Source organism: Ruegeria sp. HKCCA4812 (assembly GCF_013034245.1).
GTDB lineage: Bacteria > Pseudomonadota > Alphaproteobacteria > Rhodobacterales > Rhodobacteraceae > Ruegeria.
Genome location: NZ_WQFQ01000002.1, coordinates 282,939 through 398,281, shown reverse-complemented (window position 1 = coordinate 398,281; position 115,343 = coordinate 282,939). Strand labels below are relative to the sequence as shown.

Annotated in this window: 102 protein-coding genes, 1 tRNA gene and 2 pseudogenes (2 of these 105 cut by a window edge); 52 read left to right on the top strand and 53 right to left on the bottom strand. The window is 57.2% G+C overall.

Going from position 1 to position 115,343, the window contains the following annotated elements; all coding sequences use genetic code 11:
- The 7 genes from GOW04_RS09280 to xdhA form a co-directional block, all read right to left on the bottom strand.
- Positions 1–948, bottom strand: partial view of a BMP family ABC transporter substrate-binding protein gene (locus GOW04_RS09280; protein ID WP_152460134.1) — the 5' portion only. It extends 126 nt beyond the left edge of the window; only the first 948 of its 1,074 coding nucleotides appear in the window; its start codon is at positions 946–948; its stop codon lies beyond the left edge, outside the window.
- A gap of 31 nt (positions 949–979) precedes the next feature.
- Positions 980–1,900 (bottom strand): ABC transporter permease, encoded by a 921-nt coding sequence (locus tag GOW04_RS09275; protein WP_171232333.1) that lies wholly within the window; start codon positions 1,898–1,900, stop codon positions 980–982.
- A 3-nt stretch (positions 1,901–1,903) separates the two neighbouring features.
- A complete protein-coding gene (locus GOW04_RS09270; RefSeq protein ID WP_152460136.1) occupies positions 1,904–2,986 on the bottom strand; it encodes an ABC transporter permease in 1,083 nt (360 codons plus the stop codon).
- A 63-nt stretch (positions 2,987–3,049) separates the two neighbouring features.
- Entirely contained in the window at positions 3,050–4,567 is a 1,518-nt protein-coding gene (locus tag GOW04_RS09265; RefSeq protein WP_152460137.1) for an ABC transporter ATP-binding protein, read from the bottom strand.
- Positions 4,564–5,499, bottom strand: a complete 936-nt coding sequence (xdhC, locus tag GOW04_RS09260; RefSeq protein WP_171232332.1) for a xanthine dehydrogenase accessory protein XdhC — start codon at positions 5,497–5,499, stop codon at positions 4,564–4,566. Before xdhC ends, GOW04_RS09265 begins: the two co-directional genes overlap by 4 nt.
- Entirely contained in the window at positions 5,499–7,901 is a 2,403-nt protein-coding gene (xdhB, locus tag GOW04_RS09255; protein ID WP_171232331.1) for a xanthine dehydrogenase molybdopterin binding subunit, read from the bottom strand. Before xdhB ends, xdhC begins: the two co-directional genes overlap by 1 nt.
- Positions 7,898–9,259 carry a xanthine dehydrogenase small subunit gene (xdhA, locus tag GOW04_RS09250; protein WP_171232330.1) on the bottom strand — a complete coding sequence of 454 codons (1,362 nt, stop codon included), beginning with the start codon at positions 9,257–9,259 and terminating at the stop codon, positions 7,898–7,900. Before xdhA ends, xdhB begins: the two co-directional genes overlap by 4 nt.
- A 344-nt stretch (positions 9,260–9,603) precedes the next feature.
- Here xdhA and dnaE point away from each other — a divergent pair, with 344 nt between their 5' ends.
- The 3 genes from dnaE to GOW04_RS09235 all read left to right on the top strand — a co-directional run bounded on the left by dnaE (position 9,604) and on the right by GOW04_RS09235 (position 13,793).
- Positions 9,604–13,104, top strand: coding sequence for a DNA polymerase III subunit alpha (gene dnaE, locus GOW04_RS09245; RefSeq protein ID WP_171232329.1), 3,501 nt, complete (start codon positions 9,604–9,606; stop codon positions 13,102–13,104).
- An 85-nt stretch (positions 13,105–13,189) separates the two neighbouring features.
- A complete protein-coding gene (locus GOW04_RS09240) occupies positions 13,190–13,408 on the top strand; it encodes a hypothetical protein (protein ID WP_171172726.1) in 219 nt (72 codons plus the stop codon).
- 16 nt (positions 13,409–13,424) lie between these two features.
- On the top strand, positions 13,425–13,793 hold the full coding sequence (locus tag GOW04_RS09235; protein WP_253283557.1) for a hypothetical protein: 369 nt from the start codon (positions 13,425–13,427) through the stop codon (positions 13,791–13,793).
- A 4-nt stretch (positions 13,794–13,797) separates the two neighbouring features.
- Here the strand turns inward: GOW04_RS09235 and GOW04_RS09230 are convergent, their stop codons facing one another.
- Positions 13,798–13,992, bottom strand: a complete 195-nt coding sequence (locus tag GOW04_RS09230; protein WP_152460143.1) for a SlyX family protein — start codon at positions 13,990–13,992, stop codon at positions 13,798–13,800.
- A 129-nt stretch (positions 13,993–14,121) separates the two neighbouring features.
- On the opposite strand from GOW04_RS09230, the gene hisS reads away from it, so the two are divergent.
- The 3 genes from hisS to hisG are packed head-to-tail and all read left to right on the top strand — an operon-like array spanning position 14,122 to position 17,387.
- Positions 14,122–15,609: a histidine--tRNA ligase gene (hisS, locus tag GOW04_RS09225; RefSeq protein ID WP_171232328.1), complete on the top strand. Its 1,488-nt coding sequence runs from the start codon at positions 14,122–14,124 to the stop codon at positions 15,607–15,609.
- 3 nt (positions 15,610–15,612) lie between these two features.
- Positions 15,613–16,701 (top strand): ATP phosphoribosyltransferase regulatory subunit, encoded by a 1,089-nt coding sequence (locus tag GOW04_RS09220; RefSeq protein WP_171232327.1) that lies wholly within the window; start codon positions 15,613–15,615, stop codon positions 16,699–16,701.
- Positions 16,698–17,387, top strand: a complete 690-nt coding sequence (hisG, locus tag GOW04_RS09215) for an ATP phosphoribosyltransferase (RefSeq protein WP_171232326.1) — start codon at positions 16,698–16,700, stop codon at positions 17,385–17,387. The genes GOW04_RS09220 and hisG overlap by 4 nt, the downstream gene beginning before the upstream one ends.
- Here hisG and GOW04_RS09210 read toward each other — a convergent pair whose 3' ends face one another.
- A complete protein-coding gene (locus tag GOW04_RS09210) occupies positions 17,388–17,819 on the bottom strand; it encodes a DUF1489 domain-containing protein (protein ID WP_171232325.1) in 432 nt (143 codons plus the stop codon).
- Positions 17,820–17,948: 129 nt separating this feature from the next.
- Between GOW04_RS09210 and GOW04_RS09205 the strand changes: the two genes are divergently transcribed.
- A complete protein-coding gene (locus tag GOW04_RS09205) occupies positions 17,949–20,450 on the top strand; it encodes an adenosylcobalamin-dependent ribonucleoside-diphosphate reductase (RefSeq protein ID WP_171232324.1) in 2,502 nt (833 codons plus the stop codon).
- 356 nt (positions 20,451–20,806) lie between these two features.
- Positions 20,807–20,925: pseudogene (locus tag GOW04_RS09200) on the top strand (IS5/IS1182 family transposase); the annotation flags it as partial.
- 30 nt (positions 20,926–20,955) lie between these two features.
- Here GOW04_RS09200 and GOW04_RS09195 read toward each other — a convergent pair.
- Complete coding sequence (locus tag GOW04_RS09195) at positions 20,956–22,239, bottom strand: cytochrome-c peroxidase (RefSeq protein ID WP_171119097.1); 1,284 nt, start codon at positions 22,237–22,239, stop codon at positions 20,956–20,958.
- A 3-nt stretch (positions 22,240–22,242) separates the two neighbouring features.
- Between GOW04_RS09195 and GOW04_RS09190 the strand changes: the two genes are divergently transcribed.
- The gene (locus GOW04_RS09190; protein WP_152460163.1) at positions 22,243–22,713 is read left to right on the top strand and encodes a tetratricopeptide repeat protein; all 471 of its coding nucleotides are present in this window, start codon (positions 22,243–22,245) and stop codon (positions 22,711–22,713) included.
- Between the two features lie 30 nt (positions 22,714–22,743).
- Here GOW04_RS09190 and dctP read toward each other — a convergent pair whose 3' ends face one another.
- Genes dctP through GOW04_RS09160 form a run of 6 tightly spaced genes read right to left on the bottom strand, consistent with a single transcriptional unit; the run spans position 22,744 to position 28,320 of the window.
- Positions 22,744–23,805 carry a TRAP transporter substrate-binding protein DctP gene (gene dctP, locus GOW04_RS09185; RefSeq protein ID WP_152460164.1) on the bottom strand — a complete coding sequence of 354 codons (1,062 nt, stop codon included), beginning with the start codon at positions 23,803–23,805 and terminating at the stop codon, positions 22,744–22,746.
- 24 nt (positions 23,806–23,829) lie between these two features.
- A complete protein-coding gene (locus GOW04_RS09180; RefSeq protein WP_152460165.1) occupies positions 23,830–25,119 on the bottom strand; it encodes a TRAP transporter large permease in 1,290 nt (429 codons plus the stop codon).
- Positions 25,120–25,707, bottom strand: a complete 588-nt coding sequence (locus GOW04_RS09175) for a TRAP transporter small permease subunit (RefSeq protein ID WP_171230703.1) — start codon at positions 25,705–25,707, stop codon at positions 25,120–25,122.
- 53 nt (positions 25,708–25,760) lie between these two features.
- Positions 25,761–26,276 carry a flavin reductase family protein gene (locus GOW04_RS09170; protein WP_371814373.1) on the bottom strand — a complete coding sequence of 172 codons (516 nt, stop codon included), beginning with the start codon at positions 26,274–26,276 and terminating at the stop codon, positions 25,761–25,763.
- The gene (locus tag GOW04_RS09165; protein WP_171232322.1) at positions 26,276–27,166 is read right to left on the bottom strand and encodes an aldo/keto reductase family oxidoreductase; all 891 of its coding nucleotides are present in this window, start codon (positions 27,164–27,166) and stop codon (positions 26,276–26,278) included. Before GOW04_RS09165 ends, GOW04_RS09170 begins: the two co-directional genes overlap by 1 nt.
- A complete protein-coding gene (locus GOW04_RS09160; RefSeq protein WP_171232321.1) occupies positions 27,166–28,320 on the bottom strand; it encodes an LLM class flavin-dependent oxidoreductase in 1,155 nt (384 codons plus the stop codon). Before GOW04_RS09160 ends, GOW04_RS09165 begins: the two co-directional genes overlap by 1 nt.
- Positions 28,321–28,425: 105 nt before the next feature.
- On the opposite strand from GOW04_RS09160, the gene GOW04_RS09155 reads away from it, so the two are divergent.
- From GOW04_RS09155 to GOW04_RS09145, 3 genes are all read left to right on the top strand, one after another.
- Positions 28,426–29,136 (top strand): GntR family transcriptional regulator, encoded by a 711-nt coding sequence (locus tag GOW04_RS09155; protein ID WP_171232320.1) that lies wholly within the window; start codon positions 28,426–28,428, stop codon positions 29,134–29,136.
- Between the two features lie 12 nt (positions 29,137–29,148).
- Positions 29,149–30,246, top strand: coding sequence for a Gfo/Idh/MocA family protein (locus GOW04_RS09150; protein WP_171232319.1), 1,098 nt, complete (start codon positions 29,149–29,151; stop codon positions 30,244–30,246).
- Positions 30,247–30,679: 433 nt separating this feature from the next.
- Positions 30,680–31,672, top strand: coding sequence for a hypothetical protein (locus GOW04_RS09145; RefSeq protein ID WP_171232318.1), 993 nt, complete (start codon positions 30,680–30,682; stop codon positions 31,670–31,672).
- Positions 31,673–31,789: 117 nt separating this feature from the next.
- Here the strand turns inward: GOW04_RS09145 and GOW04_RS09140 are convergent.
- Positions 31,790–32,396, bottom strand: a pseudogene (locus GOW04_RS09140) (hypothetical protein).
- Positions 32,397–32,631: 235 nt separating this feature from the next.
- Here GOW04_RS09140 and GOW04_RS09135 point away from each other — a divergent pair.
- The 8 genes from GOW04_RS09135 (at position 32,632) to GOW04_RS09100 (ending at position 41,479) form a co-directional block, all read left to right on the top strand.
- Positions 32,632–33,741 carry a GlxA family transcriptional regulator gene (locus tag GOW04_RS09135; RefSeq protein WP_254430103.1) on the top strand — a complete coding sequence of 370 codons (1,110 nt, stop codon included), beginning with the start codon at positions 32,632–32,634 and terminating at the stop codon, positions 33,739–33,741.
- 82 nt (positions 33,742–33,823) lie between these two features.
- Positions 33,824–34,963, top strand: coding sequence for an SRPBCC family protein (locus tag GOW04_RS09130; RefSeq protein ID WP_171232317.1), 1,140 nt, complete (start codon positions 33,824–33,826; stop codon positions 34,961–34,963).
- Positions 34,960–36,489, top strand: coding sequence for a choline-sulfatase (betC, locus tag GOW04_RS09125; RefSeq protein ID WP_171232316.1), 1,530 nt, complete (start codon positions 34,960–34,962; stop codon positions 36,487–36,489). Before GOW04_RS09130 ends, betC begins: the two co-directional genes overlap by 4 nt.
- Positions 36,489–37,286 carry an SDR family NAD(P)-dependent oxidoreductase gene (locus GOW04_RS09120; RefSeq protein ID WP_152460175.1) on the top strand — a complete coding sequence of 266 codons (798 nt, stop codon included), beginning with the start codon at positions 36,489–36,491 and terminating at the stop codon, positions 37,284–37,286. The genes betC and GOW04_RS09120 overlap by 1 nt, the downstream gene beginning before the upstream one ends.
- Before the next feature lie 148 nt (positions 37,287–37,434).
- Positions 37,435–38,367, top strand: a complete 933-nt coding sequence (locus tag GOW04_RS09115) for a 3-keto-5-aminohexanoate cleavage protein (protein ID WP_171232315.1) — start codon at positions 37,435–37,437, stop codon at positions 38,365–38,367.
- Positions 38,368–38,382: 15 nt separating this feature from the next.
- Positions 38,383–39,801: an aminobutyraldehyde dehydrogenase gene (locus GOW04_RS09110; protein ID WP_171232314.1), complete on the top strand. Its 1,419-nt coding sequence runs from the start codon at positions 38,383–38,385 to the stop codon at positions 39,799–39,801.
- On the top strand, positions 39,801–40,535 hold the full coding sequence (locus GOW04_RS09105) for an SDR family NAD(P)-dependent oxidoreductase (RefSeq protein WP_171232313.1): 735 nt from the start codon (positions 39,801–39,803) through the stop codon (positions 40,533–40,535). Before GOW04_RS09110 ends, GOW04_RS09105 begins: the two co-directional genes overlap by 1 nt.
- A complete protein-coding gene (locus tag GOW04_RS09100) occupies positions 40,535–41,479 on the top strand; it encodes a 3-hydroxyacyl-CoA dehydrogenase NAD-binding domain-containing protein (RefSeq protein ID WP_171232312.1) in 945 nt (314 codons plus the stop codon). The genes GOW04_RS09105 and GOW04_RS09100 overlap by 1 nt, the downstream gene beginning before the upstream one ends.
- A gap of 798 nt (positions 41,480–42,277) precedes the next feature.
- On the opposite strand, the gene GOW04_RS09095 is transcribed toward GOW04_RS09100, so the two are convergent.
- From GOW04_RS09095 to GOW04_RS09075, 5 genes are all read right to left on the bottom strand, one after another.
- Positions 42,278–42,952 (bottom strand): hypothetical protein, encoded by a 675-nt coding sequence (locus GOW04_RS09095; protein ID WP_171232311.1) that lies wholly within the window; start codon positions 42,950–42,952, stop codon positions 42,278–42,280.
- A gap of 44 nt (positions 42,953–42,996) precedes the next feature.
- Entirely contained in the window at positions 42,997–47,286 is a 4,290-nt protein-coding gene (locus GOW04_RS09090) for a calcium-binding protein (RefSeq protein ID WP_171232310.1), read from the bottom strand.
- A 2-nt stretch (positions 47,287–47,288) separates the two neighbouring features.
- Entirely contained in the window at positions 47,289–48,047 is a 759-nt protein-coding gene (locus GOW04_RS09085) for a hypothetical protein (RefSeq protein WP_171232309.1), read from the bottom strand.
- A gap of 167 nt (positions 48,048–48,214) precedes the next feature.
- Positions 48,215–48,400, bottom strand: coding sequence for a cyclic-phosphate processing receiver domain-containing protein (locus GOW04_RS22225; protein WP_371814388.1), 186 nt, complete (start codon positions 48,398–48,400; stop codon positions 48,215–48,217).
- Positions 48,401–48,568: 168 nt separating this feature from the next.
- Positions 48,569–48,802 carry a hypothetical protein gene (locus GOW04_RS09075; protein WP_171232307.1) on the bottom strand — a complete coding sequence of 78 codons (234 nt, stop codon included), beginning with the start codon at positions 48,800–48,802 and terminating at the stop codon, positions 48,569–48,571.
- A 45-nt stretch (positions 48,803–48,847) separates the two neighbouring features.
- Here GOW04_RS09075 and GOW04_RS09070 point away from each other — a divergent pair, with 45 nt between their 5' ends.
- Positions 48,848–49,090, top strand: coding sequence for a hypothetical protein (locus GOW04_RS09070; RefSeq protein ID WP_171232306.1), 243 nt, complete (start codon positions 48,848–48,850; stop codon positions 49,088–49,090).
- 94 nt (positions 49,091–49,184) lie between these two features.
- Here GOW04_RS09070 and GOW04_RS09065 read toward each other — a convergent pair whose 3' ends face one another.
- The 4 genes from GOW04_RS09065 to GOW04_RS09050 all read right to left on the bottom strand — a co-directional run bounded on the left by GOW04_RS09065 (position 49,185) and on the right by GOW04_RS09050 (position 52,806).
- On the bottom strand, positions 49,185–50,750 hold the full coding sequence (locus GOW04_RS09065) for a relaxase/mobilization nuclease domain-containing protein (protein WP_171232305.1): 1,566 nt from the start codon (positions 50,748–50,750) through the stop codon (positions 49,185–49,187).
- The gene (locus tag GOW04_RS09060) at positions 50,747–51,100 is read right to left on the bottom strand and encodes a hypothetical protein (protein WP_171232304.1); all 354 of its coding nucleotides are present in this window, start codon (positions 51,098–51,100) and stop codon (positions 50,747–50,749) included. Before GOW04_RS09060 ends, GOW04_RS09065 begins: the two co-directional genes overlap by 4 nt.
- A gap of 612 nt (positions 51,101–51,712) precedes the next feature.
- Entirely contained in the window at positions 51,713–52,090 is a 378-nt protein-coding gene (locus GOW04_RS21790) for an ankyrin repeat domain-containing protein (protein ID WP_217356913.1), read from the bottom strand.
- On the bottom strand, positions 52,087–52,806 hold the full coding sequence (locus GOW04_RS09050; RefSeq protein WP_171232303.1) for a hypothetical protein: 720 nt from the start codon (positions 52,804–52,806) through the stop codon (positions 52,087–52,089). Before GOW04_RS09050 ends, GOW04_RS21790 begins: the two co-directional genes overlap by 4 nt.
- Positions 52,807–53,013: 207 nt before the next feature.
- On the opposite strand from GOW04_RS09050, the gene GOW04_RS09045 reads away from it, so the two are divergent.
- The 4 genes from GOW04_RS09045 to GOW04_RS09030 all read left to right on the top strand — a co-directional run bounded on the left by GOW04_RS09045 (position 53,014) and on the right by GOW04_RS09030 (position 55,818).
- Positions 53,014–54,639, top strand: coding sequence for a type IV secretory system conjugative DNA transfer family protein (locus tag GOW04_RS09045; RefSeq protein WP_171232302.1), 1,626 nt, complete (start codon positions 53,014–53,016; stop codon positions 54,637–54,639).
- Positions 54,636–55,082, top strand: a complete 447-nt coding sequence (locus tag GOW04_RS09040) for a hypothetical protein (RefSeq protein ID WP_171232301.1) — start codon at positions 54,636–54,638, stop codon at positions 55,080–55,082. The genes GOW04_RS09045 and GOW04_RS09040 overlap by 4 nt, the downstream gene beginning before the upstream one ends.
- Before the next feature lie 73 nt (positions 55,083–55,155).
- Positions 55,156–55,500, top strand: a complete 345-nt coding sequence (locus GOW04_RS09035; protein ID WP_171232300.1) for a hypothetical protein — start codon at positions 55,156–55,158, stop codon at positions 55,498–55,500.
- 51 nt (positions 55,501–55,551) lie between these two features.
- Complete coding sequence (locus GOW04_RS09030) at positions 55,552–55,818, top strand: hypothetical protein (RefSeq protein ID WP_171232299.1); 267 nt, start codon at positions 55,552–55,554, stop codon at positions 55,816–55,818.
- Between the two features lie 18 nt (positions 55,819–55,836).
- Here the strand turns inward: GOW04_RS09030 and GOW04_RS09025 are convergent, their stop codons facing one another.
- Positions 55,837–56,070: a hypothetical protein gene (locus GOW04_RS09025; RefSeq protein WP_171232298.1), complete on the bottom strand. Its 234-nt coding sequence runs from the start codon at positions 56,068–56,070 to the stop codon at positions 55,837–55,839.
- A 378-nt stretch (positions 56,071–56,448) separates the two neighbouring features.
- Here GOW04_RS09025 and GOW04_RS09020 point away from each other — a divergent pair, with 378 nt between their 5' ends.
- Positions 56,449–56,967, top strand: coding sequence for a hypothetical protein (locus GOW04_RS09020; protein WP_171232297.1), 519 nt, complete (start codon positions 56,449–56,451; stop codon positions 56,965–56,967).
- 43 nt (positions 56,968–57,010) lie between these two features.
- Here GOW04_RS09020 and GOW04_RS09015 read toward each other — a convergent pair whose 3' ends face one another.
- Together GOW04_RS09015 and GOW04_RS09010 are read right to left on the bottom strand one after the other, a co-directional pair.
- Positions 57,011–57,328: a hypothetical protein gene (locus GOW04_RS09015; protein ID WP_171232296.1), complete on the bottom strand. Its 318-nt coding sequence runs from the start codon at positions 57,326–57,328 to the stop codon at positions 57,011–57,013.
- A 9-nt stretch (positions 57,329–57,337) separates the two neighbouring features.
- Positions 57,338–57,697 carry a DUF2958 domain-containing protein gene (locus GOW04_RS09010; RefSeq protein WP_171232295.1) on the bottom strand — a complete coding sequence of 120 codons (360 nt, stop codon included), beginning with the start codon at positions 57,695–57,697 and terminating at the stop codon, positions 57,338–57,340.
- A gap of 454 nt (positions 57,698–58,151) precedes the next feature.
- Here GOW04_RS09010 and GOW04_RS09005 point away from each other — a divergent pair, with 454 nt between their 5' ends.
- From GOW04_RS09005 to GOW04_RS08995, 3 genes are all read left to right on the top strand, one after another.
- Positions 58,152–61,082 (top strand): UvrD-helicase domain-containing protein, encoded by a 2,931-nt coding sequence (locus tag GOW04_RS09005; RefSeq protein WP_171232294.1) that lies wholly within the window; start codon positions 58,152–58,154, stop codon positions 61,080–61,082.
- 122 nt (positions 61,083–61,204) lie between these two features.
- Positions 61,205–63,406, top strand: coding sequence for an ATP-dependent endonuclease (locus GOW04_RS09000; protein WP_171232293.1), 2,202 nt, complete (start codon positions 61,205–61,207; stop codon positions 63,404–63,406).
- Positions 63,403–65,286 carry a UvrD-helicase domain-containing protein gene (locus GOW04_RS08995; RefSeq protein ID WP_171232292.1) on the top strand — a complete coding sequence of 628 codons (1,884 nt, stop codon included), beginning with the start codon at positions 63,403–63,405 and terminating at the stop codon, positions 65,284–65,286. Before GOW04_RS09000 ends, GOW04_RS08995 begins: the two co-directional genes overlap by 4 nt.
- A 29-nt stretch (positions 65,287–65,315) precedes the next feature.
- Here GOW04_RS08995 and GOW04_RS08990 read toward each other — a convergent pair whose 3' ends face one another.
- From GOW04_RS08990 to GOW04_RS08970, 5 genes are all read right to left on the bottom strand, one after another.
- Entirely contained in the window at positions 65,316–66,227 is a 912-nt protein-coding gene (locus tag GOW04_RS08990; RefSeq protein WP_171232291.1) for an ArdC family protein, read from the bottom strand.
- Between the two features lie 247 nt (positions 66,228–66,474).
- On the bottom strand, positions 66,475–69,459 hold the full coding sequence (locus tag GOW04_RS08985; protein WP_217356912.1) for a DNA methyltransferase: 2,985 nt from the start codon (positions 69,457–69,459) through the stop codon (positions 66,475–66,477).
- Positions 69,460–69,891: 432 nt separating this feature from the next.
- Positions 69,892–71,169: a site-specific integrase gene (locus tag GOW04_RS08980; protein WP_217356911.1), complete on the bottom strand. Its 1,278-nt coding sequence runs from the start codon at positions 71,167–71,169 to the stop codon at positions 69,892–69,894.
- Positions 71,144–71,389 carry a hypothetical protein gene (locus tag GOW04_RS08975; RefSeq protein ID WP_174830316.1) on the bottom strand — a complete coding sequence of 82 codons (246 nt, stop codon included), beginning with the start codon at positions 71,387–71,389 and terminating at the stop codon, positions 71,144–71,146. Before GOW04_RS08975 ends, GOW04_RS08980 begins: the two co-directional genes overlap by 26 nt.
- A 36-nt stretch (positions 71,390–71,425) precedes the next feature.
- Complete coding sequence (locus GOW04_RS08970) at positions 71,426–71,704, bottom strand: hypothetical protein (RefSeq protein ID WP_171232290.1); 279 nt, start codon at positions 71,702–71,704, stop codon at positions 71,426–71,428.
- 306 nt (positions 71,705–72,010) lie between these two features.
- Between GOW04_RS08970 and GOW04_RS08965 the strand changes: the two genes are divergently transcribed.
- Positions 72,011–72,199, top strand: coding sequence for a hypothetical protein (locus GOW04_RS08965; RefSeq protein ID WP_171232289.1), 189 nt, complete (start codon positions 72,011–72,013; stop codon positions 72,197–72,199).
- Positions 72,200–72,300: 101 nt separating this feature from the next.
- Complete coding sequence (locus GOW04_RS08960) at positions 72,301–72,525, top strand: helix-turn-helix domain-containing protein (RefSeq protein WP_171232288.1); 225 nt, start codon at positions 72,301–72,303, stop codon at positions 72,523–72,525.
- On the opposite strand, the gene GOW04_RS08955 is transcribed toward GOW04_RS08960, so the two are convergent.
- The 4 genes from GOW04_RS08955 to GOW04_RS08940 form a co-directional block, all read right to left on the bottom strand.
- On the bottom strand, positions 72,522–73,583 hold the full coding sequence (locus GOW04_RS08955; RefSeq protein WP_171232287.1) for a site-specific integrase: 1,062 nt from the start codon (positions 73,581–73,583) through the stop codon (positions 72,522–72,524). The two genes, GOW04_RS08960 and GOW04_RS08955, sit on opposite strands and share 4 nt — an antisense overlap.
- A gap of 94 nt (positions 73,584–73,677) precedes the next feature.
- Positions 73,678–73,754 (bottom strand) — tRNA-Pro (locus GOW04_RS08950).
- A 15-nt stretch (positions 73,755–73,769) separates the two neighbouring features.
- Positions 73,770–74,117 carry a hypothetical protein gene (locus tag GOW04_RS08945; RefSeq protein WP_171232286.1) on the bottom strand — a complete coding sequence of 116 codons (348 nt, stop codon included), beginning with the start codon at positions 74,115–74,117 and terminating at the stop codon, positions 73,770–73,772.
- A gap of 27 nt (positions 74,118–74,144) precedes the next feature.
- Entirely contained in the window at positions 74,145–75,260 is a 1,116-nt protein-coding gene (locus GOW04_RS08940) for a class I SAM-dependent RNA methyltransferase (protein WP_171232285.1), read from the bottom strand.
- Positions 75,261–75,557: 297 nt separating this feature from the next.
- On the opposite strand from GOW04_RS08940, the gene GOW04_RS08935 reads away from it, so the two are divergent.
- Genes GOW04_RS08935 through nqrF form a run of 6 tightly spaced genes read left to right on the top strand, consistent with a single transcriptional unit; the run spans position 75,558 to position 81,430 of the window.
- Entirely contained in the window at positions 75,558–76,901 is a 1,344-nt protein-coding gene (locus GOW04_RS08935) for a Na(+)-translocating NADH-quinone reductase subunit A (RefSeq protein WP_152460181.1), read from the top strand.
- A gap of 5 nt (positions 76,902–76,906) precedes the next feature.
- Positions 76,907–78,115: an NADH:ubiquinone reductase (Na(+)-transporting) subunit B gene (locus GOW04_RS08930; protein WP_171169456.1), complete on the top strand. Its 1,209-nt coding sequence runs from the start codon at positions 76,907–76,909 to the stop codon at positions 78,113–78,115.
- On the top strand, positions 78,108–78,935 hold the full coding sequence (locus tag GOW04_RS08925) for a Na(+)-translocating NADH-quinone reductase subunit C (RefSeq protein ID WP_171232284.1): 828 nt from the start codon (positions 78,108–78,110) through the stop codon (positions 78,933–78,935). Before GOW04_RS08930 ends, GOW04_RS08925 begins: the two co-directional genes overlap by 8 nt.
- A complete protein-coding gene (locus GOW04_RS08920) occupies positions 78,935–79,588 on the top strand; it encodes an NADH:ubiquinone reductase (Na(+)-transporting) subunit D (protein WP_152460184.1) in 654 nt (217 codons plus the stop codon). The genes GOW04_RS08925 and GOW04_RS08920 overlap by 1 nt, the downstream gene beginning before the upstream one ends.
- Complete coding sequence (gene nqrE, locus GOW04_RS08915) at positions 79,588–80,196, top strand: NADH:ubiquinone reductase (Na(+)-transporting) subunit E (protein WP_050603817.1); 609 nt, start codon at positions 79,588–79,590, stop codon at positions 80,194–80,196. Before GOW04_RS08920 ends, nqrE begins: the two co-directional genes overlap by 1 nt.
- Before the next feature lie 10 nt (positions 80,197–80,206).
- Positions 80,207–81,430: an NADH:ubiquinone reductase (Na(+)-transporting) subunit F gene (nqrF, locus tag GOW04_RS08910; RefSeq protein ID WP_171169459.1), complete on the top strand. Its 1,224-nt coding sequence runs from the start codon at positions 80,207–80,209 to the stop codon at positions 81,428–81,430.
- A gap of 59 nt (positions 81,431–81,489) precedes the next feature.
- On the opposite strand, the gene GOW04_RS08905 is transcribed toward nqrF, so the two are convergent.
- Complete coding sequence (locus GOW04_RS08905; protein WP_171232283.1) at positions 81,490–82,503, bottom strand: NAD-dependent epimerase/dehydratase family protein; 1,014 nt, start codon at positions 82,501–82,503, stop codon at positions 81,490–81,492.
- Between the two features lie 235 nt (positions 82,504–82,738).
- Here GOW04_RS08905 and GOW04_RS08900 point away from each other — a divergent pair, with 235 nt between their 5' ends.
- Complete coding sequence (locus GOW04_RS08900; RefSeq protein WP_254430102.1) at positions 82,739–83,452, top strand: metallophosphoesterase family protein; 714 nt, start codon at positions 82,739–82,741, stop codon at positions 83,450–83,452.
- Positions 83,453–83,463: 11 nt separating this feature from the next.
- On the opposite strand, the gene GOW04_RS08895 is transcribed toward GOW04_RS08900, so the two are convergent.
- Positions 83,464–83,988, bottom strand: coding sequence for a CBS domain-containing protein (locus GOW04_RS08895; protein WP_171232281.1), 525 nt, complete (start codon positions 83,986–83,988; stop codon positions 83,464–83,466).
- A 159-nt stretch (positions 83,989–84,147) separates the two neighbouring features.
- On the opposite strand from GOW04_RS08895, the gene GOW04_RS08890 reads away from it, so the two are divergent.
- The 7 genes from GOW04_RS08890 (at position 84,148) to GOW04_RS08860 (ending at position 91,567) form a co-directional block, all read left to right on the top strand.
- A complete protein-coding gene (locus GOW04_RS08890; RefSeq protein WP_253282605.1) occupies positions 84,148–84,297 on the top strand; it encodes a hypothetical protein in 150 nt (49 codons plus the stop codon).
- A gap of 66 nt (positions 84,298–84,363) precedes the next feature.
- Positions 84,364–85,389 (top strand): FAD:protein FMN transferase, encoded by a 1,026-nt coding sequence (locus GOW04_RS08885; protein WP_254430101.1) that lies wholly within the window; start codon positions 84,364–84,366, stop codon positions 85,387–85,389.
- Between the two features lie 15 nt (positions 85,390–85,404).
- Complete coding sequence (nqrM, locus tag GOW04_RS08880; protein WP_152460192.1) at positions 85,405–85,641, top strand: (Na+)-NQR maturation NqrM; 237 nt, start codon at positions 85,405–85,407, stop codon at positions 85,639–85,641.
- Positions 85,642–85,712: 71 nt separating this feature from the next.
- Positions 85,713–87,383 (top strand): sulfatase-like hydrolase/transferase, encoded by a 1,671-nt coding sequence (locus tag GOW04_RS08875; RefSeq protein ID WP_171232279.1) that lies wholly within the window; start codon positions 85,713–85,715, stop codon positions 87,381–87,383.
- A gap of 192 nt (positions 87,384–87,575) precedes the next feature.
- Positions 87,576–89,093, top strand: coding sequence for a 2,3-bisphosphoglycerate-independent phosphoglycerate mutase (gene gpmI, locus GOW04_RS08870; protein WP_152460194.1), 1,518 nt, complete (start codon positions 87,576–87,578; stop codon positions 89,091–89,093).
- Positions 89,090–90,220, top strand: a complete 1,131-nt coding sequence (locus GOW04_RS08865) for a murein hydrolase activator EnvC (RefSeq protein ID WP_171232278.1) — start codon at positions 89,090–89,092, stop codon at positions 90,218–90,220. Before gpmI ends, GOW04_RS08865 begins: the two co-directional genes overlap by 4 nt.
- Positions 90,221–90,226: 6 nt before the next feature.
- Positions 90,227–91,567: a S41 family peptidase gene (locus GOW04_RS08860; protein ID WP_171232277.1), complete on the top strand. Its 1,341-nt coding sequence runs from the start codon at positions 90,227–90,229 to the stop codon at positions 91,565–91,567.
- 42 nt (positions 91,568–91,609) lie between these two features.
- On the opposite strand, the gene GOW04_RS08855 is transcribed toward GOW04_RS08860, so the two are convergent.
- From GOW04_RS08855 to GOW04_RS08845, 3 genes are all read right to left on the bottom strand, one after another.
- Entirely contained in the window at positions 91,610–93,136 is a 1,527-nt protein-coding gene (locus tag GOW04_RS08855; protein ID WP_171232276.1) for an MFS transporter, read from the bottom strand.
- A gap of 78 nt (positions 93,137–93,214) precedes the next feature.
- The gene (locus tag GOW04_RS08850) at positions 93,215–93,574 is read right to left on the bottom strand and encodes a hypothetical protein (protein WP_171232275.1); all 360 of its coding nucleotides are present in this window, start codon (positions 93,572–93,574) and stop codon (positions 93,215–93,217) included.
- 11 nt (positions 93,575–93,585) lie between these two features.
- A complete protein-coding gene (locus tag GOW04_RS08845; protein ID WP_171232274.1) occupies positions 93,586–94,347 on the bottom strand; it encodes a DUF6478 family protein in 762 nt (253 codons plus the stop codon).
- 252 nt (positions 94,348–94,599) lie between these two features.
- Here GOW04_RS08845 and GOW04_RS08840 point away from each other — a divergent pair, with 252 nt between their 5' ends.
- From GOW04_RS08840 to GOW04_RS08825, 4 genes are read left to right on the top strand one after another with little or no spacing between them, the layout of a single operon-like run.
- Complete coding sequence (locus GOW04_RS08840) at positions 94,600–97,707, top strand: ABC transporter transmembrane domain-containing protein (RefSeq protein ID WP_171232273.1); 3,108 nt, start codon at positions 94,600–94,602, stop codon at positions 97,705–97,707.
- Positions 97,700–98,584 (top strand): CPBP family intramembrane glutamic endopeptidase, encoded by an 885-nt coding sequence (locus GOW04_RS08835; protein WP_171232272.1) that lies wholly within the window; start codon positions 97,700–97,702, stop codon positions 98,582–98,584. The genes GOW04_RS08840 and GOW04_RS08835 overlap by 8 nt, the downstream gene beginning before the upstream one ends.
- Positions 98,585–98,644: 60 nt before the next feature.
- Positions 98,645–99,574 (top strand): acetyl-CoA carboxylase, carboxyltransferase subunit beta, encoded by a 930-nt coding sequence (accD, locus tag GOW04_RS08830; RefSeq protein WP_171205075.1) that lies wholly within the window; start codon positions 98,645–98,647, stop codon positions 99,572–99,574.
- Complete coding sequence (locus GOW04_RS08825; RefSeq protein ID WP_171232271.1) at positions 99,571–100,845, top strand: folylpolyglutamate synthase/dihydrofolate synthase family protein; 1,275 nt, start codon at positions 99,571–99,573, stop codon at positions 100,843–100,845. The genes accD and GOW04_RS08825 overlap by 4 nt, the downstream gene beginning before the upstream one ends.
- A gap of 64 nt (positions 100,846–100,909) precedes the next feature.
- Here the strand turns inward: GOW04_RS08825 and zapE are convergent, their stop codons facing one another.
- The gene (gene zapE / locus GOW04_RS08820; RefSeq protein WP_171232270.1) at positions 100,910–101,977 is read right to left on the bottom strand and encodes a cell division protein ZapE; all 1,068 of its coding nucleotides are present in this window, start codon (positions 101,975–101,977) and stop codon (positions 100,910–100,912) included.
- Positions 101,978–102,125: 148 nt separating this feature from the next.
- Here zapE and GOW04_RS08815 point away from each other — a divergent pair, with 148 nt between their 5' ends.
- Complete coding sequence (locus GOW04_RS08815) at positions 102,126–103,361, top strand: MFS transporter (protein WP_171232269.1); 1,236 nt, start codon at positions 102,126–102,128, stop codon at positions 103,359–103,361.
- A 45-nt stretch (positions 103,362–103,406) separates the two neighbouring features.
- On the opposite strand, the gene GOW04_RS08810 is transcribed toward GOW04_RS08815, so the two are convergent.
- From GOW04_RS08810 to GOW04_RS08785, 6 genes are all read right to left on the bottom strand, one after another.
- Positions 103,407–105,446: a bifunctional aldolase/short-chain dehydrogenase gene (locus tag GOW04_RS08810; RefSeq protein ID WP_217356910.1), complete on the bottom strand. Its 2,040-nt coding sequence runs from the start codon at positions 105,444–105,446 to the stop codon at positions 103,407–103,409.
- A gap of 75 nt (positions 105,447–105,521) precedes the next feature.
- Positions 105,522–106,616, bottom strand: coding sequence for an S-methyl-5-thioribose-1-phosphate isomerase (gene mtnA / locus GOW04_RS08805; RefSeq protein ID WP_171232268.1), 1,095 nt, complete (start codon positions 106,614–106,616; stop codon positions 105,522–105,524).
- A gap of 121 nt (positions 106,617–106,737) precedes the next feature.
- Positions 106,738–107,193 carry a YaiI/YqxD family protein gene (locus tag GOW04_RS08800; RefSeq protein WP_171232267.1) on the bottom strand — a complete coding sequence of 152 codons (456 nt, stop codon included), beginning with the start codon at positions 107,191–107,193 and terminating at the stop codon, positions 106,738–106,740.
- On the bottom strand, positions 107,190–108,647 hold the full coding sequence (sthA, locus tag GOW04_RS08795; RefSeq protein ID WP_152460208.1) for a Si-specific NAD(P)(+) transhydrogenase: 1,458 nt from the start codon (positions 108,645–108,647) through the stop codon (positions 107,190–107,192). Before sthA ends, GOW04_RS08800 begins: the two co-directional genes overlap by 4 nt.
- Positions 108,648–108,650: 3 nt before the next feature.
- Complete coding sequence (gene fghA / locus GOW04_RS08790; RefSeq protein ID WP_152460209.1) at positions 108,651–109,484, bottom strand: S-formylglutathione hydrolase; 834 nt, start codon at positions 109,482–109,484, stop codon at positions 108,651–108,653.
- 103 nt (positions 109,485–109,587) lie between these two features.
- Positions 109,588–110,517, bottom strand: coding sequence for an AEC family transporter (locus tag GOW04_RS08785; RefSeq protein ID WP_171232266.1), 930 nt, complete (start codon positions 110,515–110,517; stop codon positions 109,588–109,590).
- Between the two features lie 146 nt (positions 110,518–110,663).
- On the opposite strand from GOW04_RS08785, the gene GOW04_RS08780 reads away from it, so the two are divergent.
- On the top strand, positions 110,664–111,281 hold the full coding sequence (locus tag GOW04_RS08780; protein ID WP_171169500.1) for a TetR/AcrR family transcriptional regulator: 618 nt from the start codon (positions 110,664–110,666) through the stop codon (positions 111,279–111,281).
- 106 nt (positions 111,282–111,387) lie between these two features.
- On the opposite strand, the gene GOW04_RS08775 is transcribed toward GOW04_RS08780, so the two are convergent.
- The 3 genes from GOW04_RS08775 to GOW04_RS08765 form a co-directional block, all read right to left on the bottom strand.
- Positions 111,388–112,233, bottom strand: coding sequence for a hypothetical protein (locus GOW04_RS08775; RefSeq protein WP_217356909.1), 846 nt, complete (start codon positions 112,231–112,233; stop codon positions 111,388–111,390).
- Between the two features lie 770 nt (positions 112,234–113,003).
- Positions 113,004–113,705 carry a GntR family transcriptional regulator gene (locus tag GOW04_RS08770; protein WP_171232264.1) on the bottom strand — a complete coding sequence of 234 codons (702 nt, stop codon included), beginning with the start codon at positions 113,703–113,705 and terminating at the stop codon, positions 113,004–113,006.
- Positions 113,706–113,782: 77 nt separating this feature from the next.
- Entirely contained in the window at positions 113,783–115,144 is a 1,362-nt protein-coding gene (locus tag GOW04_RS08765) for a formimidoylglutamate deiminase (RefSeq protein ID WP_171232263.1), read from the bottom strand.
- A gap of 82 nt (positions 115,145–115,226) precedes the next feature.
- On the opposite strand from GOW04_RS08765, the gene hutI reads away from it, so the two are divergent.
- Positions 115,227–115,343, top strand: partial view of an imidazolonepropionase gene (gene hutI / locus GOW04_RS08760; protein WP_171232262.1) — the 5' end (the start) only. It continues 1,095 nt past the right edge of the window; the window shows 117 of its 1,212 coding nt (coding positions 1–117); the start codon lies at positions 115,227–115,229; the stop codon falls past the right edge of the window.

Here is a 115,343-nt window from a genome sequence, read left to right as displayed (position 1 = left end):
CGCGTGATAGCTGCCATCTGCAAGGGCCGCCTTCAGGGCCAGAGCCTCTTCCTTGACATCTGCGGGAACCGCGTCCGAAATCTCGCCGATTTCAACCATTCCTGCTCCGATACCGTCCCAGGTGTTGGAAGACGTCCAGGTTCCGTCCATTACGGCTTTTGTCCGCGCGATGTAATAGGGGGCCCAGTTGTCGATGATCGATGACACACGCGGAAGCGGTGCGTACTCGCTCATGTCCGACGCCTGACCGAAGGTGATCACATTGCCGGCCTCTTGCGCTGCTGCTTGCGGCGCTGTCGAATCGGTGTGTTGCAGGATTACGTCCGCGCCCTGCTCGATCAAAACGGTGGCGGCGTCAGCTTCTTTCGCCGGGTCGAACCACGTATAGGCCCAGACGATCTTGAACTCGACATCCGGGTTCACCTTCTTGGCGTGGATATAGGCCGAGTTGATGCCACGGATCACCTCGGGGATCGGGTAGGAGCCGATATAGCCGATGATGTTCGACTTGGTCATTTTACCGGCGATGTGGCCCTGAACCGCGCGACCTTCGTAGAAACGGGCCGAGTAGACCGAGACGTTGTCGGCGGTTTTATAGCCGGTTGCGTGCTCGAACTTCACGTCCGGGAATTTCTTGGCCACGTTGATGGTCGGGTCCATGTAGCCAAACGAGGTGGTAAAGATCAGATCCGCGCCTTCCAGCGCCATCTGGGTCATCACACGCTCGGCATCTGGGCCTTCGGGAACGGATTCAACGAATACGGTTTCAACCTTGTCGCCGAACTCTTTTTCAACGGCCTGCCGGCCCTTGTCATGTTCATAGGTCCAGCCGCCATCGCCGACCGGGCCGACATAGACGAAACCGACCTTGGTCTTGTCTTCGGCCATGGCCCCCGAGGCCAGGCCCAGCGCCATGGCGGCGCTCGTCAGAAGTGTAGTGAATTTCATGTGTTACTCCCCAAGTTGGTACTGTTGGCCCCTAGTGTGAGGCATGGAAGGTCCGGCCCAGCGAGGCAGGTGCGCTGCTCTTGTCGGCCGAAAGGATCACAAGCACAAGGATCGTGATGATATAGGGCGACATTGCCAGATACTCGACGGGAATGGCAACGCCCGCTGCCTGCAAATTAAGCTGCAACACGGTAATGCCGCCGAACAAATAGGCACCCAGCAGGACCCGCCACGGCTTCCAGCTCGCAAAGACAACAAGGGCCAGTGCGATCCAGCCGACACCGGCGGTCATGCCCTCGGTCCACTGCGGCACGCGGATCAGGCTGATATAGGCCCCGCCCAGACCAGCGCAGGCGCCGCCGAACATGATGGCCAGAATGCGGATCTTGATCACCTTGTAGCCAAGCGCATGCGCGGCATCGTGGTTTTCACCGACGGCCCGCAGGATCAGACCAAGACGGGTGTATTTCAGCACCGCCCAGACGGCCGCCGTGATCGCGATGCCGACATACAGGATCGGGTCATGTTGAAACAGGATCGGACCGACAACCGGAATATCGCTGATCAGCGGAATATGGATGTCGCCCATACTGGGGGGTTTGATCCCCACATAGCTTTGCCCCATCAACGCGCTGAACCCCAGACCAAACAGGGTCAGCGCCAGACCACTGGCCACCTGATTGGCCAGCGCAAACTGCGTCAGCAAGACGAACAGCAGCGATAGAACGGCGCCGCCGATCGCGGCAGCAACAAAGCCCAGCCAGGGCGAGCCGGTCTCGACCGAAATCGCGAAGCCGCTGATCGCACCGACAATCATCATGCCTTCGACGCCGAGGTTCAGAACGCCTGCTTTCTCAACGACCAGCTCTCCGATCGCGGCCAGCAGCAAGGGGGTCGCGGCCACCATCAGTGAAGCGACCAGAAGTACGGGATTGATTTCACCAAGGTCCATGGGTCACGCCACCTCGTTACGGGCCGCACGGATGCGGTAGTTGGTCAATAGGTCGAAGGCCAGCAGGAAGAACAGCAGCATGCCCTGGAACACCTGAATGGCAGCGGCAGGCAGCCCCAGCTGCGACTGCGCGATTTCACCGCCGATATAGGTCAGCGCCATCAGTCCACCGGCCAGCAGAATGCCCACAGGGTGCAGACGGCCCAAAAAGGCCACGATGATAGCAGTGAAACCGTAGCCCACGTTGAAATCGATGCTGACAACGCCTGAAGGGCCGGAAACCTCGAACATGCCTGCAAGTCCTGCAAGCGCGCCGGACAGACCCAGACAGAACAGGATCAACCGGGCCGGGTTCACACCCGCAAATTTCGCGGCGCGCGGTGCTTCACCGGTCAGGCGGATGTGAAAGCCCAGCATGTGCCGGTTCAGCAGGACATAGGCAAAGATCACTGCGATCAACGCGGTCACAACACCCCAGTGCATGCCGGATCCGGCGATCAGTTCGGCATTGTGCGCACTGTCATAGGATTGCAGATTGCGGGACCCCGGGAAGCCAAACCCTTCGGGGTTCTTCAGCAAACCCAGAGAAACCGAGGCCAGCATCTGCTCGGCCACATAGACCAGCATCAACGAGACGAGAATTTCGTTGGTGCCGAAACGCACCTTCAGGAAGGCGGGGATCATGGCCCACAACCAGCCGCCGAAGGCGCCGGCAATCACCATGATCGGAAAGATATAGAAGGCATCCAAAGGGTAAAAGGCCAGCCCGGCACCCGCACCGAAGATGGCGCCCATAATATACTGCCCCTCGGCCCCGATGTTCCAGATGCCTGCACGAAAGCCCAGCGACAGACCGATGGCGATAAGCACCAGCGGAGCGCCTTTCACCAGCAGCTGTGGGCGATAATAAAAGGCGAATTCACCAAAAAGAGGTTCCCAGAAGATGGTGCCGATGGCCTCAACCGGATTCTTGCCCAGTATGGCGAACAGTACTCCGCCAAAAAACATCGTCGCCAAAACTGCAACCAACGGCGTTGCATAAGACCAGACCCTGGAAGGCTGAGGACGTTTCTCCAGCACAATCATCAGCTCGTTCCCCTGACTTCTTCATCTTTTTTCAAATGCTCTCGCCGAAGGCGGCCCAACAGATCAAACATGCGCCACCTCCATTCCGTGGGCACCGCCCATCATCAGCCCGATTTCGTCCACCGTCAGTCCGGTTGTCGGACGTGGCGCGCTCAGGCGGCCCTCGTTCAGCGCAGCAAAGCTGTCCGAGATTTCCATCAACTCATCCAGATCCTGAGAGATGCAGACAACTGCCGTTCCCTTTGCCGCCAGGTCGAGGATTGCCTGCCGGATCGACGCGGCCGCCGCAGCATCCACGCCCCAGGTTGGCTGGTTCACCACCAGCACATCCGGGTTTTGCAGCACTTCGCGTCCGATCACGAATTTCTGCAGGTTCCCCCCGGACAAGGACCGCGCCGCGTTGTCCGGGCCTGGTGTCCGGACGTCAAAAATCTCGATGATCTTCTCCGCAAAGCTCTTGGTCTCGGCCCATTTCAGAAAGCCGTTGCTTTCCAGACCCTCTCGAACCGACCCGGTCAACAGGGCGTTTTCGGTCAGGCTCATGTTCGGGGCAGCGGCATGGCCCAGCCGTTCTTCGGGCGCGGTCAACACGCCAAGTTTGCGTCGTGCGGTCGGGCCCAGCTTGCCGATCGCCTGACCGTTGAACTTGATCGCGTCGGCAGATGTCAGGATTTCACCGGACAGAACGCCCAGCAATTCATCCTGCCCGTTGCCCGCAACGCCTCCAATGCCCAGAACCTCGCCCTTGCGGACGGTCAAATGCACGTTGCGCAATGCGGTGCCGAATTCTGACGGAGAAGGCACCGACAGCCCGCTGACATCCAGCGTCACTGCGCCAAATTCACGCCCCGAACGTTCCGGGGTTTGCAGGGCCGTTCCCACCATCAGTTCGGCCATGTCGCGGGCCGAGGTCTCAGAGGGGACGCACTCGCCCACATTCTTGCCCAGACGCAGGATCGTGGCGTGGTCACACAGTGTCCGTATCTCTTCCAGCTTGTGCGAGATATACAAGATCGACGTGCCTTCGGACCGCAACTTGTTCAGCGTCTCGAACAGGATTTCGACCTCCTGCGGGGTCAGTACCGAGGTCGGTTCGTCCATGATCAGCAGTTTCGGGTCTTGCAGCAGGCAACGGATAATTTCAACACGCTGGCGTTCCCCAGCGGACAGATCGCCGACAGTGCGGAACGGATCCAGCGGCAGGCCGTAGGTTTCCGACACTTCGCGGATGCGCGAGGCCAGATCACCCATGGCGGGCGGGTTTTCCATCCCCAAGGCGATGTTTTCGGCCACGTTCAGGGCGTCAAACAGCGAAAAATGCTGGAACACCATCGCAATTCCGTCAGCCCGTGCGGAGCGGGGCTCGGGCGGCGCAAAAGGCTGACCGCGCAACAGCATGGTGCCACTGTCAGGTTTCACCAGCCCATAGATCATCTTGACCAGCGTGGATTTCCCGGCCCCGTTTTCCCCCAACAGGGCGTGAACTTCGCCCTCTCCGATGTCAAAGGACACCTGATCATTGGCCACGACACCGGGATAGGCTTTGGTCAACCCTTGCAGGCTCAGCAATGGAGTGGTCACGCGCTCAGGTCCTTCTTCAACTCATTCTGCCGGGCCGGGCGCAGCAGTTGCGCTGCGACGCCCACGGCGATCATCTGCGGGTGTTTGCCCAGCGACGGGTCACCAATCGGGCAGGTAATCCGGCTTATCCGGTCGGGCGGATGCCCAAGAGCCGCCAGCCGCGATCGGAACCGCGCCCATTTGGTAGCCGAGCCGATCAGTCCCGCAAAGCGGAAATCGTGCAAAAGCAGCCTGTTGCACAGTTCTAAATCCAGATTGTGTGAATAAGTCAGCACAAGGTGCTCGGCATTGGGCGGTGCATGTCGCACAAGTTCGGCTGGTTTCGTCGCTGGCAGATCGGTCACGCCTGCAGGAATCACGTCCGGAAAGCGCTCGGGGCCGGTATCGACCCAAGTGATCGCAAGATCGGGCAGGGGGGACAGAACATCCACCAGCGCCCGTCCGACGTGACCTGCGCCCCAGATCCACAGGTTTCGTGCCGGTTTATGCACCGGTTCGATCATCCAGCCGTCGATCAGGCGTGGTTCGGGTGCAATGCCCTGACTGCGTGCTGCCGCCAGCACTCGCTTGACCGAAAGAGGCGTGGCGCCACCGGATGCTGATCGTGCAATGATCGTATCATCCAGCGTTTCAACCTTCTTGAGATCATAGACTTCGCTGAACAACGAGACCGCTCCGCCGCAACATTGGCCCATGTCCGGTCCCAGCGTGTGATGCGTCAGGCGCGTGGCGACTGTTTGCGTTCGTGCGGCCTCCGCGGCCTGGTATTCCAGCGTACCGCCACCGATGGTTCCGCTTTGCCCGTCTTTCCAGACCAGCATCGCAGCCCCCACCTCGCGCGGGGACGACCCTTTGATCCCGGCGATGACCACCCGAACCACTTTCCCGTGGGTTTTGACCGCCTCCCTCAAAGCCTCAAGGTCAAATCCCATCAGATGCCTCCCTTCATCCTCTGGACCCCGCGCCAAACCTCTTCGGCCGTGGCCGGAGCGTTCAGGGCCGGGTATCTGTCTCCGCAGGCGGCAACTGCGTTCGACAGCGCCAGCCAGGCCGAGATTCCCAGCATGAAAGGCGGCTCGCCCACAGCTTTCGAACGATAGATGGTGTCCTCACGGTTTTCGCCATCCCAAAGCGTGACGTTGAAGATGTCCGGCCGGTCCGAGCAGGCCGGAATCTTGTAGGTCGAGGGCGCGTGCGTGCGCAGGTTGCCCGTGTCATCCCAGACCAGCTCTTCGGTCGTCAGCCACCCTGCACCCTGTACATAGCCGCCCTCAACCTGACCTATGTCCAAAGCCGGATTCAGCGACGCGCCCGCGTCATGCAGGATATCCGTTCGCAGAATGCGGTTTTCACCGGTCAGAGTGTCCACCGCCACCTCGGTAACGGAAGCGCCGTAGGCAAAGTAGAAGAAAGGGCGACCGCGCCCGGCGATCCGGTCCCATTCGATCTTGGGCGTCTTGTAGAACCCGGTCGCCGACAGGCTGACGCGCCCCTGATAGGCCAGTGCGGCGGCTTCGGCGAAGGTGTAGCGTTCTTCTGAAACCGAGACCTGCCCATCCGAGAACGTGACCGTCGATGGATCGGCCTGATGACGTTCCGCAAGATAGGCGGCCATCCGGTCGCGGATCGTGTCGCAAGCGGCCTTCACCGCCATACCGTTCAGGTCACTGCCCGAAGATGCCGCCGTCGCAGACGTGTTCGGTACTTTCGCCGTGTCGGTTGCGGTGATTTTCACCATCTCCAGCGGTATGCCAAAGCGCGACGCGGCGACCTGTGCGACCTTCTGGAACAGGCCCTGGCCCATCTCGGTGCCGCCATGATTCAAGTGGACTGATCCGTCCTGATAGACATGCACCAGCGCACCCGCCTGATTGAGGTGGGTCAGCGTGAACGAGATACCAAACTTGACCGGGGAAAAGGCGATGCCCTTTTTGATTACACTGTTCTCGGCATTCCATTTCGCGACAGCCGTCTTGCGCGCGGCATAGTCGCTGGATTTCAGCAACGCCTCGGTCATGCCGTGCAGTTCGAAATCGCTGACCTCCATCCCATAGGGTGTGGTGTTGCCGCCGGCGGGCAGAGGACGCACCGGTGCGTCACCCATTTCAACGGCGCCGCGGCTGGTCAGGTCTTCGTGCGGATCGGGATGCCCCAGTGGTTTTTCTGTCGGTGTGCTGTCGGTCACGGCGTGCGCGGGTGCATAGTAATTCCGGCGGCGCAGCTCGACGGGATCCAAACCCAGCGCATGCGCGGCATGGTCCATGACCCGTTCGATGCCGACCATGCCCTGCGGGCCGCCGAACCCGCGATAGGCGGTGGCAGATTGGGTGTTGGTCTTCAAGCGGTGGCTTTCGATCCGGGCGTTCGGCAAAAGGTAGGCGTTGTCCGAGTGCAGCATCGCCCGGTCGGCCACGGGCAAGGACAGGTCCTGCGCCCAGCCGCAGATCGCATAGTGGAGGAATGAGACGCCCTGTATATGTCCATGCTCATCGAACCCGGCCTTGTACGAAATGCGGAAAGCGTGGCGTTTGCCCGTGATGATCATGTCATCGTCACGGTCATAGCGCATCTTGCAGGCCTTGCCGGTTGCGCGGGCGGCCACGGCGCAGGCCACTGCCAAAGCGTTGCCCTGACTTTCCTTGCCGCCAAACCCTCCGCCCATGCGGCGGGTCTCGACCCGGACGGCGTGCATCGGAACACCCAGAGCGTCGGCCACTTTGTGCTGAATCTCGGTCGGGTGCTGGGTCGAGCTGTGCACCAGCATATCCGCACCTTCATTCGGCACGGCCAGCGCGGCCTGACCTTCCAGATAGAAATGCTCCTGCCCGCCCAATTCAAACGAACCTTCGATCACATGCGGTGCATTGGCAATGGCCGCATCCGCATCGCCCTTGGCATAAATGCGTGGACCATCTTCAAACCGGCTGTCGGCAGCCAGCGCTTCTTCGATCGTCAGGATCGGCGTTTCCTCGGCATAGTCGACCTTGCCCAATCGCGCCGCTTTGCGGGCGGCCAGATGGCTGGTGGCAACGACCAGGAACACGGGCTGACCGACATAATGCACCGTGCCGTCCGATAGCAGCGGCTCATCGTGGATCGAGGGCGAGACATCGTTGGCAAACGGCAGATCCTCTGCCGTCATGACCATCACGACACCCTCGGCGTTTTTGACAGCCGACAGATCCATGGCGGTGATCTTGCCCTTGGCGATCGGGCTCAGGCCAAAGGCCAGGTGCAGCGTGCCCTTGGGTGTCGGAATGTCATCCACGTACCGCGCCGCGCCCGAAACGTGCAGAGGGGCGGCGTCTTGGGGCAGGGCTTGCGTCACACTCATGCCGACACCTCCAGCACATTGGTAATCTCGCCCTGATCTTCCAGGAAATACCGTTGCAGCATCGCCTTGGCGGTTTCCAGTCGATACAGGGCCGAGGCGCGCATATCCGTGAGTGGCGAAAAGTCGTCGGCAAAGGATGGCAGCGCGGCGTCAACGGTCTTGCGTGTCCACGGTTTGCCGATCAAAGCGGCCTCGACATGGGTCGCCCGTTTCGGAACAGCAGCCATGCCGCCATAGGCGATGCGCGCCTGTGTGACGCTGCCCTCCGAAACGGTTATGTTGAAACAGCCGCAGACGGCCGAGATATCCTGATCGAACCGTTTGCTGAGCTTGTAAGCCTTCAGACGATCTGGTTGGCGGGGGAAGCTGACGGCTTCCACAAACTCGCCCGGAACCCGATCCTGTTTGCCGTAGTCGATGAAGAACTCTTCCAGCGGGATCGACCGCCGCTCGTCGCCCTTGCGCAGATGCAGCGTTGCCCCCAGCGCGATCAGCGCGGGCGGGTTGTCCCCGATGGGCGAACCGTTTGCGATATTGCCGCCCACGGTGGCCGCATGGCGGACCTGAACGCTGGCATAGCGGCGGATCATCTCGGCATAGGACGGATGCAGATCGGCCATTGCTTCTGCCATGCGATTCATGTCGACCATTGCACCCAAGCGGACTTCTTCACTGCCGAGCGTGATCTTCTTCAAATCATCACAGCGGTTGAGGAAGATCACCGGGTCCAGTTCGCGCAGTTGCTTGGTGACCCAAAGGCCCACATCGGTCGCACCAGCGACCAGAGTCGCATTCGGGTTCTCGGCATACACGGCGGCCAATTCGTCGGATGAGGTTGGCAGCATGCGCGAAGCGGCAATCGTTGCAGGTGGTTTATCTTTGACCCAAACCGGAACGGGCTGTTCCTCGGCCGCTTTCGCCGCGCGAATGATCGGCGCATAGCCGGTGCAGCGGCACAGGTTGCCTGCTAGCAAAGTGTCATGGTCCGTTGCACCGTTCGTGTGCCCGGCAACCATCGACATGACGAATCCGGGTGTGCAGAAGCCGCATTGCGAGCCGTGCAGATCAACCATTGCCTGCTGAACCGGGTGCGCTTCGCCATTCGGGCCGCTGGCACCTTCGACCGTGCGCACCGCTTTGCCATGCAGTTGCGGCAGAAACAGAATGCACGAGTTCAGTGCCTTGGCGCCTTCGTCATCCGTCACCATCACGGTGCAAGCCCCGCAATCGCCTTCGTTGCAGCCTTCCTTGGTGCCGGTCAGGCCGCGATCTTCGCGCAGCCAATCCAGCAGGGTGGCTGTCGGATCAACATCAGCCAGCTCCACTGTCTCTCCGTTCAGAAGAAACGCGATGTTCATTCGAGAAACCCGTCGCCTTACCCGGTTGCGCCCTTGTGGCCCTCCTTCGATGCGACGTAGAAAGAGTGGCGGGCGAATTGCTTGCCATGAGATGTTAGAAACAGCGCGGCTTGTCTGGCAAGAAAAACCGCCTCTGTTATACACCATTAGACGTATACGGCCTGTGACCGTCTTTTCTGATTAATGGGCAGCCACTTGTAAATAAAGCGGTTTTTGATTGCGACGCCCAGTCAATCCCGAAGCACCTTCTGAAAAAGCCGAATAATCAATGGCGATTTTTTTTGCGGCAAACGTAACGCGGTTCAGCCTTTTGCCGCGCAGCCGGCTGGGGTAGCTTGGGCGTCATGAGCAGTTCTCCACGATTCATCCACCTCCGCGTTCACACTGAATATTCCCTTCTGGAAGGCGCCGTGCGGCTGAAAAAGCTGCCGGGCCTGTGCGAGAAGATGGAAATGCCGGCGGTCGCCGTGACGGATACCAATTCGATGTTTTCTGCGCTGGAATTCTCGGTCACCGCAAGCGGCGCCGGGGTACAGCCGATCATGGGGTGCCAGGTCGATCTGACCTATGTCCAGGCCCAGCCGGGCGAGAAGCCAAAGACGCCCGCGCCTCTGGTGCTGCTGGCGCAGTCCGAGACCGGGTACGAAAACCTGATGAAACTCAGCACGTGTCTCTACGTGGACAAGGGCGGGCAACTGCCTCAGGTCACTTTGGAAGAACTGGCCGACCGATCTGAAGGGTTGATCTGCCTGTCAGGTGGACCTGACGGCCCGGTGGGAATGCTACTGCAACAGGGTCAGCGCCCGGCGGCCGAAGCGTTGGTCGATCGGCTGGCGGCAATGTTCCCCAACCGGTTTTATATCGAGCTTCAGCGCCATCCGGGTGAAGATGGCCAGCCCGAGGCCGAACGCCTGACAGAACGCGGCCATGTCGAGATGGCCTATGCCAAGAACCTGCCGCTGGTCGCCACGAATGACGTCTATTTCCCGACGCCGGACATGTACGAAGCTCATGACGCGCTGATCTGCATATCGGAAGGGGCCTATGTCGACCAGCAGGAAGGCCGCCGTCGGCTGACGGCGCAGCACTACTTCAAGTCACAACAAGAGATGGCGACCCTGTTCGCCGACTTGCCCGAGGCCATCGAAAACACCGTCGAGATCGCCAGACGCTGCGCGTTCACGGCCTATCGACGCGACCCGATCCTGCCAAAATTTGCGGATGACGAGGTGGCCGAGCTGCGGCGCATCGCCAATGACGGCTTGCAGAAACGTCTGGCCGTGATCCCGCATGCCGTGACGCCCGAGGAGTACCAGGAACGTCTGGATTTCGAACTGGGCATCATCGAAAGCATGGGTTTCCCCGGCTACTTTCTGATCGTCGCGGATTTCATTCAATGGGCCAAGGATCACGACATTCCGGTCGGGCCGGGGCGGGGCTCGGGCGCGGGCTCGCTGGTGGCCTATGCGCTGACGATCACCGACCTTGACCCGCTGCGCTACAGCCTGCTGTTCGAACGCTTTCTGAACCCCGAGCGGGTGTCGATGCCCGACTTCGACATCGACTTTTGCATGGACCGCCGCGAAGAGGTGATCCGCTATGTTCAGCAGAAGTACGGCCGCGACAAAGTGGGTCAGATCATCACATTCGGCGCGCTCTTGTCCAAGGCCGCCGTGCGCGATATCGGGCGGGTGCTGCAGATGCCATATGGGCAGGTGGACCGCCTGTCCAAGATGATCCCGGTTGAGGGGGTGAAACCTGTTTCCATCGAAAAGGCGCTGAAAGACGAACCGCGCCTGCGCGAGGCCGCGCGCGAGGAAGAGGTGGTTAACCGCCTGCTGACCTATGGCCAGCAGGTCGAAGGGCTGTTGCGGAATGCTTCGACCCACGCGGCGGGGGTGGTGATCGGCGACCGGCCGCTGGATGCGCTTGTGCCGATCTATCAGGACCCGCGTTCGGACATGCCCGCGACCCAGTTCAACATGAAATGGGTGGAACAGGCCGGGCTGGTAAAGTTCGACTTTCTGGGCCTGAAGACGCTGACCGTGATCCAGAACGCGATGGACCTGATTTTCAAATCCGGGCGTCCCTTGCACATCGCCGCCGATGGCACCGAACTTTATGAGCCCGCTGAGGGGGCTGAAAACCAGATCAACGCCATCCCGCTGGATGATGAGGCGACGTACAAGCTTTATTCCGCGGCCAAGACCGTGGCGGTGTTCCAGGTGGAAAGCTCGGGCATGATGGACGCGCTCAAGCGCATGAAACCCACCTGTATCGAGGATATCGTGGCGCTTGTGGCGCTCTACCGCCCCGGCCCGATGGAGAACATCCCCACCTATTGCGAGGTCAAGAACGGCCTACGCGAAATCACCTCGGTCCACCCGCTGATCGATCATATCCTGGAAGAAACGCAGGGCATCATCGTCTATCAGGAGCAGGTGATGCAGATCGCCCAGGTCATGGCGGGATACAGCCTTGGTGGCGCCGACCTGCTGCGCCGTGCGATGGGCAAGAAGATCAAAGAGGCGATGGACGCCGAACGCCCGAAATTCGAGGCCGGCGCGGCCAAGAACGGGGTGGACGCCAAGAAGGCCTCCGAGGTATTCGACCTGCTGGAGAAATTTGCCAACTACGGCTTCAACAAGTCGCACGCGGCGGCCTATGCGGTGGTCAGCTACCAGACCGGCTGGCTCAAGGCGAACCACCCGGTCGAGTTCATGGCCGGGGTCATGAACTGCGATATCCACCTGACCGACAAGCTGGCGGTGTATTTCGAAGAGGTCCGCAAGGGACTGGGCCTGCCCTACGTGCCGCCCTGCGTGAACCGCTCGCTGGCGACCTTCGACGTGGTGGATGGCCAACTGGTCTATGCGCTGGGCGCGCTCAAGAATGTCGGCGTCGAGGCGATGAACCTGGTGGTGCAGGGCAGGGGAGACAAGCCTTTCGTCAACCTCTTTGACTTCGCCCGCCGGGTCGATCTGAAGAAGGTCGGCAAACGTCCGCTGGAAATGCTGGCGCGTGCGGGCGCTTTTGATGAGCTCGACAAGAACCGTCGCCGTGTGTTCGAAAGCCTTGACCGTTTGGTACAGTATTCGGCGGCGATCCATGAACAGAAAAACTCCAATCAGGTGTCTCTGTTCGGCGAGGCAGGCGACGACCTGCCCGAACCGCGCCTGTCGCCGACGCCCGACTGGCTGCCGGCCGAGCGCCTCAGCGAAGAATTCAAGGCCATCGGCTTTTACCTCTCGGGGCATCCGCTGGACGATTACATGCCCGCGCTGAAGCGCAAACAGGTGATGACGCTGGACGAGGTGACGGAAAGGGCCCGGTCTGGTCCGCTTATCGCAAAGATGGCAGGGGTTGTCGCCGGGCGGCAGGAGCGGAAATCGGCCAAGGGCAACCGTTTTGCTTTCGTTCAAATGTCTGATCCCACCGGCGCCTATGAGGTCACCCTGTTTTCAGACACGCTGGAGAAGTGCCGCGAGTTTTTGGAAACCGGCGCGCAGGTCGTGCTGACTGCCGAGGCAACGATGGAAGCCGATCAGCTCAAGCTGCTGGGCCGCTCTGTTGGCCCTGCGGATTCCTTGGTGGCCGAGGCCGGAGCAACTGGGCTGCGAATCTACGTTGACGAAGCACAGGCCGTACCAACGGTGGCCAAGGTGTTGGAAGACGCCGCCTCTGCCGCGAAAGGGGCTGCACGGGGACCAGTCCAGTTCATGTTGCTGGACCCCAGCCTGCCCGGCGATGTTGAGATGGAACTGGGACGTGAATTCCCAATCAACCCGCAGATCAAGGGCGCGATCAAATCCCTTGAAGGCGTCATGACCGTCGAAGAGATATGACGCCGCTTTGTTGCCAGACTGTTGGTGCCCCGCTAGGCTGACTTGACAGAGATGTCTTTAGGTCATGCCACGGGAGGGCGTTGTTATGACAATAGCAGGTCTCAAGTTCAGAAAGATATTATTCGGCGCAGCAGCGACGCTGGCTTTGGTTTCAGCCTCAGCTGGTCTGGCGGATGACAAGAAAAAAGAAAACACGATCAAAGGCGCCGTGATTGGCGCGGGTGTCGGCGCGCTGATCGGCGACGGCAAAGGTGCCGCCGCCGGAGCGGTGGCCGGTGCGCTGATCGGCGCGAATTCCAAGTAAGCGGAGGAGCATCCGGATGAGGACGAATTTGCTTAAGCCAGCCGCCACCGCCTTAATGCTTGCAGCGCCCGGATTGGCCCTTGCCGACGAGGAAGCCGAACAGATGATGCAGGACGCGCTGCCGCTGATGTATCACACCTGCACCTCTGTTATCGAAGAGGCTGATGGGAACGAAGAATACATTCTGGACGTCGTTGGGAAGATGACGGCCCTTTCGCTTTACAACCGTCAGGTTGACATCGAAGCCCACGCGACTTCGGATGAGGAAAAGGCGGCTCTGAGAGAAACATTTGTGGCCGCCTTGAAAGAGGGCTGCACCGGGGACGAAAACGCCCTGTTGGGCGGCGTTGTGGACAACGCGGTAAAATCGACGCTTGGGCTTTAAATCATCAATAGTGAGGCGGTCGTTCGTCACCAAAGACAACGCCGCCTGAACCTTCCTGCGCCCGTTCTGCTTCGCGCTGCAACAGCATTTCAACCCGTTGGGTCAGCCGGTCGATTTCCGACTGTTGTCTGGTGACGACCGTGTTAAGTTCGTCCACGGTACGGGTCAGATGGGCGATCTCTTCTTCCAGATGCTGCATGGGGAACTCCTGTCTTGCGCTGGTCATAGCGACACAGTTGGCCCAAGGCCAGAGAAAGCGCGCCTTGCCCCGATGCGGACCATGGGATAGACCGCGCGCGGAACAAGGACACTCCCAAGGACGCCCCACATGGCCAAGCCCAAGAAACAGCCCCGCCCCAAGGCCGTCACGCCGAAAGGGTTCCGCGACTATTTCGGCGAGGAAGTCACGCAGCGCACTGAGATGCTGCGGACGATTGCGGGCGTGTATCATCGTTACGGGTTCGACGCGCTTGAAAGCAGTGCGGTCGAGACCGTCGAGGCGCTGGGCAAGTTCCTGCCCGACGTGGATCGCCCGAACGAAGGCGTGTTCGCCTGGCAGGAGTTTGACGAGGGCGGCAATGGCGATTGGATGGCGCTGCGCTATGATCTGACAGCACCATTGGCCCGGGTCTATGCCCAGCACCGCAACGATCTGCACACGCCCTATCGCCGCTATGCGATGGGTCCGGTCTGGCGCAACGAAAAGCCGGGGCCTGGGCGGTACCGTCAGTTCTATCAGTGTGATGCGGATACGGTGGGGACGGCCAGCATGGCCGCCGATGCCGAAATCTGCGCGATGCTGTCGGATACGCTGGAAACCGTGGGCATTCCGCGCGGCGATTATCTGGTGCGGGTCAACAACCGCAAGGTTCTGAATGGCGTGCTTGAGGCGATGGGCCTGGGCGCGGACGCGGCAGCGCGCGACGACGTTCTGCGCACCATCGACAAGTTCGACAAGGTGGGTGAGCAGGGCGTGCGCGAGTTGCTGACCAAGGGCCGGCTGGATGCCTCGGGCGCGTTCATCGACGGTGTGGGCCTGTCCGAAGATCAGGCCGAGCCGGTGATCGCCTTCCTGACCTCCAAGGTCGATGATGCCGCTGGAACGCTGGCCAATCTGCGCGCGGCCGCAGGTGACAGCAAGATCGGCGCCGAAGGCATTGCGGAATTGGAACAGATCGGCGAGTTGCTGGCCGCGGGCGGCTATGGCGCTGATCGCATCCAGATCGATCCCTCGGTCGTGCGTGGTCTGGGTTATTATACCGGGCCGGTCTATGAGGCCGAACTGACCTTCGAGATCTTTGACGAGAAAGGCCGCAAGCGGCAGTTCGGGTCCGTCTCGGGTGGTGGTCGCTATGACGATCTGGTCAAGCGTTTTACCGGGCAGGAAGTGCCTGCGACAGGCATCTCCATCGGCGTTGATCGCCTGCTCGCCGCGCTGCGCGAAAAGGGCCGGACCAGCGTTCAGGCCACCGGTCCTGTGGTCGTGACCGTAATGGACCGCGACCGCATGGCCGACTATCAGGCGATGGTGGCCGAGCTGCGCAATGCCGGCATCCGGGCCGAGGTCTATCTGGGCAATCCCAAGAATTTTGGTAACCAACTGAAATATGCGGACAAGCGGAATTCTCCGATTGCGGTGATCGAGGGCGGCGACGAAAAAGCCAAAGGCATCGTGCAGATCAAGGACCTGATCCTGGGGGCCAAGATTGCCGAAAGCGCCACGCTCGAGGAATGGAAGGAACGCCCCAGCCAGTTCGAGGTGCCGCGCAGCGATCTGGTCGCCAAGGTGCGCGAGATTCTGGACAGTCAGGACTAAGCCATGCCCAACCGATCCCAGATCCAGGCCCGGGCCGCGATGATGCGCGTGCGCTTCGAGGCCGCCGGGGCGCAGGTCGTCGACCCGCCGCTGCTGCAATCGGCCGAGACGCTGCTGGACCTCTACGGCGAGGATATCCGCGCGCGCGCCTATGTAACCTCGGACGCGCTGCGCGGCGAACAGATGCTGCGCCCGGATTTCACCCTACCGGTGGTGCAGATGCACATGCGCGACGGGGCCGAACCGGCGCGCTATACCTATTCGGGTGAGGTGTTCCGCCGTCAGGAGCATGACCCCGACCGCGCCAATGAATACATCCAGGTGGGATACGAGGTCTTTGACCGTGACGATCCGGCCGGGGCCGATGCCGAGGTGTTTTCGCTGATGGCGCTTCAGTTGCGCGGGCTGCCACTGCGCGCGGCAACCGGGGATATCGGTATCCTCACCGCCGCGGTCGAAGGGCTGCGCACGCCCGAGCGTCGCAAGGCCGCCCTGATGCGGCACCTGTGGAGACCGCGCCGATTCCGTATCTTGCTGGATCGGTTTGCAGGTCGCAAGGCGCCCTCGGAAGAGCGCGCCGCGCTGCTGGACGCTGCCGATCCGATGGCCTTTGATGCCCCTATGATCGGCAAGCGCCGCAAGGCCGAAATCGCAGCGCGCATCGAAGCCCTGCGCGAGGACCGAGATACGCCGCCGATTTCCGACAATGAACTGGCCGGGCTGGAAACGTTGCTGAATGTGCGCGAGACCATGCCATTTGCGCTGGAACAGCTGCGCGACGTGGCGGTGGATCTGCCGCAGATCACGCCCGCCTTGGACCGGCTGGAGGCGCGTGTGGCTGCGCTGCAAGCACGTGGCGTCGATGTCGAGCGGTTGGATTTCGAGGCCGCCTATGGCCGGACATCGATGGAATATTACGATGGTTTTGTTTTTGGGTTTTACGCGGAAGGTCGGCCTGACCTGCCTCCGATCGCCACGGGCGGGCGCTATGACGCGCTGACACGGCAATTGGGCCGTGGAGACGAAATCCCGGCTGTCGGCGGCGTGTTGCGCCCCGACCTGATGCTGGAGATTGAGGAGGGTGCTGTATGAGCCTGAAACTTGGTGTGCCGTCGAAGGGCCGGTTGATGGAAAAGACCTTCTCATGGTTCGAAAAACGCGGCATGACCTTGTCACGCAGCGGGTCGGACCGGGAATATGCGGGCAAGGTCGAAGGGATCGACGGTGTCTCTCTGATCCTGTTGTCGGCGGGGGAAATTCCGCGTGAACTGGCGGCGGGGCGGATTCATCTGGGCGTCACCGGGATCGATCTGGTGCACGAGAAACTGCCGCGCTGGGAACAGCAGGTTGAAGAGGTTTCGCAGCTTGGATTCGGCAAGGCTGATCTGATCATCGCAATTCCGGCATGTTGGGTCGATGTCGATACGCTTGATGATCTGGACGCGGCAGCAGCTGCGTTTCGCAAAACCCATGGCCACCGGCTGCGGATCGCCACCAAATACCACCGTCTGGTTCGGGAATTCCTGACAGAAGCGGGCGTGGCCGATTACACGCTGGTCGACAGTCAGGGTGCGACTGAAGGCACGGTGATGAATGAAACCGCCGAAGCAATTGCCGACATCACCTCGACCGGAGAGACCCTGCGCGCGAACCACCTGAAGATCCTCTCGGACGGTCTGATCCTGCAATCGCAGGCCACGCTGTGGCGGAGTCGCGTTGCAAAATATGATCCGACAGAAAAAGCGGTTCTGTCCGAACTGCTGGATCGGTTGCGGTAACTACAGCACACCTATTTCTGCCAGTGCGCGGTTCAGATCATCGGGCAGGGCATCGTCCTGCTCGCGGTTTTTCGGCAAATCGGCAGGGGTATCTTCAGGCTTGAGATAACGCCATCCCTGAAACGGGCGTTTCAGGGCGTTCTGTGTGCGGTGCAGCTTTGGGTCCAGCACAATGGCACAGCGGCGGATACCATCGTCTCCGATCACTTCATCCAGCCGCAGGATCCGCTGGCGACACTGGATTACGCCCTTGATGACCCAATAGATCGATCCGCCGTTCAGAATTTCGGCTTCGCGCTTGGGCCACATGCGGGTGACGTGGCGTGGAAGGCCATCTGCGAACCGCTGGCGATAGCTGTCCTGCCAGGCCATCAGCGTGTCGACGCTTTCCGAACCAACGGACAGTTTTATGAGGTTTACGTAATTTTCCACAGCTTTCCCACAGAGTCGTCCCGAAGACCATCTTTATATTGTAGCTTGGTTCCAATTGTCATCAAGGTGTTGTGGTGAGCATGTGATTTGAGGTAGTCTGGATACCTCTTTCAGCACAGGGAATCACCAATGAGCCGCTTTGCCGCCCCCATCGCCGAGCAGATCTGGGATATGAAGTACCGTTTTAAACAGGCGGATGGCACCCCCATCGATCAAACGGTTGAAGACAGTTGGCGGCGCATCGCCCGTGATCTGGCGCGGGCGGAAAACGACCCGGGGCACTGGGAAGAGAAATTCTATGAGGCACTGGAAGATTTCAAATACCTGCCTGCCGGGCGGATCACAGCAGGCGCCGGCACCGCGCGTCAGGTGACCCTGTTCAACTGTTTTGTAATGGGCACGGTGCCCGACAGCATGGGCGGCATTTTCGACATGCTGAAAGAGGCCGCATTGACCATGCAGCAGGGCGGGGGGATCGGCTATGATTTCTCGACCATCCGCCCGCGTGGCGCTGACGTGAAAGGCGTCGCGGCGGATGCGTCGGGGCCGCTGAGCTTTATGGATGTCTGGGATGCCATGTGCCGCACGATCATGTCCGCGGGCTCGCGCCGTGGCGCGATGATGGCGACCATGCGCTGTGACCACCCGGATATCGAACAGTTCATCACCGCCAAATCTGACCCGGCCCGCCTGCGCATGTTCAACATGTCGGTTCTGGTGACCGATCCGTTCATGGAAGCGGTCAAGGCCGATGCCTCGTGGGATCTGATCTTTGACGGCAAGGTCTATCACACGGTTCAGGCGCGTGATCTTTGGAACAAGATCATGCAGGCCACCTATGATTATGCCGAACCGGGGGTGATCTTCATCGACCGGATCAATCAGGCCAACAACCTGAGCTATGTTGAAACCATCGCGGCCACGAACCCGTGCGGCGAACAGCCATTGCCGCCCTATGGCGCCTGCCTGTTGGGTTCGATCAATCTGGCGCGTTTGGTGGTTGAACCGTTTGAGGCAAAAGCCCGTTTGAATGAAGAGGCCCTGCAAGAACTTGTCGCCACGGCTGTCCGGATGATGGACAATGTCGTTGATGTGTCAAAATTCCCACTGGCCGAACAAGAGGCTGAAGCGCAGGACAAGCGCCGCATTGGGCTGGGCGTGACCGGACTGGCGGATGCGTTGTTGATGCTGGGTCTGCGTTATGGGTCCGACGAGGCGGCGCGTCAGACCGAGCGCTGGTTGCACGCGATCGCCCGCGCCGCGTATCTGGCGTCGGTCGACTTGGCCAAGGAAAAAGGGGCGTTTCCCCTGTTCGATGCCGAGAAATACCTGGCCAGCGGCACCATGCAGCAGATGGATGACGATGTTCGCGAGGCCATCCGCGAGCACGGCATCCGCAACGCGCTGCTGACCTCGATCGCGCCCACTGGGACGATCTCTTTGTACGCGGGCAACGTGTCGTCGGGGATCGAGCCGGTCTTTGCCTATGCCTATACGCGCAAGGTCTTGCAGAAGGACGGCTCGCGGACCGAGGAAGAGGTGGTGGACTATGCCGTTCAGATGTGGCGCGACAAGTTCGGCGATGTCGATCTGCCCGACTATTTCGTGAACGCCCAGACCTTGACCCCGGCCGAGCACGTCAAGATGCAGGCCGCGGCGCAGAAATGGATCGACAGCTCGATCTCGAAGACGATCAACTGCCCCGAGGACATCTCGTTCGACGCCTTCAAGGACGTGTATATGCAGGCCTGGGATCAGGGCTGCAAAGGCTGCACCACCTATCGCCCGAACGACGTGACCGGGAGTGTGTTGAGTGTTTCGTCAACTCCAATTTCACTCGAAGGCGCGACAGTAGCGGACCGAGTTCAAAGCGCGTTGGCGCTTCGAAATACGAATGCGAAGCGAGTTGCCGAGGCTGCCGGTCTAAACGCAACGGCGGTCTATGATATCGTAAAGGGGAAGTCTTTGTCGCCTAGGGTTGAGACGATTCAGAAGGTGGCTGCTGCGCTTCAGGTGCCTGTTGAATCTCTGATCGGCGGGGATTCAGTCGCGCCAGAGGTTATTGCAAGTTCAGATTCTGAGCCGCTTCAACCCCATGGCGATGTCATCTACATGTCCGAACCGCTGGACCGGCCGCAATCGCTTGAGGGTTCGACCTACAAGCTGAAATGGCCCGACAGCGAACACGCGATCTATCTGACCATCAACGACATCGTCATCGGCGGCCGGCGGCGTCCGTTCGAGGTGTTCATCAACTCGAAGAACATGGAGCATTACGCCTGGACGCTGGCCTTGACCCGGATGATCTCGGCCGTGTTCCGGCGCGGTGGTGACGTGTCTTTCGTGGTCGAGGAGCTCAAGGCCGTGTTCGATCCGCGCGGCGGGGCCTGGGTGCAGGGCAAGTATATCCCTTCGATCCTGGCGGCGATCGGCGGCGTAATCGAGCAGCACATGATCGCGATCGGGTTCCTCGAGGGCGAAGGGATGGGGCTGAAGTCCGACCCGCAGGCGCAGGTGGTCAACATGGACGCCCCCCGCGGCAAGGCCTGCCCGTCCTGCGGCCAGTATGACATGGTGATGATCGAGGGCTGCATGACCTGCCGCAGCTGCGGGCATTCGAAATGTGGCTGAGACGGGGGGGTCGCTGTGAAAACCAGCAACAGTCTGCAATTTAACCTGCTCAAACTGCAACTTTGACCACCAGAACTTTGCCATCGCGTTTCGAGGCGCTGGCTTTTTTTGATTTGGATTGTGTAGAGAGAGTTGTCAGCGCTTTAGCACGCTCCCAATAAAGTTGGCGGGTGCCAAACCGCATTGGTCCGCTTGGACCAATCAAAGCTTCGTTAGCCTGATTGTGGTCTTCTAGCCATGCAGTGAAATAAAGCAGGTGCCAAATTGAGAATGCCCACGAAGATTGCAGAGAGTATTTGTTTGTAGGCGATTGATAAGTTTCAGAGATGGGCGGGGCCAGATGAGGCTATCCAGCCGAGAAATGCTTCAACAAGTTGAAGAATGCCAGCCGAGTTGCAACTCGCTGCGACGTGCCCGCCGAAAGCTCTTCGGCTTCGTCGATATCGCATCAACCCGTCTCTGGCTCAGCCATTAGTCAACATGACCTAATTGATGAGAGGGATGGCTAAGGAGTAAACCCTTTCGGCACACCGAATATCGGCGAGTCCACGCTGCGACCTGTCAACGAATGCAGAAAAGCAATCAGGTTTTCTATTTCCAATTCCGCAAGCTGGATCGGATCAATATCAATTTTCTTGCGTTGACGTGCCATTTCATATTGGTCCTGCCAAACTAGGAAATCCGTTTTTTGCAACCATGGCACGTGGGGTAAGGCAGCCATTTGTGGGGTCCATTTGTCCAGGCTGGCCTGCGGATCCAAATGATGGCGAATGACGCTTTCAAGATCGGGGAAGGCGCCATTGTGACCGTACGGTGCGGTCAGGGCAACGTTACGGAGCATCGGGGTGCGGAACCTGTAGGCATCCTCAAGGCGGTTGCTTTCACCCATGCGGCCGACATCCCGGACGAAGGGATCCCACTGCCGGGTGCGACCCGGCCCAAAGGGTGGCAAGCCCAGTGCATGGAACTTCTGATCTGACATGAGCGGTCCGCTGTGGCAGGCGGAGCAGCGGGCTTTGCCGTAGAACAGCCTCATCCCCTCGATTTGCGCCGGTGAAAGGGCATTCATGTCGCCCGCAAGATAGTGGTCAAACGGGCTGTCGGTGCTGCGCCACTCGATCGCCATGAAAGCGGCCAGAGCGTTGGCGACTTGCGTGATCGTGATGTCCTCGGTCGTCTCGACCTCAGCAAAGGCGGCGACTATGGCTGGACCATAGCGCGGATCGGTGCGGACGCGTTTCGCCAGAATGAGCCAGCCCTTGTCGATGCGATCATGCACCGCGCCTGTGACTTCATTTTCGGCCACATTGCCCGCCATCTCGAATTGTGAGGTCAGGGGAAACAGAGCCTGTGCCGCCAGCAGGGAGTTCAGGCCCTCGGGCAGCCACTCCTGCGCCGGGGAATTGAAGCCGTTGCCGTAGACGTCGGAAATGCTCAGCCTGCCGTCGTGAAAGACGGTGTGTATGTCCTTGGCCCCAAGATTCCACAGGCCCGGAGAGTTGCGAGGGATGCGTTTGCGTATTCTGTCGGCCCCGGTGCCGGGTGTGCGGTCCGGCCCCAACCCCTGCCCGCCTTCTCCTATGCCCAGAGACAACCCGTCCGAAGTGCCGAAATCCGGGTGGTGACAATGGGCGCAGGCGTTGTTGCGGTTGCCTGACAGGATCGGGTCGTAAAACAGTTGATGACCGATGGCGGCCTGTTCCATATCAAAGGGGATAAAGTCATCATCGGTCAGCGGGCGCGGCAAATCCTGTGCCACAGCGGCCCCGACCCAGAAGAAGGCAACCATCCCATGCGCCAGCTTGTTCTTGCCCTTTGCGTATTTGCGTCTCCGGCTCTGGCTGAACTGGAACAAGCCCGCGATATGATGGAAGCCGGACAGTTTGCTGCCGCGCGCGAGGAACTTCTTCCAGCCGCGCGCTCGGGCAACGCCGAGGCTGAAGAGCTGATCGGCGTGATGTACGGGCTGGGTTTGGGGGTCGAGCAGGATTACGAACGGGCTTTTGAATGGTATCTGCGCGCCTCGATGAAGGGGCATCCGGGGGCGCAATCGGGCGTTGGCTGGTATTACGAATTGGGTCTGGGCATGCCTGCGCCCGATCTGGTGCGCGCGTATATGTGGTACACGCTCAGCGCCATTGGCGGCGACCCCGATGCGGCGATCAGCCTTGAGGAAGTGGTCAAGAAAATGTCGCCGGAGCAGATTGAAAAGGCGCATGTTCTGGTCAACGACTACAAAGGGTGGATGTACCCGTTTCGGTGAGGGCCAGGCCGCAAAGCCCGGCCCAACCGTTCACTTCAGATCCGCATCGCGAGCGGCGTTGACGTCCGCCTCAGCCGCCGCGACCGCCTCGGTCAGTGCAGCAAATATCTCATCGCCACGCGCAACGTTGGACTGGAACCAATCATAGACTGGCGTTGCGGCCTCTTTGAACGCAGCCTTCTGATCGGGTGTCAGCACATAGAGGTCTCCGCCACCGGCAACGAAATCCTCATAGGCTTGGATCGACTTGCGCTTGGGGGAGGCGAAAGTGGCCTGTTGCAGGGCATAGAACCCGTCGACCACGACGCGGCGCAGATCCTCGGGCATCTCCTGGAACTTGGCGTTGTTCATCCACCACAATGCGCCCATATAGGCGTGGCCGTCCAGCGTTACGTATTGCAGGCCCGCATCCGGGAATTTCATGCCCATGATGTCGGTGATGCCGTTCTTGGATCCTTCAACGACACCGGTCTGGAAGCTGGTGAACAGTTCCGGCCACGGGATCGGGGTGGGCGACGCACCCAGCGCCTTGACCAGTTCCTGCGGCAGGTCGGCGACGACGGTGCGGATTTTCAGACCTTCCATATCCGCAGGCTCGGCAATGCGGCGCTGTGTGTTGGCAAAGTTGCGCCAGCCGCCGGTGTTGCCGATGGTCATCAGACGGATTGCGCCGCCCGAGTCCTCAAGCGCCATGTCGCGCATTGTGCGGGTGAAATCGCCCGACAGGACATGCTCGGCAATGCGGTCATCGGCCATCAGATAAGGCAGGTCCAGAACCTGCACGTAAGGAAAGATGCCTGAGGCACCGCCCGAGGTCGAGATGTAGATGTCGATGGTGCCGTCTGCCACGCCCTGCAAGCATTCGGCCCCGTTCGAGCAGAGCTGTGTGCCGATGAACAGTTCGACCTCGATCGCGCCGTTCGAGGCAGATTCGACATAGTTCTTGAAGACGATCAGCCCGTCATAATCCTCATCGTTTTCGTTCGAATTTGCGGTTGCGCGCAGCGTATAATCGGCGGCTGTCGCAGCCATGGCCGACGCCGCCACCAGCGATGTGGCCACCGCTGCGGTTTTGATGAATTCTCTGAGCATGCGTTTCCTCCCTGTGGAACTCAGTTAGTTGGCAAATCCCGTTATCCTCGGGATCGTCATGGATAGTGCGGGTATGTAGGTGATCAGGAAAATCACGATGATTTCGACCGCCAGGAACGGCAGGATCGCCTTGGCGATGGTTTCAACCCGTTCGCGCGATACGGCGGCGGCCACGAACAGCACCAAACCCATTGGCGGGGTGGCGAGGCCTACTGTCAGGTTGACGCTCATGATGATGGCAAAATGGATCGGGTCGACGCCGAGGCTGGTGAAGATCGGGCCAAGGATTGGTCCCAGGATGATGATCGCAGGGCCTGCGTCCAGGAACATGCCAACGATGAACAGCAGCAGGTTGATCAGGAACAAAAGGATCAGCGGGTTTTCCGACAGGCTGAGGATCAGCGAGGCCAGTTGTTCCGGCGCATGGCTGAGGCTGACGACCGTCTTGAACGCCATCGCAGCACCAACCAGCAGCAGAACAACGGCTGAAGTCATGCCTGCATTGCTGAGCACCTCGGGGACCTCTTTCCATGTCAATGTCCGCAGGATGAAGAACCCGATGATGAAGGCATAGCCCACGGCGACTGCCGCAGCCTCGGTCGGTGTGAAGATACCACCCAGAATACCGCCCAGAATGATGACCGGTGTCATCAATGGGAAAAAGGCCTTCAAACTGGCCTGACGCCGCTCGGGCCATGTGTATTTGCGGCTGGCGACGGGGAAGTCATAGCGGTCGGCCATCAGTTTGATCATCAACATCAGACCGACACCGACCATCACGCCCGGAACGATCCCCGCCAGAAACAACGCGGCCACGCTTTCGCCCATCACATAGGCATAGATGATCATGATGCCCGAGGGCGGAATGATCGGCCCGATCACCGAACTCGCCGCCGTGATCGCGGCGGCGAATTTACGGGTATAGCCCTGTTTCTCCATCGCCGGGATCAGCATCGACCCTAGCGCCGAGGTGTCCGCCACGGCGGACCCCGAGAGGCCCGCGAACAGGATCGAACTCAGCACGTTCACATGCGCCAGACCACCGCGCAGGTGCCCCATCAGGGCCTGCGAAAACTCGACAAGGCGGATGGTGATGCCGCCTCGGTTCATGAGCTCTCCGGCCAGCATGAAGAAGGGGATCGCCATCAGAGGGAAGCTGTCCATGCCGTTGTAGACATTGCGATACAGCAACGTGATGTCGTTCGTCTGGCCGTTCAGCCACAGCAGGATTCCGGGCGCCGCCAGCAAAGCGAAAAAGACCGGCAGGCCGATCAGCAGGAAAATCAGGAAGGTGGGTAGGAACCAGATCAGCATTTATTCGGCCCCCACTGCCGCATCAGGAATTTCAGGCAACAGGTGGCCGCCGCCCAGCAGAGTGATGAAGGATCGCAGGATCAGCTCGATATTCACCGAGATCAGCAGGATGATCCCCACCAGCAGCGATGCCATCATCCAACTGCGAGGAATGCGATACCATTCGTCGAACCCGAAAGAGGTGGGCAGATACAGCGCGGCAGTGGCGAACTTGCCGCCAAAGCCGGTGACCTCGGACCAGCCGATATTGACGGCGACCAGCAGGACGGCGAGCGCGATCAAAAGCAGGAACAGATTCAGCGTCTGGCCTATGATGCGGGGAAGGAGGCGTTCCAGCATGTCGATGGCCACAAAACCGCCGCGCCGAAACGCGGTGGGCGCCATAAGACCGGTCATCCACAGCATGCAGAACCGCGCGGCCTCATCCGGCCACGGCAGCGCATTGCCCAGAACGTATCGGAAAAACACCTGGATCAGAATTGCGATCACCATGAGCGCAATCGCAACAACACCAACCGCGCGCCCCAGACGCAGCACGGTTTCGTTCACGAATGCAATCGGTGCAAGCACCGATGCCAGTCCGCCCATGCGGATCCTCCCTTGGTCAGCCGCGGGTGTCCCCCACGGTCATCAAATCGCGCTTAGACTTTCGCGAATTGGCCGAGCTTCCCGGCATAAAAGGTCAGCGCGTCTCCATCCGACATGCTGGCCTTGAGAACCTTTCCAACCACAATAACGTGATCGCCTGCATCGTGATACGCGTGCTGTTCGCATTCGAACCGCACAAGGCAGTCCGCCAACACCGGCGTCCCATTCTCACAGCGCTCGTGGCTGATGTCCCGCAGTGCAAAGGCGTCTTTCGAGCAGCCGAAGCACAGCTCGGCCTGGTCCGATGACAGCACATGCACGCTGAAATGGCGGGCCTTGTGGAAATAGGGGAAGCGACGCGAGTTGCGGTCTCCGGCCCACATGATCAGCGGTGGGTCAAGCGACAGGGACGAAAAGCTGTTGGCGGTGATGCAGACCGGACCGTCCGCGCTGTCGCAGGTCACGATGGTGACACCGGTTGCAAAGCGGCCGAAGGCGTCGCGCAGGGTACGTGTGTCGTCCTTATGTGGAATGAAGGTGCGGGTCATGTCCTTTGAGATTGCGTTCATCATGGTACCTCATGCCCCAGTGCCGCCTCGTACAGGCGGAACCAGCTTTCGCGATCCAGTTTGACTTTCAATGCGTCCGAGGCGTGTTTGATCCGGTCAAGATTGTTGGTGCCCAGAACCGGCAGGATGTTGGCCGGGTGGGCCAGCAGGAACGCCACTGCGACGGCGGCGCGATCCACGCCAAACCCGGCTGCGACTTCATCGGCGACGACCCCAACCGGCGGGTTTCCGGCCATCAACAGGCCTCCACCCAGCGGCGACCATGCCATCAACGGATGGCCATGCTGTTGGTGAAACGCCAGATCACCGTTGGTGAAAGGGCTGATCTGACCCAGAGAAATTTCGATCTGGTTGGTGACCAACTGCGTTTTCATCGCCGATTGCAGCAACGACCAATCCCACGGGCGGAAGTTGGACACACCCACCGCACCGACCTTTCCACTGGCGACGACCTCATCCAGGGCGGCTCCGGTTTCATGGTGGTCCATCATGGGGTCCGGGCGGTGGATCAACAGTAGATCGATGTGGTCAATCGCCATTTCCGACAGCGACGTCTCGACCGATTTCAGAATGTGGGCGCGCGAGGTGTCGTAGTATTTTACCTTTGCATCCGTGTAACGGCCAACCGGCGCGACGATGTCGCATTTGGTGACGATCTCCATCTTCTGACGCAGGTTTGGATTGGCGCGCAGGGCGGCACCCAGCACGGCCTCGGCCTGGTAGCCGCCATAGATGTCGGCCTGATCGAAGGTGGTGATACCCTGATCCAGACAGGTCTGAATCTTGGCCTCGACATGGCCCGCGGACGTGTCACTGTCATCGCCCAACCGCCACATGCCATAGACAAGGCGGCTCATCTCCAGCGAGTCAGATAGTTTCACACGTTGCATCAGCGGCGTTCTCCGTTGCCCAGCGGTGTGGCCGGGGTCGTTTTGGGAACCCTTCCGTAAGCTTCGGGAAGGGAACAGGTTTTCAAATTCGGCAACACGCGGGCGCCGAAATGACGGGCTTCGTCCAGATGCGGGTAGCCCGAGAAGATGAAAGCGCGGATGCCCATCTTCTGGTATTCCTCGATCTTCGACATAACCTGATCCGTCGATCCGACCAGAGCGGCACCGCAACCAGACCGTGCCCGGCCAACACCGGTCCAGAGACCGGGTTCGACATAGCCGTATTCATCCGCCAGATCGCGGTTCCTGGCCTGATGCGCCACCCCCAGCGAGGTCGAATCCAGCGCCCGTTCGCGGATGGCGCGACCGTATTCGTCGTCCAGCTTCGAGACGATGTAATCCGCGTGTTCCTGTGCCTCAGCCTCGGTATCGCGAACGATCATATGGACACGCAACCCGTAATCCAGCGTGCGGTCGTAGTTTTTAGCGACGGCGTGAACGGCCTTCATCCGTTCGGCCAGTTGATCCTTGGTTTCAGGCCACATCAGGTAGACTTCACAATGCTCGCCGCACAGATCCAAAGCAGAGGGAGAATAGCCGCCGAAATAAAGCAGCGGGCCGCCGGTCTGATATGGCTTGGCCGGGTCGGTGGTCAGGCCCGAGAAGTTATAGACCTCGCCTGCATGATTGATCTCATCCTGCGTCCAGGCCTGTTTCAGAATCTGCACCACTTCGCGCGAGCGCTGATAGCGGAACGCGCTGTCGGCTTTCTCACCGGGAAAGTCGGATGAGATGATGTTGACCGTCAACCGCCCCTTCAGCATGTGATCCAGCGTTGCGATGGTGCGGGCCAGCATGATCGGTTGCATCTCGCCACAGCGCACGGCGGCCAGCAGGTTGATCCGGTCGGTGATCGGAGCGCAGCCAGCGACAAAGCTCAGCGTGTCTTGACCGACCTGATAGGAGGACGGGCAGAGGATGTTGCGAAAACCCTGCGCCTCGGCCTCTTTCACAATGTTCGAGCAATGCTCCCAACTCGACCGCAGGGCACCATCGGGAACGCCAAGGAACTGGTAATCATCGGAACACAGCGCAGCGAACCACGAAACTTCGGCCGCATCCAGATCGGGGGATGTGATGGGGACGATGCTCATTTGATTCACGCTCCGTACATCTTTGACTTTCCTCTTGCGTAGCAATCGCTTTGATGTAGATCAATAGTGTATCAATTTTTCCTGCGACCGAGTGAAGCGTCTGCCGTGCCTGCATCCAACCGAAACCCCAATGCCCTGCCGGTATATATTCAGATCGCGGAACTTCTGATCCGTGACATCGCGGCTGGTCGCCTTATTGACGGTGAACGATTGCCGCCCGAGCGCGAGATGGCCGCAGAGCTGAATGTCTCGGTTGGAACGCTGCGAAAGTCGCTCTCAGAGCTGGAAAAAAAGGGGATGTTGGAGCGTATCCAGGGCTCGGGCAACTACATACGCGAGACCGGTACGCAAAACAGCGTCTATGCAATGTTCAGGCTGGAACTGCCGAAAGGGGGCGGCCTGCCCCGTGCGGATATCCTGTCGGTTGACCATCTGAAAAAGCCGGTCGATCTGCCGAAATTCGGTGCTTCTGACGCCGGTTCGCGTGTCCGGCGGATGCGCTACCTGAATGATACAATCATCGCTGTCGAAGAAATCTGGCTGGACGAATCAGCGGGCCTGATCGACCAGAGCCTGCTGTCCGACTCGCTCTATCGCTACTATCAGCGCCAGTTGGGCTTTTGGATCGCAAGAGCCGAAGACAGGGTTTCGGTCCGGCCTCTACCGGACTGGACGCCTTCTGGCTTCACCAAGCCAGCCGGCCAAGCAGTCGGTTACATCGAGCGTTTCAGCTGGTCGGAAAGCGCCGAACCCGTCGAATTCTCAAAAACTTGGTTCGACCCGGATCGGGCCAACTACGTACAACGTCTGAAGTAAAAGGAATTGCGCATGACTCGGACCATCAAATACGGGCTGATTGGATGCGGAATGATGGGGCAAGAGCACCTGCACAATATCGGATTGCTGGAAGGTGCCAGTGTGGCTGCGATCTATGAACCCGATCAGGAGATGGCAAAAGCCGCCAAGGAAATTGCGCCAACTGCAACCATGGTAGGTTCCGTGCAAGAGCTACTGGCGGTAGAGGAACTGGACTGCGTCGTCATTGTCAGCCCGAATCATCTTCATGTGGACCAGATCTGCGAAATCGCTGAGACACGTCCTCTGCCGCTTCTGGTAGAAAAACCATTGTTCACCGACCCGCAGGACGCGCCCCGGCTCGAACAGTTGCAGCGCGACTACCCCTGCCCGATTTGGGTTGCGATGGAATACCGGTACATGCCACCTATCGCTGCTTTGATCGACAAGGCCGAGGCGACAGGTGGGGTGAAAATGCTGTCGATCCGCGAGCATCGTTTTCCCTTCCTCGACAAGGTCGGCCACTGGAACCGGTTCAACCGAAATACTGGTGGCACTTTCGTCGAGAAATGCTGCCACTTCTTCGACCTGATGCGTCTGATATTGCAATCCGATCCGGTGCGCATCACGGCAAGCGGCGGGCAGGCGGTGAACCATCTTGATGAAAGTTACGACGGTCAAACCCCGGATATTCTGGATCACGGCTATGTTCTGGTCGACTTTGCTTCGGGTGCGCGCGCGATGTTGGAACTTTGCATGTTTGCCGAAGGCTCACGCTATCAAGAAGAAATATCGGCCGTCGGCCCGGACGCCAAAATCGAGGCGTTTGTCCCCGGACCCGGACGATTCTGGCCCGACCATTTGGGAGCCCCGCTGCTGCCCCAGGTGATCCTGAGCCCGCGCAATCCCAAAGGTCCGGTATCAATGGACGTTCCGGTGGACCCCACCCTTTTGGCGGCTGGGGATCACAATGGGTCGACCTACTATCAGCACAAAGGGTTCCTGTCCGTACTTCGTGGCGAAAAGGCGAAACCGGATGTGAGTTTGAAGGACGGCCTCTGGGCTGTCAGGATGGGGCAAGCGGCGCAACAGGCAATTGAAACCGGTGAAACGGTTTACTTGGCCGACTGATCGGGGCCGGAGTCGCAGGTGCGTTTTGCGATCGCTAAAAGACGCCTTAGACTGTTGCTGGCAATGTCTTTCATCGTATGACTAGGACCACGATCGCTTGATTGGTTTAAGAGGGTCAAGCTCGCTGAAACTTCAATCTGCAGCGCGCTATGTTTATGCAGAACGCGGCGTTTCTGGAATGTCTGGTCTTTGCTTTTCTGTCTGGTCAAGCGCGTCACGGGGTTCTGAGCTTAGTCACTGTCGAAGATTCGCATTCTAAACTAAGTTGAGTTACAGATTATTGTGCCAACTCAAGTGCCGACAGGTAAAAAGGAACACATAAACTAAATAACATCAGTATCTTATGCGCTTAGTAACGAAACTTCTCTCACTGCTTTGTATTCTGGCCATCTTCTTGGTGACCTCAAGACCTTTGCAAGCTTGCTCAGTCTGCGTGACTTTGCCTGAGGCTTCGTCGGCTGATCACATTATTTCCGCGGACATTATCGTTCTGGCCGGTCCCACACCGGACAACCCGTTCCGGTTTTCTCCGGTTCACATTCTGAGAGGGACAGAACAGAAAATCTCAACGCTGCCGGAAATACCATTTCTGATCGAAAGCAAGACCCGCGCAGCTTTCCGGTCCAATCCAGAAAAGACGGTTCTCTTCACCTATGGCGCAACCGACAAGGATGGTGCAGGGCGTAGCATTTCACGAAGCTGGAAGCGCTTATTCATGATGACGCCAGACAGATCTCGCTTTGTTGAGGATTTAATAGCTGTTGGAGGATCGTGGGCGTACGGCGACAATGACGGCTCGGAGCGTGTTATGTTCTTTGCGGGCTATCTAAGCCACGAAGATCATGTGCTGAGAAACATCGCTATGGTTGAAATCTACCGTGCCCCATATGAATTTGTTCATCCACTGCGGAACACGGTGCCTACTGAGCAGCTCCTGCAAGAATTTCGTAGTCTGAACAGGATCAGTTACATACCCGTCGCGGTGCGTCTGCTTGGCTTGCAATCTGATAAACAGGCAGCCTCTGTTGTGCGTTCGCGATTTGAACAGGTTTTGAAAAGCAATGGTCAAAACCTTTATGAATGGGCTCTCGCAGGTATCGAAATCGACGGCGCCCTTGCAGTTACTGCGATTGAGCGAGCACTGCAGCGCCCCGGCTGGCAACCGCCCGAAAAGCAATCCCTGATCCGGGCTTTGACCGAAGGCGGCACGGTTTTGCCTGAACTTCGCGCTCAGATTATTGGCATTTTCGCGAGTGAACTCGAAAAGGACCGTAATCTAGCGCCGCGGATCGCAGTCGCCATGCGCAACTGGGGCGAGACCGCCCTGAATCACCAATTTCAAACGCTTATCGTGAGGGGTGAAATTGATCCCGCGACACAATTTGTTCTCGGAACAACAATCGGCGCGGGGCAGGTCACCGATTGAAAGTGAGCTGTGCGCTGTTCTTTGGCACAAGTAATGCGAAATGGATCTCGATCGCCCGTTTTCAGAGTTTTTTTGGCGTTGGTCTCTTTGTAACGCAGGGTCTGGTTCGGTTTACGTTTAAGAAAAAGTGGCAGCGGCTTTGTTCTGAAACCTACGGTTTCTGATTGTTTGCTTCTTGATCTCCACTCTTATGTTCAGGATTTTGGCGTCTCGGCCATGATAGACGTCGGCGGGTGTCAAGTTGGCCAGTCTCTCGGGGTAACAGTAGTTGTTGTTGTGATCGACAAAGGTGCCAATCTGTCGCTCAAAACCTCCGGGTAGGAAGTAAATTTCCAAGAGAACCCAGTTCTTCAAGGTTTGGTACCAACGCTCGAACTGGAGTGGGGTTTGTGGGTGGTGTGGCGCATCGCCAACGTGATCCGAGACAGTTCGCCAGATCACCCGCGGCGTATGTCGAGCCGTTTTCGCTGAGCAGCCTTGACTCGTGTGCGACCTTGACGTGATCTCAGTCCGAGGTCTCAGGGGCGGTCACCTGCCGAGCCGTGTCGCCCGCAGGACAGGCTCTCCCAGCTTCCGGGAACACCTTCGACCAGAAGTATTAAAGACTTTCGGTAATGCCCTCGCGGAGACACAGCGCCGCTATGCTATCCTCAACGCGCAGAGCGGCCGGGACAATACCGACATTCCATTCGGCCCAGTAATGTTTGCGGGTCTTGCGTTTGATGTTCCTGACTAGCTTTTAGTCTGCGTCTTTCTAAGTTCCGGATTTCTTGTTCATCTTAGCTTGCTAATAGGTTCAATGAACTCGAACCCCTCCGCTACACAGATCCCTAAATCTACCCGGTGGGTGCTGAAGTCAGACAGCCAAAATTGGAAGATCCTTCGTCGCAGTTCGAGGCGAAAGATAAGCTTGAGTCGCTGCAATGCACGTTGCGTTTCGCGGCTGAATCAGCCTTGAGTTGGTCGTCGATTTTACTTGTCTGGCCGCACTGTCTACCGTTGAGAAAGAACAGAAGGGAGTTGGCGACATGGTCGAGGGCGGCGGGCCGGACAGAACAACCGAACTGAGAATCGCTGTAACACCATTTTTCAACCTGGCGGCCACGATGTCATTTATCGATCCATTTCGTGCCGCCAACTATCTCGAGGGAACAACACGGTTCCGATGGCAACTTGTGTCCGAGGCGGGCGGAATGGTGACGGCCAGCAATGGCGTTGGAGTCAACACCACCCGGTTCTCAGAGGCGGGAATGAACAAAGCGGACATGCTTTTCGTCTCGTCAAGTTGGGAGCCGGAGCGCCATGTTTCTGCTGCGTTGCGCGCGAACCTCAGAAATGCCGCGAAACGTCAGGCAATCTTGGGCGGGCTAGATACAGGTGCCTTTGTTCTGGCCTATGCCGGGTTGCTGGAAAACTATACGGCAACAGTCCATTACGAACATATTGATGCGTTTCAAGAATTGTTCCCCAAGACGGGCATCAGTGAAGCACTGTGGGTTATTGATCGCCGTCGTGTGACTTGCAGTGGGGGTGCGGCTTCGCTCGATCTTGCCCTGCATCTGATCCAACAGTCTCATGGTAGCGCTCTTGCAAATGCCGCTGCACGCTATGTGTTTGCCCCCCCGATACGCGCCCACGGGGCATTGCAGTACCCCGAGAATATCGAACCTTTGGGCAACTCTGTTCCAACAAATGTGCGTGCCGCAATTCGTGTCATGGAGGCAAACCTTGAAACGCCACTCTCCATTGCGGAGGTTTGCAGGCATGTCGGGTTATCACATAGGCAACTTGATCGGCTCTTTGCGCAATGCGTGCGAAAAACGCCAGCACTTTACTACCGCGATATCCGCCTCGACCGGGCCCGCGGCCTTGTGACCCAAACTGCCCTGACCATGTCGGAGATTGCCTTTGCGAGCGGATTTTCAAGCCAGGTCCACTTTAGTCGGGCCTACAAGGACCGCTTCGGTCTCCCGCCGAGCAAGGATCGTGTTCAGGGACGCATTCCATTCGAGTTCCGAGCATGGCCAATGCACCGTGCACCAAAGCCTAAGGCGAAAAAGGTTAAGTAGTCGGCGATTCATGGTAAGTCTTGTGGTTTGATCCGCGAAATGCTGGTGCAGTGAGTTCCTGATTCCAGTCGTGAGGACAGCCATGACGCAGTTTCCAGATCAAAACGCGTTCGAAGCAATAAAGTCTGGTTTCGACCCAGATCCAAATCGTGCGCTTTCGTTGCGCAAAGAGGCTTACATTGACGCAAACTGGTTTGAGGTCGACCGTACGGAGATCCTTGCCAAGTCTTGGCAATGGGTTTGTCACGTCGAAAAGCTGTGTACGCCGGGGTCATACGTCGCCACACATATCGCGGGGCACCCAATCGCTGTCGTCAGGGATAGGGAAGGGGTCTTGCGCGCCTTCTACAACGTCTGCAAACACCGCGCCCATGAGCTGTTGAGTGGCGAAGGCGAGACGACCCGTATCATGTGTCCCTACCATGCTTGGGTCTACAAGCTTGACGGTCAACTTGTCCGCGCACCTGAAACAGATCACCTGGAGGACTTCACGCCACGCGATATCTGCCTGGATGCCGTTCAAGTGGAAGAGTTTGCCGGTTTCGTTTTCGTCAACCTCGACACGCAAGCTGCCTCGCTGTCGGATCAATCCGGCAATCTGGAGACCGAAATCCGCCACTGGGCCCCTGATATCGAACAACTCACTTTCGGGAAAAGACTGACATACGATATCAAGTCGAACTGGAAGAATGTCGTCGACAACTTCCTTGAATGCTACCACTGCCCGACCGCCCACAAGGACTTTTGTGATCTTGTGGACATGGACACGTACAAAGTCACGACCTACGGTATTTATTCCAGCCACATGGCAGAGGCGGGGCAGAACGCCAATTCCGCCTACGACGTCTCCAACGCGACTGTAAAGACCCATGCGGTCTGGTGGCTTTGGCCCACAACTTGTCTGATGCGATACCCGGGCCGGTCCAGCATGATCGTGTTAAATGTCATTCCGGTCGGACCAGATCGCACGTTGGAGACCTATGACTTTTTTCTTGAGACGCCCGAGCCTGATCCGATGGAAATCGACGCGATGCGCTATCTGGATGAAGTGCTTCAGGTTGAAGACATCAATCTGGTCGAAAGTGTGCAGCGAGGAATGAAAACGCCGGCCTTTACGCAAGGTCGAATCGTGTCGGACCCTTCAGGATCCGGCAAATCCGAACATGCCGTTCATCACTTCCACGGGCTGGTACTTGATGCTTACGCAAAGGCCGCTCCATGATGCAGCCGAATATTGTTGTGGTGATGGCCGATCAGTTGGCACCACATTTCATTGGTGCTTATGGGCACAAGGGCGCCAAAACCCCGCACATGGACAAACTCGCGGCACGCGGGATGCGATTTGACGCCGCTTATTGCAACTCGCCGCTCTGTGCGCCGTCGCGATTTGTTTTCATGTCCGGGCAATATGTCAGCCGAATTGCGGCTTATGACAACGCGTCGGAATTCCGTGCCAGCGTGCCTACCTTTGCACACTACCTCAAGGCTCTGGGATATCGCACGTGCCTGTCAGGCAAGATGCACTTCGTCGGACCTGACCAGATGCATGGGTTTCAAGATCGGATTACGACCGATATCTATCCCGCCGATTTCGCTTGGACGCCGGACTGGGAAGCCCATGATGAGCGGATCGACAAGTGGTACCACAACATGCAGACCGTCAAGGAAAGCGGTGTGGCAATCGCGACATTCCAAACGGATTACGATGACGAGGTCGAGTTCGCAGCGCGCCGGTGGCTGATCGAGCGCGGACGGGATCACGCAGCCGGCGACGTCTCTCCGTTCTGCTTGGTGGCGAGTTTCATCCATCCTCACGATCCATATGTGGCGAAGCCAGAATTCTGGGACCTCTACGCCGATTATGAAATCGACTTGCCGCAAGGCCTCTCTCTGGAAGAGCACGACCCGTTCTCACGCCGTGTGATGGATGGGATCGAAGCCTCCACTGTGCCGCTTTCGGATGAAGAAATCGGCCGCGCACGGCGCGCTTATCTGGCAAATGTGAGCTATTTCGACAGTAAAGTCGGCGCGATCGTCAAGGCGCTGGAAGAAACGGGTCAGATTGACAACACATTGATCATTGTGACCGCGGATCATGGAGACATGCTGGGTGAACGGGGTCTTTGGTACAAGATGACGTTCTTCGAACACTCTGCCCGTGTGCCCTTAATCTTCGCAGGCCCGGATGTGGCCGAAGGCACGGCGCCTCACGCGTGCTCTCTCGTCGACCTGCTTCCGACCTTCCTGGAGGTTGCCGGAGGGACACCCGACATGCTGGGCGAGCCAGTTGACGGTCGGTCCCTGATGCCCTTGACGCGTGGGGAGGATGCACCAGAGGACATTGCCATCGGCGAATACTGCGCAGAGATGACACCTTGGCCTGTCTTCATGATCCGGCGCGGGACACTGAAGTATATTCACTGCGATGTGGATCCACCGCAGCTCTATGACCTGTCTCGGGACCCGGATGAGCGTGTCAACTTGGCGGATGACCCGGCCTACAGTGATGCAGCCGCTGCCTTTGCATGCGAAGTCGCTGAGAGATGGGACAGCGAAAGGCTCCGGGCTGATGTTATGCGCACCCAGAAATCGAGGCGCGCGCTTCATGCCGCGATGGAGGCCGGGGCAAGCGAGCCATGGGATTACAACCCGCCGCGCGACGCCAGTCAGGAATATGTTCGCAATCACATGGATTGGACTGCGGCAGCCGCGCGCTACCGCTTTCCACCGATGGGGGAAACAAACTGATGGATATTCAAGACGGCAAGGTGGCCCTTGTGACGGGCGGACGGGGCGGCATCGGCCGTGCGATCGTGGATCGGCTGACCCGAGAAGGGGCCGTTGTCTACGCAGCCGATCTCAGTGAAAGCGGATCCGTGTCCAACCCAGCAGGGGCCGATAGCCATTTTCTCCGACTTGATGTCACCTCAGAACCCGAGGCCATTGCAGCTATGGAGAGGATAAAGACTGAGCACGGCAAACTCGATATTCTCGTGAACGCTGCGGGCATCGAGATCGAAAAAACAATTGAGGATACAAGCCTTGAAGAATGGAACCGCTCGTTTGCGGTGAACGTGACAGGCACATTCCTGACGTCCAAATATGCGCTACCTTTGATGCGCAAGGCGGCAAAGAGCGGCAGTTCTGCCTCTGTCATTAACTTCGGATCATATGACGGTTTCATCGCAGATCCGGGACTGGCGGCATATTGTGCAACGAAAGGTGCGGTTCATGCCCTGACCCGCGCGATGGCCTGCGATCACGGGCCCGAAGGCATCCGGGTCAACGCGATTTGCCCTGGCTACATCGACACACCAATGCTTCAAAGCTTTTTCACCGGCGACGGCTCGGGTGGCGGCGGCAAGACGATTGACCAGCTTCAGCAAGCTGTGCGCGATGTGCACCCGATGCGCACTTATGGAACGCCAGACGATATCGCAAACCTTGTGAACTGGCTCGCCAGCGATGAGGCCCGATATGCAAGCGGACAGCTTTGGGTGCTGGATGGAGGCCTTAGCGCTCAAGTCCAGCAGATGCGGCTATGAAATGGGCCGTCAAACCCAGGAAGGTCGCCGACGAGGGTGCTTTACAGCCACGCTATGCGCTTGGCGAAACCCCCGAGGTTCACCTGATCTACCGACCAAAAGAGGTGCGTTACCATTTGCGCCGTGTTGTTTCGCAGGAGGCCCCGGAATGCCAAAATCCGTAATCATCACATGCGCACCGACCGGGGGCATCCACACCCCGACAATGAGCCCTCATCTGCCCATTACGCCAACCGAAATCGCAACGGCCAGTATAGAAGCCGCCGAGGCCGGTGCCTCCATTATCCATTTGCATGCCCGCCATCCCGAGACCGGCAAACCCGATCCCAGGCCAGAATTGTTCCAGCAATTTATGCCTGTCATCAAACAATCCACAGATGCCGTGATCAACGTTTCAACCGGCGGTGGTCTTGGCATGTCCATGGACGAACGCATGTTGGCGGCCACGACAACAAGCCCCGAAATGGCATCCCTCAATGTGGGGTCGCTGAACTTCGGAATCTTCCCGATGCTTCAGAAATACACCGAGTTTCAGCATGATTGGGAACGCCCTTTCCTCGAAATGACCGAGGATTTCATCTTTCCCAACACGTTCAGGACAATTCGCTACGCCATCGAAAAGCTTGGGGGTGAACATGGCACACGGTTCGAATTCGAGTGCTACGATCTTGGCCATCTCTACAATGTAAAATGGTTCGTTGATCAGGGTCTGATCAATCCACCGTTTTTTATTCAGATGGTGTTCGGAATCCTCGGCGGTGTCGGTGCTGATCTCGACAACCTGATGCATATGCACACCATAGCCGACCGGCTGTTCGGGCCGGAAAACTACGAATGGTCGGTGCTGGCTGCGGGGCGCCATCAGATGCCATTTGCGACTCAGGCGGCCCTGTTGGGGGGCAACCTTCGTGTGGGGCTCGAAGACAGCCTGTTCATCGGCAAGGGCGAACTGGCGACATCCAATGCCCAGCAGGTCCGGAAAATTCGAGACATCGTGGAAAACCTCGGGCTTGAGGTTGCAACACCTGCCGAAGCCAGAGAGCGGCTCGCGCTCAAGGGCGCAGACCGGGTGAATTTCTGATAGAAGGGAACAGGCATGCAAGGCAAATTGCTTATCAATGGGGAGATGGTGGAAGGGGAGGGTGAGGCCCTGGCCATTTTGAATCCCGCGACTGGAGAGAAGATTGGTCAGGTCGCAGAGGCCAGTGCGGACCAGGTAGAGGCCGCAGTAAAGTCATCTGAAGAGGCGTTCGAAACCTTCCGACATGTCCCGCCGGCCGAACGGGCCGTGCTGCTGATGCAAATCGCCGATATTATCGAAGCCAATCAGGATGAGTTGGCGGAGCTTGAAAGCCTTGATGTCGGCAAACCCTGGCCATCGGCACGCGATGATGAGTTCCCTCTTACCATCGACACATTCCGCTTCTTTGCAGGGGCGGCCCGGACCATGACGGGATCGGCCGCGGGCGAGTATGTCGTAGGCCACACAAGCATGATCCGCCGCGACCCGGTTGGCCCTGTGGCGGCGATTGCCCCTTGGAATTATCCGTTGATGATGGCCGCCTGGAAACTTGCAGCCCCTCTTGCAGCCGGCTGTACAGTTGTTCTGAAGCCTTCCGAGATCACACCTTTGTCCACGCTGCGCCTTGCTGAACTTTTGCAGGACGTCTTGCCCAAAGGGGTGCTGAATGTGATTCACGGGCGTGGTCCCACGATTGGGGATCAATTGATCAACAGCCCTCAAATGGAAGCAATCACTGTCACGGGGTCCCCGGCCACTGGCATGGCCGCTATGCGCGCCGCCAGCGAGCAAATCCGCCATGTGCATCTGGAACTGGGTGGCAAGGCCCCCGTCATTGTTTTTGATGATGCCGACCTGGACGCTGTGGCTGAAACGATCCGCTATGGGAGCTTTTTCAATGCCGGGCAGGATTGTGCGCAACCGTGCCGGATCCTGGTCCAGGACAGTGTGTATGAAAAATTCGCGGCCATGGTCGAAGCGCAAGTAAAAGAAATAAAAGTTGGCGCGCCCAAGGCTGAAGGCACCGAAATGGGTCCGATGGTTTCCGCAGCTCAGCGCGACCGCGTTTCCGCCTTTGTCGACCGCGCACGTCCTGGATGCGAGATCGTCACAGGTGGCGCAAGCGGAGATGGAAACGGGTTCTTCTATCAACCGACGGTGTTAGCAAACGTCGATAATTCAGCAGAGATCGCAACGGATGAGGTCTTTGGGCCCGTTGTGACGCTTTCCCGTTTCTCGGACGCGGATCATGCCGTAAAGGTGGCGAATGCAGGTCGATACGGACTGGCATCCTCGGTCTGGACGACCGACGTGGGACGGGCGATGTCGATTACATCTCGCCTGCGCTACGGTTTCACATGGGTCAATACGCATGGTGTCGGCACACCTGAAATGCCTTGGGCCGCGATGAAAGGCTCCGGCACGGGCTGTGATATGAGCGTCTATGCGCTCGACGCCTATACTTCGATCCGTCATGTGATGGTGGCGCACTGATGCGGCTTGCGGGAAAAAAAGCGTTTGTTACTGGCGGGCGCCAGGGAATTGGACGCGCCATCGTCGGTGCTTTCCTAAAGGAGGGCGCCGAGGTAGTGACCTGCGGGCGGGGTGGAGCCCCTGACGGCCTGCCCTGTGAATGGCACGATCTGGACGTCAGTGATCCGGTGAACGTCCAAATGGTAGCCGAGGCTGTGGGTGCGTTGGACATTCTCGTCAACAATGCCGGGGTCCAGGTGGAAAAGACCGTGACGGAAAGCACCGACGCGGATTGGGATTTTGTGATCGGCGCCAACTGTCGAGGGGTGTTCAACTGCTGCCGTGCCTTTATTCCGACCATGAAATCCGGCGGGAGCATCATCAATATCGGCTCAATCTCTGGCAAGGTCGCGGACCCTTCGATGGCTCTCTACAATGCGTCCAAAGCTTTCGTGCATGGGCTCACGCGATCTATCGCCGTGGATCATGGCCCAAGCCTGCGGTGCAATGCGATTTGTCCGGGATGGATCAATACCGGCTTGCTTGAGGCCGCATTCGAACTTGCAAAGGATCCTGTCGCGGCAAGGCAAGACGCACTGGCCCGTCATCCCGTTCGTCGGTTTGGCGAGCCGGATGATATTGCATCCATGGCTGTCTGGCTCGCCTCTGACGAGGCAAGCTTCGCAACCGGTCAGTTCTTTACCGTCGACGGCGGCATGACGGCCGCGTCGCCACTCAACCCCGGAGTGTTCTGATGTCGGAGATCTCACATACTGCAATTCTTGGTGCTGGCGTTATTGGTGCAAGCTGGGCTGCGCTGTTTCTCGCGGCTGGTCGATCAGTTACTGTCTACGACCCGGCACCAAACTCTGAAGAGAAAACCCGCGCTTTCATTGAAACAGCTTGGCCCACGCTTGAAGAACTCGGCCTGACCGCCAGAGCCTCTCCGAACGCATTGGCGTTTGCAGAAACAGCAACATCTGCGGTCGATGGTGCAGACTTCGTGCAGGAGAATGTTCCAGAAAGAGAAGCGATCAAACACGCACTATATTCTGAAGTCGAACCAGCCCTGAGCGAGGATGCGATCGTTTCCAGTTCCACATCAGGCATGATGCTGGAGGCTTTGCAAGCTGGCTGGCAAGATCCTGCGCCTTTCATCCTCGGACACCCGTTCAACCCGCCACATCTTATCCCGTTGGTGGAGCTCACTGCAAACGCGCAAACAGGTGATGGCGTTCTCGAACGAGCCGAAGCGTTTTATCACGACATAGGCAAGGTCACGATCCGCATCAGGAAAGGCTTGCCTGGCCATGTGGCGAACCGCCTTCAGGCAGCCGTCTGGCGCGAAGCGGTCCATATGGCTGTCGAGGGCGTTGCTTCGGTCGAAGACATTGACAAGGCCATGTGGGCGGGCCCCGGTCTGCGATGGGCGGCCATGGGGCCGACGATGTTGTTCAATCTAGGCGCGGGAGAGGGTGGTCTGCGCGCCTTTTGCGATCACTTCCGGGATACGTTTAACGGATGGTGGGACGGGTTGGGTCAGCCACACTTGAACGACGACGTTATCGAAACGTTGGTTCAGGGCATAAACGAAGAAGCAAACGGTCGATCCCCGCAGACACTCGCGGCCGAGCGAGATGCGCTTATTGTTGCCATGCAAAAATCCCTCAAAAGCATTCGACTAGAATCGAACACTTGAACGCTGAGCGTTCGTGATAACGCATTGAGGAGGCACCACCGGCCGAATTTCGGAGCTCTGGCTGCGCAGTGTGTCGACAATCCGTTCCGCCGTGGCCGCGCCAAAGCCCTGTTGTAGCCTTGTGATGAGGTTACTGTCGCGGGCGGCAAAGGGTTGGAACATCGAATGTACTACAAAGTCGGTGCTTTTGATTGTCTGGGTCTCTTCCTCGGTCGCGACGTGCTAATTCTTCTGTTCGTCGCCTCCGGCATATTGTTTTCAGCTTGGGCATGCGCGGCATGACCCTGGTAAACGCCACTGCCTTTTCTGCGATCTTGCGCGAGACCCTGTAGAATTTCTGCCGTTCCTAAAGCCTGGTTGCGCCCAAGAAAGCTGCGGTTGTTAGGGGCTAGAAGATATCAGGGTCCCCTGCTGTGGTAGATTTCTGCCGGTTGGGATGAACTGAGCAAAAACAACCCGCGAAACGTTGCGGAAATCGTTGCGTGAAATACGCTGAAAGCAAAAAAGCGCCCTTGGGCGCCTTGTTTTATTGGTCGGAGTGAGAGGATTCGAACCTCCGACCCCTGCCTCCCGAAGGCATGCCTAAGTATCTGACTGGCAAGTAACTTTTATATTTATCAACGTTTTGAGTGTCGCTGACTGTCGCTCCATGTCGCCCGAATCGGCGTCCCAGTGTCCCAAAATTGTCCCAAGCAGACAATTCGCCGCTTCTCCGGAGCCATCGTCGCCCTCACGAGTAGCAGGGGTGACGGGGCGAGGAAGAACGGCGTGGCTCGCTTCTCTGGTGGATCGGAGCGCTTATCTTCCCCAACGTTTTTCGAGCATGTGCGCTTCGAGCCAGTCAGTCAGTCGCTCGGTCTCTTCTATTGCCGCAAAAAGATGATCGCGTGAGACATGGATGGCCGGATCGAGAAACGAGATGTCCGCCATCTCGGGATCGCTGAACATGGCGCGGTCCTGCTCGCTCATGAAGAAATGAGGTGTGGACCGATCTTTTCTGGCTTTGCCGTGTGTCACACGCATGGATGTAATGTCCTCGGGATGTTGATCACGGTTCCGGGCCAGCGTTACCTGCTCGATAAGATCGAGATTGGCAGGGCAGTCATTGCGGGAAATGCCAAGCACCTGTTCGAAGCAGAGCATGTAGCCATTGAGGAATCCTTTCTTGAAAACCTTTTTCTTCTCGTCCGCCTCCCATTGCACACCAAGTTGCTGTTCCCACCTTCTGAAGTAGAGTTGCAGTGAAGGAGAGAGCATCGACAAGCATGTCCGCCCGAGCACTTCAAGCGCCTCGGACGCCTCGATCCATTCAGCCAGATAGGCGGGCTCGCCATCCTCGCTGTAGGGCGGGTTGTCAAATGGCGGCTCACCGCCCTCAATCGCCTTCATGGTCTGCATGAAGGGCGCAGCAGCAGTATTGTAAAACTGCCGGATGAAGCGCGTGCGCTCCTTGAAGAAAAACAAGACGTCCATAATCGCTCGCAATGCCGGATCAGGCAATGCTCGCCGATTGCGATCTAGGCTGCAATCAGATTACCGCTGGTGACCAAAGCAGCCTCATCTTCAATACCTGTGACACCGACAATGGTCGCGATCTGCGTGAACCCGCCCGTGCCGTCAGCATCGATTGAAACAGTCGTATCACTACCGCTGTCGCTGAACTGGATGAAGTCGGTGATGACATCAGACATCGGATCATAAGAGATCACGTCTGATAGGTCGATCACATCGCCATCAGCGGTGCTGAAATCCATTATCTGGTCAATTTCAGAGACCTCGCCGCTATCAAACATGAATGTATCGGCACCGGCACCACCAAAGAGCGTATCGAGTCCATCATCACCGTAGAGCGTGTCATCCCCTGCGCCGCCGTGAAGCAGGTCGTCACCGGCATCCCCGTTGATCGTGTCGTTTCCAGCGCCGCCATGCGCATCATCATCGCCTGAGTCTGCATCAATGGTGTCCTTGCCAGCGAGACCGATCAAAACGTTATCGCCAGTGGTACCCGTTACAGTATCAGCGCCAGAAGTACCTTCAATCCAGTTCGCGTAATCAGGCAATTGATCGGTCACAAAGCCATCGTCAAACTTCAGGTTCTCGGTATGCCATACTGAGTTCCAGAATCTAATGTCGTTGACGGTGATCTCATCTGTGCTGGCATTGATCGTAATTTTAGCGTGGTAAGTACTGTAGTCGGCAATCGAGATATCGTTGATCGTCGTTCCTCCGGTAATCCAGATTGTGTCATCTCCGCCGGCTCCCCCTGCTACTGTGTCCAGGCCCTCGGAATAGATGAATAAATCATCTCCAGAGTAGCCGGCGGCATAGTCGTTTCCTGCGAACATGCGGAATGCTGTTCCACCGCTGTCAGAAGTGGAAAGGCTGTCGTTTCCTGTTGTGCCCCAGAGCTCGAACTCCATCGTTGTCAGGTCCCATGAAGTTGTATCGGCAAACTCGATGGTTTCGACCTCGCCGCCACCGGATGGATAATCGAAGTAGCTCTCGATAGTGACCTTGTTCCCGCTTGAGTCTTCGACTACCAGATCATCAAAGCCGTAGCCCACTGATGCGGCCTGATAAATAGAGATGTCTTCAGGGTCCCAACCTTCCCAGAATACGATCTTGTCAGCGCTTCCACCTGTTTCGTAGATGATGTCTTCGCCTTCCGAGAAGATGTAAGTGTCGCTACCGGTCCCGCCGCTAAGCGTATCATTTCCAGCCATACCGTTGAGGATATCGTCGGGAGAAACGCCGTAGGAAAGACCCGTCAAGTAGTCTGCGCCGTCACCGCCGCGCTGCTCGATGCTGATTGTATCGAGATCAACTGTCGAACTGGTTTCTAAAAACTCAATTGTCTCAAGTTTTGCGGTCGAGGAAGACGACATCTGCCCAAGGAACACGACCTGACCAAGATTTTCGACAAGGATTTTCAGATCGTAATTATACTGGCCGGTCGCAATAAACGAGACATCATCCAGTGTGTAACCTACTGGGATAACCAAGGTTTCATCACCGCCCGCATCCGAGAGCGTATCGAAGCCTTCCGACATGATGAATTCATCGTTGCCGGTGCCGCCTTGAATTGTATCGTTGCCGACACCGCCGTCCAGAATATCATCACCGTCGTTGCCTGTAAGTGTATCATTTCCACCCAGTCCGTAGATCGTGTAATCGGTACCGGATGTAGCAACGTGGTATTCACCTTCTGCACTTCCGTAGAACGTAATTTCGTCAAGTGAAGTCAAATCAAGCGTGGTCGTATCGCTGAACTCGATTGTTTCGATCTGCCAAGAAGCCCCACCAAAGAATTTCTCAATCTCGATTGTCCCTATGGTACCAACCACAATGAAAAGGTTGTCACCAGAAATACGCGAGAACGTAAGATCGCCGGAATCTATCCCACTGGGAAGAAAAATTACGTCGGTATTCGAACTTCCAGTAAGATATTCTGTGTAGAAATCGTTCCCGGATGTGTAGATATAGTCGTCCGCTCCGCTGCCGCCATTGGCAAAGTCGCCACCCGCGCCAGTGTCTAGCGTGTCGTCGCCGCTGCTCCCGTACAGTGTGTCGCTGCCGCTACCGCCGGTTATGTCATCATCACCGGCGTCACCATGAAGAAGGTCGTTACCGCTACCGCCGTCGATTGTATCGTTGCCGTTGCCACCGTACACGGTGTCATCGTCATCGCCGCCATTCAGGGTGTCGTGACCTCCAAGACCGGAAATCGTGTCATCACCGGCCAAGCCATTGAGAGTGTCGTTGCCTGCTGTTCCGTTGAGAGTGTCGTCATTCGCAGTCGAGCCAGGATTGAGATATTCATTTTCGATATCGGACCATGAAAGCGTGTTGTCGGAAGCATCCACCGCGTTATCGAGCCAGGTCTCTTCTTGTGTTGTCAGGTTTGATAGACCCTTCGTGAACTCGATAAATTCGGCAACCTGTAGCCAGTAGGTTTCTGCGTCTACACCAACCTTTGAAGCCTCGGTTTCGAGGTCGTCTATGAAGTCCTCGTCAAGAGCGAAGGTCCCGTCAATATCTCCTGCAAACACATCGTACGAAGCGTCCCCGCCATAGAGACCATCCATGCCAACTTGAAGAAGTAGGTGCGTCTTGAACCGCTCCATTACGTTGTCGAATATATTTTCGAGAACTTCCGCCGCATTTTGCCAAGGATTCTCGTCATACTGATAGAAATCTTTCCCGAATAGCTTTTCCATGAACTCAAGCTTGCGAGCGTCAATGTAAGGCCCACGACTTGAAGAACTAACGCCGTCCACGCCTGCCCATTCGTACAGAATATCAACGATATCCGCATTCAGAGTGGAAGGCGTTGCAAGGACCGAAAGGTCCCAATTGACGGCGAAATCCTCTACTGAGTCCAACAAATCTTCGTCTTGGCTCATCGCGATGTGGAGATCGGCGATCTTTCCGAAGCCGCGAAGCGTGGGGAGAAAGAACGCTCGCAGATCAGCAGTGAAGTCTCCTGCGAATTGGGTATTTCCCTTGTCATGTACGAACCAGGCATCAGCAATCGTATCCGTCGATCCATTGCTATACTCAAACGTACTTGTGTGACTGATGGGATTTCCGTTGATCGTGCTCGTGCTGTCATCGACGCCTGCAAGATCAATGCCGACAATATTCAGAGAGGCGAGTGTTTTCAGCTCACCATCCTGCGTGACCGCATCCTCATTTGCATCCTGCCAGATGACCAGCTCGTCCCATGCATCATCGTACTGATTGATGATCAGATCGCCGTTGCTATCCAGGAGCGAAAGCTTCGCAAAGCCGTCAATAGTTGGGCTGCCGAATAACTCCGTGACATCATCAATCTTACCATTGTCGTCGATATCTCTAGCAAGGAGTCCATCGTCAGCGTCTACCCAGGCTGTCTGCTCGGCAAAGCCGTCGCCATCCAGATCAAAGAAGGTCGTTGTCGTTGATGCGTTGAAGGTTGTGAGTTCGACTCCATCTGAGTCAAGATCAACGACCAGCGGTGATGCAACATCTTTAGAGTCATCAAAATCATCGCTGTCGTCGCCAAACCAATTGGGTAACTCAAGATCAAATATTCCTGACATATCGTCTAGAATGTTTGGAATTACGTCCGCGAACCCTCCAATAATGTCATCAGGAAGGACGTTCATCATAAGAACCAAATCAGCGATCTCACCAACGAATTCGACTGCCATATCTGCCCTCGCGCTGTTGTCGAGGTCCTTTAGCGCGTTGAAGAGTGCATCCACGAATTTCAAACCGTCAGTATATTCTGTGGAGTTGTCGAGACGCTGAATGTGATGATCCGGTGCTGAGGACATCGCTTCAACTATTGTCTTGGCGATATCAAATGAGTCTTCGATCAAGTCTCCCCCACCGTCATTGGACATGAAGTCGTCCCAGAGAGCGCTCGGGTCACTTGAATCATTCAAAAGCTTGTTGGGGAACCAGTCGTTAGCATCGAGACCTGCATCGACGTAAGCGTCGTTGTGAAGCTCTTGAATATCTGACCAGATTGGTGTTGTTCCCGAGTTATCATCATATTTGTTCAAATATCGCTGCGCGATATCTTTGTTTAAATCGGTCCATGCTGTTTCGTCATAAGTGAGATCAACCGAGTTATTGCCCGCAGCGTAGTTGGCGAAGTTGTTGGCAAGCTGCCCTTGCCACGTATCATTGTCAGTAACCGCCGCACCAAGCGTTCCATAATCGTCGCCATAACTCTCTAACAGCGCATAAAACCCTGATACATCATCATCGTCCAATTCGTCCTGTAAATCATCCATCTGTTGCTGTGTAAGTGTAGGCATAACTATTTCTCACTTTCTAAAGTTTCTTTGCTTTTAATTTCAAAACTGTTGACTAGATTGATCGCCCGCTCTCTTTGGTCGCGCCAATCAGAGAAAAAGGTTTTCCGGTTATAGGAAATTTTGAATTTTATTCCGTTGGAGTCGAAGTAATGCCGACAAGTGGGAGTTTTTGACTTTTCAATCGGCGAACAATCGATGAAGCTAATAATATTGCCTTCGGCATCCCGTTCTAAATGAGCATCGTACCAGAGCTTAGGGCCGTCCGGTCTTTTATGGTACCAGTAGTGTCTCTCTAATCCGTCATGAACACCTAACGACTCTTCCTTGATTAGTCGTCTTCTAAGCCCAGAAACTTGATCACTGACACTTTTTTTTCTCGATGGATCGGATAACAATATCCATCCAATCCGCCGTTCTTTCTTTGTTACCCGATCATACTCTGCGCGGTTCTCTAGCTCCCAAATCGAGGTCATCTCGGGCCAGATGACTTCCAGCAGGATGCTCTCTTGTTGTTCTCCTGGCTCCGGCCAGCCATCTATGTACATAAGTGGGATCTCGAAGCGACGCCCTGCGATCTCGAAGATACGCGTCTGCTCATCGAGTGGCTTTTTGGGGTCAACTTTGGACATTTCTGGTGGTCCAAGATGATCCAACAAGCTCACGGCTCGTGGTTTATCTTCGAGGTCAAGAAACGCCAAAGATACGAGGATAAATAGGGCAAGGGCCGCGGTTGCGACGATTATTCTTTTTCTATTGCTCAAATGATTTTCTCTAAAGAAATAGAGTTTTCGAACAATTAGAATGCCACAAAAAATTGGCGCTTAATACGTTGAATGCAATCTGTTTCTCATGTAAGTTGTATTGTTTTATCTTTCCACAACCAGCAATTCACAATTTTTGTGAGTAATGTTTATTTGGATCGCTCAGCTTAATTTGATTGGTGTGCAATCTGATCAGCCATCATCTGCATCTTGATCCGGCCACTCCGATGATTGCTGTGAATCCTGATTTCAGGCGGAACGAACCCACGCTCGCCCACGGCCTGCTCGATCCAGACCAGCACATCATAGCCAGTGCCGCGTTCATGATCGCCAAGATCGTAGTCGAGGCTGATGACTTCGACCTTTCCACCTTCAAGCAGTTCTATGGCCTGGTAAGGTCAGAACACCCGCACCCATCCAAGCGGCGTTTGGCGACGATCATCGAGGAAAACACGCATGGCAGTTCGTTCCGTTGATGTTGTGTGCTGACAGACCGCCAAGGAAGCGGCCTGTGCCTGATTTCACGTCCGCCGGATCGGGCGATCTCTCCACCCCAGCAGCCGGAAGTACCAATGGCTGCTCCCGGGATTCCACCCTGTGACTTGGCGAATGACCGCGCGGTCGTTCTCGGTCACGCTCTCATAGACAGGCGCTCCATAGCGCCGTGCCCATCTGTGATACCGGCGCAGATACTCACCGACGGTAACTTCTTCCTCTCTGGGCAAACACTCCCTGCGTTTTCCCAGGCTCGTCATCACGTAACCTTCGCGCTCGCACGCTGTTGGATGAACTAGAGCGTTATGTCCGGCAAGGCGAAGTGCAGCCTCTTCATTGGTGAAGACAAGACACCTGCGAACGCGGCCATCGTAATCGATTTCGGCCCATACGTGTGGAATTTCATCAGCACGATAGACTATCGGGGCGGGCTCAGCAGGCTTTGCCGCAAACTTGTTGACGGTATCTATCGAACCTTGGGTATTGCGCTGTGCCTGCCTGGCCTGATCATTCAGACCGCGAAGCAGTTCAGCTTCTGGAATGGTTAGTCGTGGCATAGCAGCCTCCTTTGCCTTTGATGACACCGACGATGGCATGGAAAAATGCCGGTTGACTTGAACACGTTCTGGTCACGGACACTGCCTAGTCATTATCGTCGCGCCGATAACCGCGCCCCTTGCGACCGCGACGATTGTCTCGGTCATGCCCGCGCCGTTCATCAAGTTGCTGTTCGCGTTCGCTCCAGCTAAGCGCGTGCTCTTCCTCACCGTCGTCATCGTCGAGCAACTCGATGCCTTCGGCGAAGTCAGCGGCATCATTGAAACCTTCGCGCAGATCACCGCGCGCCATATCGGTCGGATCAACACCTCGCTCCTGCGTCTGCCGTGCTGCCAGTTCCAGCTTCTGCGTTTTGCGAACGTCCCGCGCGAGCCGCTTCTCCAGCGATTGCCGCTCACGGGTGGTAAGCCGATCGGCAACCCGCTTCCGCCGTTCAATGTCCGAACGCTCGCGATCATGACGCTTGGCCAGCGCATCCGTCTCGGCCTTGTGCCGATCAGCGGGATCAAGCCCCGCTTTCTTCTGGAGCGGCCCGAGTACCGATCGCAGCCCCGGTGTCTTATCGATTAGATCGGCGACCTTGCGCCGGACACGAAAGCCCCATCGCTGGCTTTCCGAGAGCTGGGCGGCATGAAGCTGCATCCGCTCGCCCTGCTGACGGGTGAGCATCTCCTGCTCTTTTTCGGTGATGGCGGCGCGGCGCGCCGCATCGAGACCGGCAAGCTCGCGCTCCAGCGCTTCGCGCATTTGCGTGATCCGCTCCGCGCTAACGGCCTCGCCCTGATCATCTCCGCCCTTGTTCTGGCCTTCGCCACGATCACGGGCGAGGCGGTCATGCATGATCTGTTTCGCCTGATCGACCGACGGCAGATCGGCAGGATCGAGACCAGCGAGCTTGGCTTTGATCTCGCGCGCCTTGCGGCCTTTGACGTAGCGGGTCAGGCTGTGCACATCGCACTGCTGATCAATGACGACAAAGCCGCGCTTGTCGCCGCGCGCGAGAACATAGCCCGCACCATCCAGCGCCGCCCGAAACCCTTCGGCACCATCGGCCTGTTCATAGGCCGCAGTGATGTCTTCGCGGCGCTGCTCGGGCGTGATGCCGGTTTCATCGGTCTGTGCCTTCTCGGCAAGGCTGGGCTCAAGCTTGTCCTTCTTGAAGGGCCGCTTTTCTTCCCAGGCCTTCAGACCGGGCGGCAGTTCGTGACCGAAGCGATGGGCGAGATCACACGCACAATCCATCAGCTTGGATTTGTCGTGACTGATGTGGATCGCCTTCATCGCGCCGATATCGATGCGCGACCAGACAACGTGGCAATGCTCACGGCCAACGCCGTCACCGTCTGGCTTCACATGAAAGACGACGGCACGCGGCTGGCCTTCGAGTCCGAGGCGTTCCTCGATGACTGCGATGGCTTCCATGTACTGGTCACGGGTGAGCGGTTCGTGCGGGTTGATCGAGAGGCTGTAGAGATATTTCTCGGCACGGGTTCCGGCGGCGACGGCCTCGAATTCAGCGAAGGCACCGGACAGATCGTCGGCAACAGCACCGCGCAGATCAGCCAGTTCGACAGACTCGTTGTCGAAACTGTTCATCAGGTGGATGGCAAGATCGCCGCCATTTGCGCGCTGGCTGCCCTTGAGGATCATGGCTGCCTCCCGAGTGCTTCGAAGAGCACGGTGCGCATCTCGGCAAGGTCGCGATGGACAGCCTCGATCACGGCAGCGATTTCTGCCTGATCGGCACCATCGGCCACCTCCCGAAAGGCGGTTGCAAGCTGGCCCATCTGACCGAGCATCTGCGCTGCGGCCTGCCGATCCAGCGGCGGCGTGCGAGACTTGCGCAGTGGCTTGGTATGGAGCGCTGCGTGACGGACATAGGCAGACGCAGAAACACCGGCAGCGTCGGCGCAGGCTTTGATCAGCGCCGCCTCGCTATCGGTCAAACGCATCGTCAACGTCGATGTGCGTTTGCGTTTCTCGCTGCCGCTGGTCGTCATGTCCTTTCACTCATTGCGGTGCAGGAAGCTTTCCTGCTCGTGGTCCACCGGCGATGCGGTGGCCGGGGTTTGAAGGGGACGGGAGTCCCCTCATCAGGTTTCCAAAGGGCGCGAAGGCTCTTTGGGCGATGGGGTTTCAAGGGGAGAGCGAAGTCTCCCTTTGGTCGTGGTTCAGGACGCGAAAGTCCTGATCGATGGGGGTCGAGGGAGAGAGCAGAAGTCTCCCCTTTCCCGGTCTTTGCTGTTCACAGGAAAGATCGGACGCAGCGCGCTATGGCGGAAGCTCACAGGCTGGTCACGGACCTGCCTGACAGAGCTTCACGGCTATGCGCTGCGAGCGGCACGAAAGGCTCGATGCCTGAAGGTGCCGCTATCCTGGGGGATGCAACGGGGGACGGTAGTGCCCCCTTGCCAAGATGGCGCGGTGTGACCGCGCACATCTTGTATTCGAACCAATCCGGCTCTCATTCCATTATGCCATTGGGGGCATTAACGAAGCATTAACCATTGGCGCTAAACCAATGCCATGCTGCATTACAGTGCCCTGTCTAATTCTATTGGTCAAGAATTGGTCACGGGCGCGTCCCGCCCCTTCGGGCCGGCCCGCGGTTTCTATTTTGAGCTTTCCTGTTCCAGGAATCGCGCTTCAGCTTCTGCGATATAGACGGCCAGTTCGTCACTGACCTCACATTCGATCGCGATCACACTCGGCCAACGCCCACGCTTATCGGCGAAAAACGCGGCTCCATGCTCTTCGACGAGTTTTTTCGTTAGAGCGAGATTGTTGGTGCCAACAGCGACATGCAACGCCGAGAGCCCTGTCGATTGATCGACCATGTTGACGTCCAGGCCCTTGGCGATCTGCTTGTCGACGACATCAGTGGCACCGTGATAGGCAGGTCCGACTATGTCCCACTCGAAGAAACGGGCCTGTCGCGGTTCCGCCTTCGTCTGCTGTGTGGTGCGCGGCTGGACTTCATCATCGCTCATAGGCTCGGTGCCTTCTGTTTGGTCAAAGTCAATTCGTCTGTTGCATCAACAAGCGCGGCGGCTGTCAGGAACGGACGCTCGCGGACTTCGCCGGTCAGCATTTCGGAATCGTCATCCGGCATAAGCCCCTTGCCGTAGTGTAGCCAATAGACGCGCGGCTCGTCCGTGAGGATGTTGCGAAGCACGCCGAACAGACGGTTTTCTCGTGCGATCAGAACGCCGCTATAGTGGTCTGTAAACATGTCTTGGGTACGCGTTTCCGAGATGCGAAACGCCTGGCTATTGGATGACGGAAGAATTTCGACGACGGCGTCGGGTGCTTTTTGTTCAGAGCGGCGATAATTCCCGGCGAAGTCATGGATGATCTCTTCTCCACCCTCATCCGCCTCACTAGACAACAAGAAACCGACGAGCCCGGACTCGAATGCGATTAATGGGTCAGCGACTTCGTCCTGCGGTTCGGGGATGGCGAAGCCTTCGGTCTTCAGAAGCTGCAAAGACATGCCCACCACCATTTCACTGGTCTTATGAGTGCCGCGGACAAAGCGCTGCATAGTCGGAAGGGAAATTTCACGTCGGCGCGGATCGGCATTGTGAACACGTGATAGAAGGGTCGGCACACCGATGCTGTGGGCCTTCATGTAGGCCTTGACCGCTTCGCGAATTCGGTCGCGCTGCTCCTGATCAAAATGGGCCGGTAGATCATCATCGGGCATAACGGGCGTCCAATAAATTCTATGCTGATCACGGCCATGATCAGCGTCGAAGCGATTCCGGTCAAGGTTCGCAGGCCGCCGTGACCAGTCGGTGACTACCCTCGCGGCGGTCGTGACCAGCCCGTGTTCTTCAGACCAAGCCTTAAGAGTGACAGCTCTGTTCGTAGCGCGTGGGGCAATCCCGCGCTTAAACGAAAGGAGCCTGTCATGGAATGGGCAACCACAGAACACCTGATTTTGCTCGCCCTGCTGGTCATCCTGCTGATGATCCTGCTCAGCTGGCGCTTTGACAACAAGAACAACACGACCTTCGGCGCGGCACGCTGGTGCACGGTCTGGGACCTGTTCAAGGCGAAGCTGTTCCAGCGCAAGGGTCTTTATGTCGGGGACTGGGCCGGTCGACTTGGCCTCTATTACCACGGCGCGCATGCCGTCACATTCGGGGTGACCGGCTCGGGCAAGGGCGTCTCGGCCATCGTGCCAAACATGCTGGAGCAGCGCTTCATGTTTGTCGTCGATCCAGGCGGCGAGAACACGGCGATCGCCAGCAAGACCTGGCAGGCGCGCGGCATCGAATTCAAGTGCATCAACCCGTTCGGCATGCTGGATGCAGAGCCTACGGCGCTGCCAGCGCACGGCTTCAATCCGCTTGCGGTGTTGAACCCTGACTCGCGCAGCTTTGCTGCTGATGCGCTTCTCTTTGCAGAGATGCTGACCCCGCGCACTGGTGAAGAGCGCGGCGGCGCGGCCTACTTCAAGGACGCGGCCACGGCGGCAAAGCGGGCGATGATCCTTCACATCGTCACGCGCGAACCGGACGAACGGCGCAATATCGCGACGCTCTATGAATATGCGTACAGCGACGCCGCTGGCTGGGCCGCGCTCATCGCAGCGATGAAAGCCAATCCGGTCTGCGGCAATCTAGTTGCGCTCGAAGCCAACAAGCTTGAGCGCACAGAAGCGCAAGCGCCGGAAGAGTTTTCGGCGGTGATGTCGACGATCCAGCAAGACCTCGACTTCCTTGCAGACCCAATGGTGCGCGAGCACTTCTCGCGGGATGACGTCGATTTTTCGATCCTCAAAGGCATCGAGAACCCGAACGGCGGCATCATCACAGTCGTCATCCCTCTTGAGTATATCGAAAGCCACGGTGCGATCACACGGCTCGCAATGGCCTGTGCGGTGCTTTCGCTCCAGCGCGAGCCCTATGCCGCTAGGCCGGTCACTTTCCTGATCGATGAAGCGGCCTCGCTCGGCACGATCAAGCGTCTGCCGAACTGGCTTGCCACGCTGCGCAAGTACAATGTCCGCTTCTGGACGATCTGGCAAAATATCGGCCAGGTCGAGCATCTCTATGGCCGCAATTGGCAGACGATCATCTCGAACTGCGGGCTGCTGCAAATCCTCGGCGTCGGTGATCTTCAGACCGCGCAATATACCTCGTCGATGATTGGCCAGTGCACGGTACGCACGGTCACCACAAACGCCAAAGGCGAGCAATCGGTCTCGCAAACGGCAAGGCCACTGTTGATGCCGGAAGAACTGCTGCGCACCGACGATGGCATGCAGATCGTACTGATCGGCACGCTGTGGCCTGCCATGCTGAAGAAGGTGTCGTACTGGAAACAGCCGCGCCTCGCTGGCCGCTATCACGACAACCCGTACCGCGACACACCGACGCCGCGGCACGGCGCGCTCGACGGACTCGCGGATTTGTGGGGCAAATTCTACTACATGCTCGTGTGGTGGATGGCACCGCATCCGCTCGCGGCCTGCATCATCGTGATCCCCGTCGTGCTTGGCCTTCTTTCTGTATTCGGGGGCGGCCAATGATCGAGCTCATCATCATCTGGCTGCTCTACGTGTTCGTGGTCTCGCAGCTCCTGCCAATCCTGCTGGAGCTGCTTGGCTACCTGCTCGTGTTCCTGCTGGAATGCTTGTGGATAGCCTTCACCACGACCCTGAAGGCAATCTGGTTCGGACTGACCTTTCCGTTCCGGAGACGGCAGCCGTCGCAAGCCTACGAAGAGCCGGAGCCCGAACAAGCGCCGGAAGAGGAGATGGATTTCGCGACGATGTGCGAAGGCCAATCCCCTTATCTGGTCGCCTGCTATCTGCTGCGATTGGACCCGGATGGGTTTACCGAGGAAGAGTTCAAGCGGAACTACCGCTACGCCATCATGGTGAACCATCCCGATCGCGGCGGGAGCGATGAGGCCGCTACGGCGGTCAACATCGCCCGCGACGTCATCAAACAGGCACGTGGCTGGGCGTGACCAATCCGTGTTCTGTGCGGCGCGTTCGCGCGCCGTCACACTTGCAGTCAGAACATAGGAAAGGAGATCACTCATGAGAGCGATGACAATCCAGGTCTCTGACCGACTGCGCGAATATGCGCATCGACGTGCAGACGAGCTCGGAGTTGATGCCGAAACATTTCTTACTGCGGCGATCGCGGAGGCCTTCGTGAATGGGGCGCTGACCGGCCCCGAACCAAGGCCCGAACGAGAAGATGACGAAGACTATCCATTCGTCACCGATCCGGGGGGCGGCGTTTGGTACGAAGACGAATTCGACGGTCTCGACGTCGAGGATTTCGAACTGATCGGCCTGATGGACCCGCCCGATGAAGAAGAGGAAGCGCTGATGCGGGAGCTGATGGCACAAGCGGCGAAGTGGCGACGCCTTCACTGAAACCAAGGGGAGCGTTCCGGCGCTCCCCCATCTCATTCGGGAGACCAGCCAATGCCGCTACTAACCATTCACCTCGATGACCGCGCTCTCGGGTTTGCCAAGGAGCAAGCCGAACAGACCGAACTCGATAACGCCGAAGCCTATCTGACAGCGCTACTACATGGCGCGATCAACCACGAAATGAAGCGGGACGAGGAAGCGGCCAACCTGCCGCCGCTCCTGCCTGCCATCGTCATCTACGGGCATGCGGAGCTCATCGAACGCGGCGAAACACAGAATGACGGGATGCCGGTCGATGAAGTCGACATCCCGTTCTGATCCCCGTGGGGAGAGCGCCTATGCGGCGCTCTCTTCTTCTTCGATCATCTTGGGATCGTATTCCCGCAGGACGATGCGGCCACCGCCGACAGGAACGAGATCGAGCTGGAGCGTGAAGCCGCGTTCGTCCTTGTGGTCCCAGGCGGCACCGATCTTGGTCCAGTGGGCTTTGTCGCCTTCGGTGACATGGTAGGCGATCAGGGCGGGTGCTTTGGCTTCTTGGTTTTGTTGTTTTTGGTTCGTGCGTTTCATGGTCTTTCTCCTTTTCAAGGTTTTTACGTTTCAAGATGACCTGCACCGCACGTCAGGGCGTCAGAGGCGGCATGCACCGCCACAGCGGGGAACCGGCAACACGGGAGCGAAGCGAATGGTGCGGGCAGCCCGGTTGCATGACGCCGCGCCCTGCGTAAGCGTCACCGGTCGTTGAAACGAAACCTTGGGAAGAGCCGTGAAGACCTATCGCGCGAACTTGGCAGCATCACGCCAAAGCACCCGATGAGCCGATCTCATCATTTGGTGGACAGGGAAAATCTCCCACAGGATTCCTCGGCGCTTGGGCACAAAGACCGAGCCAACACGTCTGGACACGGCTATGCTGTCGGCAGGCTAAGAAGAGCGGATAGGGAATAGATGCCAAGTGAATTTGAAGAAATGCGAGATCGCGTTCAGGCAGTCTTCGGCGCATTTGATGAGACGGTGCTCATTGTCCTGAAAGGTCATCTGCTGATCGAGGAAATGCTCGATTCAATCATCAGAACGTTTGTTTTTCATCCCGATTATCTTGACGATGCACGACTGAGCTTTACTCAGAAGCTGCACATTGCACGCTCAATCTCATTAGACGAGCATGACAATGCGATGTGGGAGATCGCTATCCGCATCAATAGGCTTCGCAATGAGCTTGCGCATTCCCTGGATTCGCCAAAACGCGCTGGCAGGATACAGTCTGTGCTCGATGCGTATTTCGCAGAAGCAAACGAAGACGAACACATAGCACTCGTCAAGGATCAGGAAGAGCCGGTCAAGCTGGCCTTTGCTGCCAGCTACTTCATCGGCTTCCTTGGAAGCTTTAAGGCCGAGATCAATCGCTTCCGTGAAGTCATCGACGGCATTGATCAGGTCATGAACCCGCACCGGCATCAAGGATGATCGACGAAAGAGCACTGTCACCAGCGCTCTCCCGTCTTGTGGATCAGAATAGGCTATATTGCCGTGCCGCCAGTTCCTGCGCTTTCCAAACCGGATTGGCTGCGGCCTCATCCAAGGCTTCGCTGACATAATCGAGAACACCGCCGCCATCGATCACTTCGGGCTCCGGCACGAAGTGTGAGCGATAGCCCGTCTCGGTTATCGGCAGCACCGCGCGCGCGGGTTCGATGGATTCGATCTCGATATGCGCCATGCTGTATTCGTCGGGATGACCGCGATACAGGCGTGCCCAGCAAGGGCAATAACGGACCTCGATCAGGATGCCATGCCAGTCGAGGGTATAAGTTTCGTACTGTGCCATGCTGCCCTCCTAAGCCTTGATGTGACCGGCAGCCCGTGCCTCGTCGGCATAGGCGCACAGCGTCTTATCAGCGGAGAAGTGCAAGTCGCGCTCGACTGGCAGACCGAGCTTGCCGCGCAGGCTTTCAAGATTGGTGATGCTGACATAGCCAAGCTCGGGACAGCCAAGTCCGAGATCACAAAGACCGAAGGCAATATCGGGCTCTTCGGGGTCAAGTTCGGTGAGCAGCCAGGTACAGGTAGCATCGGGGGTGAAGAGTTTGACGACCGGCTCAAAGTCCGTTTCCGTGACCTGCCGAGCAAGTTCCGACTGACGGATTTCGCCGTTGCGCAGAAGCTGCTCGCGTATGGGTTTGGTGAATAGTTTCATAGTCTTGTCTCCTGTTTGTTGTTTTCGAAAGGCCGCGGGAGACACACGGCGGGGGCATCAGACGCGCAGGTCATGCCCAACACGGTCCCTCGCAGCAAAGCGCAGAGGAAGTGGTGCGGGCAGCGGCATTGACCGAGCGGCGCGCCCGCCGATACGCGGCCCTCATCTTTCGAAAGCAAACAGTGGAGACAGCTCAGAAACGCACAATTCCATCAGCGCGAGGGATCGACGCCGCATGGCCGAGACCGCACTTTGGGTGGGCTCGGTTCACGAGAGCCCGGTTCTGCTGCGCAGGACGCGCCGAAGCAGTTTCAATGGACGCAAAGAATACCAGTTGCTACCATTGGATGATGAAAAAGAACATGAATGTCATAGAGTTACGTAGTGTCTTCAGTGCAGGGCGATTGAGTTTCGAGCGACTGTCCGGCTGGTCATCAGCGCGGAATACGAGCAGATGAATGCGTCAGCACCACAGCTGGTTAAACGGAGTCGCCTTAGCGGCGCGCTGTTGCGACCGCTTGGTCATCCCTTCTGGGGAGCGGAGCAAACGATCTCGGGTGTCACCGTGCTTGGCGGGAAGCCCCGGCAGGTCGCATTCTCGGACATGCTTGGCCCGGCGGAGCTAACCAAGGCGCTCGGCTTCTCCGGCATTAGACTGCCGCTAAAGGACGGCACTGAGATCACGATTGCAGGGCTAAACGAGAATGACGCACTTGGCTTCATCTCGTCCGTCAGCAACGGATTTCGCAAATATTTCCTTGATCGCTTCGCCGCCGTCGAGGAAGAGCTTCGCGCCCTTGGAGAGGTTGTTCAGCGCCTTGAACAGCCGAGGCGCTATCCATCGGCCTGTCTACTTTGCCCCTTTGTTGAACGGGTAAGAAAGGTTGCGGCTGCATTGCCCGGAACCATACCGGAGGGCGTACTGCCCACAGGGCAACAAGTGCTGCTCGACCGCGTCTTGGCGCTCCACACAGAGCCGGAGCGGAACCGCGAGGCTGCGGTCGAGCGTTTCATTGCAACCGAACTCGAAGAGATGGAACCGTTCTTCGATCAGATCGAGTCTAACCCCCTGACGCCTGAACAGAGACTGGCTGTTGTGACCGATGAGGACGCAACGCTGGTACTCGCGGGTGCTGGATCGGGGAAGACCAGCGTGATCGTTGCCAAGGCGGCCTATCTGATCGAGCGCGGTATTCGCCAGCCCGAAGAAATCCTGCTGATGGCCTTCGGCAAGGATGCGGCAGACGAAATGGCAAGCCGGATCAAGGAACGCTCGGGCGCGTCGGTCGACGCGCTCACCTTCCACGCCCTTGGCTACGGTATCATCCGTGATGTCGAGGGTGGTACGCCTGCATTGGCTGCCCATGCCAGCGACGACGCCCAGTTTCGCGCATTGCTGCGCGATATCCTGATCAATGATGTCGCCAAGAATTCAAAGCTCGGGAAACTGATCCTGGAATGGTTCTCGGCGTTCTACTGGCCGTACAAAAGCGAATGGGACTTTGAGACCAAGGGCCAATACTACCAGTATGTTGAATCCCACGAGCTGCGCACACTCAAAGGCGACGTGGTCAATAGCTTCGAGGAATGGGAGATTGCCAACTGGCTGTATCTCAACGGCGTCGCTTATGAATACGAGCCACTCTACGAGCACAGACTCCCCAAGAACGATCGCAAAGCCTACACGCCGGATTTCCGTCTGACGGAGAGCGGCGTCTACATCGAACATTTCGGGGTCCGTAAATCGAGGGGAGCGGACGGATCGACGCGCCTGACCACGGCTCCGCATGTCGACCGCGAAAAATATCTCGAAGACATGAGCTGGAAACGCGGGGCCCACAAAGAGTACGGCACCACGCTGATCGAGACTTTCAGCTATGAGAAAGTCGAAGGCAGGTTGACTGAAGCCTTGCGAGAAAAGATCGCACCCTATGTCGAACTGAAACCCATTCCGCCGGACCAGGCACTGACGGCTCTGACGGAACTTGGACAGGTCGACACATTCACCCAAACGCTGGCCACGTTTCTCCGCCACTTCAAGAGTTCGGGTACGTCGATCGAGCAGTGCCACCAGCGCAGCGAAAAGGCTGCGGATGTACCGCGAAGCAACGCCTTCCTGAAGATTTTCGAGCCGCTCTTCGCCGCTTATCAGGAGCGCCTCGGGGAGCGGATCGATTTCGAGGACATGATCATCCGCGCAGCCGAGCATGTCGAAGCGGGCCGCTACCAAAGTCCCTACCGACACCTGCTTGTCGATGAATTCCAGGACATCTCGGAGGGACGCGCCCGCCTGCTGCGCGCGCTAAAAGCGCAACACGATGACGCCCGCATCTTTGCCGTCGGCGATGACTGGCAATCGATTTACCGTTTCACCGGGTCAGACATTCATCTGATGCGGAACTTCGGCGAAGAGTTTGGTGGCAGCTTCGCAGGCACTGACGGTGTCCATCGTACCGTCGATCTCGGACGCACATTTCGTAGCGTCGACAAGATCGCCCTGCCTGCGCGCCGGTTCGTCCTTCAAAACCCGTCGCAAATCGAGAAGAAGGTGGTGACTGCCAGCACGGCGTTGTCACCTGCGATCAACGTGGCATACTACACGCGGGGGCAAGACGAAGGGGCGCTCACGGACACGCTTGGCCGGATCGCGCAATCGTCCGGCAACAAAACTAGCGTGCTCTTGCTCGGCAGATATCACCATCTGCGCCCCAAGTCCCTGAAGCAGCTAACAGCAAATCATCCCAACCTTTCCATCCGCTTCATGACGGCCCATGCCTCCAAAGGTCTGGAAGCCGACCACGTCATCATCCTGCGCGCAGCATCCGACCGGATGGGCTTCCCGTCCGAAATAGTCGACGATCCGCTACTCGATCTTGTGCTGCCGAAACCGGAGAAATTCGATCATGCAGAAGAGCGCCGCCTGTTCTATGTGGCGCTGACCCGAGCAAGAAAATCAGTCACCATACTCGCAGATCGCGAAAAGACATCGGTCTTTGTCCGAGAGCTGATCGACGAACCGGCCTATGAAACGATCGAGATCGGGGAGCCTGGGATCGCCGAGCACCGATGCGGTTCCTGCGGTGACCGTATGCTTGCACGGACTTCAAAGCAGGGCCGTACATACTATTCGTGCGAACACCGAAAGCTCTGCGGCGAGACACTTCCGACCTGCTCGACCTGCAACCGCGACCTGCCTCTCAAACGCAAACCACTTACTGAAGTCTTGACCTGTTCCTGCGGCAGCGAGTTTCCGGCATGTCCTGAATGCGATGGTGGCTGGCTGGTCGAACGCAAAGGGCGATACGGCAAATTCCTAAGCTGCGTGAGATACCCTGACTGTAAGGGGAAACGGACAATTCGGGAAGAAAGCGAAAAACGTGGGTGAGCCACGCTTAAAAAGCTAGATTGCAGTCAGTGCAACAAGTTGGCAATAGAACTTGACTGCAAACCAATGAAAATGCTGCAATTATCACCAATCGAGCCAATAAACAGAGAATTGGAATAAAGATGCATTTGAGCAAGATCAGGCTTAAGAATTATCGCCGCCTGGCAGACATAAAGATCGATTTGGACAGCGAGCTCTCGATCTTCGTGGGCGCGAACAACAGCGGCAAAACCTCCGTCGCCCATGCGATGCACTTCTTCATAGGCGGTGCCCGTGACCGTGTCAGCTTTCATGACATAAGCGCATGCCGATGGAGCGACATCGATGCGTTCGAAGCCGGTCAAGCAGACGCTGCACTTCCGGTCTTGTCAATTGATCTATGGTTCGGTGTCGAGCAAGCGGACCTGCATCGTGTCATCGACCTTCTTCCCAATCTTGAATGGCAAGGAGCGATGGTCGGCGTTCGTATCTCCTTCGCTCCGCGTAGCGAAGATGAGACTTTGACGCGCTTTCGGGAGCGACACGCACAAGCACAGGAAGCGGTCGCCGCCCTGGAGAATCCGGAAGGTGAGGAACCGTATGTTGCTCCACCGCGAACGCTGCGCGAATATCTCGAAGACGAGCTCCAGCGAGAGTATGAATTCAAGTATTTCGTGCTTGATGAAGCCCAATTCAACGAAGAGCTTGAGCCAAACGAAGGTTACGAACCGCAAGAACTGCTACGGGATCAGGGTCGCACGGGAAAAGATATCGTCAACTCACTGATCAAAGTCGATTTCCTGCACGCACAACGCCATCTTTCAGACAGTGAGGGAGGCAGCCGCGCAGAAGAACTATCCCGGCACCTTAGCCGCTATTACCAAAGGAACCTTCAGCGCCACGGTGACGATTACAATGCGATCAGGGCGCTAGCGGACTCGGAGATACTGCTGAACCAGCATCTCGAACAGGTCTTCGCGGATACCCTCCAACGGCTAGCCCAATTAGGATATCCGGGGCTGACCAATCCGCGCCTGATGATCAAATCCGCGCTTAATCCTGCGACGGTAATGAACAGCCAGGACGGTGCCCATGTTCACTACGCCCTGAACGACGAGGGCCTGACGCTCCCCGACAAATATAACGGGCTCGGTTTCAAAAACCTGATCTATATGGTGGTCGAACTTCTCGATCTTCACGCACAGTGGCTGGCAACGGAAGAGAAGCGCCCGCCTCTGCATCTGGTGTTTGTCGAAGAGCCTGAAGCCCATTTGCATGCCCAGTTGCAGCAAGTCTTCGTCAACAAGGTGTTGGAAATTCTAGCGGCGGAAGATGACGCGCCGGATGGTTTCCACACGCAACTCGCGCTGACGACGCACTCTCCGCACATCCTGTACGAGCGCGGTTTCCAGCCCATCCGCTATTTCAGGCGTGAAGGTACAGGCATTGCACAAGCGTCCAAGGTCCTGAACCTGTCGGAGTTCTACCGCACTACAGCCAACCCGAGCCGTGATTTTCTGGAACGCTATTTGAAGCTAACGCACTGTGACCTTTTCTTTGCCGACGCGGCTGTGCTCGTCGAGGGCAATGTCGAACGGCTGGTGATGCCGCAGATGATTGCAAAGGCAGCGCCCGGTTTGCGTTCCTGCTACCTTAGCGTTCTCGAAATCGGTGGAGCCTATGCTCACCTGTTCCGGACACTTATAGAGTTCATCGGGATAACCACGCTCGTAGTCACCGATCTGGATAGCGTAAACGGACCCGCCGACGAGGATAACGCGGATGATGCCGAACCGGTGGACGGCGACGATGACGAGAATGAAGTTGTGGCGGGTAGCACTTGTACTCCTGAAACTCCGGACGCGTTGACGTCGAACCAGATGCTTGCCCAATGGTTGCCTGGCACAAACAGGATCGACGAGCTCTTGGGTGCCGATGAAGAAGCCAAGACAATTGCGGCAGATGACTTTGGGTTAGGCGCTATCCGTGTCACCTATCCCTGCACCGTCAATCTTGCGCGTGGCGACGAACAGATAGAGCGCGCCGGTCGCACGCTCGAAGTCGCCTTCGCATTCGACAATCTGGAGTGGACACAGGAAGTCGCTAATCGGGAGTTGAGGCTCCGGGTGCGCGCACCACAAAATCTGGAAGACTTAGCACGACGTCTCCACGATAAAGTTCATAGTTCGAACTACAAGAAAACGGATTTCGCGCTCGCACTACTTGCCAAGGACCCTGACGCTTGGAACGTCCCTCACTACATTGCCGAAGGCTTGGAATGGCTCGAAGCCACTCTGGGGGTAGCGGAGGAAGACGAAGAGCAGCAACAAGGTGACGCCGCATGACAAGCCGCATCGGCAAGCCCAATACAGATACCGACACGGCGCTTCACGAGCGGCTCGCAGGCGACGGCAACCGGCATTTTGTGATGGTGGCGGGAGCGGGTTCGGGAAAGACAACATCGCTCGTGAAAGCCCTAGCGCAGATCGAACGCACCCAAGGGTCTGCCCTGCGCCGCAACGGGCAACACGTCGCATGCATTACCTACACCGAAGTGGCCGCGGAAGAAATTCGCGGAGACGTCGGGAATCATGAACTGTTCCACGTCTCGACCATCCATAGCTTCCTCTGGACTGTCATAAAGCCATTTCAAAACAATCTTCGGGAATGGGTAAGCAACCGGTTGCTAGAGAAGATTACCGAAGAGCAAGAAAAAATCGACAATCCGCGAACAAGAGAAGCCACGAAAGCCCGCGCCGCGGAGAATATCGAACGGTACAATCGACAACTAACGGAAATTAATGCAGTGAAGAGCTTCCGGTACGGGACCGGTAGTGACTACGCGAACGGCGTTCTCGGCCATAGCGATATCCTGAAGATCGGGCCCGAATTTATCGCCGGACACGCATTAATGCAGACCCTTCTGACGCATCGCTTTCCGGTCATCTTTGTCGATGAGAGTCAGGACACGGACCCGGCCTTCGTGGATGCTCTTCGTCATGTGGCACGTGCGGTTCCACAAGGCTTCTGTCTCGGCTTCTTCGGCGATCCGGTCCAGAAGATTTACATGCAAGGTGCCGGACCTATTCCGCCAGAAGAGGGATGGGAGACGCTTGAAAAGCCGGAAAATTTCCGGTGTCCGCAGGCCGTGCTTCGCGTCATCAACCGTATCAGGGCGGAAGACGATCAGCTTGAGCAAACGCGCGGACGCCACGTTGTGGTGAATGGGGAAGACGCTCCCGTCGAAGGGTCAGCCAGAGTATTGATCCTGCCCGCCGATGATCGGCGACAGGAACGTCTGGAAGAGGCGCGTCGCTGGCTGGCAGAACAAGACGGTGATGAAGGCTGGTTGGAGCAAGAAGACGAGGAAGCGTTGCGGCTATTGGTCCTGGTCCACAGGATGGCGGCAACCCGACTTGGTTTTCCAAACCTCTACAGCGCACTTAACGACAGATCACCGGAGGATCTTAGCAGCGGCCTGATTGACGGGACTGCTTGGGTGGTACGTCCATTCCTGTCGTACATCCTTCCAGTAGCGCTTGCGCGTCACGAAGGGCGAGAATTCGAGATTATGCGACTGCTTCGCAAGCACTGCCCGCGGTTGCAGCCGGACGCGCTGGCTGGTGTCGACACCGCGGGACTTTTAAACGGATTGCAAGGACAGATCGGCGAACTGGTGGCGATGTTGGAAGCCGGGGGTGACGCGCGTGTCGGCGATGTCCTCCGTTTCATGGGAGACAATAACCTGTTGGCGTTCGACGATCGTTACGTCGAGCTCATCGACCTGTACGCGGGTACGGATGATCCTGTTGCCGAGCCTGCGACCGACAATGCCGCTCTTCGTTTTATGCAGTGCGATGCATCGGAGCTATGGGGATATCGAAAATATATAGAGAAGATGTCTCCGTTCGCCACGCAGCAAGGCATCAAGGGCGCGGAGTTCGACAAGGTGATCGTCGTCGTCGACGATCAGGAAGGGCGAACCAACACCTTCTCCTACGGAAAGTATTTCGGGGTAACACCACAATCGGATACCGATCGCGCAAATATCGCTGCCGGAAAAGATTCCGTCATCGATCGAACGCGACGCTTGTTTTATGTATGCTGCTCGCGCGCACTGTCCGATCTAGCCGTCGTCATCTTTGCGGAAGACACAGCACAGATGCGTGATGCGCTAATCGCCAAAGGGTTTTTCGAGCCCGAGACCATCCATGTATTCGACTAGGACATTGCCTAAAAATGAGAGAGGGCTGCCTATGCGGCAGCCCGATCTTCACCCTGAAACTGATGAAGATAATCGACTGCGCGCTGCGCATGTGCGGCTGCGCCGAAGATCGCACGTTTGTCCCTTTTCAGCACCTTGAGCCACGACCCGATATAGGCGGCGTGATCGTCACGATCTTCGAGCTCCAGCCCGAGATCGGCACACAAAAACGCGGCACCAAGCTCGGCGACGAGCTCTTCGCGGGCATATCCGGCATCGCCGAACTGCTTGCGACCGAAGGAACGATCAAGGCGGTCCTCATGCCGTGTCCAGTGCACGCTCTCATGGGCAAGCGTCGCGTAATAGCGCTGCGCATCCACGAAAGCCTCGAAAGGCGGCATCTGGATATGGTCGGTATCGATCCGGTAGTACGCAGAATTCCCGCCAGTCTCGATACGGGCACCGGTGCCATCGAAGAACGCTTCGGCACGTTCGTCACGCGCATCGGGATTCTCGGCACCTTCGGCGATTGCGTAGTAATGCGAAGGCAGACCTTCGATCTGCTCGACATTGAAGACGGTGTAGCCCTTCATGAAGGGGATCGTGACATCGACATCATCACCCGAAGCCTCATCGGTCTCGGTCTTGACGATGGTGTTGGCGTAGACGACGGGCGAGCCCTTCTCGCCCTTGCGGACATGGGCATCGAGCTCAAGGGCTTGCTTGAAGGTCATCCAGATCGGGGCGGCAAAGCCGCGTTCCATCGCGGATGCCCAGAGGGTCAGAACGTTGATACCGCTATAGCCTTCGCCGTTAAAACGAAGTGGCCGCGTAACCGGCCCTGCGGCATGGGCGGCGTTCCATGGTTGGGTCCAGGGTTTCACCCCTTGCTCAAGTGCACCGACGATCTGATCGGTGATGCGGGTGTAGATGTCCTGCCGCGGTGTCTTGGTCGTAGTCATGATAGTCTCCTTTCGCTGTAAGTCCTTGAGGACGCGAAAGAAGAAGGACGGGCGTAGAAGCCGGACGGTCACCGCCGCAAGGCGGGGAACTGGCAACACGGTTGCGCGGGCAGCCTGTTGACCGGACGGCGCGCCCGGCCAGAAAAGCGTCAACCTTCAAGGTCATTTGCGAAAGGAGAGCTTCGCGCGCTCCAAGACGCTATGGACGTGGCTAACCGATAGCCTGGTCAGAAAAGTTCGGTGAAGTCTAGGCCGTACTGCCTTCCGCCATGGCAGGTTCACAATCGTCAGGCATTTGCAGGCAGTCGCTCGAAACGAATTCGGCTTTGTTTTTGATCTTCAGGGGAAATCCTGGGCCAGTTACGACCTCACCGGCGGCTTCTTTGCCAGAAACCATCTGGTTAAGCTTCAACAAGAAGGAGAGGGCTTCGTCGGATTTCTTCATATTGTAGGCGTCACGGACTGCCTGATCTAGCTTCGCATGCACGTCTTTGAGTGGAGACGCACCAGGCAACTCCATACTTCGGTAAAGCTCTCTCAATGAAAGCTCATGCTCTGCTTTGAGTTCATTACGCAGCACACGAAGCTCTTTGGCAGCCTTGGCAACCTTTTCGACGGCCTTCTTTGAAGGCGATTGGGGCCATGGAAAGGAATCGAATACTGTATTCGAAGTATAGCGGGGATCGCTTTTAAGAGTGGAGCATCGCGCGGTGAACCATTGCCAGTGCGTGTCCGACTGCAAAATTCCGAATGAATAGTCATCATCCAGTGGAAACGCAGTAAGCGAGTCATTTGGACGGATTTCCGGTGATATGAACTCGAATATCGGACGTTTGGTCACGCGACCACACACGATATATCGGTCAAGCTTGTCGATTTCAGATAGAAGTTCTCCCCGCCTCCGGAACAGTTGCCACCACTTGGCAAGCGCGTTCGCATGGTCCTTGGCAATCTTCGCTGTGGGATCGGCAGCAAGTGCCTCGGCATTTCGCTCGTCTTCCTTGTCCGCCGACGCCTGTCGATCTGCCAGTACATTTGCCTGCACGCGCGCGAACAGTGATTTAAACTTCTGCGCATGCAGAAGATCAAGCTCTTGAAAATCGATCACATATCGGGACGGCAGTCCATGGACGGTGCCAATTAGATCGTCCGTAATCATGAAGGGATGAAGATACGGTGTGTAAGTCGGTTCCTTGCTAAGAAGTGCGCGCGCAGCATCCGCTTCTAGCAGGAAACCTTCATGGCCGTGTGTTTGTCCTTGATAACAAGCTGTCGACTTGGCGTTCGCGGCGATTGCTGTCGCGATACTGACATCCGTATTGAAGGAAAGCGAAGGCCCTATCTCATCAACTTCTTTGATTTCCCAAGGCGACTCGCGGTGGTCTCCGACCTGACGAAACAGAAGCTTCTTGCTTTCATGCTTCCCTTTAATCCAGTTCGCGATAGAAACATGAACCACGGCGTCGCCAGACCAGACCTGGCTCGAAACAGCTTCGGTTATTTCTCCACCGTTCTTCAGAATATAGTCCAGCCCACCAATTCTAGAGTAATTCTGCCTAATCGTATTCGTTCCGACGAGACCAGCTCGCTGCCCTTCCTTAAGGTGATCGTGCGACTTCCTGAACCAGTAGACGCAGTAGTCCGCTCGGCCAGGGATGCCCGGAATTTTCTTTCGGACACTATTCACATATGCACGCCCCAACTCTTCAATCATCTTGTTCTTTGATTGATAGGGCGGGTTTCCGATGATGGCATCGATCTCTGGCCAATCACAGAACAGTGCATCGTCACACTGAATGTTTGCATCAAGGTTATCCAGCGGAAGAGCATCGTCTCCACTTAGCGCAAGTTCAATTTGTTCTCGTTCGAGAACTTCAATCGCCTCATCGATTGCGAGTTTTTTTGCAAGCATGAGGGTGACTTTGGCCAACTCCACGCCGAAGGAGTCTCTGTCTATCCCATAAAACTGACGCGGGCTGATCAATGAGATGGATTTCGCCTGTTCGTCGAAGTTCTTCTTACTGACGCTTTCCTTGAGCTTTGCCATCAGTGCGATTTCGACGCGAACCAGTTCTCGGTACGCCAGATACAAGAAATTTCCGCTGCCACACGCAGGATCAAGCACCTTAAACGCCATCAATTCGGATCGGAGCGACAAAAGCTCTTTCATGGTCGAAGCTTTGGCAATCTTCTCGCGCCATGGTCGAACTATAGTGGGATTTACAATACGCAGAATGTCTGCTTCGGAGGTAAAGTGCGCGCCGAATGCATGGCGTTCTTGGGCATCCATGCTTTGCTGAAAGATCGTACCGAAAATTGCCGGGTTGACCTTGGACCAGTTCTTGGTTGCTGCACCCTCTTCGCCGCCTATCAGTTCCAGTTCTTCGTCCGTTAAGTCGATAGGCTCGACTTCCTGAAAAATACCACCGTTAAAATACGGCACATCCTGGAAGCGTCCACCTTTTGCAGGTGCTTTGGTATCCATTTGCCGGAAGAGGCCGCCGAAGAGATCAAAGGAGCTCTGCCCTTTTGTGAGGCAGTCATTGACGATGTTGTAGACGATGTTGGCCGGAAGGAGTCGGATGTCCTCGGCGAACATTGCGACGACCAATTGAAGTACAAAGCGTTGCGCCTGCGCGCGATCGATGCCGCGCCCTATCAGACTATTGAATAGTTGTGCGACCTTGTCGGCAGCTTCACGAGAAACCGCTTCAAGATCGTTTCCGAAAACCGGCTCGGGATCACTTGGAAACAAAAAGTTCAGCGCAGTATACCGAAGAGCCAGGTCCTCCATCTTGACCGTGTCGACAGGTTCATCGATCTGCTTGTCAAAGTCGTAAATCCAGAACTCATCAAAGTTACACAAGACGACATAGCGCGGGCGATCCGGAACCGCATGAATCCAGTAATCGAAGGCTTGCTGGTAGTGGTGGAACAGATTTTCTCCGCGCCTCTTCATTTCAATAAGAACGCGCGGTTTCCAAATCAGGTCGGCGAAGCTTGTGCCCTTCGTCGCTTTTTTCTTGATCCGAAACTCAAGCTCGGCCCCCGCTTCCTTGTAGCCCTTATGTCCGAATGCCTGAAACAAGCGGTCACAAAATACTTGTGCCTCGCCTTTTTCGTCGCCCTTGAGCAGTTTGGCATACTCAAGGAACTCATCGATCTTGTCGGTTGCGTCGCTCACTAGGTCGTTGCCTCTCTGCCCCAGTAAACCGTCCGGCAGGTAGGCCACCGTCGGTCTCTTGTTGTTGTTCGACGAAGGATCGCATGAACTCCCTTAGAACTTGGGAGGCTGGTATGTCGCGAACGCGGCATGCGGCAATGAACTCATCGCGAAGCTCGCGTTGGACTCGAATACGTAAGCCGACGTCCTTCATGTGCGAAGTGTAGCCATTGGATACACGGTTGGACAGAAAATTCTTTAGAATGTCGCCAACTATGCTCGCCACAAATTTGCCACATGGAATTTCAGAACAATTCTGGGAACGGCGGATTTCTGCGGGTTGTGGCAGGGTGGTGAGCTGTGGCAAAAATCGTCGAACTTAGGTGGTTATCGAAACTGGAGCGCCGCTAAGTCGTTGAAAAATAAATGGTAGCGGGAGAGGGACTTGAACCCCCGACACAAGGATTATGATGCCTTAAAAGAATAGTGGATTTCTGCGGGTTAGCGAGGACTCGCCACAGACTTGCCACAAGGATTTTCGAGCAACCTGTCCAGCATGCCTTTGGTCTCTGACTCGGCGAACTCGACGCGCTCGATGACGTGTCCATAGGTGTTCAACGTCGTCTGGATGTCTGCATGTCCCATCAGTCGCTGGATTTTCTTGAGGTTTACACGGTCTTCGATGAGCAGCGAGGCATAGAAGTGCCGTAGATCGTAGGGCTTGTACTTCGGAATGATGCGGGTGCCCTCATCTGTCTCTTCCTCGACCACCAACCCTGCTTTCATGCATGCCGCTGCAAATCCCCGACGACGCCAGTTGTTCGTGTTCACCCACCTTCCGTTACTCGTAGGGAAGGCGAGGTCGAACTTGTTGTCGGTGGCATAGTGCTCGGCGTAATGGCGAACCATGTCGATCGTTTGCGGGCTAAGATCGATGAAGCGGCGACCGGATGCAGACTTCGTCGTTGATAATTTGAACCCTCCGGCGTCGAGCGCCCTGTCGACCTGCACACCGTTCTTCGAGAAATTCGATTTCTGGATGACCAAATACTCTTGCGGACGCATCCCGCTGTCTGCGGCCAGATAGAGCATCGGCCTGTAGCGCTGCCAGGTTTTTGCGACCTGCTTGTTCTTCGAATTTGCTAGCTGATCGGCAGCGCCGAGCAGCAAGGCAACTTCTTCCATCGTCGGGATTTGTACGGGTTCGGTGTTGCGATCTTTTGCGCTGATGCGGACACCGGCGGCGATATCATGGGTCAGCAACCCGCGATGCACCAGTTCGAGCACCATCGAGTGAAAGTACGAGAGGACTTTGCGCGCCTGATCGCGGCTATGGTTGCGAAGTAGCCAGGACCGGAAGGCCACCACGTCAGGTGCGATGAGTTCGGAAAGCGGCTTTTTCCAATCGTAGCTTTCGATGATGTCGGCGCGGTAGCGGTAAGTCTTGAGCGTGTAGGGTGTGACGGGGCTGCGCCCGTTCCGGCCCTCCTTCTCGCAGGCATCAAGCCAAATCCGCAGACCTTCGGCAACTTCGATCCTGGCAGTCGACATCTGACCGAGCTGCCGAGCACACCCACCTTCAAGGAACCCGCGTGCTTCCTTCATCGTATTGAATGACTTGTAACCATAGCCGGATTTTGCGGCACTGCTCGGGTAACGAACCTGATAAGTCGTTCCTTTCTTGCCTGTTCTTTTTCTGATGTCGGACATTAATTCCTTCTGCTGCTCGAATTTATTGGGATCAAACAATCTATCAATATTTGCTGGTGTTTTCAGCATCTATTTGCGCTTCGCGATAAATGCGCACAAGCGTTCCTTTTTCTATTCGTAGCTTGCCGTCGATGGGGTCGATGAAGAACGGCAGTTTGCGGTTTCCGCTGGCATCTTTCTCGGCGGCGCGTTTCATCTGCCGCTCGTTGAGTTCGACGCCAATGTCGGACAGAACCTGCCGCGCTTCGTCAAGGCCGATATAGCAAGGATCGGGAATAGGCGGTTTCATGGCGGTGCTCCTTTCGTGGGCGGCCATGCGCGCAGATCAGAGATCGTAGTCCTTGCAGGCGGGGCGATAATGGTGCGTGTCCATGTAGAAGATACGACCACCGCCCGGTCTGCGGACCTGATACTCTTCACCATATTCATTGGTCGCAAAGAGCTTGAGGCGACACGCCTTCACATAGCGGATATTGTAGATGTCCTTGAGGGCGTTGATGTCTTCGATCATCGCATCTTTCAGCTCGTCGATATTGATGGTGCCCAGCTCCTTATAGGAGACAAGCAGACCTTTAGGCTCGAATGAGCCTTTGCGCGTCGTCATGGCGATTTCCAAATGATTTAACAAATCCGCTGCTTTTGCAGTTCTCCTTATACTTTCATTTTACCAATTCTCGCAGCGATGCGTCAAACTTGCGATCCTCGCTATCCCTTGCTGGAAGCGGTTTAGCGGCGAATTCTTCTGCCGCTCTGACGGCCTCTGACGCGTCCCGGTTTGCGCTATTCCTTCTCCTTTCCTTTGCCTGCCTTCGGCCTGCCGCCCATCAGCGGGCCTTTCCCTGCTGATGATGTGTGGGGCGGTCAAGAAAGGCCGTGATGGGCACGGCCTCGAAAGACAAAGGAGAGGATCATGAATAAGCTCTTCACACACGCCGCCCTGCAAGGCCGCAGCGTCAGCGAACTTCGCGCGCTGTTCGCTTCCGTCCAGCAAGAGTTGGTACGCAGCGAAGCGGGATCACAAGATCGCAGCACCGCGCTGCGCAATCTTGAGACCATCAGTCTCACGCTTGCCCGCAAGCATGCCGGTCCGCGGCTCTAAACCTCTTCCCGTGATCACACGTTGTTCACGGGAACCTTCTTGTCTGCCGTGACCAATTCGAGATCACGCAATTGGCGCGGGAAGCCCCTTATTGTTCAGTCATGCAAATTCCGCGCGACATATCGGCTGCGCACGCAAAGCCCGAGAAGCTGCTCTACACCTATGAAGAGGCAGCCTACGCTCTTGGGATGACGCGCGGAGCACTGCGCGACCTTGTCTACAAGGGTCGCGGGCCGGTGACAGTGAGCATCGGCAGGCGTGTATTCTTCGCAAAAGACGATCTGGTCGCTTTCATCGACAAGCATCGTGACGGACCACTTGCCTAGCCGGATTTGCCCTCTTCAAGTTTGGCAAGTTCGTCGGCCAGATGATCGGGCCGCAGATTGGCATAGCGTTTCAGGCTCTTCGGGTCTTTGTGACCGGAGATCGCCATCACCGCCATATCGGACCAGCCCGCTTCAAAGAGTGAAGACACCCGCTCGTGGCGTGTGTCGTGAAAGCGGAAATGCATCAGGTCTGCACGTTTGCGCGCGCGGCGGAATGCAAGTTTGAACGCGTTCTCGCTCATCGGGAACACACGCTCGTCGATGCTGCGCGGCAAAGAGTCCAGCACTGCGATGGCACGAGGTGAGAGCGGTACGGTGTGATCGATGATCTTTTCGGGCGTACGGCTGTTCTTGACGCCGCGAAAAACCAGCTTGCGGGCTTTCAGATCGACATCGTTCCACTTGAGGCTAAGTAGGCTGCCGCGCCGTCCGCCGGTTTCAAAGCCGAGCTCGACGAAGGGCCGCAGCCACGGATTGCGTGCTTCTTCGCACGCTTCAAGAAGCCGCTGTTTTTCTTCTGGCGAGAGCCGGACATCGCGTTCGTCATTGACGACAGGACGGGTGACATCTTCTGCGTTGACCGGATTGACGATCAGCCCGAGGCGACGCTTGCGGTGGTCGATCACACGCTTGAGCGTGGACAACTCGCGCTTGACCGTACCTGCGGCGATGGGTTTGCCACTCTTGTTTGTCGTGGCCAGCCTTTTGTCGCGATAGGCTTCGAATTGCTCGGGAGTCAGATTGGCGACGGCGTGCGCGCAAAGTTCTTTCTCTTCACGCATGAAGCGCTCAAGCCTTTTACGCTCTGCGTAGCGTGAAGTCTCGCCTGGCCGTCTGTCGGTAACCTCGCGCAGATAGGTCTCGATCAGATCGCGCAGCGTGGTGCGCTGGCTAGGTGTCCGGTCGACAAAATGACCGCTGGCCATTTCGGATTCTATCTTGTGCGCCCAGGCTTCGGCGAGTTTCTTGGTCTTGAAGGTGCCGGACTGCGCAGGCCATCCCTTGCGACGAATCTTCGCCTGCCATTGTCCGTCGCCGCGTTTGGTGAAGCTTGCCATACCGCGTGCCCGCCCGAGTGTCCCAAAATTGTCCCGAACAGTATATACGGAAAAAGAAAAAGCCCCAAACGGGGCTCTAAGCTTTTGATTTCATTGGTCGGAGTGAGAGGATTCGAACCTCCGACCCCTGCCTCCCGAAGACAGTGCTCTACCAGGCTGAGCTACACTCCGACCGTGGCGGGTGATCTATACGCGGCGTGTCTGATGCGCAAGAGGATTCTGTATTTCGATCACTCGAATCTTTCGAACGCAACAACCAAAAAAGGGCGGCGCACCGATAAGGTCGGAACCCGGTAATTTGAGCAGGTCTTCACGATTCGAAAAAACGAGCGGTTGCTTGTCTGCGTTCTTCTGGTTGATCGGCAAGCAAGAGTGTCCGCCAACTTGTTCGCCCTTGCCGGGCAGGTCACGATTGCACCGGTGCCAAGACGTCGAGAGGTTCACAGGCACGTTGAGAGACAAGGGAATCGCCCCCCTTTGCAACGGAAACCCTGTGGTTTTCTTGTCCGCTCTCGCCCGCGCAGCCATCGTCATGAATTGGTTGTGAAGCGTCCCAGGCAATCACGGCAAGCGATCTGTTTTGTACAGACGAATTTTGGTTCCACCATGGTCGACGACCGGTCCTGGCGCCAGCAAAGGCAGACGTGTGGCCCGGGCAAGCCCCGGAGCGCTGGTGATCACGCCGACCCGCCATCCCCGGAACCGGTTCATCAAGGTCTTGCCCATCGCACCATAGACCGAACGCAAGCGTCTTTCGTCACCAATCCGCGCCCCGTAGGGCGGGTTCACAATGACCAGCCCCGCAGGACCTTCGGGGGGCTTTATGTCACTGACGGAACGCTGTTGAAACTGCGTCACAGCAGCGACTTGCGCCCTTTCGGCATTGGCAGTCGCCGCGTCGACCGCGCCCGAGTTGCGATCCGAGCCGTAGAAGGTAAGCGCGCATTCCGCCGTCTTCGATTCCCGTCGCATTTCCTGCCACTGATCAGGGTCAAAGCCCACAAGGTCTTCGAATGCAAAACTGCGGGAGCGGCCAGGGCGCAGGCCCAGAGCGATCTCGGCGGCCTCGATCACGAAGGTACCCGATCCGCACATCGGGTCCAGTACGGGTTCATCGCCCGAGTAGCCACACTCTCTCAGGAACATGGCGGCCATTGTTTCGCGCATTGGGGCCTTGGCAATGGCTTCCTTGTGACCGCGTTTGTGCAACAGCTCGCCGGAACTGTCGACCGAGATCGTGCAGATGTCTTTCTCGATTCGAAGCAAGACCCGAAGGTTTGCCTCGGATGAAATCGAGGTGCCCAATGTATCGGATATTGCCCGCTCGATCCTCTGACGAGCTGCACCGGCGTGATAAATTCTGGATTTGCGGCTGATGGCTTCCACCTTGACCGGCACGTCAGGACGCAAAACGGTGCCCCAAGGAAATTTCCGAGCACGTTTGTCCAATTGGGCAAGGTGCACGGCGGGGAAACTGCCCAGTCGCACCAGAACCTTGTTGGCGCCGCGCAGTGTCAGGTTGGCGCGCCAGACCTCGGGCCATGAACCCCGGCATGTCACCCCGCCGGGTACAGTTCTGACCTGCGCGAATCCGTTGAATTGCGCCTCGTCACCAAGAGGCGCCTCGAGGCCAGGCGTGGCAACCAGAAAGATTTCCAAATCTGTGTCTTTTTCCATTCCAGTTGCTTACACTGGAACCTTGTTGGGCGCGATATGCAATTATACGCCATGGAATCAGAAGAAATGACCGATCAATCGCAGGATTGTGTGGTTCATCCTCAAGTTTTGGCGGTAACAGGTTTGCGTTTGTGACCTTCCCCGCGTAAAGGGTCCTTGATCGGAAATACGCCTGCGGATTTTGGACCGTTTTCGACGCTTTTGCGACGGAGGCTCGAAAAAACCGCGCTATTGCATGACCCCGAAAGGGCGTTGGCAGAGCTGGCGCAGAAAAGAGGCTTGGAAGAACGTAGCAACATGCAAACTTTCAAACTGAAAAAGGGGCTGGATCTGCCGGTGGAAGGCGCTCCTGACCAGACCATTCACCCGGGCCCGGAATACTCGACCGTTGGCGTCCTGGGCGGTGACTACATCGGCCTGAAACCCAAGATGCTGGTGCAGGAAGGCGACAGCGTCGTACGTGGCGCGCCGCTGTTCTGTCACAAGGACGCGCCTGACGCGATGATGGTCGCACCGGTAAGTGGCAGGGTCGTCGCGATCAACCGTGGTGCCCGTCGGGTGCTGCAAAGCGTCGTGATCGAAGTGACAGATGTCAATGACGCCGGTGTTGATTTCTCGGGCATAGGGGATGCCGACAGCGCCGAAGGCGTGACGGCCAAGCTGTGCGCCGCCGGCCTGTGGACGTCGTTCCGCACACGTCCGTATTCGAAAATGCCGAACCCCGGCGCCAAACCGGATGCGATCTTTGTCACCGCCATGGACAGTGACCCGTTGGCCGCTGACGCTGCCACGATCATTGCCGAGGCGCCCGAAGAATTTTCCGCCGGATTGGCGGCAGTCAGCACATTGACCGAGGGCAAAACCTATCTTTGCCAAAAAGAGGGTGACACGATACCCGGCGCAGATGTCGCCGGTGTCGAAGCTGTATCTTTCGCAGGCCCGCACCCATCGGGGCTGGCCGGAACGCATATTCACTTCCTCGAACCCCTTGCAGGCGACAAGCAGGTCTGGACCATCGGGTATCAGGATGTCATCGCCATTGGCCGCCTGATGCTGACCGGCCATCTGGATCCGAATGTCGTGATTGCCCTGACGGGGCCGGGTGCGCGTCAACCACGTTTGATCCGTACCGTGATGGGCGCATCAACTGACGATCTGACCCGCAACGAAGTCGATGTGGACGGTACGCCCCGTGTCATTTCGGGTTCGATCCTGTCGGGCCGGCACGCTGAGGGCCCGACCGCCTATCTGGGCCGGTTCGCGCGCCAGATCAGCATCATCCGTGAAGATCCCGATCAAATCCCGTTGGGCTGGATTCGTCCGATGCCGTCGAAATACGCGGTCCAGCCTGTATTAGGTTCGGCATTCGCCAAGAAGCTGTATGCCTTTACATCCAACCTGAACGGCGGGCGTCGGGCCATGGTGCCCACAGGTGTTTTCGAAGACCTGATGCCGCAGGACTATCTGCCCACTCAGTTGCTGCGGGCGCTGCTGGTAATGGATACAGACACTGCCCAGGCCTTGGGTGCGCTGGAGCTGGACGAAGAGGATCTGGGCCTTGTGGGCTTTGCCTGTCCGGCAAAATATGAATACGGGCTGGCGCTGCGCGACTGCCTGAGCAAAATTGAAAAGGAGGGCTGAGCCGAATGGGTTTGCGCAGCTTCTTTGACAGGATCGAGCCGAACTTCACCAAGGGCGGCAAGTACGAAAAGTACTTCCCCATCTACGAGATGGTGGAAAGCTTCATCTACACTCCAAAAACCGTGACCACGGTGGCGCCGCACGCGCGGTCCTATGTGGATATGAAGCGGATCATGACCTATGTCGTGATCGCGACGATCCCCTGCATCCTGTGGGGGATGTGGAACACCGGCTATCAGGCGAACTCGGCGATTGCTTTGCTGGGTCCGGAATCGGCCACCGGCTGGCGGATTGCTTTGTTGCAGATGTTCGGGATTTCGCTGGACCCGTCCAGCATCTTTGCCAACGTCATGCATGGTCTGATGTATTTCCTTCCGATCTACATCGTCACGCTTGTCGCGGGCGGTATCTTCGAGGTCATCTTTGCCACCGTGCGCGGGCACGAGGTGAACGAAGGCTTCCTTGTTACATCAATGCTTTACACGCTGATCATGCCTGCTTCGACGCCCCTGTGGCAGGTGGCATTGGGCATCATCTTCGGCGTTGTGATCGGTAAGGAAGTGTTCGGGGGCACCGGCAAGAACTTTCTCAACCCCGCGCTTGTGGGGCGGGCGTTTTTGTATTTCGCTTATCCGGCGCAGATGTCGGGGGATGCAGTCTGGACACCCGTTGACGGGTTCTCGGGCGCAACTGCATTGGGCGTGTCTGCGGCCGAAGGTGTACAGGCACTGGCCGCCGAAGGCATCACTTGGTCGAGCGCGTTTTTCGGCACCATTCAGGGTAGCTTTGGCGAAACATCGACATTGGCCTGCATGATCGGTCTGGCTTTCCTTCTGATGACCAGGATCGCCAACTACCGCCTGATTGTGGGCTGTCTGGCGGGCACCATCGGCTTTACTTTGTTGCTGAACCTGATCGGATCGGACACCAACCCGATGTTCGCGATGCCATGGTACTGGCATATCGTGTTGGGCGGTTACGCTTTCGGGCTGGCCTTTATGGTGACGGAACCTGTCTCGGCCAGCCACACCAATGTAGGGCGCTATATCTACGGCGCTCTGATCGGTGTCATGGTCGTGATGATCCGCGTGATCAACCCGGCTTTCCCCGAAGGGATGATGCTGGCAATCCTGTTCGGCAACGTCTTTGCACCGCTGATCGATTATTTCGTCGTGCAAGCCAACATCAAACGGAGGGCGCGTCGCCATGTCTGATACGCAATCCCCAGATCAAAACGAGGCACCCAAGGGCGCATTGGCCAAATTCCTGGCGGCGTCGCCGGATTCTGTTGGCAAGACGATCTTCATCGCCGTTGCCGTCTGTCTGGTCGCCTCGATGGTTGTGTCCGCAGCCGCAGTCAGCCTGCGCCCGGTGCAAGAAGCCAACCGGCTGAAGGACAAACAGGTAAACGTTCTGCAAGTTGCGGGCGTGTTTGAGCCGGGCATCGACGTGACAGAGGCTTTTGCCGCCTTCGAACCACATGTGCTGGAGCTGTCCACAGGCACCTTCGTCGATGATCAGTTTGATCCGACCACGTTTGACGACATCACCGCCGCCAGCGATCCAGAGCTGAGCGTCGCGCTGGACAATGACCCAGCCGGTATCGGCCGCAAATCCAAGTACCGTGTTATCTATCTGCTGCGCGATGATGCGGGTGATCTGGACAAGGTGATCCTGCCTCTGCACGGATACGGCCTGTGGTCGACGCTCTATGGATTTATCGCGCTTGAAAACAACGGCAACGATATCTACGGCCTGCAATTCTATCAGCATGGTGAAACTCCGGGTCTTGGGGCCGAGGTGGACAACCCGCGCTGGAAAGCCTTGTGGAACGGGAAAAAGCTGCGCGACGAAGCAGGTGATCTGCAAATCACCGTTGCCAAATCGCAGCCCGCAGCCGGGCCAGATTTCTATGTGGATGCGTTGGCGGGGGCCACGCTGACCTCGGTCGGCGTCGATAACCTTGTGAAATTCTGGATGGGCGATGCCGGCTATGGTCCCTTCCTGGCCAAACTTCAAGCAGGAGAGATTTGATGTCCCAGACCAAGAAAGAGATGCTGGTCGACCCGCTTGTCGACAACAATCCGATCACATTGCAGGTGCTGGGCATCTGTTCGGCGCTTGCGGTGACATCGTCGCTGCAAGTGTCGATGGTGATGGCGCTGGCGGTGATCTTCGTGACCTCGTTTTCGTCCTTCTTCATTTCATGCCTGCGCAACCAGATCCCCGGTTCGATCCGGATCATCGTTCAGATGGTGATCATCGCGTCGTTGGTGATCCTGGTGGACCAGATCCTGAAAGCCTATGCTTTCGAGATTTCGAAAACCCTGTCGGTTTTCGTCGGCCTGATCATCACCAACTGCATCGTGATGGGCCGCGCCGAGGCGTTTGCGATGAAGAACCCTCCGGTTGCGTCCTTCATCGACGGAATGGGCAATGGCATGGGCTATGGTCTGATCCTGCTGCTGGTCGGCTTCATTCGTGAGCTGTTTGGCGCGGGGTCGCTGTTCGGCGTCACCATTCTGGAAACCGTCAACAATGGCGGCTGGTACGTGCCCAACGGCATGTTGCTGCTGCCGCCCTCGGCGTTCTTCATCATCGGTCTTATCATTTGGGCTTTCCGCACCTGGAAGCCGAACCAGGTGGAAGAGCGTGAATACAAAATTCAGCAGGTAGAGGCCCACTGATGGAAGGTCTGATCTCACTGGCCGTAAAGGCCATCTTTGTCGAAAACCTTGCGCTCAGCTTTTTCCTTGGCATGTGCACTTTCATCGCCGTGTCCAAGAAGATTTCGACAGCGCTGGGGCTGGGGATTTCGGTCATGGTCGTGCAGGCCATCACCGTACCTGCCAACAACCTGCTGCTGAACTATCTGCTGAAACCGGGCGCGCTGGCCTGGGCCGGGTTCCCGGATGTGGACCTGACCTTCCTTGGCCTGATTTCCTATATCGGCGTGATCGCGGCGATGGTGCAGATCCTCGAGATGGTTTTGGACAAGTATTTCCCACCGCTTTACAACGCGCTGGGGATCTTTCTGCCACTGATCACGGTGAACTGCGCCATCCTTGGCGGGTCGCTGTTCATGGTGGAGCGTGACTATAACTTTGCCGAGGCGGCGACTTATGGCTTGTCTTCCGGTTTTGGCTGGGCACTGGCAATCACCGCAATGGCCGGAGTACGGGAAAAGCTGAAATATTCGGACATTCCCGATGGTCTGCAAGGTCTGGGCATTACCTTCATTACCGCAGGTCTGATGGCTATGGCCTTCATGTCCTTCTCGGGCGTGAAACTGTAAGGGGGCGTTAATGGAAACCTTTACCTTAGGCGTAGCTCTTTTCACCGTAATCGTTCTGGCATTGGTGGCCATCATCATGGCCGCCCGATCCAAGCTGGTATCGACTGGAAACGTCAACATTACGATCAACGGCGAAAAGACCATTTCCGTTCCGGCAGGTGGCAAACTGCTACAGACACTGGCTGCCGAGAAGCTGTTCGTTCCTTCGGCCTGCGGTGGCGGCGGCACCTGTGCGCAGTGCAGGGTGCGGGTGCATTCGGGGGGCGGGTCGATCCTGCCGACCGAAGAAAGCCATATCACGAAACGTGAAGCGTCATGTGGTGATCGCCTGTCTTGCCAGGTGGCGGTCAAGCAGGACATGGATATCGAAGTTCCGGAAGAAGTCTTCGGCGTCAAGAAATGGGAATGTACCGTTCGGTCGAACGAAAACGTAGCGACCTTCATCAAGGCCTTGATCCTAGACCTGCCCGAGGGCGAGGATGTGAACTTCCGCGCCGGTGGCTACATCCAGATCGAAGCACCTGCACACCAGTTGAAATACACGGATTTCGACATTGAAGAGGAATATCGCGAGGATTGGGATCGCTTCAATCTGTGGCAATATGAATCGGTGGTGACCGAGCCCATCGAGCGCGCCTATTCGATGGCCAACTACCCGGACGAAAAGGGCATGATCATGCTGAACGTCCGCGTGGCCTCGCCGCCGCCGGGGTCCGAAGGCATTCCGCCGGGTCAGATGTCGTCCTACATCTTCAACCTGAAGCCGGGTGACAAGGTCACCATTTCAGGCCCATTCGGCGAGTTCTTTGCCCGTGAAACTGACAAAGAGATGGTCTTCATTGGCGGCGGCGCCGGTATGGCACCCATGCGCAGCCATATCTTTGATCAGCTAAAGCGGCTTCAGAACCGCAACCGGAAGATCAGCTTCTGGTACGGTGCGCGGTCGAAGAAAGAGATGTTCTTTGTCGAAGACTTCGACAGTCTGGCTGAAGAATTCGACAATTTCGAATGGCACGTGGCCTTGTCGGACGCGCAGCCCGAGGACAATTGGAAAGGCTATACCGGCTTCATCCACAACGTATTGTTCGAAGAATACCTCAAGAACCACCCCGCGCCTGAGGATTGCGAATACTACATGTGTGGTCCGCCAATCATGAACCAGTCGGTCATCAACATGCTGCTGGATCTGGGCGTGGACCGCGAAGACATCATGCTCGACGATTTCGGCGGGTAAGGAACAAAAAAGAACCGGCGTTGAAGACGCCGGTTCTTTCATTTGGCGATAGGCCTACGTTATTTTCCGTAATAATCTCGGTACCACGCAACGAACTGGGTGATGCCGTCTTTCAGGTCTGTCCGGGGACGATAGTTCGTCAGTCTTTGTAGCAGCCGATTGTCCGCCCAGGTGGCATGAACATCACCCATCTGCATCGGCATGAAGTTCTTGATCGCCTTCTGCCCCACGGCCTGTTCGATGGCTTTGATGAAATCCATCAGGCGCACTTTTTCTCCGTTGCCGATATTCACGATGCGGTAGGGCGCGACGGGCGACAGGCTGTCTCCGTCCTCGATATCCTCACGGCTGGCTGGCCGCACCGGAGGCACATCGATCAGCAATCTGATGCCGCGTACAAGGTCTTGGACATGGGTGAAATCTCGGTACATGTCGCCGTGATTGTAAATGTCGATCGGGTGGCCATCCAGGATGGCGGCGACAAATTTGAAATACGCCAGATCCGGCCGTCCCCAGGTGCCGTAGACGGTAAAGAAGCGGAACATGGTCGTCGGCAAATCCCACAGATGCGCATAGGAATGCCCCATCGCCTCATTCGCCTTCTTTGTCGCGGAATAGATGGTCAGTTGGGTGTCGGCTTTTTCCGTCTCAGTAAACGGCATGTCTTCGTTGGCACCGTAAATGGAAGAGGTCGATGCCATCAAAAGATGATCCACCTTATGTTGCCGTGCAATTTCCATCACGTTGAATGTTCCAACGACATTCGATTCAACATAGCTGCGGGGATGTTCCAAACTGTGTCTCACACCGGCCTGAGCCGCCAGATGAACGATGACTTCCGGCTGAAATTCTTCGGCGACCTGCATCAACCGATCAAAATTTTCCAACCGATCCTCGGTTGCCGTGAACCCGGGTGTCTGAAGCAGAATTTGATGGCGACGCTGTTTCAGGACCACATCATAGTAATCCGTCATCCCGTCGTATCCATGCACGCGGAACCCTTCCTCTAACAGCAGCTTCGCCAGATGGAACCCGATGAACCCCGCAGAGCCCGTAATCAAAACCCGTTTCATAGAACCCTCAAAACGCCCTGCACGATCATCGCCGAACAAAAGGTTCTGCCCCTGATGCCGGGTAAAACACTTTGAACTGCGCCGAAGGTCATATCGAACATCCAGACGTCATTGGTCAACTCTTTGCTGATTCAATCAGATGCTCATTGCCGCCAATGGGCGAGAAGGATAGGGATCAACATGTATGATTACGAACTGGATCAGACGGTGGTTCGACCGCAGGGCGGGGCGGACAATGAATGCAGTGTCTTGCGACATCGCTCCGGCCGAGAAAGTGACGGCCGTGGGCGATATTCACGGTCGTCTGGACTTGTTGCAGGCGTTGTTGCCCCGACTGGACGATCAGAGCTTGCTGGTCTTTGTCGGAGATTACATTGATCGGGGGCCATACAGCGCGCAGGTGCTGCGCCACCTGTTTCACCTGAGCGAGACGTCAGGAGGACGCGTTCAATGTCTTCTTGGAAACCACGAAGAGTTTCTGTTGCAATTCCTGGAGGCGCCGAAACGCAACGCCCGGCTTTGGTTTCAAAATGGGGGTGTACATACACTGGCGTCTTTCGGGCTGAAACCGCCCGGGGATATCGACAACTACCAGCAGGTTCGAAAACTGGCGGATGATCTTCGCCTGAAGATGGGGGGAAGCCTGATCAACTGGCTTGCCGACCGACCTTTGACCTGGACCACCGGCAACGTCACTTTCGTTCATGCGGCGCTGGACCCCCGACATCCGATTGAGGCCCAGGATCGCCAGATTTGTCTTTGGGGACACCCCATGTTTCCCAGGCTGGCCCGCAGCGATGGCCGATGGGTGGTACATGGCCACACAATCGTGGACCTGCCCCGGATCAGGAAGCGGGTGGTATCGATTGACACGGGCGCTTTCGCTTCGGGTCGATTGACAGCCGCCGAGATCAACGCCGGTTGTGTTCGGTTCACCTCGACCGGATGAACAGTGGGCCTTTAACCGACGATCATTTGCTTCATGCGAAGCGCTTCATATTCCAACTCTTTGAGACGGAAGTGGACAACGTCTCCGATCGTGATGACGCCGCACAAGTGACCGTCGCGCAGCACCGGCATATGGCGAAAACGACCCTCGGTCATTGTTTTCAGAACTTCATTCAGCAGATCATCCGGTGTGCAGGTCTTAACATCCTTGGTCATGAGGTCTTCGACGGATTGCGGAAGGGTCTGGCCGGGTGTGTCTGCCATGCGCCGAACGATGTCGCGTTCTGACAAAATCCCCTGCAACGCCCCGTTCTGATCCGTCACGAGAACAGCACCGATCCGCTTTTCCTTCAGCGTGTTGACCACAGAATGGATGGTGTCATTTGGCCGCACCGAAAACACCGCGTCCCCTTTCCCTTCAAGCAGCTTGGCCACGGTTGTCTGCGAATGCGACAGGTTCGATTCCGCAGACTGGCTGTACGTCGTCTTGTCAGCCTTGTCGCCACGCGAAGGCGACTGGTAAGAGGTTGGAGCCATGGGCAATCTCCTTGTGGTTCTTGCAAAGTCTTTCCCTTTCACCTTAGCGCAGCTAAACGACCTGTATAGGGTGCAATTGCGCCGATCGGCAAAAACGCGGGCCCGGAAAGGACGTTCAAGCCATTGAGTGAACTCTATCTTACGCCACCCATAGCGGCATTGATCTTCTTTGCCGTTGTTGTTTGTGGCCACAATTTCCGCATGGCGTGGAAGCAACAGCCGCCGGGTTGGCAAAAACGTGCGTGGTTGTTCGGCGTGCCGGCGGGGGTCGGCCTTTTGATGCTGGGTTTCCTGCCGCTGAAGATGTGATCGCAGTTTGACTCTGGCGGGGGCCACTGGCATATGCCGGGCACAGAATTTCCCGGAGATCGCCCGATGCGTCTTATGCCTTTACTGGCCGTTGCCACCCTTCTTTCCGGCTGTTTGTTCGACAAAGAACCCGAGGTGGTTCGTCTGTCGGGCGAAACGATGGGCACGACCTTCAACATAACCGCGATCGGCGAAGATCTTGATGAGGCCGCATTGGCCGCGGCCGTCGAAGAGACACTGGCCGAGGTGAACGCCAAAATGTCCAACTGGGATCCAGAATCCGAAGTGTCCGTTTTTTCGGCGTCAACCAGCACAGCCCCCGTTCCGGTCTCGGACGAACTCGCATTGGTCCTTTCGGCCGCCAATGACGTGCACGAAAAAACTGGTGGGACTTTTGATGTAACTCTGGGCCCGTTGATCGAACTTTGGGGCTTTGGCCCTCGCAAGCCCGAGGATCCGGTGCCATCGGATGCCGAAATCGAAGCCGCGTTGAGCGGCGTCGGGCAAGCCCGTCTGCTGACGCTCGACACCGAAGCCGGCACGCTGTCGAAGGCTGATCCGCAGGTGGGCATCAACCTGTCTGCGATTGCGAAGGGCTATGGCATCGATACGGTTGCCGGCGCTTTGCAGGATGCCGGTATCGACGATTACCTTGTCGAGATCGGCGGTGATCTTGTTGCCAAAGGCAAGAATGAGCAGGGCGAAGCCTGGCGCATTGGCATCGAAAAGCCTGAAACGGGCGCTCAGGGCATTCAATTGATCGTTTCCCTGGATGATCGCGGCATGGCCAGCTCGGGCGATTACAAGAATTTCTTCGAACAGGACGGCGTGCGCTATTCGCATATCATCGATCCGACCACGGGACGCCCGATCACACATCGCACGACCTCTGTCACGGTTCTGGCGGAAAACGCAATGTTGGCGGATGCCTGGGCAACGGCCATGCTGGCTTTGGGTCACGAGAAGGGAATGGACATTGCGGAAAAGCATAAACTTGCCGTGTACTTCATCTCGCGGGATGTGACAGGCGGCGAAGATGCCTATATTACTTCGCACAGTACCGCGTTCAAAAACGCTTTGGGAACCAACTGACAGGCAGGAACCGAGATGAGCACTTTTATTCTGGCCTTTATTCTTTTGGCGCTTGTCATGGTCGGTATGTCATTGGGTGTCATGCTGATGGGCAAGACCATCAAAGGCAGCTGCGGTGGCCTGAATGCGATCTCGGGCGCCGATAAATGCGTTGTGTGCCAAAAGGATGTCGACCCGGACAGCCCGCTGCGCGACCAATTGCAATGCAAACGTGCCAGGAAGATGCTGGAACAGATGGAACATCAGGCCTGAAGCAAGTTTTGCTTCGCTCTGCGAACGGAAGTGGCTAACTAGGTCCTCATGACTTTCGGGGAGGCACCGCGTTGGCCAAGGCAAAGAATATCCTGTTCATCATGTTCGACCAGCTGCGCTGGGATTATCTGAGCTGTTACGGGCACCCACATCTGCATACTCCGAATATCGATCGTCTGGCCGCGCGCGGTGTCCGCTTTGACCGGGCCTATATCCAATCGCCGATTTGCGGCAGTTCCCGCATGTCGACCTATACCGGGCGCTATGTGCATTCCCATGGGGCCTCATGGAACAACATTCCCCTCAAAGTGGGTGAGATCACGTTGGGCGACCACCTGCGCAAGGCGGGAATGGATTGCTGGCTGGTCGGCAAGACCCATATGGCCGCCGATGCCGAGGGGATGGCCCGTCTTGGGCTGGAGCCCGACAGCGTCATCGGCGCCCGCGTCGCGGAATGCGGGTTTGACGTGTTCGAACGCGATGACGGGTTGCGCGCAGAGGGTCCGGACGGATTCTATGACCCGGAGGGGGCAAAGAAATACAACCATTACCTTGCAGACAAGGGATACGAGAGCGACAATCCGTGGCATGATTTTGCCAATTCCGGTCTGGATGCCGATGGCAACGTGCTGTCAGGGTGGTTCCTGAAGAATTCATCCGAACCGGCAAATATCGCGGAAGAGGACAGTGAAACACCATATCTGACCACCCGTGGAATCGAGTTCATGGACAGCCATGACGGACCATGGTGCTGTCACCTCAGCTACATCAAGCCTCACTGGCCTTACATCGTGCCGGAACCTTACGCTTCGATGTACGGGCCCGAACATGTCGTGCCCGTGGTCCGCTCGGAAGCTGAGCGAAAGAATGCCCACCCCGTCCTGAAGGCCTTCATGGACACCAAGGTCGGTCAGGCATTTTCGCGCGAGGATGTCCGCGAAGCGGTGATCCCGGCGTACATGGGGCTGATCAAACAAGCGGATGATCAGATGGGTCGTCTGTTCGACTGGATGGAGAAAACCGGGCGGATGGACGACACGATGATCGTGCTGACCTCGGATCACGGTGATTTTCTGGGCGACCACTGGATGGGTGAGAAGACTTTCTTCCACGATGCCTCCACCAAAATGCCGCTGATCATTTATGACCCATCACCCGAAGCGGACGTCACGCGCGGCACCACCTGCGACGCGCTGGTCGAGTCGATCGATCTGGCGCCAACGTTTCTGGAACTGGCAGGCGGCGAAAAAGCCGGGCATATTCTCGAGGGGCATTCTCTGCTGCCGATCCTGCATGGTCAGTCCAAAAAAACGCCCCGACAGGTCGCGATTTGCGAGTATGACTATTCCGCGTCCCCCATCGCGCAGCGGCTGAACGTACCCGTTCGTGACGCGGTGATGTTCATGGTCGCGAATGAAAAGTGGAAGCTCATCCATTGCGAGGGCGGGTACAGGCCGATCCTGTTCGATCTGGAAAACGACCCCGATGAACTGGTGGATCTGGGTGACAGCGCGGATCATTCGGAAGTCATCGCGCAAATGTACGATCACCTGTTTGCCTGGGCGCGGCGCCCGTCGCAGCGCACCACCCGGTCCGAACAGCAGTTGATCGATATGCGGACCCGAAGCGGGGGCACGGGCATCATGATCGGCATCTACGACGAAAACGACACGCCGCTGGAACTGACGGTCAAGTATCGCAACCGCAAGGCGAAGCCATACACGCGTTACCTCAAAGACTAGTCTCGTCCGGGTTTTCCCCGATAAAACCATGATGGCTTTGCGTCGAAAAATGCAGCGGCTCATTGTCCGCCAGCGATGGGCCGAAGCCGCCAGGCCGTTTGATTAATTCTGCGTAAATTGCCGCAAAGATGGTTCACCCCTTGCCGGCCAGACGCTAGAAGAAGACCCAAGAGCAGTAATCGGAGATTTTCAATGCCAACCCCCAAACCCGTTGTTCTGTGCATTCTTGATGGGTGGGGCGTGTCAGACGACACACAGGCGAATGCGCCCTATCTGGCGAACACGCCGACCTTTGACGCGATCATGGCCAAATGCCCGCACGCCACGCTGACAACGCATGGCCCGGACGTAGGTCTGCCCAGTGGGCAGATGGGTAACTCCGAAGTCGGTCATACAAACATAGGTGCGGGCCGCGTTGTGGCCATGGATCTGGGTCAGATCGACCTGGCCATCGAAGACGGTTCGTTCTTTGACAATGAGGCATTGCAGGCATTCATATCCAAGGTCAAATCCTCAGGGGGTACGGCTCATCTCATGGGGTTGGTCTCGGATGGTGGTGTTCACGGGCACCTGAACCACATCATCGCTGCAACCAAGGCCATTACGGATGCCGGTGTTCCGGTCGCCCTTCATGCGGTCACGGATGGGCGCGACGTGGCCCCAAAATCTGCGCTGACCTATTTTTCCAAGTTGGAAGAACGGCTGCCCGAGGGGGCACGTGTCGTCACGGTAAGCGGTCGCTATTTCGCCATGGATCGCGATAATCGTTGGGAGCGGATCGCAGAAGCTTATGACGCGATGATCAACGGCAAGGGCAGGGCGGCCGACACCGCACATGGCGCTGTGGACCATGCCTACAACCAGTCTGAGTCTGACGAATTCGTTACGCCGACCGTGTTGCAAGGTTACAAGGGCGTATCCGACGACGATGGCTTTTTCTGTCTAAATTTCCGTGCAGATCGTGCTCGCGAAATCCTGCGCGCGATTGGTGAACCGGGCTTTGCCGAGTTCGAAACCGGGCCGCGGCCGAAACTGTCGGCGCTGCTGGGCATGGTAGAGTATTCGGACGGTCACAACGCATATATGACCGCGGTTTTTCCGAAACGGGCGATTGTGAACACGCTCGGGGAATGGGTCGCCAAGCAGGGGTTGCGTCAGTTCCGGCTGGCTGAAACCGAAAAATACCCCCATGTCACTTTTTTCCTGAACGGGGGCAAGGAGACCCCTGAAAAAGGTGAAGATCGCTATATGCCCAAATCACCCAAGGTTGCGACCTATGATTTGCAACCCGAGATGTCCTCGGCCGAGGTCACAGCCAAGTTTGTCGAGGCGATCGAACAAGGTTACGACCTGATCGTAACCAATTACGCCAACCCTGATATGGTCGGGCATACCGGCGACCTTCAAGCTGCGATTAAGGCATGCGAAGCCGTTGATGCAGGATTGGCTCAGGTCGTTGCTGCCTTGGAAAAAGCAGGCGGCGCAATGATCGTCACCGCCGATCACGGTAACTGTGAAGTGATGGTTGATCCGGAAACCGGCGGTCCGCATACGGCGCACACGCTGAACCCGGTGCCTATAGCTTTGGTCGGAGGGCCAGAAGGCGCGCAGGTACGTCAGGGGCGGTTGTCTGATCTGGCGCCGACCCTGCTTGATTTGATGAACCTGCCCAAACCGCCGGAAATGACCGGAGAAAGCCTGCTGTCATGAGGCTGACCGCCCTTGCGATTGTGCTGCTTTCAGCTTGTCAGGCCTTTGCCCAGGACGACGCTTCTCGGGCAGCACTGGATGCGGCAAGGATGCTGGAACAGGCGTCGATCTCGCTGAGCGAAGCAGACGGCGCAAGGGATCGGGTGCGGGCGCTGACCGAAACGATACAAGCCTATGAGGCCGGGCTGAGCGCGATGCGGACCGGTCTGCGCAAGGCTGCAACACGCGAAGCGCAACTGAGCGCGCAATTGAGCGCGCGTGAAAAGGACGTCAGGCAGTTGCTGGGCATTTTGCAGACCATCGAAACGACCGCACCGCCAGTGCTGATGCTGCACCCGTCAGGCCCATTGGGCGCGGCGCGGGCCGGAATGATGCTGTCCGAGGTGACGCCTGGGCTCAATGCAAAAGCGCAAGCGCTGGCACAGGACCTGCAAGAGGTTCAGACCCTGCGTCTGCTGCAACAAAGCGCCTCGGAAACTTTGACCGAAGGGCTGCGCGGTGTGCAGGATGCCCGCACGCGGTTGAGCGAAGCGATTGCCGACCGCACTGATTTGCCGCGTCGGTTTGTCGAAGACCCGGTGCGCACGGCCATTCTGATTTCTTCGACCGAGACTCTGGATGGTTTTGCAAGCGGTCTGTCAGAGATTTCAGAAGGCGAGATCATTGAAACTGACGCAAGCATCCTGGATCAGAAAGGACAGATTCCCTTGCCGGTGCAGGGCATCCTGCTGCACAAGGCCGGTGAACCGGACGCTGCAGGGGTCGCCCGCGCTGGTCTGGTCATCGGCACCCGTTCCCGTGCGCTTGTAACATCCCCCACTGCGGCCACGATCCGCTATCGCGGGCCATTGCTGGATTTGGGAAACCTTGTCATTCTGGAGCCGCAACCGGGCCTGTTGTTCGTGTTTTCGGGCTTGCAAGAGGTCTATGGTCAACCCGGGCAGGTGATCCCCAAAGGCACTCCGGTTGGCCTGATGCCGGGTGAAACGCCGGAAATCGGCGCAATATTGTCAACAAGCGGTGATGGCACTGGAACTGATCGCCCAGAAACGCTCTATATAGAGGTAAGAGAAGACAACACCCCGGTGGACCCGGAAACTTGGTTTCGGACCGACAAGGATGGATAAACGAGTATGAAGAAATTTGTGATGGCCGGTTTGGCCGGAACTGTGGCAGGCATTCTTGCGACAACACAGATCGCAGGTCCCCTGCTGGCGCAGGAGGCTGTGAACAAGGCCAGCGTCTATGAACAGCTTGACCTGTTTGGTGACATTTTCGAACGCATCCGTGCGCAATATGTCGAAGAGGTCGAACCCGAAGAACTTATCGAGGCGGCAATCGATGGTATGCTGACCTCTCTTGATCCGCATTCCAGTTATCTTTCGCCCGATGATGCCGAACAGATGCGCGTTCAGACTCGGGGCGAGTTCGGTGGACTGGGTATTGAGGTCACGCAGGAAGACGGTTTTGTCAAAGTCGTGTCTCCCATCGACGACACACCCGCTGACGAGGCTGGGATCGAAGCCGGAGATTTCATCACACATGTGGATGGCGAAAGCATTCTGGGCCTGACGCTGGACAAGGCGGTGGATCTGATGCGGGGTCCGGTCGGCTCCGAGATTGTTATTACCGTCGTGCGCGAAGGCGAACCTGATCCCTTCGATGTCACCATTATCCGTGACACGATCAAACTGACCGCCGTTCGCGCCCGCACCGAGGGCACAAGTGTCGTGCTGCGGGTAACGACCTTTAATGATCAGACTTTTCCCAACCTACAGGAAGGGTTGAAGGAACAGATCGAAGAAGCTGGTGGCATCGACAAGGTCAATGGTGTCGTACTGGACCTGCGCAACAACCCGGGCGGTCTGTTGACACAGGCCATCAAAGTTTCGGACGCGTTCCTGAACGAAGGGGAAATCGTCTCGACCCGTGGACGGGACCCGGAAGAGGGTGAGCGTTTCAACGCCACCCCCGGCGATCTGGCGGAAGGCAAACCCATTGTCGTGTTGATCAATGGTGGTTCGGCCTCGGCATCTGAAATCGTCGCGGGCGCGCTTCAGGATCATCGCCGGGCCATCGTCGTCGGCACCAAAAGCTTCGGCAAAGGGTCGGTTCAGACGGTGATGCCGCTGCGGGGTGATGGTGCGATGCGCCTGACCACGTCCCGGTATTACACCCCATCGGGGCGGTCGATTCAGGCTCTGGGTGTCAGCCCTGATATCATCGTGGAACAACCCCGTCCGGCGCCAGAATCGGAAGAGGAAGAAACAAACGCCCGTTCACGGTCCGAGGCCGATCTGCGCGGCAGCCTCAACAATGACAGCCTGAGCGAAGATGAGATCCGCCAGATCGAGGAAGATCGCGCCAAGGCCGAGGCAACCGCAGAGCTGAGGGAAGAGGATTACCAGCTGGCCTATGCCATCGATATCCTGAAGGGGCTGTCGGCCTTCAACCCCAACGGGCCGTCACAGTAAAACGGTAAGGGCTGCGGATGTCGCAGCCCTTGGCTCCCGGCTTTAGCTTTCGATCCGGTGCAGTTTTTTTTCGTCGAGAAGCAGCGCCAGAACGAGACCGACCGAGACGGACAAGGCCGAAAAGACGAAAGCCATACTCATCCCGCTGTCAAACGCCGCCGACATTGCCCGTTGAACCGTCTCTGCTTCGCTGGATGACAACCGGCTGATAACCGCATGGGCGGACGGCGTATCAAGTGTTCCGCCGTTGATCGTGCGAAGCTCTGCTTCGGTCAACTTGATGCCCGAAGCGGCCACATACTGGCGAAGCTCAGACAGGCTGACGACGTACATGATGGCCGTGGCACAGGCGACAGAGATTGCGCCGTAAACCAGGTGGGTCATGAAGCTCAGGCCGCCAACCAGACCAGCCCGTTCCGGCTTTACGGCGCACATTGCAGCAGTGCCTGACGGCCCAACCGTCAAAGTTGCGCCCAGCCCGATCATCGCCATGCCGGGCAGGATGCGAAAGTACCCCAGATCACTGGGCAGCGCGACAATGGTCGCAGCTCCGATCGTTGCGATCAGATATCCCCAAAACAGCAGCCGCTTGGGGCCGAAATCATTGTAAAGCGTGCCCGAAACAATTGATCCCACGGCAAGCAACATGGTCAGCGGCGCCAAGCCCAGTGCCGATTCAAACGTCGACCAGCCCAGCACCTTTTGCATGTATTGGGGAAAATACAGCAGCCCCACAAATGCCGCGGACACGTTGAACATGTTCAGGCCAAGGGTGATGCGAAACTCGCGGTTTTGCATCATCTGCGGCAAAAGCAGCGGCTCTGTCACGCGTTTTTCGACTTTGGGGAACAGAATGAAAAGCGCAGCACTGATGAAAAACAGCATCAACAACGGAACGGATGTCCATCCCCAGTCCGCGCCCACATCCAAACCGTAAAGCAGCAGCAAAACGGCAAAGGACAACACACCCATTCCGGCGAGGTCGAGGTGTTCATCCGGTTTGTGCTGTGTTTCGCGCTCCATCAGGATCAGCGCGGTGGCCATCGAAATGCAGGAAAAGACCACATTGGCGAGAAAAAAGTAGCGCCACTCTCCCAAGTTCACGGCCAATCCGCTGATCATCGGACCAAACACGTTTCCGGTGGTCACACCTGCCAGAATTAGCCCCATCACCAAGGCTCGATGTTCTGGCTTTGATACTTTGGTTGCCCCGAATGCCAGCGTGCAGGGCCACACACAACCCGCGCCGATGCCTTGCAGCGCACGCGCAATGACAAGAAAATCAAGACTGGGCGAAACAAAGCACATGACCGAGGAAAACAGAAAGATCGACAGGCCAAAAAGCATCATTCTGCGGTGGCCATACATGTCGCCAAGCCGTCCGCCTGCGACCATGGTCATGGCGAAAAACAAGGCATAGATGTTCAGAACCCATTGGGTGCTGGTGATGTCGGCGTCAAAGCTGCTTTCGATCGCAGGCACCAGCATCAGGGCGCCGGTAAAATCAATACCGATGCCAAATCCGGTAACCATCAAAGCGATGACTTTGACTATGCTGCTGCGATCCATGACAAGGCGCGATCCGCTCTGAAAACGCCAATGATGCACGAATCTGGCAAGATTGACAGGAAAACCAGCAGGAACGGATTAGGGGTCGTCTCGGCAAATCCGGCGGAAAGCGCGTTTCAGCATATCCAGTTCAGCCCGCAGCAGATCAATTTCGGCCCTTAGATCATCTGCGGCGGGCTCACCGGCAATCACCGTGAAGCTTCCCAGTTTCTCGGTCGTGGCTGCATCTGCAACGACGAACGTGTGCACACCTTCGGACAGGGCGGCAACAGGCACCTGTATGCGCAAGTCCCATCCGTTTTCTGCGGGCGACAGGTCAACGTCGCTGAGGGTTTCGCCCTGATAGCTTACCTCGGGGTTAGGCGTACTGCTGGCTTGAATGTGGCCTTGCCAGATTCCGTTTTCGAACCGGATGAAGGTTAGCTTGGTCTGCGTCATGACTGATCTTCTCACAAATCGGCACGATGAAAACGGCAAAACGTAAGATCCCGCACCACCATGCGATTCATCTCGGGCGTTTCAAAAATCAAATCCAGCCAGATTTTTTCGATCCTGCGCTCATTCAGCGGGAGATGCGCCAGATCAAAATCCACGGCTTTTGATACCTCGCCGGGATCAAGGCTTCGCAATACCTGTTCCATGTTGGGCCCGTGCTGAATGTTGAGGCGCGCGAAAACGCCCGATGGCTTTTCACACTCGATCAGGGTTTCCAGCCTCACAAGATGCTCGCGCGTTAGATGAATTGCAGCATCCTCAGGCAATTCAACCGAAACGGACAGGAAGGACCCCCCAAAGCTGAAAACCTCGATCACGAGACTGAACGGAGCCAGATCTCTGTCCCCTCTGTTCCGGACTTGCCGAACGGCAATTTCAGAAAGCGGGCAGTCGTGGAACACGCTGACCTGACTGTCCAGAACGGTCTTTCGCGGGGCCGAAGCCACACCCGGTTGCGTCAGGGGCGCACGCCATAGGTCGGGGCGGCAGCTCCAGTCTGTTCCGACGGGTTTGGGAAACTGCGTTGACCCAATCGTTGGCCGGATCAGGCGACTGTCCGCCTGCTGAATCAGATGATCAAGATGCCTGCGCAAACCGCGGGCCTGATCCCGTTGCAAGCGCAAATCTGCCTGGCTGGCATACGGCGCCTGATGCGCGGCTCGACGCCAGCGCCCCAGAATCTTGCGATGAAAATAGCGATCCAGAATCCTGCCCATGGCCACGTCGTCCGATAATGCCCGGCCTTAGTCAAGGACAACAGCATGAACAAAGCCGCAATAACGGAATTGCTATCGAAGCCTTGTGTTTTCCTGTTGGGGTCCCTCCATAATTTGGTTAGGCGCAACATGCTGAAACTGAACCGGTCTATTCTTGCAATGTACCGGGTCAGTGCTTACCGTTTGGCTCCTGCAAAGTGGGTCATCCCAAGAACAGCCACACAACAGTTTAGCGCATGACAAGGCCAGGTTATGGAGTCCACTTTATTTGCCTTCATTTGGAAATATTCGAAGAAACAGCAACTTGTTCTTCTTCTGCTGACGGTCCTGTCGTTCCCGTTTCTTTACGCCTCGCTGGAACTGCCCAAACAAATCATCAACGACGCAATCGGCGCGCCGGGTGACACGGTAACCATCTGGAACTTCACCGTGACGCAGGTTCAGTATCTGATGATACTGTGCGTTGCATTTCTGGCGACGGTGATCGCGAGCGGTGTCATGAAGATGCGCATCAATACGATGAAGGGCGTCCTAGCCGAGCGCATGCTGCGGCGCCTGCGCTATACGTTGATCCAACGGTCGATGCGGTTTCCGAAATCCTATTTTGCGACCACCAGCCAGGGTGAGCTGGTATCGATGATCACGTCCGAGGCCGAACCGATGGGTGGCCTGATGGGGGATGCCATCGCGCAGCCGGTTTTCCAGTTCGGCCAGATGATGACGATCGTCACCTTCCTGTTCATGCAAAGCGTTTGGTTCGGACTTGCCAGTATCGCGCTGATCCCGCTTCAGGCCTGGCTGATCCCCAAGCTTCAGCGGCAAATCAACCTTCTGAACAAGGACCGCATTCAGGAAGTTCGACGTCTGAGCTCAGAGATCGGCGAAACTGCGGCGGGTATCAGCGATCTGCGTACCAACGGAGGGTGGCGCTATCGCCTTGCGCAATTCAGCCATCGGCTGGGGAAACTGTTCGAGATCCGTTTTAAGATCTACAACAAAAAATTCTTCATGAAGTTCCTCAACAACCTGATAACTCAGATGACACCCTTCCTGTTTTATTCAGTGGGTGGATATCTGGCGATCACTGGCGAGGTGACCGTCGGTGCGCTGGTTGCCGCGTTGGGCGCCTACAAGGATCTGAGCGGCCCATGGAAGGATCTGCTGACCTATTACAATCAGGTACAGGACATGTCTTTGCGGTGGGAAATCGTCACCGAGAGATTTGCGCCGGACAACATGATACCGGAAGAACTATTCGAGGGTGAGCCTGAAACCATCCCGCGTCTGACTGGCGACATAGAGCTGCAAAATGTGACAGTTCGCGATAGCGATGGTAAAACTGTTCTCGAAGATCTCGATCTGACCATTCCGCGCGGCGCGCGCGTCGCAATTCAGTCTGGACAGGCGTCGGAACGCAGCGCGTTGGGTCAGCTTTTGACTCGAGAGGTGTTGCCGGCTCAGGGTGAGGTGATCATAGCCGGGCATAATCTGCGGGGTCTGCATCAGGCCGTCATCGCGGCCCGGATCGGCTATGCCTATTCGCGCCCTTACCTGTTTGACGGGACATTGGGCGACAACCTCATGATGCCTTTGCGCACGCATCCACGACATCAAGCAGATACGCTCAAGGCCCCGACGCGGTGGCAGATCGAAGCTGTTCGTGCAGGCAATTCACCGGATTCTCTGGACGATGAATGGATTGACCCGGGCCTCGCCGGTCTTGACGATATCGACGACATACGTGACTGGTGGTTCCAGCTGGTGGAAGCGATGGGTATCGACGAGTTCATGTTCCGCCGCACTTTGCGTACGCAGTTCGACCCGGAAATTCACCCGGTTCTGGCACAGGAAGTTGTCAATTTACGAGGGACCATCGCCAAGCGCCTGGCAGAAAAGGGGCTTGATCGATATGTGTACCGGTTCGACCCTGATCGCTTTAACCCGGCAGTTCCGCTGGGCGGAAACCTGTTGTTCGCGGCGCCATCCAAGGACATTTCTCCGGATATATTGGCGGGTGACGAACGGTTCGTTCAGATGCTCAGGGCCCATGATCTGGTTGACGACGTGATCAGCATCTCTCAGGCCGTCATGGACACGCTCAGCAAGACCTTCGGGCGGGACGGGGCGGATCACTTGCTTTTCCTGAGGCTTGGCATGTCCAAGGATATGTATCACAAATTGCTGGATATCGAAGAACGGCGCAAAGCCAAGGGTGATATGGCCGTGAGCGACCAGGAGCGCGCATTGCTATTGACGGTACCGTTCCTGTTGACGGCCGAGCAGATCGGCCCAAACTTCCCGGAAGAATATAAGGAAAAGATACTTGCCATCCGAAAAAGCCAGGCCAAGCGGCTGCGGGATGCGATGGGTGGCATGTTCATGTCAGTTGCGCCGGACATCTATGTGCCACGTCTGACCGTGATGGAAAATGCGATCTACGGCCGGGTGTCGTTGATGGCCGGTGCACACGCGGACGAAATAGAAGACGTTGTGGCCGAAGCCATGAACGAAGCCGGCCTGCGACGCCGTGCAGCTGCCATCATCTACGATCTGCCAGCAGGCCTGGGCGGGAACAATCTGCCGACCGTCTTTCAAGAGCGGGCTGCATTCTCACGCGCAGGCATCAAACGGCCTGACGTCCTGATTCTGGACAGGGCCCTGGCAAGTCACGATTCCGAAAGCCGGTTGCGCACCCGCCTGAAACTGCGGGAATTGTTGCCGGATTCCATTATGATCTTTATGGAAGATCACTTTGCACATCCCGAAGCGTATGATCTGTTTGTGGAAATCAAGGATGGTCGTATCGATGGTGTGTCACGATCCAAATCCCCGCAAGAAGACAGCACGTCGGACGATCTGAGCCGCAAGCTCGAGATCATTTCGGCGACCGAGTTGTTTTCCGGCGTGGATGGCCGCAACCAGCGGCTGCTGGCTTTCTCAGCGCAGTGGTACGAAGCAGCAGCCGGGCAAGTCATCTTCTCGCGTGGTCAGGCGCCCGACGCGGCGTATCTGTGCGTCTCAGGGCAGGCCAGGCTTGACTGGCCCACGGATGATGGACAAAAACGCCCGATCTCGATCATCGAACCCGGGCGACTGATCGGCGATCTCTCGATCATAACAGGAGAGCCCAGACAACTGGATCTGGTCGCCACCGAAGATTGCAGGTTCCTGCGTATCGGCGCCGAGGAACTGCGTGCCGTGGTCGAAAGCGACGCTTCGGTTGCTACGCAATTGCTACAGACTGTTGCAGGGTATCTGACTACGTTGTCCACAAGAATCAATGCGGCGCAGAACCCCGAGGAGCTGCTCCCGACCATTTCGGATCAGGCGAAACAGGAAAGCACGGGTAAAAATGCCTAAAGCATATTCCGCTCATGACCATCTGGTCGAAACCGCACGCGGCAAACCGGAAATCTGGCGCCTGTTGCTGGGGCTCTTGCTGGTTGCCGTGCTGGTCAGCGTTCTGAACATGGTGTTTTTTACCGTGGTTGCCGGGATGGGTCCGGAAAGCTGGGCGCAGACGCTTCTGTTGGGCGGTTCACCCCTCGCGTTGCTGTTGCTGTTGGCCAGTTTCGGATTCATCATTCTGGGCGTGGCCGTCGCCGCGCGGCAGGTTCAGCACAGGTCTTTGGTGTCCATCGTGGGCGGGTACCGATTGGCTGCGGGCCAATTCCTCAAAGTGTTGAAAGCACTGCTTATTTTGGGCGCTGTCGGGTTCCTGCTGCCGCCTTATGGCTTTGGCGGATCTCTGTCGCAGAACCTGCCATTGTCAACCTGGCTTCTTCTTTTGCCGGTTTCGGCCTTGGTTGTTCTGGTGCAGACCAGCGCCGAAGAACTGTTGTTCAGAGGCTATATTCAGCAAACCCTGGCAGCCAGATTTCGATCGCCTGTCATCTGGATGGGGGTGCCATCCATCCTGTTTGCAATTGGACATTACACACCGGACATGGCCGGCGACAACGCGTTGCTGATTGCGCTGTGGGCTTGCGTTTTCGGTCTGCTGACATCGGACCTGACGGCACGGACCGGAACATTGGGGCCAGCTATCGCCTTGCATTTTTTCAACAACATCATAGCGTTGCTGTTCATCTCGTTGCCCGACAATCTGAACGGGCTGGCGCTGTTCACCCTTCCGTTTGATGCATCCGACGCCGAACAGCTTCGTCCCTGGCTTCTGGTGGACCTTGCCGTGATGTTCGTTTGCTGGCTGACCGCGCGACTTGCGCTCAGGCGTTGATTGCAATTCCTTCCGTGGCGTCCTATTTGACGTCAACACCGCACAAGCCAAGGTTCCGACATGAACTGGATCACAAACTACGTCCGCCCCCGGATCAACTCGATCTTCTCACGCCGCGAAGTGCCTGAAAACCTCTGGCACAAATGCGACGAATGCGGAACGATGCTGTTCCATCGCGAGCTGGCGGAAAACCAGAATGTCTGCACACAGTGCGACCACCACATGGCGATCACACCGCGAGAGCGGTTCAAGCACTTGTTTGACGGCGGCATCTTTACCGAACTTGAAGTACCCGCGCCAAAAGACGACCCGTTGCAATTCCGCGATCAGAAGAAATACCCCGACCGCATGAAAGCAGCGCAGAAGAAGACCGGCGAAAAGGAAGCCATGCTGGTTGCCTTGGGTGAAATTGGCCGCACCCCCATTGTGGCCGCCGCGCAGGACTTTTCGTTCATGGGCGGATCGATGGGCATGTATGTCGGCAACGCGATCATCGCCGCCGCGCAGGAGGCGGTAAAACTCAAACGGCCGCTGATCCTGTTCTCGGCGGCCGGTGGCGCCCGTATGCAGGAAGGTATCCTCAGCCTGATGCAGATGCCGCGCACCACTGTGGCAGTCGAGATGCTGAAAGAAGCCAACCTGCCATATATCGTGGTACTGACTCATCCGACAACCGGTGGCGTTACTGCGTCTTATGCGATGCTGGGCGATGTCCATATCTCGGAACCCAATGCGCTGATCTGCTTTGCCGGGCCTCGCGTGATTGAGCAGACGATCCGCGAAAAACTGCCCGAAGGCTTTCAACGCGCCGAATACCTGCTGGATCACGGGATGCTGGACCGTGTCACCAGACGTACCGAAATGCGCGATGAACTGATTACCATCACGCGGATGCTGATGAATCTGCCGCCGGCGATCAAGGGCGATCTGCCTGCACCGGAACCAACCGACGCAATCGAGGCCCCCGCCGAAGAGACAGATCAGAAATGACGGCCAAGACGTCCGACGCCATCCTCGACCGGATGATGGCGCTGCACCCCAAGATCATTGATCTGACCTTGGACCGTGTCTGGCGTCTGCTGGCGGCATTGGACAATCCGCAGCTGAAATTGCCGCCGGTCATCCATATTGCCGGAACCAACGGCAAGGGCTCGACTCAGGCGATGATCAGAGCGGGGCTGGAAGGGGCGGGGCGCTCGGTACATGCCTATACCTCGCCGCATCTGGCCCGTTTTCATGAACGTATTCGATTGGCCGGAGAGCTGATCTCGGAGCCAGAACTGACGGCGGTTCTGGATGAATGCTACGCTGCGAATGGCGGCGAAAACATCACTTATTTCGAGATCACCACATGCGCCGCCCTGTTGGCCTTTGCCCGCGCCAAGGCAGATTTCACATTGCTCGAGGTCGGGCTGGGCGGGCGTCTGGACGCCACAAACGTGATTGAAAACCCGGCCGTCACGGTTATTACCCCCGTATCCATCGACCATGAACAGTTCCTGGGTGATACTTTGGGCAAGATCGCGGCGGAAAAAGCGGGCATCATCAAGCCCGGCGTTCCGTGCATTGTCGGCCCGCAACAGGACGAAGCGCTTGAGGTCATCGAATACACGGCCGCCCGATTGGGTGCGCCTTTGTTGGTTCATGGTCAGCACTGGCACGTGCAGGAAGAAAACGGGCGTCTGATCTATCAGGACGAAACCGGTTTGCGGGATGTGCCTCTGCCCAACCTTCTGGGCGCACATCAGATTCAGAATGCGGGCGCGGCGTTGGCGGTTCTGCGCCATCTGAACATGGGCGACGACGCATACGAAGCTGCCGTGACCAAGGCCGAATGGCCGGCGCGAATGCAGCGTCTGAAATCCGGCCCGCTCGTCGATCAGGCGCCGCAGGCCGAGATTTGGCTGGATGGTGGTCACAACGCCGCCGCCGGAATCGCGTTGGCGGACGTGCTGACGAACCTGCCGCAAAAACCCACGCACATGATCTGCGGCATGCTCAACACCAAGGATGTGACAGGGTATCTTGCACCTCTGGCCGAGAAAGCGACAAGTCTGACAGCCGTATCCATTCCGGGTGAGACCGCAACACTCAGCGCGGAAGAAACCGCCGCGGCTGCGGCCAGGGTCAACCTTCCCGCATCCACTGCTGACAGCGTATCGGACGCATTGAAAGTGATCGCGGACAATGACCCGCAGGCGCGCGTTCTGATCTGCGGCTCGCTCTATCTGGCTGGAAAAATTCTGCAAGAAAACGCGTAGGCGCGTTCCAGCCTCATGATCTGGCTGACACTGTCTTGGATAGGGCGCGGGCGATACGGGCGGATCAGCGCCCCTGTCGCCCCCAATCCTGATCCTGCATTTCCCGCAGGCGCGATGCCGTGCGTTCAAATTCGAAGGTTCCTTCACCTTCGACATACAGCATCTCGGGTTCCGCCGCAGCCGAACAGATCAAACGCACCCTGGCTTCGTAAAGCGCATCAATTAGGGTGACAAAACGCTTGGCCTCGTTGAAATTGTTGCGCGACAGGCGCGGGATGTCCTCAAGCACCAGCACCTTTACCTCTTCAGCGATCGCCAGATAATCACCCGGCCCAAGCATGCGGCCACACAGATCATAGAATGAAGCCCGCGCCACCCCGTTGCGAAACGCGGGCAATTCAACGGCCCGGCCTTTGACGTGCAACACAAGCGGATCAGCGGGTCCACCGGCAAGATCTGTCCAGACCTCTCTGATCTTCTGCCGGGCTTCTGGGCCAATCGGAGTGAAATAGACCGGGGCACCCTCCAACCGATTCTGCCGATAGTCCGTGGGCGACACCAATTCCCACACCTGCAACTGCTCTTTGATATGGGCGATGAAGGGCAGGAACAGCTGCCGGTTCAGCCCATCCTTGTACAGATCGTCGGGATGCCTGTTCGACGTGGTAACCACGACCACGCCGCCCTCGTGCAACAAGTCAAACAGCCGCCCGACAATCATTGCGTCCGTAATGTCGGTGATCTGCATTTCGTCAAACGCGAGCAAGCGAACTGAATTGACCACCTGCTGCGCCACCGGTGCCAGGGCATCCTCGACATTCTGTTGCCGGGCCTTGTGCATTCCAGCGTGAATCTCCTGCATGAAAGCGTGAAAATGCACGCGCCGTGCTGGGATATTGCCCAGCGTATCGACGAACATGTCCATCAGCATGGATTTCCCACGCCCGACACCGCCCCACAGGTACAGTCCTTTGGGTGGCGGAGGCGCCTTGCGAAAGAGCCCTCGTTTTACCGGCTTGGACAGCGCCGCCCGGATGCGTTCGAATTGGGGCAGAACGGCCTCTTGCGCGTCGTCGCGTGTCAGCGTTCCGTCCGCAATGCGGGCCTCGTAAAGCGAAATAAGATCCGTCATGAATCCGAGCCTTACCCGTCGTCTCGGCCGTTGAAAAGAAGCCATTTTTGGCGACACATCAATTTTGTTTATCCGTGACCGCAAATCTGCTGAATTGACGGTGACACCAAAAGTAATACGGTCCTTCGGACGTAACGCCTGAGGTCCCATGTCTCAATCCGCCCGCTTGTTGAATCCGATTCTGATTGTCGGATGTATCATCATCACGGTCAGCTTCGCTATTCGTGCGTCGTTCGGCGTATTCCAGATTCCGATAGCCGATGAGTTCGGCTGGCTGCGGACCGATTTCTCGATGGCGATTGCAATTCAGAATCTGGCCTGGGGCATCGGGCAGCCGATCTTTGCTGCGATTGCCGAAAAGGTGGGCGACCGCCGAGCCATCATCCTCGGCGCTCTCACTTACGCGGCTGGCATGGTGCTGACGGCGTGGTCCGTTACGCCGTTCGAGCATCAGATATACGCGTGGCTGGTGGGTTTCGGCATCGCCGGGACCGGGTTTGGTGTGGTTCTGGCGGTTGTCGGACGCGCGTCCACCGATGAAAACCGGTCCATGTCGCTGGCCATCGTTACCGCTGCGGGCAGCTTTGGGCAGGTTCTAGGGGCGCCGACCGCTGAATGGCTACTGACTTTCCTGCCTTGGCAGCAGGTTTTTGTCGTGTTCGCCGCGGCAATTCTTGCCCTTGTGCTGACCTTGCCCTTCATGCGCGCACCCCAGCCCGTTTCGAAGGCAGAGATGCAAGAAAGCATGAGCGAGATTCTGGGCAAGGCGTTCCGCGACCCTTCCTATGCGCTGATATTTCTGGGTTTTTTCAGCTGCGGATACCAACTGGGCTTCATCACCGCGCATTTCCCGGCTTTCGTGACCGAGATGTGTGGACCAATCCAGCCCGTAGGCGTACTGCATTCCATCGGGATCACCTCCACATCCGCACTTGGTGCGGTGTCGATTTCCTTGATCGGTCTGGCCAATATCGGCGGCACGCTACTGGCGGGTTGGGCCGGCAACCACTTTCCGAAAAAGTACCTTCTGGCCGCAGTTTATACGGGCCGGACGATTGCTGCGGCTTTGTTCATCGTGTTCCCGATCACACCCTTTACGGTCATCGTGTTCTCGCTGGTGATGGGATCGCTTTGGCTGGCCACCGTGCCGCTGACTTCGGGGCTCGTCGCGCATCTATACGGTCTGCGTTATATGGGAACGCTCTATGGTTTTATCTTCTTGAGCCACCAGATCGGCAGTTTCCTGGGCGTCTGGCTTGGCGGACGCATGTATGACCAGTATGGCGACTACAACATGGTTTGGTGGATCGGGGTCGCGATCGGTGCCTTCAGCGCCATAGTCCACCTGCCGATCCGTGAGAACCGAACAGCAGTTCCTGCCTGAGGCACATCGATACGCCACAGGCAGGGAACCAATCGGGCAAAGGCGTTACCGAAGTTCGGCCTCGGTATTGCCGCCATCCACCGTAACGACATGACCGGTGGTGCGTTCCATCAGCGCCAGCGCAACAAAGGCGTTCGCGACATGCTTCGCCTCGACTTCGCGGCCCAGCAGGTTGCCTGACATATAGGTCTCCTCGGAAACGCCACGTGCGGCAGCGCGTTCCTGAATGAACCCATCCGTCAGCAGGCCAGACCGAATTCGGTCTGCATTCACCCCGTTCACACGGATTCCATATTCGGCCAATTCAAGCGTCAACTGGCGCAATAGGAACAGGGTGGCGGCTTTTGGCGTGCCGTAAGCCCCCATGTTCCGCCCCGGGTTGATCGCCTGTTTGGAGATATTGAACAGGATCTGACCGCCGCGGCCCTGAGCTTGCATCACTCGGGCAGCCTGTGTCGCAAATGCCTTGTGCGCGAAGAAATTCAGTTCAAAAGCCGCGCGGAACTCGTCGTCACCAAGATCCAGCAAAGCGCCCGAAGTCGCCGACCCGGCATTCGATACCATTACATCGATTCCACCAAACCGGTGTATCGCCGCCGCAATCGCGGCATCTGCGGCGCCTCTCTCGGTTACGTCGCAGGCATATGTGGAATGCCATGTGCCAAGTGTCGATTTGGCTTCGGCCAACGCCCGTTCATCCCGGTCCACCAGAACGACATTTGCACCAGCGTTAGCAAAGGCCTTGGCGGTGGCCAAACCTATCGCCCCTGCACCGCCGGTCACCATCACAATCTTGCCCTGAAGCGGAGGTGGTGAGCTTTTGCCCAGCTTCGCCTGTTCCAAGGACCAGTATTCACAATCAAAGCGATCTTTTTCATTGATGGGAAAAAAACCGCCCGCGTCTTCGCCCACTGTTCGAACCCGCAGGTTTTGTTCCGCAAGATCCGCCGCCGCCGAGGCAGCCTTTGCGTTCGGGCCCATTCCCAGGATCCCCACGCCCTCGATCCAGGCATGCTTGGGGTCTTGGGGCAGTAGTTTCTTGGGTTCGTCGGCCTGCGGCGCCTGCCGTTCAAAATACGCCCGATAGTCTTTGGCAAACTCTTCGACCTTTGCCTTGATCCGCGACCGCCCCCCAGACAAATCCGACGCGCGCAATACAATCGGGCATCCTTTCGTCCGCAACACGTGATCCGGTGACGCCATGCCCCGCTGGGCCAATGAGTCAATATCCGGACGATCGAAAAACTGCATGACATCCGGCCCGTTGCGGAGGTCAAAAACCGGCATCGGGTCATCCCGTTGGGCCGCCACTTCGGCGATGACCCCGCGCAGGATCGGCAATACCTCAAGATTCTCAGCTGGATCGCGACGGCCAATTGTCGTCAGGTCCTTCATTCCGAAATAGGCAGCAACCTCGTTGGTATGCGCCACAATCCGGTCATAGCTTTCCTGCGCCGACACGCCGAACGTGAAATGCCCGTGCTGAAGCAGCAGAAGCCCTTCGACATTCGGGTTTTCGTCAAATACCTCGGCCGCCTTTTTGGCCAGCCCGAAGCCAGGCATGATATAGGGCACAATGCCCAGTCGGTCGCCAAAAATCTCGCGGCAGACTTCCTCGGCATTTGGCAGATTGGCGAGCACCAGAAAGGGTGTCGCATGCGTATGATCCACATATTTGTGCGGCAGAAATGCATGCAACAGAGTTTCCACAGAGGGGTTCGGAGAACCCGAATCCAACAGATTGGCGCGCTGAACATTGACCATCTGCGCATCTGACAGATGGTCCAATGCGCGCAGTTTCATCAAAGGATCAAGCCACACGCCCGGCAGGCCCGGTGCCTCGATGCTGTCCAGATCCCACCCAGATCCCTTGACATGCAGAACGCGCTGCGGATCACCGAACAGATCAGGGCGTTCCAGTTTGACCGACGTGTTGCCTCCTCCGTGCATCAGGAGGTCCGGGTTCTGACCGATCAGCCGCGAGGTATAGACACGTTCGCCCAGTTCCTGATCCGCGGGGTCTGTTCCGGCCCGGTCACGCCATTTCCGTGCCTCGTCGGCCCTGTACCAGTTTTCAATCATCATTCATTCTCAGCAAGTTAAGCGGGTGCATGATCCGCGGGGGCGATTGCACAATTCAGGACTGTGATAAACAAAATGTTAACCAGCCCGTTCGGGAAACAACCGGGCAAGCCCGTCAGCAGACGCCTCGCTGACGCCGCGCTCGGTGATAAGCCCCGTCACCAGCCGGTTTGGGGTGACATCAAAGGCAGGATTGCCACCTTCCGTGCCATCTGGCGTCACGCGTACATCCGAGATGTTCCCCTGCCCATCAACCCCCATGACATGGGAGACTTCCCTGGAATCACGTTCTTCGATCGGGATTTCGGCCACACCGTCGCGAACGGTCCAGTCAATCGTAGGAGAGGGCAGGGCGACATAAAACGGCACACCGTTGTCCCGCGCAGCCAAAGCTTTCAGATAGGTCCCGATCTTGTTGCAAACATCACCTTGGGCCGTGGTTCGGTCCGTGCCCGTAATCACCAAATCAACCAGGCCGTGCTGCATCAAATGACCGCCGGCATTGTCCACGATGTAACGATGTGGAATTCCATGTTCGCCCAATTCCCAGGATGTCAGCGCTCCCTGGTTGCGTGGTCTGGTTTCATCCACCCAGACGTGCAAGGGGATGCCCGCGTCATGTGCGTGATACATCGGGCTTGTGGCCGTGCCCCAATCCACAGTCGCCAGCCATCCCGCATTGCAATGCGTCAGCAACCGAACCGGTTCTCCGGCGGGTTTTCGGGCCGCTATATCCTTGATCAGTTCCAACCCGTGCCGGCCGATTGCGGCGTTGATCTCGACATCTTCGTCTGCAATCTCTTGCGCCAGCGACCAGGCGCGCTCGGCACGGTCACCCGGAGCAAGCGGCATCAGCGCTTCTCGGCATCTGTCCAATGCCCAGCGCAGGTTGATTGCCGTGGGTCGGGTTGCATGCAAAACGTCATACGCGGCATCAAAGGAGGCTTCGGAGCTGTCCCGAGACATCTGCTCGGCAATTCCAAACGCAGCGGTCGCGCCTATCAAGGGTGCGCCCCTGACCCACATATCCCGTATCGCAGCTGCAAATTCATCAAGGGTTTTCAGGGTTACGACCCGAAAATCATGCGGCAACCACCTTTGGTCGATGATCCGAACCACGCCTGCCGGTTTGTCCCACCAAATAGACCGATAATGGGTGCCTTGTACTTTCATAACGCAGTCTCCGTATTCGAAAAGCCTGATCGGAATTCAAGCACAGGGTGCGTTCTAATGAGGTACTTGTAAACGGGCGTTTCTGAATTCGGGTCAGTATTTGATCTGGCAAAAGGAATGATCATCCCTTTCTGGCGGCACGTATTTCCCGTTCCAAGGCGTCCAGAAACCGCGAGCGGTCGGCTTTGCCGAAGGGTCGCCCACCGCCGCCGGTTCCCAACGGATTGGCCGCGCGCAGATCGGCCATCAAGTCACGCATTGCCAGTTGTTGGCCAATATTTGCCGCAGTGAAGGTTTCACCATTCGGGCGCAGCACGCGTGCGCCCGCTTCGACGCATTTTGCGGCCAAAGGGATGTCAGACGTTATGACGACATCCCCTTCTCCACAGCGTTCGGCAATCCATTTGTCGGCCTCATCCGCGCCTTCGGAAACGACAATGACCTGTACCAGCGGGTTGGCCGATGGACGAAGCCCGCCATTGGACACCAGCGCCATCGGCACTTTGTGCCGCGTAGCGACCCGTTCGGCCTCGGTTTTTACGGGACAGGCATCGCCATCGACATACAGCGTCGTCACGCCTTTTTTGCCTCTTTCTTTGCTGGTTCCACCGGTTTCTTTTTGACCTTGAATTCCTCGGGTATAGGCATGCGGTTGAACGCATCTAGGCCCGCGATTTTATACGCTTCGGCAAGGGTCGGGTAGTTGAACGTGTTCTGAACGAAGTAGTCCACCGTACCTTTCAGGTTCAGCACGGCCTGCGCGATATGGATCAACTCCGTCGCGCCTTCACCAACGATCTGGACACCCAACACTCTGCGGGTCTTGAGCGAGAACAGCATTTTCAACATGCCGTGTTCCAGCCCCATGATATGCCCGCGTGACGTCTCGCGGAATCGCGCGACACCGACCTCGTAGGGGATGTTGCGCTCCTGCAATTCTTCTTCCGACATTCCGCAGGTTGATATTTCAGGCACTGAATAGATGCCATAGGGGTACCACGGGCTTTCCGGCAGCGTGGGCGTTTCAAGCGCGTGACAGGCAGCCACGCGCCCCTGCTGCAAAGAGGTCGATGCCAGCGACGGATGTCCGATCACATCGCCCGTGGCATAGATATGCGGCACCGCCGTTTGATATGTCTTGCGGTCTACCTTGATCCGGTTGCGGTGGTCTGTTTCCAGCCCGACGGCATCCAGATTGAGTTTGGACGTCGCCCCCATGCGTCCGGCCGCAAACAGAAGCATTTCAGCGCGAACGTGGCGACCGTTTTCAAGGGTCACTTCCACATGTTCACCGGCGTCTTCAATTTTCTCGACAGCCGAGCCCAAACGCAGGTCGACACCGTTTTCCCGGATCTGATGGGTAAAGTCGTGGATCAGCCGGCTGTCGATGAAATCCAAAAACGTGTCGCGGGGTTCAATCAGCGTCACACGCACGTCCAGGGCTGAAAACATCGTGGCATATTCCACGCCAATGACGCCGGCACCGATAACGACCAACGAGCGCGGAATCTCAGCCATTTCCAGAAATTCGTCACCGTCCACCACCGTTTTGCCGTTGAACGGGACATAATCCGGTCGATAGGTTTTCGTACCTGTCGCGATCAGGAACTTCGCGGCCGTCACACGCGTTGTTTCCCCGGCATCGGTTGCGACCTCTACTTCGTGCGGCCCGACAAATCTGGCCAGACCGTCCAGGGTTTCGACGTGGTTCCGATTGAACTGATGCTCCAACACATCGACTTCATGGTCGAGGGTCATATGCAGGCGGGCTTTCAAGTCTTCTGCCCGGATCTGATCCTTTACCCGGTATGAACGCCCGTAAAAGCTGCGCTCGCGCCAGCCCGACAGGTTCAGAACCGTTTCGCGCAAGGTCTTGGACGGAATTGTCCCGGTGTGGACAGAGACGCCACCAAAACGGTCTTTGCGGTCGATGACCAGCACACGCCGTTTCAGTTTGCCTGCCTGAATCGCCGCAGAACGCCCTGAAGGCCCCGACCCTATGATGATCAGGTCATAATCGTAGCTGCTCATCCCTCAGTCTCCGTATAGTGCCTCGGCATGGAAGATGACGTGATCTTCCATAAACGTGGACACAAAGAAGTACGAATGATCGTAACCCGGCTGGAAGCGATACGTCGCTTGCTGGCGACGTTCGGCGATGGCTTGCGCCAACGCTTCGGGGCGCAGAAAATCCATGAACTGATCGTTTGCACCGGTGTCGATCAGGATCGGACCGTCGAAGCCGGTTTTCTTCATCAACAAGGACGCATCGTGTTTTGACCAAAGCGCTTCGTCGTCACCAAGGTAGGCGCTCAGCTGTTTGCGGCCCCAATCCGCTCCGGTCGGGTTCGAGATCGGCGCAAAGGCTGACACCGAACGGAAGCGTCCGGGCAGGTTCATGGCAAGTGTCAGGGCGCCGTGCCCCCCCATGGAATGGCCCGTAATGGCCTGGCGTTCGCTGTCGATGGCGAAGTTTTCGAACAGCAGGGCGGGCAGCTCTTCGGCGACATAGTCCCACATCCGAAAATGCGGTGCCCAGGGTTCCTGTGTTGCGTTCACATAGAACCCCGCGCCCTGACCCAGGTCGTAATCTTCGTGATCTGCGACGCCGTCACCACGCGGTGACGTATCTGGAAACACCACGGCGATCCCTTGTTCCGCGGCCCACGCCTGAGCCCCGGCTTTGGTCATCGCGTTTTCATGGGTGCAGGTCAATCCCGACAAATACCAAAGAACCGGGACCGGGCCGTCCTTGGCCTCGGCTGGAAGAAACAGGCCAAAAGTCATGTCACACTTGCACGACGAGGAAGCGTGGCGGTACACGCCCTGCACACCGCCAAAACAGGCATTTTCCGAAAGGGTTTCCATCAGGCACCGTCCTTGTTTTCGAGTCGCAACATGGCTAACGATCCGCGGACCCGGCGTAAAGTCTGTGCGCCTTCGTTGAGAGTATTTTTCGAAAAGGTGAAGGTCAGAATGTGCCGGCCCAGGCGATCACCATCGGCACGGTGAGAATACTGACGATTGTGGATAGAAGGATTGCCGCCGACGCGCGATGCGGGGCAATGCCGTAATGCGCGGCCAGCATGTAAACATTGCCCGCAACAGGCAAAGCAGCGGCAGAGATAGCAACAGTTGCGGGAAAAGTATCAATCGGTATCAGCCATAACAGAGCGACCGCAACGCAGGCCGGATGGATCACCAGTTTGCAGAAGCTCAACCATGCCGCGATCTGGACACGTTCAGCCGACTTGTCCGCCAATGATGCGCCAATGGCGAACAATGCACCCGGAGTTGCTGCCCCACCGAGAATGATCAGAAAATCGCCAAGAGGTTCAGGAACAGGCAATTGCAGCGAGGACCAGATGAGACCGGCCGAGATGGATACGATCATGGGATTGCGGACCAAACCCAGTCCGATCAGCTTGAAGGTGGTCGGGGTCAATCTGCCGTCACGGCCGCCGTTGATCAGGATCACGATCAGGGAAGAGAACACGACCAGATCGACGGTCAGGACCAGCATCACGGGCCCGATCGCAGCCTCGGAAAACAAAAGGGAAAGCATAGGCAGCCCGAGGAACCCGACATTGCCGATGGCCGCGCACTGAGCCTCGACCGCAGCGGTCGGAATGTCGAGCCCGCGAAGCCAGGCGATGGTCGACGCCAGAACGTAAACGGTCATGGTGCCCAGCAAATATCCAAGGATGAGCCGGGAATTGAAAATCTCGGCAAAGGGAAGGGTGGCGGCAAAGCGAAACAGCATCGCCGACAGCGCAAAGAAAAAGACGAACTTGGTCAGATATGCCGTGGCTTCAGCCGAGAAGAACCGTGTGCGCCCCGCCCAAAAGCCCAGGCCGATAATCGCGAAAAACGGAAGGGTGCGCAGAAAGATTTCGACCATGGGCCCAGTCCTAGCACGGTTTGAACGCGCTGCAAGTCCCCGGCATCAAAGCAAATGCAACCTCCGCTTCGCTGAAATATTCGAGAATCGTTGTATCTAAACCGAACGGTTTATAAACTGGCGCGGCTATCGATCGAGGAGAAGACATGACCCAGACCGCCACCATCCTGCGCACCGGCCGGAAATTCGACCAGGTTCTGCGCGGGGCTCGAGAGGTTTTCATGGCGGATGGGTTTGAAGGGGCAAGTGTGGATGACATTGCCCGCGCGGCTGGCGTGTCAAAAGCAACGCTTTACAGCTATTTCCCGGACAAGCGCCTTTTGTTCATGGAAGTGGCCCAGACAGAATGCTGCCTGATGGCCGAGCGGGTCATCTCGATGATCGACGAAACCAAGCCTGCCCGCGAAGTGCTTCAGATCACGGCGACGCAATTGACGGCCTTCCTTGTGTCAGATTTCGCACAGCAGGTTTTCAGGATCTGCGTTGCCGAACGCGACCGGTTTCCCGAGCTTGGTCGTGCGTTCTATGAGGCAGGGCCGCAAAACGGCCAGCGACAGATGGCCGAGTATCTGGAAAAAGCCGTGGCCAAGGGCGAATTGGCCATTGATGATGTACATATCGCTGCCGAGCAGTTTTCCGAACTGTGCAAAGTGCGAATCTGGACCCGGGCGGCTTTTGGCATTCAGAACACGTTCACCCAGGAAGAAATAGATCAGGTCGCTGCTCAGGCTGTTGACATGTTTCTTGCCCGTTACGGGGTCTGACCCACAAAAGTGATGGCCCGCGCCCGGAACAGGGGCGCAGACCATCGCTCACTCACCAAAACACTCGATACACAACAGTTTAAAGCTGTAAGTCTTGTAAAACCCTTTACTCGATGAAAGTTCTGGCCAGACCCTCGCTGACAGGCTGCGCCAGATACGCAATCATCGCGCGTTCGCTTGTGTTGACGAACAGGTCTGCGGGCTGGCCGGGGACCGAGTCCAAAGCCGCCACTTCGTCGGATTGCTGATCGTTCAGTTTGACCCGGGTCTTGTAATAGCTCTCGCCCGTCCGTTCATCCTTGAATGCGTCGGTTGAGATATCAAAGAGGGAACCCCGGGCCTCCGGCACATCGGCCGGCGCAAAAGCCGGCAAACGAATCCGTGTGGCCTGACCCATTTTCAGCTTGTTGACGTCACCAAGTCTAATCCGGCCCGAAATCGCCGAATTGCAACCGATAAGGATGTCGTCGCCGCCTTTACCGTTCTGCGGATCATCGCCGACCGCGCCGTTCAGCGCATTGGTCAGATCGCTGACGACAATCACGTCGCTATCATCCGAGGCAACGACGTTCTCAATTGAAAACAGCACATCGGTCTCGGCCTGGTTCGAGATCACGTCCTGACCGATGACACCGATGCCCCCTGATGCGTTCACATTCAGTTTGGCGCCTGCATCCGCCAGCGTTTCCTGTACAACCGGGCCGTTTTGGCCGACCCACCCATTGTGCGGATGGATGGCCGAAACCGCGCCGGGGATGGGTGTGTTCAGGTCAACTTCGTTCCGCCCGACAACGCTCAGTTCGCTGGAACACGAGACTTCTTCGGTCGCCAGATTCTGGGTGATGACTACGGTCGCGTCGCCGGTGGCCTTGCTGCCCGAAGTCGGCCCGGGCTCTTGCTCCGCGTTCAGGCTACCGCTCAGGGTGACGGTGCGAATGTCAACCTTGGCCAACCAGAGCAAAAAACTTGAACAGGAATTGGGAACCGATCTTTTCCTGCGCCTCAACAACGAGGTGCCTCGACACTGTACGGTGCCCGTGTCGTTGAACTGGCTGGGCGCCTTCTGAACGATGCGCAGAAAATCCGTGACACCGCGACCGAGTTCCGCGACCCTGAAACAGTTCCTTTGACCGTCGGAATGCCTCCGACTTAGGCCCCTTATCTGACCGGGTATCTCTCTGAACCCTTCAGCTCGCTGTTTCCAAGGATGGGGGTCACGCTGATCTAGGATCTGCCTGAAAATATATTGCGTATGGTCGATGATCACTTGCTGGACATGGCGCTTGCGGCGAAGATCAACAGCAGCGCCACTTTGGATTTCACTTCAATCTGGTCTGAACCATTGTTTCTGGCCCTTCGAAAAGGGCACGCGCTTTGCTCCTAGTCATCCACCACCCCGGGGGATGCTCCGCCATATGATTTCATCCGGCTTGCACACTGTTTCGGATACGAACTTGAGGGGAGGCTTCCCAAACAAGATGGATCAAGCCGGATCAGCAGACGTTTCGACCTGACCGCGCTGAGGTTCGAGACGACCTGCCGCCATATTTGCCATTCCGACGATTGTACAATTGTCTCTGCCTTGGCCGCTGAACAACGAGAACCAAATCTCGGCTGCTTCGGACGCTGAACGGGCAAAGGTGACTGCCACGACAGTCAGGAAGGTGGGATCGAAGCGATAAGGTTTTGCATCTATGTCAAAACCTGTTCGGTGCTCTGGCCTCAATACGTGGTGCGCATCTGGTATCCCTGATGGAAAGTCATGCGCACGAAAGTTACCGGATCGCTGCGAAACCATGTCGTGCGTTCCAGCTGAAACAACGGTGTTCCGGGCGGTACCGCCAGAAACTCCTGCAAATGCCCTGTTGCCGGGACGGCAGAGAAGGCAATTTCAGCGTTTGAAAACGGCACCTCGGACAGCAGCCACTCATTCGGCCCGGTGGTCAGGAAATCTTCGTCGAGAACCTGAGGCACGGTGCTGACGTTGATCCAGCGTTCCTCGAACTGGAATGGACGGTTGTCGGCGTGGTGCATACATTGCAGATGGACGACCTGCGCGCCTTCCGGGATGTTCAGCTTTGCCTGCAACCACGCGGGGCAATCGATCAGTGTTCGGCTGACCAGAGCATAGCGGTATTCGGCGTTCATTTCTTCGATGGTCTGCCGAACGACAGTGATCGGCAATTTCGCCTGCTTTACCGGTGTGGTCACGACACGCGTGCCACCCTTACGTTTGCGGGTGACAATTCCCTGTTCGGCAAGTTCCCGCAGCGCCCGATTGACCGTCGCCCGTGCAACGCCGAATTCGGCTGCCAGTTCCATCTCGGTGGGCAACAGGCTGCCCTGTGGCCAGACACGGGTTTGAATGCGGTTCACGACTTCGTCCCGAATGTCCTGAAAGCCGAGGGGTTTTTGATCGATCACGTAGTGTTCATCCAATTACGTACAAGCATATTGCTATTATGAGGCCATTTTTGTCAGCCCGTAAAGGCGCAGCAATCTCAAAGCCTCGGCATGAGATCAGCCAAGGCCTGTCGATAGCCGGATACGATCCGATCCCGAGCAATATGGCGGCCCCGGCGTACCTGATGGCGGCCAGCCGACCACAGATCGGTCACTACGTGGTCCTTCGCGGCAAAGACCAACCCGTCGAGCAACTGTTCAGGACGCAGGGCACAAAGTGCCGGATCCTGGCTGTCAATGGCAACAAGATCCGCCAGCATCCCTTCTGCGATCTGGCCCGCCGCGCGCCCCAGGGCCTGCGCGCCGCCCAAAGCAGCATTGCAATACAGTGTCTGTCCTACCGAACCGTCCCCTTCGACCAGGACATTGCGCGACAGATCTCGCAGGCGTTGGGAATACTCCAGAGTACGCAGTTCCTCTGTCATCGAAACCAAAACGTTTGAATCCGACCCAACCCCGAAACGACCACCGGCTTCAAGAAAGACGGCCCCATTGAAAGGGCCATCCCCCAGATTGGCCTCGGTGATCGGGCAAAGCCCCGCGACCGCGCCCGTTGCGGCCATATCGCAAGTTTCCTTTTCCGTCATGTGAGTGGCGTGGATGAGACACCAGCGATGGTTTACCGTTGCATTGTTCAGCAGCCATTCCACCGGGCGGGCGCCCAGACCCTCGTGAACCTGCTCAACTTCCATGGGTTGTTCCGCAATGTGAATATGGACAGGTCCCGTCTTTTTTGTGTCCAAAACCCGGGCAAGATCTTGCGGTGATGTCGCGCGCAAGGAATGTGGGGCAATGCCTATCTGACAGTCATCCGGTAGATCACCCAGTGCCGCCTGCGCACGTTCGACCAACGCCAGATAGCGGTCCACATCATTGCCAAATCTTTGCTGTCCCGATTCCAACGGTTGCTCGCCGACCCCTGCGTAAGAATAAAGTACGGGCAGATGCGTCAGCCCGATTCCCGTCTCGGCCGCAGCAGCCATGATCCGCTGGGACAGTTCTGCGAGATTGTCATAAGGTGTGCCGTCTGGCTGGTGATGCAGATAATGGAATTCACCAACCGAGGCGTAACCGGCTTCCTGCATCTCTATATAGACCAGAGCGGCAATCGCCTGCATCTGATCAGGCGTCAGATGCTGGGTGAATCGATACATCAGTTCCCGCCACGTCCAGAAACTGTCGCGACCGGCCTTTCGGTATTCGGTCATGCCTGCCATCGCGCGCTGAAATGCGTGGCTGTGCAGATTGGCCAGCGCAGGCAGCAAAGTGTCGACGCAAGTATCGCCTTCTTTCGCCGTCGCGCCCTGTTGCAGGGACACTATCAGCCCTTGCCTGATTTCTACCCGCAGGTTCGTAGCCCAACCGGTGCTCAGTAGTGCGCGATTAGCGAAGATAGCCATTTTTCACCTCATTTTATGCATAGACATATAAATGATAGAAATGTACTAGAAAAGTAGGAAATGCATGGAGGGTGCGAGTCACATGCAGACGCAAACGCAGGTTTTGACGGATCTTGATGCCGCAACGATGACCGAAGGCGGTGCGCCATACGGTTTGGTCCCGGATGCCGCGATCGCGTTGCAGGACGGGCGTATCGCA

Excerpts from the sequence above, each read along its gene's own strand:
- GOW04_RS09150 (WP_171232319.1), top strand. The coding sequence starts at position 29,149 with ATGACTCGGACCATCAAATACGGGCTGATTGGATGCGGAATGATGGGG.
- GOW04_RS09230 (WP_152460143.1), bottom strand. The coding sequence starts at position 13,992 with ATGCAGCATCTGGAAGAAGAGATCGCCCATCTGACCCGTACCGTGGAC.
- GOW04_RS08935 (WP_152460181.1), top strand. The coding sequence starts at position 75,558 with ATGCAAACTTTCAAACTGAAAAAGGGGCTGGATCTGCCGGTGGAAGGC.
- GOW04_RS09275 (WP_171232333.1), bottom strand. The coding sequence starts at position 1,900 with ATGGACCTTGGTGAAATCAATCCCGTACTTCTGGTCGCTTCACTGATG.
- sthA (WP_152460208.1), bottom strand. The coding sequence starts at position 108,647 with ATGAGCAGCTACGATTATGACCTGATCATCATAGGGTCGGGGCCTTCA.
- GOW04_RS09175 (WP_171230703.1), bottom strand. The coding sequence starts at position 25,707 with ATGGGCGGACTGGCATCGGTGCTTGCACCGATTGCATTCGTGAACGAA.
- GOW04_RS09005 (WP_171232294.1), top strand. The coding sequence starts at position 58,152 with ATGAATGCGTCAGCACCACAGCTGGTTAAACGGAGTCGCCTTAGCGGC.
- GOW04_RS08970 (WP_171232290.1), bottom strand. The coding sequence starts at position 71,704 with ATGACGACGCGCAAAGGCTCATTCGAGCCTAAAGGTCTGCTTGTCTCC.
- GOW04_RS09205 (WP_171232324.1), top strand. The coding sequence starts at position 17,949 with ATGAGCCGCTTTGCCGCCCCCATCGCCGAGCAGATCTGGGATATGAAG.
- GOW04_RS09110 (WP_171232314.1), top strand. The coding sequence starts at position 38,383 with ATGCAAGGCAAATTGCTTATCAATGGGGAGATGGTGGAAGGGGAGGGT.
- GOW04_RS09045 (WP_171232302.1), top strand. The coding sequence starts at position 53,014 with ATGGAATGGGCAACCACAGAACACCTGATTTTGCTCGCCCTGCTGGTC.
- GOW04_RS09020 (WP_171232297.1), top strand. The coding sequence starts at position 56,449 with ATGCCAAGTGAATTTGAAGAAATGCGAGATCGCGTTCAGGCAGTCTTC.
- GOW04_RS09120 (WP_152460175.1), top strand. The coding sequence starts at position 36,489 with ATGGATATTCAAGACGGCAAGGTGGCCCTTGTGACGGGCGGACGGGGC.
- GOW04_RS08840 (WP_171232273.1), top strand. The coding sequence starts at position 94,600 with ATGGAGTCCACTTTATTTGCCTTCATTTGGAAATATTCGAAGAAACAG.
- GOW04_RS09030 (WP_171232299.1), top strand. The coding sequence starts at position 55,552 with ATGCCGCTACTAACCATTCACCTCGATGACCGCGCTCTCGGGTTTGCC.
- GOW04_RS09025 (WP_171232298.1), bottom strand. The coding sequence starts at position 56,070 with ATGAAACGCACGAACCAAAAACAACAAAACCAAGAAGCCAAAGCACCC.
- GOW04_RS09105 (WP_171232313.1), top strand. The coding sequence starts at position 39,801 with ATGCGGCTTGCGGGAAAAAAAGCGTTTGTTACTGGCGGGCGCCAGGGA.
- GOW04_RS09195 (WP_171119097.1), bottom strand. The coding sequence starts at position 22,239 with ATGGTTGCCTTCTTCTGGGTCGGGGCCGCTGTGGCACAGGATTTGCCG.
- GOW04_RS09065 (WP_171232305.1), bottom strand. The coding sequence starts at position 50,750 with ATGATCCTCAAGGGCAGCCAGCGCGCAAATGGCGGCGATCTTGCCATC.
- GOW04_RS08980 (WP_217356911.1), bottom strand. The coding sequence starts at position 71,169 with ATGCTGAAAACACCAGCAAATATTGATAGATTGTTTGATCCCAATAAA.
- GOW04_RS09035 (WP_171232300.1), top strand. The coding sequence starts at position 55,156 with ATGAGAGCGATGACAATCCAGGTCTCTGACCGACTGCGCGAATATGCG.
- GOW04_RS08835 (WP_171232272.1), top strand. The coding sequence starts at position 97,700 with ATGCCTAAAGCATATTCCGCTCATGACCATCTGGTCGAAACCGCACGC.
- nqrM (WP_152460192.1), top strand. The coding sequence starts at position 85,405 with ATGAGCACTTTTATTCTGGCCTTTATTCTTTTGGCGCTTGTCATGGTC.
- GOW04_RS08990 (WP_171232291.1), bottom strand. The coding sequence starts at position 66,227 with ATGACTACGACCAAGACACCGCGGCAGGACATCTACACCCGCATCACC.
- GOW04_RS08785 (WP_171232266.1), bottom strand. The coding sequence starts at position 110,517 with ATGGTCGAAATCTTTCTGCGCACCCTTCCGTTTTTCGCGATTATCGGC.
- GOW04_RS09180 (WP_152460165.1), bottom strand. The coding sequence starts at position 25,119 with ATGCTGATCTGGTTCCTACCCACCTTCCTGATTTTCCTGCTGATCGGC.
- GOW04_RS08810 (WP_217356910.1), bottom strand. The coding sequence starts at position 105,446 with ATGATGATTGAAAACTGGTACAGGGCCGACGAGGCACGGAAATGGCGT.
- GOW04_RS09095 (WP_171232311.1), bottom strand. The coding sequence starts at position 42,952 with ATGGACGTCTTGTTTTTCTTCAAGGAGCGCACGCGCTTCATCCGGCAG.
- GOW04_RS09190 (WP_152460163.1), top strand. The coding sequence starts at position 22,243 with ATGCGCCAGCTTGTTCTTGCCCTTTGCGTATTTGCGTCTCCGGCTCTG.
- GOW04_RS08885 (WP_254430101.1), top strand. The coding sequence starts at position 84,364 with ATGCGTCTTATGCCTTTACTGGCCGTTGCCACCCTTCTTTCCGGCTGT.
- GOW04_RS09160 (WP_171232321.1), bottom strand. The coding sequence starts at position 28,320 with ATGAGCATCGTCCCCATCACATCCCCCGATCTGGATGCGGCCGAAGTT.
- GOW04_RS08975 (WP_174830316.1), bottom strand. The coding sequence starts at position 71,389 with ATGAAACCGCCTATTCCCGATCCTTGCTATATCGGCCTTGACGAAGCG.
- GOW04_RS08850 (WP_171232275.1), bottom strand. The coding sequence starts at position 93,574 with ATGACGCAGACCAAGCTAACCTTCATCCGGTTCGAAAACGGAATCTGG.
- GOW04_RS08765 (WP_171232263.1), bottom strand. The coding sequence starts at position 115,144 with ATGGCTATCTTCGCTAATCGCGCACTACTGAGCACCGGTTGGGCTACG.
- GOW04_RS09010 (WP_171232295.1), bottom strand. The coding sequence starts at position 57,697 with ATGAAACTATTCACCAAACCCATACGCGAGCAGCTTCTGCGCAACGGC.
- GOW04_RS09015 (WP_171232296.1), bottom strand. The coding sequence starts at position 57,328 with ATGGCACAGTACGAAACTTATACCCTCGACTGGCATGGCATCCTGATC.
- GOW04_RS08855 (WP_171232276.1), bottom strand. The coding sequence starts at position 93,136 with ATGGATCGCAGCAGCATAGTCAAAGTCATCGCTTTGATGGTTACCGGA.
- GOW04_RS08900 (WP_254430102.1), top strand. The coding sequence starts at position 82,739 with ATGAATGCAGTGTCTTGCGACATCGCTCCGGCCGAGAAAGTGACGGCC.
- GOW04_RS09240 (WP_171172726.1), top strand. The coding sequence starts at position 13,190 with ATGACAATAGCAGGTCTCAAGTTCAGAAAGATATTATTCGGCGCAGCA.
- GOW04_RS08845 (WP_171232274.1), bottom strand. The coding sequence starts at position 94,347 with ATGGGCAGGATTCTGGATCGCTATTTTCATCGCAAGATTCTGGGGCGC.
- GOW04_RS08895 (WP_171232281.1), bottom strand. The coding sequence starts at position 83,988 with ATGGCTCCAACCTCTTACCAGTCGCCTTCGCGTGGCGACAAGGCTGAC.
- nqrF (WP_171169459.1), top strand. The coding sequence starts at position 80,207 with ATGGAAACCTTTACCTTAGGCGTAGCTCTTTTCACCGTAATCGTTCTG.
- dctP (WP_152460164.1), bottom strand. The coding sequence starts at position 23,805 with ATGCTCAGAGAATTCATCAAAACCGCAGCGGTGGCCACATCGCTGGTG.
- GOW04_RS08960 (WP_171232288.1), top strand. The coding sequence starts at position 72,301 with ATGCAAATTCCGCGCGACATATCGGCTGCGCACGCAAAGCCCGAGAAG.
- GOW04_RS09100 (WP_171232312.1), top strand. The coding sequence starts at position 40,535 with ATGTCGGAGATCTCACATACTGCAATTCTTGGTGCTGGCGTTATTGGT.
- gpmI (WP_152460194.1), top strand. The coding sequence starts at position 87,576 with ATGCCAACCCCCAAACCCGTTGTTCTGTGCATTCTTGATGGGTGGGGC.
- GOW04_RS08865 (WP_171232278.1), top strand. The coding sequence starts at position 89,090 with ATGAGGCTGACCGCCCTTGCGATTGTGCTGCTTTCAGCTTGTCAGGCC.
- betC (WP_171232316.1), top strand. The coding sequence starts at position 34,960 with ATGATGCAGCCGAATATTGTTGTGGTGATGGCCGATCAGTTGGCACCA.
- GOW04_RS08930 (WP_171169456.1), top strand. The coding sequence starts at position 76,907 with ATGGGTTTGCGCAGCTTCTTTGACAGGATCGAGCCGAACTTCACCAAG.
- zapE (WP_171232270.1), bottom strand. The coding sequence starts at position 101,977 with ATGACGGATCTTATTTCGCTTTACGAGGCCCGCATTGCGGACGGAACG.
- xdhA (WP_171232330.1), bottom strand. The coding sequence starts at position 9,259 with ATGAACATCGCGTTTCTTCTGAACGGAGAGACAGTGGAGCTGGCTGAT.
- xdhC (WP_171232332.1), bottom strand. The coding sequence starts at position 5,499 with ATGGGATTTGACCTTGAGGCTTTGAGGGAGGCGGTCAAAACCCACGGG.
- dnaE (WP_171232329.1), top strand. The coding sequence starts at position 9,604 with ATGAGCAGTTCTCCACGATTCATCCACCTCCGCGTTCACACTGAATAT.
- mtnA (WP_171232268.1), bottom strand. The coding sequence starts at position 106,616 with ATGAAAGTACAAGGCACCCATTATCGGTCTATTTGGTGGGACAAACCG.
- nqrE (WP_050603817.1), top strand. The coding sequence starts at position 79,588 with ATGGAAGGTCTGATCTCACTGGCCGTAAAGGCCATCTTTGTCGAAAAC.
- GOW04_RS09000 (WP_171232293.1), top strand. The coding sequence starts at position 61,205 with ATGCATTTGAGCAAGATCAGGCTTAAGAATTATCGCCGCCTGGCAGAC.
- accD (WP_171205075.1), top strand. The coding sequence starts at position 98,645 with ATGAACTGGATCACAAACTACGTCCGCCCCCGGATCAACTCGATCTTC.
- GOW04_RS09115 (WP_171232315.1), top strand. The coding sequence starts at position 37,435 with ATGCCAAAATCCGTAATCATCACATGCGCACCGACCGGGGGCATCCAC.
- GOW04_RS08965 (WP_171232289.1), top strand. The coding sequence starts at position 72,011 with ATGAATAAGCTCTTCACACACGCCGCCCTGCAAGGCCGCAGCGTCAGC.
- GOW04_RS08955 (WP_171232287.1), bottom strand. The coding sequence starts at position 73,583 with ATGGCAAGCTTCACCAAACGCGGCGACGGACAATGGCAGGCGAAGATT.
- GOW04_RS09270 (WP_152460136.1), bottom strand. The coding sequence starts at position 2,986 with ATGATTGTGCTGGAGAAACGTCCTCAGCCTTCCAGGGTCTGGTCTTAT.
- GOW04_RS09050 (WP_171232303.1), bottom strand. The coding sequence starts at position 52,806 with ATGCCCGATGATGATCTACCGGCCCATTTTGATCAGGAGCAGCGCGAC.
- GOW04_RS08920 (WP_152460184.1), top strand. The coding sequence starts at position 78,935 with ATGTCCCAGACCAAGAAAGAGATGCTGGTCGACCCGCTTGTCGACAAC.
- GOW04_RS09060 (WP_171232304.1), bottom strand. The coding sequence starts at position 51,100 with ATGACGACCAGCGGCAGCGAGAAACGCAAACGCACATCGACGTTGACG.
- GOW04_RS09040 (WP_171232301.1), top strand. The coding sequence starts at position 54,636 with ATGATCGAGCTCATCATCATCTGGCTGCTCTACGTGTTCGTGGTCTCG.
- xdhB (WP_171232331.1), bottom strand. The coding sequence starts at position 7,901 with ATGAGTGTGACGCAAGCCCTGCCCCAAGACGCCGCCCCTCTGCACGTT.
- GOW04_RS08925 (WP_171232284.1), top strand. The coding sequence starts at position 78,108 with ATGTCTGATACGCAATCCCCAGATCAAAACGAGGCACCCAAGGGCGCA.
- hisG (WP_171232326.1), top strand. The coding sequence starts at position 16,698 with ATGAGCCTGAAACTTGGTGTGCCGTCGAAGGGCCGGTTGATGGAAAAG.
- GOW04_RS09130 (WP_171232317.1), top strand. The coding sequence starts at position 33,824 with ATGACGCAGTTTCCAGATCAAAACGCGTTCGAAGCAATAAAGTCTGGT.
- GOW04_RS09165 (WP_171232322.1), bottom strand. The coding sequence starts at position 27,166 with ATGCAACGTGTGAAACTATCTGACTCGCTGGAGATGAGCCGCCTTGTC.
- GOW04_RS08780 (WP_171169500.1), top strand. The coding sequence starts at position 110,664 with ATGACCCAGACCGCCACCATCCTGCGCACCGGCCGGAAATTCGACCAG.
- GOW04_RS09075 (WP_171232307.1), bottom strand. The coding sequence starts at position 48,802 with ATGACGAGCCTGGGAAAACGCAGGGAGTGTTTGCCCAGAGAGGAAGAA.
- GOW04_RS08905 (WP_171232283.1), bottom strand. The coding sequence starts at position 82,503 with ATGAAACGGGTTTTGATTACGGGCTCTGCGGGGTTCATCGGGTTCCAT.
- GOW04_RS08940 (WP_171232285.1), bottom strand. The coding sequence starts at position 75,260 with ATGGAAAAAGACACAGATTTGGAAATCTTTCTGGTTGCCACGCCTGGC.
- GOW04_RS09090 (WP_171232310.1), bottom strand. The coding sequence starts at position 47,286 with ATGCCTACACTTACACAGCAACAGATGGATGATTTACAGGACGAATTG.
- GOW04_RS08995 (WP_171232292.1), top strand. The coding sequence starts at position 63,403 with ATGACAAGCCGCATCGGCAAGCCCAATACAGATACCGACACGGCGCTT.
- GOW04_RS09235 (WP_253283557.1), top strand. The coding sequence starts at position 13,425 with ATGAGGACGAATTTGCTTAAGCCAGCCGCCACCGCCTTAATGCTTGCA.
- GOW04_RS09170 (WP_371814373.1), bottom strand. The coding sequence starts at position 26,276 with ATGAACGCAATCTCAAAGGACATGACCCGCACCTTCATTCCACATAAG.
- fghA (WP_152460209.1), bottom strand. The coding sequence starts at position 109,484 with ATGGAAACCCTTTCGGAAAATGCCTGTTTTGGCGGTGTGCAGGGCGTG.
- GOW04_RS09220 (WP_171232327.1), top strand. The coding sequence starts at position 15,613 with ATGCCCAACCGATCCCAGATCCAGGCCCGGGCCGCGATGATGCGCGTG.
- GOW04_RS08815 (WP_171232269.1), top strand. The coding sequence starts at position 102,126 with ATGTCTCAATCCGCCCGCTTGTTGAATCCGATTCTGATTGTCGGATGT.
- GOW04_RS21790 (WP_217356913.1), bottom strand. The coding sequence starts at position 52,090 with ATGAGCGATGATGAAGTCCAGCCGCGCACCACACAGCAGACGAAGGCG.
- GOW04_RS08945 (WP_171232286.1), bottom strand. The coding sequence starts at position 74,117 with ATGACGATGGCTGCGCGGGCGAGAGCGGACAAGAAAACCACAGGGTTT.
- GOW04_RS09070 (WP_171232306.1), top strand. The coding sequence starts at position 48,848 with ATGTCCGGCAAGGCGAAGTGCAGCCTCTTCATTGGTGAAGACAAGACA.
- hisS (WP_171232328.1), top strand. The coding sequence starts at position 14,122 with ATGGCCAAGCCCAAGAAACAGCCCCGCCCCAAGGCCGTCACGCCGAAA.
- GOW04_RS08860 (WP_171232277.1), top strand. The coding sequence starts at position 90,227 with ATGAAGAAATTTGTGATGGCCGGTTTGGCCGGAACTGTGGCAGGCATT.
- GOW04_RS08825 (WP_171232271.1), top strand. The coding sequence starts at position 99,571 with ATGACGGCCAAGACGTCCGACGCCATCCTCGACCGGATGATGGCGCTG.